This is a genomic window from Streptomyces sp. NPDC101393, from assembly GCF_044767385.1.
In the GTDB taxonomy this organism is placed as follows: Bacteria; Actinomycetota; Actinomycetes; order Streptomycetales; family Streptomycetaceae; genus Streptomyces.
In genome coordinates this window covers 459426-574768 of sequence record NZ_JBIWNU010000006.1, presented here as the reverse complement: position 1 = coordinate 574768, position 115343 = coordinate 459426, and the positions used below count along the sequence as shown (strand labels likewise).

Below are 115343 nucleotides of genomic sequence, written 5' to 3'. Positions count from 1 at the left end.
GGATGACGACGGCGCGCAGCTTCATGGCGGCCAGCGCGGTCTCCCACAGTTCGGCCTGGTTCCCGAGCATCACGACGATCCGGTCGCCCGCCCGTACCCCTTTGGCGGACAGCCAGTTGGCCGCGTTGTCGGAGCGGCGCCGCATCTCGTCGAAGGTCAGCCGGGTCTCGCCGCCGTCCTCCTCGACGATGTGCAGCGCCGTGCGGTCGTTGCCGTCGGCGATGACGTCGAACCAGTCCAGCGCCCAGTTGAAGTACTCGGGCCGGGGCCAGTGGAAGGCCGCACGGGCCGCTTCGTAGTCCTCCCGGTGGCGCAGCAGCAGGTCCCGCGCCGCCCGGAATTCCTCGGTCGCGGCCGGTGAGCGGCCCGCCGCACCGGTTTCCGTGTCCCTCATATGTCCTCCTCATTGCCGCACCGCTACCCGCCATCGTGTAATCAGTGGCGCAGGTCTCACCACCCCCGAACGGGGGGAACCGGAGGTTTCGGCGTGCAGGGCGAGTCGGGGGAGAACGATTCCGTGGACGTACGGGCGGCACTGTCGCGGCTGCGGCGGGCCAGCGGCCTGCCGGTGGCGTTCGGCGGCCTGCTGGCCGGTACGGGCCGCTTCCGCATCAACGAACTGTCCGGGACGGCGACGGCGGCACTGCGCGGGCTGGACATCCTCCAGGGCAACGGCCTGGGCGGGAAGTCCGTCGCACTCGCCCGCCCGTTCGCGGTGACCGACTACAGCGTCTCGTCGGTGATCAGCCATGAATACGACGCGTCGGTGGCCGCGGAGGGGCTGCGGTCGGTGCTCGCGGTGCCGGTGGTCGTCCGGCGCCGGGTGCGCGGGGTGCTGTACGGGGCGCTGCGCCGCCCGGTACGGCTCGGTGACCGGCCGCTGTCGGCGGCCATGGAGGCGGCACGGGAGCTGGAGCAGGCACTGCTGCTGCAGGACGAGGCGGCGCGGCTGCTGTCGGTGGCGCGGCAGCCGACCGCCGCCGACCCGGCGATGTGGGAAGAGGTCCGCGAGGCGCACGGTGAGCTGCGGACGCTGGCACAGCGGGTCGCCGATCCGCTGCTGCGGCAGGAGATGCTCGCGGCATGCGGCCGGCTCGCCGCCGTCTCCTCGGGCCGCCCGGCCGCGGCGGGCGGGGCGGCCCGGCCGGCGCTGTCCCCGCGGGAGGTGGACGTGCTGGCCTGTGTGGCACTGGGGGCGACCAACGCCACGGTGGCCGACCGGCTGGGACTGCGCCCCGAAACGGTGAAGGGCTACCTGCGCTCGTCCATGCGGAAACTGGGGGCACACACCCGCCTGCAGGCGGTGGTCGCGGCACGGCGGTGGGGGGTGCTGCCCTAGCCCTGGATGCGCTGTCCCGTCACCGACGTGCCGGGACAGCGGACCCGGGGCTACGGCGTCAGTGTGATCACCGTGCTCGCGCCGAGTGGGCCGTCGCCCCGGAGGGTGCGACGGGTATGGGGATGCGAGCCGATGAGGCTCCGCAGGCCCGCGGCGTCCGGCTGATAGCGACCGCGCTCGAAAAGGATGAAGCTGACCTTTGTGTGGCGGGGCGGGACCGTCTGGCGGTACTGGTCGAAGGTGACGGCGTCGCAGCCCGAGTACCAGCCGGCCTCGGGCTCGTAGCCGGTGACCAGAAGGCATGGGCCTGAGGAGGAGAGCTGCCGGGCGACGGGGACGGTGGAGTGGCTCAGGCTTGTGGGGCCGGGCATCGCTCCGTGAGCGACCACCTGGACCGTCCCGAAGATCGTGATACCGGCGAGTGCGGCGATCGCCAGGAGCACCTGCGGAGCCCAGCGGGTGGTCAATTCGGCGATGTACTGCACTCCCAGGGTGGTGAGCAGGATGACCGGCAGATAGACGAAGCGCGGCTCCCCGTCGGTCACGACGCCCAGGACGACGAAGACGAGCAGGGAAGCCGTTCCGAGGAACACCCGCCGACGGTCGTACGGCAGAGAGGCGTCGCGGCCTTCGCGACGCGCACGCCGGATCCGGCGGATCGCGAACCAGGTGCCGACGAGACCGGCTGCCATGACCACGGCGCCGAGGTCGCCGGCCAAGCGGTAGGGAAAGATCGCCAGGTAGTAGACGAGCCCGTCGCCGATGTAGGCACGTTCGGCCTGCTCGGTGGCATAGAAAATGATGCCGAGAGGGGAACCGGTTACCTGGGTGGCGTAGAGGAAGTGGGGAACGAGGCCCGCGAGGAGGACGGCCGCGGCGGCGGCCAGCCGCCGCCATTGAGCGAGCCAAACGCGCGGGCCGTAGGCGAGGACCGCTGCGACGGCTACCGCCAGGAGGTTTCCCACCACGCCGTAGCGAAGGTAGAAGGCCGCGAGAATCACGAACGGAACGCCCAACAGGGCTCGTGACCGTGGATTCTCCTGAGCGCGTACGAGCAGGAGAACGACGATCAGCAGCAGCCCCGTGCTGCCGATGTCGTTGAGGAACTCGGGCACACGTCGCAGGAATCCGAGCCCGCTGAGGAGCAGCAGCAACGTCACGACAGCCTGGCGTCGGGTCGTCCAGCGGCTGGCTGCGACATACGTCGCGCCAAGCGTGAACAGCGCCAGGACGAGTGCGGCGGCCCGCAGCGCGCCGACATCGTCGTGCACGGCAAGGGCGATGCGCCCGAGGGCCGGGAGCCCGATCGGCCGGTAGACCCCCCACCCGGCATCAGGCGCGCCGTCCTGCCAAGAGCGTGCCTTGTTGGCGTAGACCGCTTCCTCGTGTCCGATATAGGGCTCGTCGTCCTGCAGCGCCGCCCACACGCAGGCGGTCACGACCAGCACACCTACGACGTAGACCCACACGGGAACCCGCCGCAGCAGGTCCAGGGACTTCGACCGGACGGGCCGTGAGCCGAGGACGCGCGGCCAGTACGGCCGGGCGATCAGCCATGCCGGCGCGGCGCCCAAAAGGTAGGGCCACGGCTGCCAGCCTGGAAGCAGGCTTCCGAACCCCACGCAGAGAAGGACCTGTTGCAGGGCCGCAGCGGCGGTCAGAACCACCGCGGCGACGAAGGCGCAGCGCTGCAAGGCCGTCGGCACCACCGCGTTCGGTGGGTCCACCGGGGTTCGCTGCGCCGGGATCGTGACGTGGACGCGCTGCCGAGGAACCGAGGCCCGTGCGGTCTCTGCTGGGTGCTGCTGTGACCGGCACGGCGGTGGTATGTCACTCGCCATGGGGACGCCACCGATTCGACTGGCGTACCGCCGCATGCGCACCGCACCACCAGGTGAGGACGGCCAGGACCGCGAGCGATCCCGCGGTCGTGGCAAGGACGTCGCCTGACCACTCGGCACCGTTGGCACGGGAGATCGCCCACGCGACGGTCAGCACGCCCGGCACGCCGAAGAAGAAAGGGCCGCTGCCGCCCGGACCCACCACCGCAGTGGAGTTGCCCGCGCCGGCCCGAAGGTCCACGTCCATCAGCGGAAGACCGTCAGCGATCTGACAGCCCCCTCCGCTGACTTTCAACACGGGCCCTCTCAGGCCCGTTTCTTGCTCACCCTGACCCACTGGTCCTTCTCTCGCCTGGCGCTCATGCCGCAACGCGGGGCCGGAAGCACGGCAATGCGGCCGCCCGCCCTGCCCCGCCCTGTCATTCGGTTCCTAGACCGGAGCGGCGCGATCTCACGACGCCCGGGCAGTCATCAGCCGCGGTTTTCCCCGCCCGCCCCCGCCTGTCGCTGCTCCGGGTCGAGGGACCGCCCCAGAAGACCGGCGGGTGGCTCTCACAGGCAGCGGAAGCAGGCGTCTTGATCGCGCCACAAGGTATGAACTCTGCGGATGTGCACACAAGTGCGATTTGGCGCGAGAGTCCGAAATCAGCTCATCCCAGGGGGCGCCACGTCTCGCCGCATCGTCATACGTCCATAGATACCGGGCACTTACCCCGGCACGGGACACAAGCGGAGTGTCACATTGTTGGCTGTTTTCCAGCCCCTGAGGCGGTGCTGAGTCGAGCCGCCCTGCGGCCATGGGTACTCCGGTGGGCTGCTCGGGTTCGCCTGCGGCTCCTGCTGAAGGGGGCCTGGCGACGGCGCGCATCCCGGCGTACAGGGCGCGCCGCGGTCCGGACCTCGCACGCACCGTGGGCGGCGCGGCGCGCGGCCGGTGGGTGGTCGTACCGCTCCCTCCGGTGGAGTCGTGTCCACCCCGGGCTCCACCGAAGGGTGCAGCGTGGATTCGGCCCGGCGCAGGAGGCGAGGGGGGTGGGCGGGCGGAAGGGTGGTGAGCGTACGTCGGACTCCGGAGAAAGGCCGCCCCATGACCGCTTCACCCCCACTCCCGCACCACCCGCCTCCCCCCGCGCGGCGGCGGTTCGCCCTCGCGGCGGCCGCGGGCTGCGTGGCCGTCACCGTCGGCGCGTTGGTGGCCGGTGGGCTGCCGGCCGCCGGCGCGGCCGCCGCGCCCCGCCCCCGGCTGGAGGCTCCGCAAGGCACGGTCGTCCTGCCGAATCTGGACGACGACAGCCGGCGCTGCCACCTGCGCGCCGGGGACCTGGACCGGCTGGACGTGGCCGTCGACAAGCGGCTGGCCGGCTGTCACGACGCGGCGGACGAGGTCGTCAACGGCGCGCGCGACGTGGCGGATCTGACCCCGCTGCGGGTGCCGCCGATGCGGGTCGGCAAGCGGGCCACCGGCCGGGTCTTCGTGGCGGGGGCGCAGGCGCCGTACGCGCGGCTGTTCGTGCGGCGCGGCGGGCGCCTGGTCCCGCTGGGCGGATCCGGGCGGCTGACCTCGGCGGAGCTGCGGCACGGGGTGCGGCTGGCCGTGGAGGGGCGTGACATCGTGCGCGACCCGAAGCGGTGGGACGGGCGGATTCCGACGGCGCTCGCGGTGACCGACGGCGGCTCGACCCGCACCGTCCACCGCATGCTGCGGATCGCCCCGGTGCTGCTCCAGAACGATCTGCAGCGCGCCCAGCAGGTGTTCGCGGCCGCGCCGGGCCCCGGAAAGGGGCAGCCGGTCGAGGTGCCGGCGGCGCAGCGGCCGCCCGGCCAGTGGCGGCAGTTCGCCCACTCGCTGCGTGCCGCGACCCGCGCCGCGGGCCTCAAGGACCGTCAGCTCACGTTCCGGAGCGGCACCTCGCAGTGGTGGAAGGACATCTGGCGGCAGGACGTCGCCGAGCCCGGCTACGTCACCCGCAGCACACCCGGCGGCCCGCACACCCTTCGTATCCTGCTGCGCTCCCCCAACTACTGGGCCTCGAAGGACGGGCGCACCGCCAGCCTGCGACGGGCCGGGCGGCTGCTGTTCCGGGACCTGCGCGGGCCGGACGTGGGCATCGTGCAGCAGTACACGACCCGGCGCGATCCGGGCGTCGACGAACTGCTGAACTTCACCGGCAACATCGAGTCACTGCCGCCCTACCAGGGCTTCCCGCGGGGCAGGGTCGTCTACGGCAGTACCGCGCAACGGCATCCCGACCCGTCGTACGTGCGGATGCTGCGGGCCCAGCGACAGCAGCCCCCGGTGGTGCTGGACACGTCCTGGCTGGTGGTGGGGCACGCCGATGAGACCGTGCATGTCGTGCGGGCCGACAACGCCCGGGGGTGGACGCTGGCGGTCTCCGACCCGCGGCTCGCGATCGGCCTGCTGCAGAAGGCACGGCAGGCGGGCGAGGGCGGTCAGCGGCTGTTCGCGGGCACCGAGGCCCCGGAGAAGCCCACCGTCGATCAGTTCCTGCGGCTGGAGGCGGCCCGCGGCGACAACGCGGACGCCGCCCGGCACATCGACGGCCAGCTGCGGACGCTGCTGCGGGCGACGGGGCTGCGGCCGCGGGAGATCGTCCGGCTGCCGGTGCTCTACTTCCGGGCCGATCCGGGTGGCGGGCTGCCGCCCCGGCACATCGCCTTCTCCCCGGCGCTGGCCAACGGACTGTCGCTGACCGCCCGGGACTTCGCCGCGCCCGCGCCGCACGGTCCGCGGGTCGCCGGGCGCGACCTCTTCCGCGAGGAGGCGGGCCGCCGACTGTCCGCTCAGGGCGTGCGGGTGCAGTGGGTGGAGGACTTCTCCTGGGCCCACCTCAGCGGTGGGGAGGTGCACTGCGCCACGAACGCGCTGCGCGCGGTGAGTTGAGGGGTTGAGGGTGCCGCGGGCCTGGCTATGCGGCGGACGGGGCGCCGCTGCCGCCCGTCGGCGCGCAGGCCCGTAGCAGCAGGTCAAGACCGGCGGGCGGCTGGGTGCGGTGCACGGCCAGATAGGTGGTCAGCTCCATGCCCGGGTTGCGGAACGGCAGGTAGGCCACCCTGGGGGTGCTCAGCCGCCGGGCGTGCGCGTCGTAGACGACGGTCCACAGCGCGTCGGCCGGGCCGCCGGCACCGATCGCCGTCAGCGTGTTCTCCAGCGAGCCGGAGCGGGGGCCGGGCAAGGGCTCGAAGCCGGCGTCCTGGCAGGCGGCCACGACCAGGTCGAACAGCGCCCGGTTGTGGCGGCGTTCGGTCAGCACCAGGGGCACCCCGGCGAGGTCGGCCAGCGCGAGGGTTCCGGGGGAGGCGGCCAGCGGGTGCCGGGCCGGGACGGCGGCGACCAGCGGGTCCTGCCACAGCGGGACGAAGCGCAGGCCGTCCCGGCCGGACCCGGCGGGGGCGCCGCGGACGAACGCCGCGTCGAGTGTTCCGGCCGCGACCTGGTCGAGACGTTCCCGGGCCGGGGCGGCGACCAGGTCCACGGTGGTCTCCGGCGCCAGCCCGGCGTACGCGTCCAGCACCCGGTCCAGGTGGGTGCCCAGGCCCGTGCTCGTCCCCAGCCGCAGAGTGCCGGCGCGGCTGTGGGCCATCTCGGCGACGACGCCGCGGGCGCGTTCCTCGGCGGCGAGCAGTGCCCGCGCCTCGGGCAGGAACCGCTCCCCCACCGCCGTGAGCCGCACCTGCCGCGACGAACGGTCGAACAGGTCGGCCGCCAACTCCCGCTCCAGCCGCCGGATCTGCTGGCTGACGGCCGACTGCACGATGTGCAGCCGCTCCGCGGCCTGCCCGAAGTGCAGTTCCTGCGCGACCATCACGAAGTACCGCACCTGCCGCAGCTCCACGCCCGCCCCCTTGTCCGGCCCCGTCGGGACCGCTCGCTCCGCTCCCTTGCCGCGGCTGCCGCGGCCCGGCCATCATCCCTCCATGATCGACGCCACCGCGCTCTCCGGGAAGCCGGTCCTGTCCGGCGTCCGGATCCGTCTCGTGCCGCTGTCCCCGCGCCATGCGGCAGCCTTCCACGCCTCGGCCGTGGACCCGGAGACGCGCCGGCTGACGGGCACCCACCGGGAGTTCACTCTGGAGGAGATCAGGGCCTGGTGCGCGGGCCGCGCCGAGGAGAAGGACCGGCTGGACCTGGCAATCGAGGACCGGTCCGGCGGCGGCTTTCTCGGTGAGCTCGCGTTGATGGACATCGACGCCGACAACGCGCAGGGCGCGCTGCGCATCGCGCTCGCGCCGGAGGCCACCGGCCGGGGTATCGGCAGCGAGGCGGTCCGGCTGCTGCTCGGCCATGCCTTCGACCGCGTGGGACTGCACCGGGTCCAGCTGGAGGTCTTCGCCTTCAACGTCCGGGCGCGGCGCGCCTATGAGCGGTGCGGCTTCGTGGTGGAGGGGCGGCTCCGGGAGGCTTTTGCCTGGGAGGGTGAGCGGTACGACGTGCTGGTGATGGGGGCGCTGCGACCGGGTTGAGGGGCCCTGGCGAGCAGGGCGGGGCGCTACGCCGTCGTCCCGGTCCGCTGGGCGACCTGGCCGTAGTGGAGGTCGTGCGCGGCGTCCGGGGCGGTCATCCGCAGGACGCCGGCGGCCTCGTCCTCCACGGCGGCGCGTTCCGCGGCGCTCAGCGGGGCGAACGGTTCGAGCGTCAACTGCGCGGTGTCACCGGTCGTTTCGATACGCCACAGGCCGCGGAGGGTGCCGTCGACGAGGAAGATGCGGTAGGCGACATTGCGGTCCCAGCTGCGCCCCTGAAACTCGGGCGGGATGATCCGGGAGCGGTCGGCGTGCGAGAGCACCACATTGTCGAACTCCGGCAGGAAGCGGACCGGCGCCTCGGTGTCCGGGCCGGGCAGCGGCGCGTCCGGCAGGTCGAAGAGTTCGGTGCCGTGCTCGTCGCGGAAGGTGCGCAGCCGGGGCCGCAGCGGGTCGGTCACCTCACGCAGCCGGGTCAGCCCGCACCAGGTCTGCATGTCCTTGACGGACGCGGGGCCGAAGGCCGCGAGGTAGCGCAGCAGGACGGCACCGAGCGCGTCCCGCGGCGACTGTTCGGGGGCGGCGCCGGATGCCGGGCCGAGCCAGGAGTCGAGGGTGGTGTGCGCGGCCCGGCCGCTGCGGCCCCAGAGGGCGCGCGGGGTGACCTGCACCAGCGGCAGGAGCTGGCGGGCGGCCATCGACAGCGGCCAGGGGTCGTGGTCGGGCCACTCCTCCTGGAGCCGTTCGCCCAGTTCCTTGAACGTCAGCGGCCGCTCCTCGACGAGCGCGCGGGCGGTCGCGGCGAGCCGGTCCAGGTCGACTCCGGCCAGCCGCCGGCCGAAGCTGCCGCGCAGGGTGCGCTCGTGCACCGGCCCGGTCAGCGGCCGCAGCAGCCGGGCGTCCGCGGCGCTGACCAGGTGGATGGTGGAGCGCATCACCGAGATGCGGACGGCCTGCCGGGACTCCAGCAGGCCGGACAGCTCCTCGGGACGGAACCCGGCCAGCCGGGCGGCCAGCGCATGGTACGGGGGCCGCGGCGCCTGCGCCTGGAGGCCGAGCAGCCGCTCCACCGCGTCGAGGGCGGTCATCTCCGCGCGGCGGAGCAGGAGTTGACGCTCCAGAGTGGCGCGTCCGAGGGCGCGGGCGGTCAGAACGGGAGCGGTGCGCTGCGTCATGCCGATGACATTACGGGCCGTTGCGGACAGGGTGGGTCCGCAACGGGCGGGCGCGGGAGTCGCGCCCGGGGCGGTGCGCCGCCGGCCGGGCGGATGCGGCGGTGACGCGATCCGTCATGGCAGGCGAGCCCCCGCGGAGCGCTCGGCGCGCCGCCGGTGGCCGCCGGGCCGCCCGGTGCCCCGCACCGCGCCTCAGGCCACCGAGCCGATGCGCCCCACCGGCCGGGACCGGTCGTGATGGATCGGGGTGTGCGCGCCGGTCAGCGGTACGCCGGTGCCACCGCGGCGGCCCGCGACGATCTCGGCGGCGATGGACAGCGCGGTCTCCTCCGGGGTGCGCGCGCCGAGGTCGAGGCCGATGGGTGAACGCAGCCGGTTCAGTTCGAGCTCGGTGAGGCCGACCTCCCGCAGCCGCTCGGCGCGGTCGAGGTGGGTGCGGCGGGAGCCCATCGCGCCGACGTAGGCGACGGGGAGCCGCAACGCCCGCTCCAGGAGGGGGACATCGAACTTGGCGTCGTGGGTGAGGACGCAGAGCACCGTACGCGAGTCCAGCTCCTGGGAGTCCAGGTAGCGGTGCGGCCAGTCGACGACGATCTCGTCGGCGTCCGGGAAGCGGCCGCGGGTCGCGAAGACGGGGCGGGCGTCGCAGACCGTGACGTGGTAGTTGAGGAATTTGCCGACCTTGACCAGGGCCGAGGCGAAGTCGATGGCCCCGAAGACGATCATGCGGGGGGCGGGGACGGAGGACTCGACGAGAAGGCCGACGGGCTGTCCGCACTGCGAGCCGTCGGCGCCTATCTCCACGGTCGCGGTGCGCCCGGCGTCCAGCAGGGCGCGGGCCTGTTCGACGGCGGTGCCATCGAGTGCGGGGTGGCCGCCGAGGGTGCCGGTGTGGCTGCCGTCGGGGCGGACGAGCAGGGCGCGGCCGAGGAGTTCGGGCGGTCCCTGGATGATGCGGGCGACCGCCGCCGCCTCCCCCGTGGCGGCGGCGGTCACCGCGGCGGCGAGCGTTGCGGCAGTGCTGTCCACCGGATCCCCCACGGAACCGGTGTCGCCGGAACCGCGGGCGCTCGCCCGTACCGGGGTGACGAGGATGTCGATGATGCCGCCGCAGGTCAGGCCCACGGCGAAGGCGTCCTCGTCGCTGTAGCCGAAGCGCTCCAGGACCGGTTGACCGGTCCGCAGCGCGTCCTGGCACAGTTCGTACACCGCCCCCTCCACACATCCGCCGGAGACCGACCCGACCGCGGTGCCGTCGGTGTCGACGGCGAGGGCGGCTCCGGGCTGGCGGGGCGCGCTGCCGTTGGTGGCCACCACGGTGGCCACCGCGAAGTCGCGTCCCTGCTCGACCCACCGGTGCAACTCTTCGGCGATGTCCAGCATGTCGGTCTCCTTTACGGATGGTGGAGCGGGCGGGCTGTTACTTGACGCCCAGCCACTGCTCGATCGGGTTGAGCGAGAAGTAGATGAGGAAGATGAAGCTCAGCACCCACATGAAGCCCCCGACGTCGCGCCACTTGCCCTGGGCCGCCTTGATGGCCGTGTAGGCGATGACGCCGGCGCCGACGCCCGCGGTGATGTTGTAGGTGAAGGGCATCAGGGCCACGGTCAGGAAGACCGGGATGGAGACCGAACGGTCGCTCCAGTCCACGTGCTTGGCGGCGCTCATCATCATCGAGCCGATGACGACGAGGGCGGCCGAGGCGACCTGGGCCGGTACGAGCTGGGTGAGCGGGGTGAAGAAGAGGCAGGCCGCGAAGAACAGGCCGGTGATGACGGCGGACAGGCCCGTACGGGCACCCTCACCGACACCGCTCGCCGACTCGATGAACACGGTCTGACCGGAGCCGCCGGTGACACCGCCGATCGCACCGCCCGCGCCGTCCACGAACAGCGCCTTGGACAGTCCGGGCATCCGGCCCTTGTCGTCGGCCAGCTTGGCCTCGGTGCCGACGCCGATGATGGTGGCCATCGCGTCGAAGAAGCCGGCCAGCACCAGGGTGAAGACGATCATTCCGACGCTGAGCGCGCCGATCGAGCCCCAGCCACCGAATTCGACATGGCCGAAGAGGCTGAAGTCGGGTGTCGACACGGCGCTGCCGTGCAGCTCGGGCGGGGCACCGCCCCAGTCCTTGTCGGTCAGTCCGCCGACCTTGGTGACGACGATGGACAGCACACTGCCGACGACGATGCCGATGAGGATGGCGCCGGGGACCTTGCGGGCCTGCAGCATGAAGATCAGCAGCAGGGTGACGGCGAAGAACAGGACGGGCCAGCCGGACAGCTGCCCGGTGAGGCCGAGCTGGACGGGTCCGCCCTCGCTCTTGCCCACGAAGCCGGCCTTCACCAAGCCGAGCAGGGCGACGAACATGCCGATGCCCATGGTGATCGCGTGCTTGAGCGCCAGCGGGATGGCGTTCATGATCATCTCGCGGAGGCCGGTGACCACCAGGAGCATGATGACGACGCCGTACATCACGCACATGCCCATGGCCTGCGGCCACGTCATGTTGGGGACGACCTGGGTCGTCAGGGCCGCCGAGACATTGAGCCCGGCCGCCAGGGCGAGCGGCACCTTGCCGATGAATCCCATCAGCAGCGTACAGACCGCCGCACCGAGCGCCGTCGCGGTGACCACACCGGCGTGCGCCAGGGTGTTCTTGTCGACGTCCGGTGTCGAGAGGATCAACGGGTTGAGCAGAAGGATGTAACACATCGCCATGAAGGTGGTGATGCCGCCGCGGACCTCTCGGGAGACCGTCGACCCCCGCTTGGATATGTGGAAGTAGCGGTCGAGCCACGATCTGCCGGCGGGCTGGCGGGTGCCCTCGCCGGCGTCGTCCGCCGTGGTCTCTTGCTGGATGGACTGCTGGGTCATGGTGCCTGACTCCCAAGGTTCACAGGGGCCCTCGCGACATGGCGAGATTTGGGACGAATCTTCGGCTGCACGACCCGGGGGACGGCCCGAGACGAACGGTGGGGTGCTGGCGGGGTGTGGGTCCCGCAGCGACTGCGGTGGTGCGTAACTACGGTGGTACGAGAGGGAGCTCCGGGCGGTGTGCGGAGGAGGACGGACAGGGACACCCCTGACACCCACCGCCCGGAGGCCGGTGGCCCGGGGGTCGCCCCCCGGGCGGATCAGGTGCCGGTGAGGTGCTCGGGGCGTACCGGCGTCTTGGTGAGTTCCAGTCCGGTCGCGTTCCGGATCGCCGCGAGGACGGCCGGAGTGGACGACAGGGTGGGGGCCTCGCCGATGCCGCGCAGCCCGTAGGGGGCGGCGTCGTCGGCGAGTTCGAGCACATCGACGGGGATCGTCGGGGTGTCGAGGATGGTGGGGATGAGGTAGTCCGTGAAGGACGGGTTGCGTACCTTCGCGGTCTTGGGGTCGACGATGATCTCCTCCATGACCGCCACGCCCAGGCCCTGGGTGGTACCACCCTGGATCTGACCGACGACGGACAGCGGGTTGAGCGCCTTGCCGACGTCCTGGGCGCAGGCCAGCTCGATGACCTTGACCAGACCGAGGCCGGTGTCCACCTCGACGACCGCGCGGTGCGCGGCGAACGAGTACTGGACGTGGCCGTGGCCCTGACCGGTCTCCAGGTCGAACGCCTCGGTGGGGCGGTGGCGGAACTCCAGCTCCAGGTCGACCGCCTCGCCTTCGAGGACGTCCACCAGATCGGCGAGCACCTCGCCGCCGTCGGTGACGACCTTGCCGCCCTCCAGCAGCAGTTCGGCGGTGGCCCACGCGGGGTGGTACGTGCCGAACTTGGCGCGGCCGATCTCCAGGACCTTCTCGCGCACGCTCTCGCAGGTGTTCTTCACCGCGCCGCCGGTCATGTACGTCTGCCGGGAGGCGGAGGTGGAGCCGGCGGAGCCGACCTGGGTGTCGGCGGGGTGGATGGTGACCTGCTCGACGCCCAGCTCCGTACGGGCGATCTGGGCGTGCACGGTGATACCGCCCTGGCCGACCTCCGCCATCGCGGTGTGCACGGTCGCGACCGGTACGCCGGCCACCACCTCCATCCGCACCCGGGCGGTGGAGTAGTCGTCGAAGCCCTCGGAGAAGCCGACGTTCTTGATGCCGACGGCGTAGCCGATGCCGCGGACGACGTCCTCGCCGTGCGTGGTGTTGGACAGTCCGCCGGGCAGCGCGCGGACGTCCGCGCTCTCACCGGCCGACAGCCACTGCTGCTCGGGCGGAAGCGGCATCGCCTTGACGCGGCGCAGGAGTTCGGCGACCGGGGCCGGCGACTCGACGGGCTGTCCGGTCGGCAGCAGGGTGCCCTGTTCCATGGCGTTGAGCTGCCGGAACGCGACCGGGTCCATCTCCAGCTTCGCGGCGAGCTTGTCCATCTGCGCCTCGTAGGCGAAGCACGCCTGGACGGCGCCGAAGCCGCGCATCGCACCGCAGGGCGGGTTGTTGGAATAGAGCGCGATGGCCTCGATGTCGACGTCCTCGACGATGTACGGGCCGACCGACAGGGACGAGGCGTTGCCGACGACGGCCGGGGAGGCGGACGCGTAGGCGCCGCCGTCCAGCACGATGCGGCACTTCATGTGCGTGAGCTTGCCGTCCTTGGTGGCGCCGTGCTCGTACCAGAGCTTCGCCGGGTGCCGGTGGACGTGCCCGAAGAAGGACTCGAACCGGTTGTAGACGATCTTGACGGGCTTGCCGGTGCGCAGCGCCAGGAGGCAGGAGTGGATCTGCATCGACAGGTCCTCGCGGCCGCCGAACGCGCCGCCGACGCCGGAGAGCGTCATCCGCACCTTGTCCTCGGGCAGTCCGAGGACGGGGGCGATCTGGCGCAGGTCGGAGTGCAGCCACTGGGTGGCGACGTACAGGTCGACGCCGCCGTCCTCGGAGGGCACCGCGAGGCCGGACTCCGGGCCGAGGAAGGCCTGGTCCTGCATGCCGAAGACGTACTCGCCGGAGACGATGACGTCGGCGCGCTCGGCGGCCTTGTCGGCGTCGCCGCGCACGATCGGCTGGCGGTGCACGATGTTGGGGTGCGGTACGTGACCGGAGTGGTGGTCGTCGCGGTTCTCGTGGATCAGCGGCGCGCCCTCGGCGGTCGCGGAGGCCTCGTCCGTGACGAGCGGCAGCTCGGCGTAGTCGATCTTGATCTTGGCGGCCGCGCGGCGGGCGGTCTCCGGGTGGTCGGCGGCGACGATCGCCACCGGCTCACCGTGATGACGGACCTTGCCGTGCGCGAGAACCGGCGTGTCCTGGATCTCCAGGCCGTAGTTCTTCACGTCGGTGGGCAGGTCGTCGTAGGTCAGGACGGCGTAGACGCCGGAGGTGGCGAGCGCCTCGGAGGTGTCGATCGACCTGATCTCGGCGTGCGCGACGGTGGAGCGCAGCGTGAAGCCCCACAGCATGTCCTCGTGCCACATGTCCGAGGAGTACGCGAACTCGCCGGTCACCTTGAGGGTGCCGTCGGGCCGCAGCGTCGACTCGCCGATCCCGGCCTTGGTCTTGCCGCCCTGCGTGAGGTCGGTGGGTGTACGGGTGACTCCCATGGCGGTCAGGCCCCCTGTCCGGCGGTCTGCGAATCGCCGCGGGCGGCCGCCAGCCGGACCGCGTCGAGGATCTTTTCGTAGCCCGTGCAGCGGCAGAGGTTGCCCGACAGCGCCTCACGGATGTCGGCGTCCGACGGGGAGTCGTTGCGCTCCAGCAGTTCGTCGGCTGCGACGAGCAGGCCCGGGGTGCAGAAACCGCACTGGACCGCCCCGGCGTCGATGAACGCCTGCTGGATCGGCGAGAGTTCGCCGGCCCCGGCGGGCTGCGCGTCGCCGGGCTTGGCCTGCCAGCGCTGGGCGGCGTCCACCGTCGTACCGGCGGAGCCGCAGGCCCCGGAGGCGCAGCCGCCGTGCTCGGCACGCTGCTTGGCGAAGTCCGCCAGGCCCTCGACCGTCACGACCTCGCGGCCCTCGACCTGGCCCGCGGCGACGAGACAGGAACAGACCGGCACACCGTCCAGACGGACCGTGCAGGATCCGCATTCGCCCTGCTCACAGGCGTTCTTGGAGCCCGGCAGGCCCATCCGCTCACGGAGGACGTACAGCAGGCTCTCGCCTTCCCAGACGTCGTCGGCCTCTTGCTGACGGCCGTTGACGGTGAAGTTCACGCGCACTGTGCGCCTCCCTTGGTGCCATGGGCATTACCGCGGTAGGACTCCCAGGTCCAGCCGAGGGTGCGGCGCGCCATGATGCCGACCGCGTGCCGGCGGTACTTGGCGCTGCCGCGCACGTCGTCGATCGGGTTGCAGGCCCCGGTGGCGAGCTGCGCGAACTGCTTCGCGACGGACGTCGGGATGGACGCGCCGGATTCCCAGAAGCCGCCCTCGTCCAGCGCGGCGGCGAGGAAGTCCTCGGCGGCGCGGGCCCGTACGGGGGTGGGAGCGGCGGAACCGATGCCGGTCCGTACGGTGCGGGTCTCGGGGTGCAGGGCCATGCCGAACGCGCAGACGGCGATGACCATGGCGTTACGCGTGCCGACCTTGGAGAACTGCTGCGGGCCGTCGGCCTTGGGCAGATGCACCGCGCGGATCAGCTCGTCGGCCTCCATCGCGTTGCGCTTGACGCCGAGGTAGAAGTCGTCGATCGGGATCATGCGGACGCCGCGTACCGACTCGACCTCCACCTCACCGCCGGAGGACAGCAGCGCGGGGTGCGCGTCACCGGCCGGGGAGGCGGTGCCGAGGTTGCCGCCGACGCCGCCGCGGTTGCGGATCTGCGGGGAGGCGACGGTGTGCGAGGCCAACGCCAGGCCCGGCAGCTCGGTCCGCAGGTGCTCCATGATCTGGCTGTACGGAACGGAGGCGCCCAGGCGCACGGTCTTCTCGCCGACCTCCCACTCGTTCAGGTCACCGATACGGTTCAGGTCGAGCAGGTACTCGGGGCGGCGGTGGTCGAAGTTGATCTCGACCATCACGTCCGTGCCGCCCGCGATGGGCACAGCGGTGGGGTGCTCGGCCTTAGCGGCGAGCGCCTCCTCCCAGCTGGCGGGGCGAAGGAAGTCCATGGGTGGCCTCTTCTGCTTTTACGAAATCGGGTCGTTCGCTGCTCATGGTGAGGACCTCGGGCCCTCGTCGCCATCGAGCCGTTCATGTCTTGTTCATGCGGATGGGGCAAGTGAACGCGCCCTGGGCCCACCCGGTGCAGTCACCGAAACCATGAAGCGGTTGGCTGGCCAAGGTGCCGGTCTTGTAGATTCGAACGAAAGACGGGGTGTGAAAACCTCGCGGCATTCCACCGGCAACACAAGACAGCAAAGAACGGCGGGCGAGGTCATGCGGCTCCGCGCACTCCTGGACACCGACTCCCTGGGCCTACATCTGCTCGGGGGCGAGGACGAGCTGGACCGCACCGTACGCGGCGTGATGACCACCGACCTGCGCGATCCGAGCCGCTATCTCTCCGGCGGTGAACTGGTCCTGACCGGCCTGGCCTGGCGGCGCGAGCCGGAGGACTCCGAACGCTTCATCCGCATCCTGGCGGGCGCCGGCGTCGCCGGGCTCGCCGCGGGCGAGGCCGAGCTCGGCTCGGTCCCCGAGGACCTGGTGGAGGCCTGCGTACGGCACCGGCTGCCGCTGTTCTCCGTCGTCGAGGACGTCTCGTTCGCCTCGATCACCGAATACGTCGTCCGCCAGGTCTCCAGCGAGCGGGCCGGCGATCTGGCCGCCGTGGTGGACCGCCACCGCCGCCTGATGACGTCCGGCCCCACCGGCGGCGGCCCCGAGGTGGTCCTGGACCTGCTCGGCTCCGACCTGGACCTGCGGGCCTGGGTGCTCTCCCCCACCGGCCGGCAGATCGCCGGCTCCAGCCTCGCGGGCTCCGGCCCCGAGCTGCCCGCCGAGCTCGCCGCCCGGCTCGCCGGCGAGCATCTGGCCGCCTCCCGCGCCGGCCGCCGCGGCCCGCACCGCGTCACCCTCGGCGGGGCCACCTACTCCCTGTTCCCGATCCGCCACGACCGCCGTGACCTGCGCGAGACGCTGCTCTCGGACTGGCTGCTGGCCGTCGAGGCGGACGCCGGCGACTGGCCCGAGGAGCGCCTCGACCTGCTGCACGGCGTCACCCAGCTGATCGCCGTCGAGCGCGACCGCCGCGACGCCGCCCGTACAGTGCGCAGGCGGCTCGCCCAGGAGGTGCTGGAGCTGGTGCAGACCGGGGCGCCGCCCGCCGAGATCGCGGCCCGGCTGCGGGTGGCGGCGCCGGTGCTGCTGCCCGGTCTGGGCGCCGCCCCGCACTGGCAGATCGTGGTCGCCAGGGTCGAGTGGGACGGCGGCGACGTACCGGGCGGCCCGGTGGCCCAGGCCCTGCTGGAGGAGGTGCTCGTCGACCCGGGCACGTTCGGCCCGGAGCCCTCCGACCGGATCGCCGTGGCACACACCGGCGACGAGGCGGTGGCGCTGGTGCCGCTGCCCGCCGTCCCGGACGACTCCGGGGACGCCTCGGCCACCGGTCTGCACGCCGACGAGATGCTCACCGTCTTCCAGGAGCCGCTCAGCCGCGGTCTCGCGGACGACGGCCGCCTCACGGTCGGTGTCAGCGCCGCCGTGCACTCCGCCGAGGGGCTGCGCGGCGCGCTGGAGGAGGCACGGCACGCCCGCCGGGTCGCCGCCGCGCGCCCCGGCCGGGTCTGCGCGGCCGGCCACGAGGAGCTGGCCTCGCACGTCCTGCTGCTGCCGTTCGTGCCGGACGACGTCCGCCGGGCCTTCACCGCCCGCCTCCTGGACCCGCTGCGGGACTACGACCGCCGGCACCGGGCCGAGCTGATCCCGACTCTGGAGGCGTTCCTGGACTGCGACGGCTCCTGGACGCGCTGTGCGGCCCGGCTGCATCTGCATGTGAACACCCTCCGCTATCGGGTGGGCCGGATCGAGCAGCTCACCGGCCGGGACCTGTCCCGTCTGGAGGACAAGCTCGACTTCTTCCTGGCGCTGCGGATCAGCTGACGGCGGCGGTGCGCCGGCCCGGTGGGCGGCGGCTGCGGATCCCGTCGCCGTCCGCCCCGCGCCGCCCGTGCGGACCCACCGCCCACTCTCGTCCCACGCGCCCGATCCGCCCCAGTGCACTCCCCCGTTCGGGGTAACCCGAATGGGCGTCATCCCGCCAATCTCCTGGGGCCGCCGGGCGGCCGGGAGGCGCTGCGGCACAGCCGATCGGCGCCGGTCAGCGCAACGGGACCGGCCCGCGGGTGATTGTGAAATCATTCACCTACCCCCTTGGTGCACGACGGAATTCGTGCTGAGATTCGCCCACTGCATCCAGTTCCAGCTCAATGGCGCGCTCGGGGAGGGCAATGTGGCGGATACCGCCATGTCAGGGTCCGCGGATTCCGCGGACTCCATCAGGTCCACGGAAGCGGTATCGGTGCCGGCGCAGGCACTCGCACCCGTGGTACCGGCGGCCGGAGGGGCCGTGGGGGACGATCCGCTCGACCGCGCCGTCTGGCGCCTTCGCTCCCGGGGCTGTTGGGACGACGCGGCCGCACTACTGGAACCGCACTCCGTCCATCACGCCCCCTCCGCCCTGCGCCGCGCGGCGCTCCTGGTGGAGCGCTGCATGTTCACGGCCACCGGCTGGGCGACGGCCGAGGACGCGCTGCGCACCGCCGAGGCGCTGGCGCACAGCGACGACGAACGGGGCGGCGCGGCCTGCGAACGCGGCCATCTCGCCTACGCCGCAACGGTCTTGGGCGTACGCGACCGGGCCGACGAGGCACGCTCGGCGCTCGGCCGGGCCGCCGCGCTGCTCGCTCCGGCGGCATCCGGCCGCCCCCTGCTGGACTTCCGCCGCGGCCTGATGGCCGAACACGTCGCCGACAGCCCGGACTCGGCGCGGGCCGCCTACCGCCGCGCGCACGCCGGCGCCACCGCCCAGGGCGACGTCCTGCTGCTGTCGTTCACCTGGCGGCATCTGGCCGGACTCGCGCTGCGGGACGGCGAGTTGACGGAGGCCCGGCACGGCTTCGCCGAATCGCTGCGGATCCGCGAGGAGTTGGGCTTCCTCGTCGGTACCGCACCGGCGCTCGCCGCGCTCGCCGACGCCGCCCCGGACACCGACGCACCCCGGCTGCGCGCCGAGGCCGCCCGGCTGTTCCGACTGATGGGCGGTGTCCCGACCTGGCTCGCCGACCACCTCTCGACGCCCCGGCCGGCCACCTGAGGCCCGCACACGGGACGGAGCGCCACGGAGCGCACGGACGAAGCGCACGCGCACGGCGGACGGCCGGCGGGAATCCCCGCCGGCCGTCCGCCGTGGGCGCCCGTCACCGCCCTCCGCACCCCGCCCCTGCGGCCGCCCCCGCCCGCCGGCGGGACACCCCCTCACCCCCGCCGTCCCGTCAACCCCTCACCGTCGGCCATGCGGGCCTCTGTGCTGGTTGGCCGAAAATCGCCGGCCACGGGGCCGGATCGGCCGGGCCGGGCGGGGCAGCCGCGGGGTCGGAGGGACAGGCCCGGCGCTCCGGCCGGGCCGGAGCGGGCAGCGATCCCATCAGCCGCTATCCGGTCACGGGGCGGGCCCGGGGAGCCGCCCGGCCGGGCCGTCCGATGGCCCCCGCACCGCCCCTCGGCAGGCGAACGGGGAGGTGGGACACCCGGCGAATGACGCGGGAGCACGGCGCGCGAGCATGTCCCACGCGCCCCGAGAATGGCCGCAAGTCGCACTGCCAGCCGGCCATCCGGCCTGGATCCTTGTCCGGGGCCGGCGGGCCCCACCCCTTGACAGCGCCTTCAGGAGGCCATCCGTGGCAACGGAAATCACCGACAGCACCGCCGCATCCGACTGGGGCAAGGCAGATTTCGAGGCGATCTACAACTGCCCTGATCCCCAGCGGTATTTCACCACCCTGCAACCCCTGGAGTACCAGATACCCCATCACGGCCAGGCGGTGTTCCGCGCCGTGACCGACGCGTTGCAGCGGCGCCGGGCCGACCGTCCGCCGCTCGGCGTCATCGACCTGTGCTGCTCATACGGGGTGAACGCCGCGCTGCTCAACCACCGGCTGGACCTCAGCGATCTCTACGACCGCTACACCGCGCACGGCCCAGGGGCGCCGCAGCCCCACCAACTCGCCGAGGAGGACCGTACGTTCTTCGCCACCCGGCGGCGCCCCGAAGCCTGCCGGGTGATCGGCCTCGACGCGGCGGAGCACGCGGTCGGCTACGGGGAGCGGGTCGGGCTGCTCGACCGCGGCTTCGCGGAGAACCTGGAGCACGACGAGCCGAGCGCGGACCTGCGGAAGGCGCTGGCCGACATCGACCTGATCACCGTGACCGGCGGCGTCGGCTACATCACCGCGCGCACCTTCGCGCACCTCTTCGACTGTGTGTCGTCGCCGCCGTGGGTCGCGGCGTTCGTGCTGCGGACGGTCTCCTACCGCCCGGTCTCCGCGCTGCTGGCCCGCGCGGGCCTGGTGACCGAGAAGCTGAGCACCCGTACGTTCCGGCAGCGGCGGTTCGCGGACGGCGAGGAGCGGCGGGCGGCGTTCACCGCGCTGGCCGGCCACGGCCTGTCCACCGCCGGCAAGGAAGCCGACGGTTTCTACCACGCCGACCTGTATCTCTCCCGGCCCGCCGCCGATGTCGCGGCGCTGCCGCTGTCGCAGCTGTTCCCCGGCTGATCCTGCCCGCCGGCCCCCGCACACCGCACTGTTGGTGACGGCCCGTCAGTGCGGGTGACGGGCGACCGACAGGTGTTCGCGCGCGATGCGCTCGGCGACGGCGTACTCCTGGGCGAGGAGGGCGTCCAGGAGCGCCGTGTGCTCCGAGGCGTCCGCCAGCAGATCGGCGGTGCGCAGCCGGGGACCGCCGGCCGACCACTGGGTGCGGCGCAGCAGGTCGTCGGCGACCTGGGTCAGCCGGCGGTTGCCGGTGAAGGACAGCAGCGCGTGGTGGAAGGCGTGGTCCGCCTCGGCGTAGCCGACCCGGTCGCCGTGCGCGGCGGCCGCGACGCCTGCCGCGGCGAGCGGGCGCAGCTCCTCCCAGCGCTCCGGCGGCAGCGCCCTGGCCAGCCGGATGACCGCGGGCACCTCCAACATGGTGCGGACTTCGGCGAGTTCGGCGAGGTCGCGGGCGCTGCGCTCGGCGACCCGGAAGCCGCGGTTGGGGGCGACCTCGACCGCGCCTTCGGCCGCCAGTTGCTGCATGGCCTCGCGTACGGGGGTCGCGGAGACGCCGTAGCACTCGGCGAGGGCGGGCGCGGAGTAGACCTCGCCGGGTGTCAGCTCACCGGCGATGAGGGCGTTGCGCAGCGCCGTCAGGATCTGGCCGCGTACGGAGTGGCGCTGCGGCTGCCGGGGCACGGACGGCATTCCGGCGGCCGTGAGGGTCTCGGCGGGCCGGTGCGCCGCTGCCGGCACGTCCGGGTCGGCCGTGGCACGCTCATGGTCTCCGCGGCCCGATCCGGCCTGCGGCACGGCGGAGCCGGCCGCGGAGCCGGCCGGTGCGGGCAGCCAGGCCCGGGGGTGCGGCTGCTGTTCCGCTCTGCCCTGCTCCATGGCGGTTCCTCCTGACGTCCCGAGCACCTTAGGCGGCGGCGGCGCCAGTTCAAACCCGGGTACCACTGGGTAACCCGTTCAGATAAGGTAAGCCTTACCTGCTAACGATCGCGATTCGGTGGTCTCCGCATGACTCCTGCCCTCGCCACCCCTCCGCTCCTCCAGCCCTTCGACGCCGCGTACGCCCGGCTTTCCGAGGTCTTTCCCGGCCTGCGGGTGACCCAGGGGGAGGCGCTGCCCAGCGGTGACGGCTGGGTGTCCGCGGCCGCCCTCGCCACCGGCGGCGAGATCCTCGACACCTTTCTCGCCTGGGACGACGCGCAGATCGTGCGGGACTACGGACAGCGCGCCCGGCCCGACGTCATCGCGAGCTTCGCGCTGCACCGCTACGCCTGGCCCGCCTGCCTGCTGATCACCATCCCCTGGTTCCTGCACCGCCGGGTGCCGCGGCTGCCCGTGCAGGACGTCTCCTTCCAGCGGGAGCTGGGCCGGATGGCCGTCCGGGTCCGCTCCTTCGCGTGTCTTCCCGGCGATCCGGCGGCGGCGCTGCCCGGCGCCCGGATCGTGCCCGACGAGGAGGCGCTGCGCGCCGAGGTGCGGGCGTCGGTGGCCGAGCACCTCGGGCCCGTACTGGAGGGCTTCCGCAGCCGGGTGCGGCGCGGGCCGCGGGCCCTGTGGGGCATGGCGTCGGACGAGATCACCGAGGGCCTGTGGTACCTCGGGCACCTGCTGGGCGAGGAGCCGCGCGCGGTGGCCGAGCTGGAGCGGCTGCTGCCGGGCGCCACCGCCCCCTATGTGGGCAGCGCGGCCTTCCGCGAACTGACCGGGCCCAACGGCGAGGCGCTGCCGACCCGGGACCGGGCGAGCTGCTGCATGTTCTACACGCTGCGCCCCGAGGACACCTGCGTCACCTGCCCGCGCACCTGCGACGCGGAGCGCGTCACCCGCCTCACCGCCACCGCCTGATCCGCGCGACCGCGCCGTGCCCGGACGCTCCTGGGCGCGCGCTTCCCCTCCCCGGCCCGTCAGCCAAGTCCCGCCGGAACACTCCTGCGGCCGCCCGCCTCGTGGTAGCTTCCGTATACAAGCTGTATACGAGGGGGGTAGTGGTGGCGTCCGGTCGGGAGAAGGCGTACGCGTACCTCAAGGAAACGGTACTGACGGACCCGGCGATGCAGGGGGAATTCCTCTCCGAACAGGACATCGCCGATCGGATCGGGGTCTCGCGCACACCGATCAGGGAGGCCCTGCTGCTGCTCGCCGCGGAGGACCTGGTGCAGCTGGTGCCCAAGCGCGGTGCGCGGGTGGCACCGCTGTCGGGCCGGGAGATCTCGGAGCTGATGGAGCTGCGCGGGATCGTCGAGCGGTACGCGGCGGAGCAGGTCCTGACCTCGGGACGCCCCCCGGTACGCGAGCTCACCGAGCTGCTGGACCGGCAGGCCGGACTGAGCGGCCCCGACCAGGCCAAAGAGTTCATCGCGGTGGACCACCTCTTCCACTCGACGCTGGTGTCGGCCGTCGGCAACGCACTGCTCGACCGGCACTACGACGGTCTGCGCAGCCGGCAGGTCCGCGCCGGCGTGGTCGCGCTGTACACCCAGCAGGGCCGCCAGGAAGCGGTGCTCCATGAGCACCAGGCGATTCTGGACGCCCTCGCGGCCGGTGACGCGGCCGCCGCGTGCCTGGCGATCGACAACCATCTGGGGTCCACGCTGAAGGTGCTGCTCACCGGTTAGCGGCGCACCGGGCGAGGTGAACGACGGTGGCGGAGGGGGCGGCTACGGCCCGCCCCCTCCCGGCTCATCCCGGTGCGCTCCCCGGATAGGTGATCACCAGCATGGTGACGCCCTCCGCCGCGGTCCACGGGCCGTGCGGCATCCCCGGCGGGCGGCAGGCATACGCGCCCCGGCCAAAGGTCTCGTCGAGGGTCAGGTCGTGCAGGGCGCCTTCGAGGATGTACACCTCTTCCCAGAACTCGTGCCGTGCGACGCCTCGGCCGGAGGTGTCGGTGCCCAAATCCCAGCGCTGCAGGACCGTGCGGCACCCTCCGCTCGCGTCCTCGGCCAGTACCCGCTCGGCCACCCCGGGCGCCGCGCCCTCCGGCGCCGCCCAGGGGCCGGTGTGGAGGTGGAATTCCAGCTCCGGTTTGCTCATCGTGGGGACTCCAGACGGCGGTTGGCGAGCACCGAGATCTTCTCCCGGACCGCCGGCACTTCGTCCACGTCCACATCGGCCACGAGAAGCCCCGGCTCCGCGTCCAGACGGTGCCGCACGGTCCCGTCCGGGCCCACCACCCTGCTGTGTCCGATGCCGGTCGGCGCGGTCCCCCGGACCTCGGCACCCGCGGCGGCGGGATCGGCCTGGCCGACGGCCGCGACCCACAGCGTCGCGTCCAGGGACCGGGCCCGCACCAGCAGCTCCCACTGGTCGAGCTTGCCCGGACCGGCGCCCCAGGAGGCCGCCAGCAGCGTCGCCACCGCCCCCGCGTCGGCATGGGCCCGGAACAGCTCAGGGAAGCGGACGTCGTAGCAGGTGGCCAGCCCCAGGCGTACGCCGTCCACGTCGATGGTGACGACCTCCGACCCCGCGGCGACCGTCTTCGACTCGGCGAAGCCGAAGGCGTCATAGAGGTGGATCTTGTCGTACGCGGCCTCCACGCCGGGCCCCGTCGCCAGCAGGGTGTTGGTGACCCGGCCACCGGGGGCGGGGGTGAACATGCCGGCCACCACGACGATGCCCGCCGCATCGGCGATGTCCCGCACCGCCTCGGCCCACGGGCCGTCCAGGGGTTCGGCGACATCGCCCAAGGGGGTCCCGAAGCAGGCCATGGACGCCTCGGGGAACACCACGACGCGGGCACCTGCCTCCGCCGCGCGCGACGTCCACTCCTCGACGAGACGGAGGTTCTTCTCGGGGTCGGGTCCGGTGGTCAGCTGACTCAGCGCGATACGCACGCGGTACGGCCTTTCTGTGACGGGATTCGGGTGCCGGGGATGGTGTGCGGGAGAGGGGGTGCCGGGGCCTTGGCGGCGGGCTGCGGGCGCCGAGGTCTCCCGGCCGGCGCGGGCCTACACGGCATGAGCGGCGGGCTCCTTCCGCTGAGCGGCGGCGAGCCGCGCGTCCTCCTCCTCGGCCGGGGCGGAGCCCCGCCCCAGGCAGAGACCGCCGATCGTGACCGCCGCCGTCACCGCGATGTAGAGCGCCAGGGGAACCCAGCTGTCGTAGGAGCTCAGGAGCGCGGTGAACAGGAGCGGAGCGATGGCGCCGCCGAGGAGGCCGGCCAGCGTGTAGGCGAGTGACGAGCCCGTGTAGCGCAGCCGGGGCGAGAACTGCTCGGCGACGAATGCCGCCTGCGGGCCGTACATGAAGGAGTGGATGGCCAGCCCCACGATCACACCCAACATCAGCAGCAGCCGGCTGCCGCCGTCGACCATCAGGAAGAACGCGAAGGGCCACACGCCCGCCGCGAGGGCCGAGCCGCCGTACAGCAGACGCCGGTTGACCCTGTCGGACACGGCACCGGCCAGGGGGATGAGGAAGATCTGCAGCGTGGAGCCGACGAGGACGGCCGTCAGCGCGGAGCCGCGTGACATGCCCAGCCGGTCGGTGGCGTAGGTGAGCACGAAGACGGTGAACATCGCGTACAGCACATCGGGGGCCACCCGGCACAGGATCGCGGCGAACAGGGCGCGCGGCTGGGTCGTGAACACCTCGCGGATCGGCGCCTCGGGCCGGGACTGCTCGGCCTCCATGGCCTTGAAGACCGGCGTCTCCTCCAGCTTCACCCGGATCCACAGGCCGAAGGCGACCAGCGCCCCGGACAGCAGGAACGCCACCCGCCAGCCCCAGGACAGGAATTGGTCCTCGCTCAGCAGTGCCCCGAGCGTGGCCAGCACGCCGTTCGCCAGGAGGTTTCCGGCAGGCGGTCCGACCTGGGCGGCGGAGGCGTAGAAGCCACGGCGGCGCGGGTCGCCGAACTCGCTCGACAGCAGGACGGCCCCGCCCCACTCGCCGCCGACCCCGACGCCCTGGGCGAAGCGCAGCACGACCAGGGCGATCGATGCGGCGATGCCGACGGTGCCGTACGAGGGCAGGAGCCCGATGAGGAAGGTGGCCGCGCCGATGAGGACCAGGGTGGCGATGAGGACCTTCTTGCGGCCGATCACATCACCGAGCCGGCCGAAGACGAAGCCGCCGAGCGGGCGGGACACGTAACCGACGGCGTAGGTGGAGAACGCCAGCAAGGTGCCGGTCAGGGGGTCCTGCGAGGGGAAGAAGAGATCGCCGAAGACCAGCGCCGCGCAGGCGGAGTAGACGGCGAAGTCGTACCACTCCAACGCGGTCCCGGTGAGGCCGGCGAGGAAGGCCCGGCGCATGCCGGAGCGGCCAGGGAGGGCCCCGTTGTCGTCCTGCTGGGTGTATCGCATACGTCCCAATCCTTGCATCGAGTGGACATCGACCTTTCGGCATACTTCTTGTATACAGGTCGTATGCGCAAGCCCTGCGCCGAAATTTCCTCGCGTCGAACCGCTCCCACCAGGAGGCCCCGTGGCCGTGCTGACCTTCGAACTGCCTGATGGCTCCACCCGCGATGTCGATGTCCGGCAGGTGCTCAACGCCGGCTACGCCGGGCGCAGCCAGGACGACGTCGCCGCCCATGTCGCCGAGCTCGCCGAGCTGGGCGTGCCCGCGCCGTCCGTGACCCCGGCCCTCTACCCCGTCTCGCCCTACCTGGCCCAGCAGACCGACCGCGTCGCCGCGCAGCACGCCCGCACCTCCGGCGAGGCCGAGTGGGCCCTGGTCGTGGCGGCGGAAGGGGAGCTGCTGCTGACCGCCGCCTGCGACCACACCGACCGCGACTTGGAGGTCCACGGCGTGGCCTGGAGCAAGAACGCCGGCCCGGATGTGCTGGCCCGGCGCGCATGGCGGCTTGCCGACGTCGAGCCGCGCCTGGACGCGCTCACCCTGCGGGCCTGGGTCAGCCACGACGGCAAGGAGAGTGAGATCCAGCACGGCACCCTCGCCGAGCTGCTCACTCCCGGTTACTGGGCGGAGGTGCTGCGGTCCCGGGGCGACCTGGTCCCCGGCACGGTCCTCATCTCCGGGACCATCCCCATGGCCGATCAGGTGGACCAGTTCGCCGACGGCTGGCGGGTGGAGCTGGGCGACCCGGCCACCGGGGATGTCATCCGGCTCGGCTACGAGGTGGTACCCATGCCCGAGCCGATCGGCTGACGCCTGCCCGGGTCACGTACTCCGCGCCGGGCGGGGCCGCTCCCACCGGGCGGGCGGCAGGCCAACGGCCTCCTGGGCGTCGGGCAGCCAGGAGGCCGTGGGCCGTGCTGAACGCATCGCGTCAGCCTGCGCTCACCCGCGAGCCGGCGCACCGCCCGCGCCGCCGAGCCACTTGAGGCCGTCGATCAGGAAGCGGTTCTGGGTGGGGCTCGCGAACGTCGACGAAAGCCTCGTGTGGGAGGCGTAGTCCATGGCGTTGTGTCCGAAGTTCGCGTACAGCATCTTGTACCGGGTGTTCGTCCACAGGATCGGGTAGTCGCCGCTGTACCAGGACTGATCGGGGTCCGTCCCGAGCGGGAAGCTCACCGGGTCGACGGATGCGAGGACCTTGATGTCGGCGTTGGCGCGCAGGTCGCCGGACCAGCTGTACCACTCGCTGACCGAAGACGTGAACGTCGCGGGCAGTCCGTGGGCCGAGGGGTGCGTCCGGTCCTCCGTGCGCAGCACCGCCTCCGTCGGCCCCCAGGTGTTGGTCCGGAAGTTCCCGCTGCCGAGGAAGGTGTGGTGGTACCAGGGCCAGGAGTCGGCATCGGTGGTGAACGCCGAGGCGTGGAAGCCCATCCAGCCGCCGCCGGCCCGCATGTACCGCTCGAAACCGGCCCGCTGGGCGGACGTCTTCGGCGCGTCGTCCAGGAAGAGCACGACCTGGTAGTCGTTCACCCCTCCGTTCGCGAGCAGATCCCAGTCCGTTGTCGCCTTGTACGTGAAATTGTTCTGCGCGGCGGAGCGCGGGAACCACTCGTTGGCTTCCGTGACGAAGTCGATGTGGGCGTCGTCCCACGTGCCGTTGGAGAACGCGAGCACCGCGAAGTCGGGTGCGGCGGGCGCCGCTTGGGCCGGTGCCGCCGTCAGCCCCATCACCATCGCCATCAGGAGCAGCAGCCGCGCGGCGAGTCGCCTCACGGGTGGCTCACCGGGTGGGCCGCATCGGGAGACGCATGGGTCTGCCTGCCGGCGGCGGACCGTGCGCCGTCGGTGCTGACCCTGACGTAGTCGACCAGGAGCTGCTGGGGCAGGACGGTGCTGCCGTCGGGGTCTCCCGGCCAGTAGCCGCCCACCGCGAGATTGAGGATCAGGAAGAAGGGCTTGTTGAAGACCCACTGCTTCCCGCCGAGGTCGGCCGGGGTGCGGCGCTGGTACACGGTGCCGTCGACGGACCAGGTGATCGCGTCCGGGCTCCAGTCCACGGCGAAGGTGTGGAAGGCGTCGGCGAACACCTGCCCGCCGGGCAGGGAGTACGCGGCGCCGATGCCGCCGGAGCCGGAGTAGCCGGGGCCGTGCAGCGTGCCGTGGACCGTCGAGGGCTCGAAGCCCACGTTCTCCATGATGTCGGTCTCGCCCGAGTTGGGCCAGCCGACCTGGCCGATGTCGTCGCCCAGCATCCAGAACGCCGGCCACATGCCCTGTCCGCGCGGGATCTTCATCCGGGCCTCGACGCGACCGTACGTGGTGGTGAACTTGCCGGACGTGTTCAGCCTGGCGGACGTGTACTCGCACCGTCCGTACCAGCACTGGTAGTTGTCCGGGTTCTCGCGGCGGGCCGTGATGACCAGATGGCCCTGGCCGTCGAGGGCGGCGTTGCGGTTGCCCGCCGTGTAGTACTGCCGCTCGTGGTTGTTGACGTTGTCGCCGGTCTCGATCTGCCACTTCGCACCGTCGACGGCGGAGCCTGCCGGCCCGTCGAACTCATCGGAGAACGTGACAGCGGCCGCGGCGGGGGCGGCGGCGGACGGCGTGGGGGGATCCGCTGCGGGAGCGGGTGATGCCTGCGCCGGTCCGCCGGTCAGCGACGCGAGGGCGAGGACCGAGGCGAAGGACAGCAGCAGACGTCGGGGGAAGCGCGGGGAGTCCATGACTCTCCCTTCCAGGATTGCCGGAGTGGCAGGAAGCGCATGCGAACCGAGTGACTGTGCGCCGACCGGCGCGGGTGGGGAACTCGGCCTGAGGGGCGCTTAGTTCACTGTGTGAGTTAAGAAGTGAAGGAAGACACTGTCAAGGTCTTGGTCCGGACCAAATTCTTGAACGCAGGCCACCGACATGGACGGTTACGCGGCAACCGGACCATCCCGCAACATTCGGGGCACATGCGGCGCGACGCCTGGTTCCGGTCGCAGGGCGGGAGGCGCATCGGCGCTCGGCGCGGCGCCCCGAGGCCCACGCCACCCGTCAGGGTGATCTCTCTCGAACTCAACCACCCGCGAAAGAACGGGAGTTCGACACCAGCACGCCTTCCCCGCACCCCTTGGCGTCCTCTTGTTCCGAATGCCTCGGTTACGGCAACGGCTTCGGTCAGGATGTCGCGCGAAACCGCGTACGCCGAGGCAAGGGATCCCAGAATGAGAATGACCGACATATCGCTGGATTGGCTGGTTCCGGCAGTTCTGCTGCTCGTCGGCGTCCTGGCGGCCGTGGCCTTGGTGCTGCGCGGAAAGCGCGCAGCGGCCCGGTCCACCGGCGATGACTCCTGGGAGCGCAGTGAGGAACGGCGCCGCCGCAAGGAGGCCCTCTTCGCCTCGGCCTCGTATCTGCTGCTGTTCTGCTGTGCGGCGGTCGCCGCCGCACTGTCCTTCCACGGCCTGGTCGGCTTCGGCGTGCAGAACCTCAACCTCTCCGGGGGCTGGGAGTATCTGGTGCCCTTCGGCCTCGACGGCGCGGCGATGTTCTGCTCCGTCCTCGCGGTGCGGGAGGCCAGTCACGGTGACGCGGCGCTCGGCTCGCGGATGCTGGTGTGGACGTTCGCGGGCGCAGCGGCGTGGTTCAACTGGGTGCATGCGCCCCGGGGCCTGGACCATGCGGGCGCGCCGCAGTTCTTCGCCGGGATGTCACTGTCGGCCGCGGTCCTCTTCGACCGTGCGCTGAAGCAGACCCGCCGGGCGGCGCTGCGCGAGCAGGGTCTGGTGCCCCGCCCGCTGCCGCAGATCCGGATCGTCCGCTGGCTGCGTGCGCCCCGCGAGACCTTCGCGGCGTGGTCGCTGATGCTCCTGGAGGGCGTACGGACGCTGGACGAGGCCGTCGAGGAGGTCCGGGAGGACCGCCGGGAGGCCGAGCAGAACCGTCACCGCAGGCGGGAGCAGGGCAAGCTCGACCGGGCGCGGATCAAGGCCATCAACAGGCAGCACCGCTCCTGGGGCATCGGCAGGGGCGGCGGCAGGCCGGCGCTGACGCCCGGCCCGGCAACCGCGGACGTGTCCGGCCCGGACTCGGTCATAGCCGGCATCCCGGAGCCACTGCCCGCGGGCGAGCGGCAGGTGCGCTCCCGCCCGGCCCTCAAGGCCGTGTCCGGCGCCGAGGACGGGGCGGCCACTGGGCAGCCCGAGCACCGGGAAGCCGTGGATCTCACCGCCGAGGACGACACCCAGACGGTGCCCCGGCTGGATTCCCTGGAGGAGAAACTCGCCCAGATCGAGAAGCAGTTCGGCTAGCCGGGTGAGTCCGGAGCCGCGCCGCCCGCCCATAGGGCAGCCGCGTCTTCGGACTCACTGGTGTGCGCGGGGCGGCGGGCGTACGGGCACCGGGGCCCCGCGGATCTCCGGCGCCGTCAGGCGGGCCCGGCGGCCAGCTCGAACCACACGCTCTTGCCGACGCCGTGGGAGCGGATGCCCCACGAGTCCGCTAAGGAGCGCACCAGCATCAGGCCCCTGCCGGACGTCCCGTCGACGGTCGGCGCGCGGGGCTCGGGGCGCCGGGAGACGAAGTCCCGCACCTCCACCCGCAGCCGGTCGGTGAAGGTGGCGGTGACGACGGCGCCGCCCTTCGCGTGCACCAGGGCGTTGGTGACCAGTTCGCTGGTGAGCAGCGTCGCGATCTCCGCGAGGTCACCGCTTCCCGCGCCTGGCCAGCGGCTCAGCAGCTGCCGCAGCTCCTGGCGCACCTCGCCGACGGCCCTGAGGTCCGTCGGCCGGACCTTCCGCTCCAGCATCCCCGGCGGCTTCGCAGCGATCGTCCCGCTCCGGCTCCCGTCCGTCGTTCCGTCGTGTCTGTTCCGTTCCTCGCGCCGCACAGGCTGACGCATTCTCTCCCCCGCCCCGGACGACCTATCGGCGCTCATCCTCGAACAGCCTCACGGTCAGCATGCCCATCGGATCAGGCGCCATGCTTCGACTTGTGACGGTTCGCCGCCCTGCGGCACCCGCGGGCGGTGTGCCGCCGCCCGCGCGGCAGGTGGGCCGGCCGGGCCGCGGCTGGGTATGCCTGGCGTGAGCGCGCGGGCCGGGATCGTGCCGGACATGCGCGTCCGTACGAGCGTGAGGAGCCGCTGTGCACGACGACCGACTGCTGGTGGAGGGGCGCCTGGAGCGGGCGCTGGGTCAGTTCATCCGGCCCGCGCAGTACGCGGCGCGGGTGCCGCTGCGGCTCACCGTCTGGCACACGCCCGGCGAACCGGTTCCGGTGGGCGAGGCGTTGCGGGCCGCGTACGAGCCGTTCTCGGCCGGTGACGCCTGGGGGCCGCCGTGGTCGACGAGCTGGTTCCGGCTGGCGGGTGCGGTGCCGCAGGAGTGGGCGGGCCGGCGGGTGGAGGCCGTCCTCGACCCCGGGTTCAGCGGCGACGGCCCCGGCTTCCAGGCGGAGGGGCTGGTGTACGACGCGGAGGGGGTGCCGCTCAAGGGCATCCATCCGCGCAACCGGCACGTCCCCGTCGCCGCGCCGGCGCAGGGCGGCGAGGAGGTGCGGCTGCTGCTGGAGGCGGCCGCGAACCCGGCGGTGCTGCGCGATTTCCGGCCCACCGACCTGGGGGACGTACGGACCGCGCCGGACCGGCCGCTGTACCGCTTCGCGGCCGCGGATCTGGCGGTCCTCGACGAGGACGTATGGCATCTGATCCTGGACATCGAGGTGCTGTCGGAGCTGATGCACGAGCTGCCCGCCGACCGTCCGCGGCGGCACGGCATCCTGCGGGCCCTGGAGAACATGCTGGACGCGCTGGACCTGCACGATGTCGCGGGCACGGCGGTGGCGGGGCGGGCCGAGCTGGCGGACGTGCTGAGCAGCCCGGCCGCGGCGAGCGCCCACCGGGTGTCGGCGGCCGGGCATGCGCATATCGACTCCGCGTGGCTGTGGCCGCTGCGCGAGACCGTGCGCAAGGCGTCCCGCACCTTCGCCAATGTCACTCAACTCGCCACGGAATACCCGGAGTTGGTGTTCGCCTGCTCGCAGGCGCAGCAGTACGCCTGGGTCAAGGAGCACCAGCCGCACATCTGGGCGCGGATCAAGGAAGCCGTACGGGCGGGGAACTGGGCGCCGGTCGGCTCGATGTGGGTGGAGTCGGACGCCAACATGCCGGGCGGGGAGGCGCTGGCGCGGCAGATCGTGCACGGCAAGCGGTTCTTCCTGGAGGAGCTGGGGGTGGAGACCGAGGAGATCTGGCTGCCGGACTCCTTCGGCTACACCGCGGCGTTCCCGCAGCTGGCGCGGCTGGCCGGGGCGAAGTGGTTCCTCACCCAGAAGCTGTCCTGGAACCAGACCGACAGGATGCCGCACCATACCTTCTGGTGGGAGGGCATCGACGGCACCCGCGTCTTCACCCACTTCCCGCCGGTCGACACCTACAACTCGCAGTTCCACGCCCGTGAACTCGCGCACGCCGAGCGGAACTTCGCGGAGAAGGGGCACGCCACCCGCTCCCTGGTGCCGTTCGGCTGGGGCGACGGCGGCGGCGGCCCGACCCGGGAGATGCTGGAGAGGGCGCGCAGGCTGCGCTCCCTGGAGGGCTCGCCACGCGTCGAGATCGAGCCGCCGGGCCGGTTCTTCGAGGCCGCGCACGAGGAGTACGGGGCGGCGGCGCCGGTGTGGTCGGGTGAGCTGTACCTCCAGTTCCACCGCGGGACGTACACCTCGCAGGCCCGGACCAAGCAGGGCAATCGCCGCTGTGAACACCTGCTGCGGGAGGCGGAGTTGTGGGCGGCCACCGCCGCCACCGCCGCCCTCGGGGCGCCGTACGACGCGCCCTACGCCTACCCGTACGACGCCCTGGACCGCCTGTGGAAGACCGTGCTGCTGCATCAGTTCCACGACATCCTGCCCGGCTCGTCCATCGCCTGGGTGCACCGGGAGGCCCGTGCGACCTACGCCGCGGTCGAGGCGGAGCTGACCGCGCTGACCGAGGAGGCGCTCGCGGCGCTCGCCGGCCCGGTCGCGGAGCCCGGCCCGGCCGTTCCTGCGGTCTTCAACGCCTCGCCCTACGACCGGGACGAGATCGTCGAGGTGCCGCCCCCGCCCGGCACGACGGGCGGGCCGGCCACCGTCGCCGTGCACGTCCCCGCCCTCGGCTCGGCGGCCGTCCAGGGCGGTGCGGGCTCCCCCGCGCCGCCGCCCGTGCGCCTGGTCACCGACGACGGTCCGCTCACCCTCGACAACGGCCTGCTGCGGGTGCGCGTCGACGCCGACGGGCTGCTGACGTCCGTACGCGACCTGTCCACCGGGCGTGAGGTGCTGGCCCCGGGCGCGCGCGGCAATCTGCTCCAGCTGCACCCGGACCACCCCAACCAGTACGACGCCTGGGACCTGGACCGGCACTACCGCAACCGGCACACGGATCTGACCGCGGCCGAATCCGTCGAAGCGGTCGCCTCCGGCCCGCTGTCCGCGACGGTCCGGGTGACCCGGGCGTTCGGCGCCTCGCGCCTCACCCAGGAGCTGACGCTGCGGGCGGGCTCGCGGCGGCTCGACATCACCACCGACATCGACTGGCGCGAGTCGGAGAAGGTCCTCAAGGCCGCCTTCCCGCTGGACGTGCACGCAGAACGGTCCACCGCAGAGGTGCAGTTCGGCCATGTGCACCGCCCCACCCACGCCAACACCAGCTGGGACGCGGCCCGCTTCGAGATCTGCGCGCACCGCTGGCTGCGGGTCGCCGAACCGGGCTACGGCGTCGCCCTGCTCAACGACTCGACCTACGGCCATGACGTCACCCGCACACCTCACGAGGAGGGGCTGGGCACGACCGTACGGCTGACGCTGCTACGGGCCCCGCACAGCCCCGACCCGGAGACCGACCAGGGCACGCACCGCTTCCGCTACGCGCTGCTGCCGGGCGCCGGGGTCGGTGACGCCGTCGCCGAGGGGCTGGCGCTCAACCTGCCGCTGCGGACCACCGCCGTACCGCCGTCCGGCCACGCCCCCGCAGGCCCGCTGGTCCGGGTCGACCACCCGGCGATCACCGTCGAATCGGTCAAGCTCGCCGAGGACCGCAGCGGCGATGTGGTGGTGCGGCTGTACGAGTCGCACGGCGGGCGCGCCACCGGCGTCCTGACCCCGGGCTTCGCGGTCGAACGCACCACCGTCACGGACCTGTTGGAGCGGCCGCTGCGGGAGGCGGAGAACGGCCCGACCTCGGAGGTGACGCTCTCGCTCCGTCCCTTCCAGATCCTCACCCTGCGGCTGCGGCCGCAGCGCCGGCAGGACCCGCAGGAGCGCTGACCGGACTCACGGACCTCGCTGACCTCGCGGACCTCACCGGCCCGGAATGTTCCGCAGGTTGGAGCGGGCCATCTGCAGCATCCGGCCGACCCCGCCGTCCAGCACCATCTTGCCCGCCGACAGCGCGAAGCCGGACACCATCTCCGCGCTGATCTTCGGCGGGATGGACAGGGCGTTGGGGTCGGTGACGATGTCGACCAGCGCCGGGCCCTTGTGCTTGAAGGCATCCCGCAGCGCGCTGCGCAGCTGCTTGGGCTTCTCCACCCGCACGCCGTGCGCACCGGCCGCGCGGGCGATGGCCGCGAAGTCCGGGTTGTGGTTGGTGGTGCCGTACGACGGCAGGCCGGAAACCAGCATCTCCAGCTCCACCATGCCGAGCGAGGAGTTGTTGAAGAGCACCACCTTCACCGGCAGGTCGTACTGGACGAGGGTGAGGAAGTCGCCCATCAGCATGGAGAATCCGCCGTCGCCGGACATCGAGACGACCTGCCGGCCACGGTCGAGGAACTGGGCGCCGATCGCCTGCGGCAGCGCGTTCGCCATCGAGCCGTGGCTGGACGAACCGATCACCCGGCGGCGGCCGTTGGGCGTGAGATAGCGGGCCGCCCAGACATTGCACATACCCGTGTCGACCGTGAAGACCGCGTCGTCGTCGGCCTCCTCGTCCAGGACGGAGGCGACGTACTCGGGGTGGATGGGGACGTGCTTCTCGACCTTGCGGGTGTAGGCGCTGACCACGCCCTCCAGCGCGTCGGCGTGCTTCTTCAGCATCCGGTCCAGGAACTTCCGGCTTGGCTTCGCCCGCACCTTGGGCGTCAGCGAGCGCAGCGTCTCACGCACATCACCCCAGACCGCGAGGTCCAGCTTGCAGCGGCGGCCGAGGTGTTCGGGGCGCACATCGACCTGGACGATCTTGACGTCGTCCGGCAGGAACGCGTTGTACGGGAAGTCCGTGCCGAGCAGCACCAGCAGATCGCACTCATGGGTCGCCTCGTACGCCGCGCCGTAGCCGAGCAGCCCGCTCATGCCGACGTCGTACGGGTTGTCGTACTGGATCCACTCCTTGCCGCGCAGCGCGTGCCCGACCGGGGCCTTCACCCGCTCCGCGAACTCCATCACCTCGGCGTGCGCCCCGGCGGTGCCGCTGCCGCAGAACAGCGTGACCCGCTCGGCCTCGTCGATCATCCGGGCCAGCTCGTCGATCTCCGCGTCCCCGGGGCGTGCCGAGGGCCGCGAGGTGACCAGGGCGTGTTCGATGGCGCGCTCGGGGGCCTGCTCCCCGGCGATATCACCGGGGAGGGACACCACCGAGACGCCGCTCTGCCCGATGGCGTGCTGGATCGCCGTCTGCAGCACCCGCGGCATCTGACGGGGGCTGGAGATCAGCTCGCTGTAGTGGCTGCACTCGGTGAACAGCCGGTCCGGGTGGGTCTCCTGGAAGAACGAGGTGCCGATCTCGCTGGAGGGGATGTGCGAGGCGAGAGCGAGCACCGGGGCCATCGAGCGGTGCGCGTCGAAGAGGCCGTTGATGAGGTGGAGGTTGCCGGGGCCGCAGGATCCGGCGCAGGCGGCGAGCTTCCCGGTGAGCTGCGCCTCCGCCCCGGCGGCGAAGGCCGCGACCTCCTCGTGCCGGACCTGGATCCAGTCGATGGCGGAGTTGCGGCGGATGGCGTCCACCACCGGGTTGAGGCTGTCGCCGACGACGCCGTAGAGGCGCTGCACCCCGGCACGCACCAGGATGTCCACGAATTGCTCGGCCACGGTCTGCTTCGCCATGTCGTGCTCGCTCCTTCGGCGCGGTCGGTGCGGGGCCCCTCCATGAACCCATGGAGGGCCTCGGCCCGCCTCCGCAGGCGCCACCGCGGTGCGGGCCCCTCGGGAGACACCGCCTGCCCGCTGCGGCAGGCTCTACGACTCCCACACCCCCACGGCCGTACGGTCCTTGGCGTGACCCTGGACGCGCAGCTGGGTGTCCGCGAGGAAGCCGAGCAGGCCCGGCGCCCCGGGGCCCGGCCACCGGTCGGCCAGCCGGGCCGCGAATGCGGGCTCCTCGTTCAGCGGCTCGGCGAAGCCGGCGCTGCACAGCAGCAGGGTGTCGCCGGGCCGGGCGGTGGCCGCGCCGAAGTGGAAGGAGTCCGGCCGCGCCCCGCCGTCCGCCGACGCCGTGTCCGGGAGCGGCTGCCGGGCGGGAAGCCCGAGGTCGAGGGTGCGGCGGTAGGCGTCGGCCGGGTCGTCGACGGCCTCCGGCCCCCGCACCGCGCCGGCCGTCACACACTCCCCTCCCGCGGGCTCCAGGTCCTGCCAGGCGCCGTCGCGCAGCCGGAAGATCCCGCCGTCGCCGGCGCCGAAGAAGACCCGGGTGCGGCATTCGGGGTCGGCCGGCAGCAGCAGACAGCGCAGTGCGGCGGTGTACTCCTCCGGCGCGGCGCCCCGTTCCGCCGCCCGGCCGCGCAGCTTGCCGTAACTGCGGTCGGTGAGCCGCTGGAGCCCGGACTTGAGCGCGCCGCGATGGTCCGTACGGATGTCCTCCGCCAGTCGGGTGGAGCTGCGCCCGACCGCGCCCCCGATCCAGGCGCAGGCGTCACGGGCGGCACAGTGGGCGCCTTCGGTGCCCGGTCCGCCGCTCGCCAGGGCGACCAGGATCAGGGTGTCCCGGCCGGTGCCGAACCGGGCGGTCAGCAGCGCGTCGCGGCGGGGTTCACCGCGGTAGCGGGCCGCGTCGCCGCGCACCGAGGCGGCGCGGAGCGTCAGCGAGCCGTACTCGGCGCCGTCCAGCACCGTGTCGGGCACCAGTTCGTCGAGCGCTGCGGGGTCGGCGGCGGGCAGCGCCACCGGTTCCGGTGCGTAGGCGGGCGGCCGGTCGCCGAGGAAGTCGGCGGCGCGGGGCGGCGGCTCGCGTGTCGCGTCGCGGGGAGTGGGCACCGCGGCGGCCCCTTCCGGCTCGGCCGGGTCCTGCGGCGGTTCCGGGGCGGGCGGCTCCGCTTCGGCCACCGCCCGGCGTTCCTCGGCCGCCGGCCCCACCGGACCCACCGCCCGCAGCGCCGAGTTCACCCGGTCGTCGAGACTGTCCGGCGCGGTTGACGGGCCGGTGTCGCGGGCCGGCCCGCGGGCGGCCCTGCCTCCCCCGGCCCTGCCTCCCCCGGCCCTGCCTCCTTCGGCGCCCTCGCCGTCAGCGTCGCCGTACAGCTGCCGCCACCAGTCGTCCTCCTGGCCGCGTCGTGCACCCTGCTGGTTCATGGACCGTATTGTCCATGGATGGGCGTCGGGGAGACAGGGCGCGCGAAGGGGGTTCCGCCGGGCGGCCCACCCCCCACAGGTGACCGCCCGGCGGAGCTCAGAGGTCAGCGCATGTCTGCGGCGGACCACACCATCAGATGGGTGTTCCGGCGTGGCGCGCGGGCCGCAGCGTTCACCGGGGTCCGAAGACTCCCCTCCGTGTCTTCGGCCCTCCGGTGAACCGCCGCCCGCGAACTGCCGCTCATGGGCTGCTCCCGTGAACCACTGTCCGAGTCAGGACGCCTCACCACACCGTCCCCACCTGGCGACAACGGGTGCTGCGGTGTCGACACCTTGGCAGAGCACCGGGTGGTGCGGGGATGATGTCCGCGGCGGATGTGCGCCGTGGCTCATTCCCGCCACCCAACGGCGGAGAGGATGCAGATGCTGAGTGCCATAGGACTGGACGAGGCCCAGGAAACGGCCTATCGGGCACTCGTCGGGCTGGGTGCCGCCGAAGTGCCTTATCTGGCCAACCGGTTGGCGCTGCCGGAGGACGACACCGTGCGCACCCTGCGTCACTTGGAGCGGCAGGGCCTGGTCGCCCAGTCCTCCACCTGCCCCGGGCGCTGGACCGCCGCACCGCCCGCCGTGGCGCTCGGCGCCCTGCTCACCCAGCAGCGGCACGACCTCGACCGGGCCGAGCTGGCGACCGCGCTGCTGGCCGAGGAGTTCCGCGGCCAGGCCGCAGAACCCGCCGTGCACGACCTGGTCGAGGTCGTCACCGGCACCAGCGCCGTCGCGCACCGCTTCCTGCAGCTCCAGCTCGGCGCCACGCACGAGGTGTGCGCGCTGGTGACGACCACACCGGCCGCGGTGACGGACGTGGAGAACGACGCCGAGGACCGGGCGGTGGAGCGCGGTGTCGTCTACCGCGTGGTCATCGAGCGCGGCGTCCTGGACGCCCCCGGCGGGCTGGGCCGGCTCGCTGAGGCCCTGAGCCGCGGCGAGCAGGTACGGGTGGTCGACGAGGTGCCGACGAAGCTGGTGGTCGCCGATCGTGCGCTGGCCATGGTGCCGCTGAGCGCACGCGGTGCGGCGCCCTCCGAACCGGCCGCGCTGGTGGTGCACGACAGCGGGCTGCTGGAATCCCTGCTGGGCCTGTTCGAGGCCGTCTGGCGGCAGGCCGTGCCCCTGAGGCTCGGCACCGACGGCACGTCCTACGAAGCGCCCATGGGCGAGCCGGAGACCTCCGACCTGGAGGTGCTCTCGCTGCTGCTGGCGGGGCTGACGGACGCCAGCGTCGCCAAGCAGCTCGATCTGGGGCTGCGCACCGTCCAGCGCCGGGTCCGGCACCTGATGGAGCTGGCCGGCGTGAGCACCCGGCTGCAGCTGGGCTGGTACGCCTACGAACGGGGATGGGTGGCACGCGAGGGGCAGGCAAGGGGCGTGGGGCGGTAGAGCCTGCCTCGCGGGGGCGCCCCAGGGGGCGCGTGCGCGTCGCGTCCGGCAGGCTGGGGCCATGAGAGACCGCAGCGTAGGAGCCGGCACCGGGCGCGCGCTGCACCGGGCGCGCCCGGCGGCCGACGGCTGCCCGCGGGGGCCCGCCGGACGGAGTGAGGCCGGCGCATGAGCGGATGGCAGTGGGTCGCGGTCGGCCTGGTCATGCTGCTCGGTCTGTTCGGCGTGCTGATTCCGGGCATCCCCGGGCCGCTGATCGTGTGGGCGGGCGTGCTGTGGTGGGCGATGACCGAGCAGACCGCCCTGGCCTGGGCGGTCCTCATCGGCGCCACCGTCGTCCTGCTGCTCAACCAGGCCGTCAAATGGCTGCTGCCGACCCGCGACCTCCGTGCCGCCGGCGCCCCGTACCGCACCTTGTTCCTGGCCGGGACGACCGGCATCGTGGGGTTCTTCGTCGTCCCCGTCATCGGTGGTCCGCTGGGCGCCGTCGGCGGTCTCTACGCCCTCGAACGCGCCCGGCTGGGCAGCCACGGCGACGCCTGGGCGTCCGTGCGGACGGTCATGCGCGCCATCGGCCTGAGCGTGCTGATCGAGCTGTTCGCCTGCCTGCTGGTGGTCGGCGCCTGGGCGGGCGCGGCGATCGCGGGCTGAGCGGGGCGTGCGCCCGGCGCGTCACCCCACCAGGGCGCGGGCGGGCACGGCGGCTTGCGGTGCCGCGTAAGGGCCGGGCAGTTCGCCCTCCGGGAGCAGCCCGGCACTCCACAGATGATGCAGGGCGTACGCCCCCCACGGCCGCCATGCGTCGCCCGCCCCGGACACCGCTCCCGGCCCGCGCGGCACCGGTACGTCCGGGTCGCCGAGCGCCCGCATCCGGAGGGTGGCCGCCGTTCGCGGCCCGACGCCGGGCAGAGCCGCCAGGGCCCGCTCGGTGGCCCGGCGGTCGGTGCCCGCGTCCAGCGACACGCTCCCGTCGCCGAGCGCCGCGCACAGCGCGCGCACCGGTCCGGGAAGGCCGCCGCCGGTCAGGTCACCGGGCTCCGGGAACAGGTGGGTGAGCCCGCCGTCCGGCGCGTCCAGCGGCTTCCCGTACGCCCGCACCAGCTCCGCGGCGCGCTCCGGCGGCCCGCCGAGCACGATGCGTACGGCCAGCTCCTCGGGGTCCGCAGCGCCGGGCGAGCGCAGTCCCGGGCGGGCCGTGACCAGCGGGCCGAGCAGCGGATCGGCGCCCAGCCGGTCGGCGACGGCGTACGGGTCGGCGTCCAGGTCGAACAGCCGGCGCATCCGCTGCACGGCCGTCGACAGGTCCCGCAGATCGGTCAGCCGCAGTCGGCACTCCAGCCAGCCGCCGGCCGAGCCGCGCGCCGCCGGGCACACCAGGCCGGCCGGCGGGCGGCGGCGCTGTGGTGTCCCGCGCGGCTCGTCGATCTCGGCGATCGCGGTGCCGTGCGCCAGGCGCAGGGTGCGGCGGTAGGTGCGGCCGCCGCGCGCCCCGCGCACCTCCTCCACACCGGGCACCGCCCGCCGCTGCAGGAAGTCGAAGATCTCGGTCGCGGCGTACGGGCCCCGGTGGGCGAGCCGCAAGGGGATACCCGCGGCCGGGGAGCGCTCGGCCCGGCCCGCGCCGCGCTGCCGACGCCCGGCGGCCGCCGCCCGCAGCTCGCTCGGCGTACCGGCGTAGATCTCCCGCATCGTGTCGTTGAACTGCCGGATGCTGGCGAAACCGGCCGCGAACGCCACCTCGGTGACCGGCAGGTCCGTGGTCTGCACCAGCGTCCGCGCGATGTGCGCCCTCCGGGCGCGGGCCAGTGCCACCGGTCCGGCGCCCAGTTCCGCGGTGAGCTGCCGCTGCACCTGCCGGGCGCTGTAGCCGAGCCGCTGGGCGAGGCCGCCGACGCCTTCCCTGTCGACCACGCCGTCCCCGATGAACCGCATGGCCCGGCCGACGAGATCGGCGCGTACGTTCCACTCGGCGGAGCCGGGCGCGGCGTCCGGCCGGCACCGCCGGCAGGCCCGGAACCCGGCGGACTGCGCGGCGGCGGCCGACGGGAAGAAGCGCACATGCGGCCGCTTCGGGGTGACCGCCGGGCAGCTCGGCCGGCAGTAGATCCCGGTCGTCGTCACCGCGAAGAAGAACTCCCCGTCGAACCGGGCGTCCCGGCTGGACACCGCTTCGTACCTGGTCTCGTCATCCATCACCCGCTCAGTGTGCGCCGCTCACCGCTCGGCGACCGGCGGAAATCGGACGCGGCGATCGGGGGTCCGCCGCCCCCGGCCGCCGCCGCCCGTCATCCCATCCGCGCGGTCTCAACCGTCACCCCCGCGGCCCCCTTTTCCGCTCCATCATGTGACGGCCCAGTGCCTGCTTCTGCTTCCAGTCCCGCCGGATCTCGGCCCGCAGCCGGGCGTCCGTCTTCGCGACGATGCGCTGGTTCTCCCGTTGCAGCTTGCGGTAGCTGTCGAGCCGTCGCTGCGGCAACTCGCCCTCCTGGACGGCCTCTTGGACCGCGCAGCCGGGCTCCGCGTCATGCGCGCAGTCCTGGAAGCGGCACTCCTCGGCCAGCCCTTCGACGTCCGAGAACGTCCGGGACAGCCCGGCCTGGGCGTCCCACATCCCGACGCCGCGCAGCCCGGGGGTGTCGATCAGCACCCCGCCCGACGGCAGCACCAACAGGTCCCGGGTGGTCGTGGTGTGCCGCCCCTTGCCGTCCTGGTCGCGGATGGCCTGCACGTCCTGGACGCGGGCGCCGACCAGGGCGTTGGCGAGCGTCGACTTCCCGGCTCCGGAGCGCCCCAGCAGGACGGACGTCGCGCCCGCGAGCGCCGCGGACAGCGCCTCCACCCCCTCCCTGGTCGTCGCGCTGACGGCCAGCACCCGTACACCGGGAGCCGCGGACCGGGCGTCCGCGACGAGATGCGCCAGCCCCGCCGGGTCCCCCGCCAGGTCCGCCTTGGTCAGCACCACCAGGGGCTGGGCCCCGCTCTCCCAGGCGAGCGAGACGAACCGTTCGATGCGTCCCAGATCGAGCGCCTCGGCCAGCGAGACCGCGATCACCGCGTGGTCGACGTTGGCCGCGAGGATCTGCCCGTCGGACCGTTTCGACGACGTCGACCGTACGAACGCGGTGCGCCGGGGCAGCAACGCCCGCACCACACCGTCGAGATGGTCGCCCGCCCGGCCGTTCGCACAGTCGATCACGGCCCAGTCGCCCGTGCACGGAACCCGCATCGGATCGCTGGTCGCGACCAGCGCGGTGTCCGCGAGCACCGTCCGTACACCGCCGCCCGCGAGGACCGCGTCCCCGCCATCGGCGGCGTCGGGCACCACGGCGTCCACCCGTCCGCGGTCCACCCGGACGATTCGGCCGGGCACGAACCCCTGCCCGGCAAAGGGGGTGAAGCTCTCCGCGAACCCCTCGTCCCACCCGTAGGCCGAGAGCGAGGACGGGTCCGAGGACGAAGAAGGAGAAGCAAGAGGGAAATTCAAGGGAAACCCTTCACAAGGCGGCCCCGGCAGCGCGCGCTTCAGCGCACACGAGAGATGTCCCGGAGATCCGAAGTCCTCAGGGACCGGATTCTCGACGATTCAGCCGGAGACCGCAGAGGCGAAACTGACGATCTTCTGGATGCGGGCAGCGCCCACCGCAATGACAGTCATCAGTACTCACCTCCGGTTTTCTCCACGGCCACCCTCACGACAGCCACAGGCCGTCGTCCGGAACGCACTCAACCTAGACCGACCCGTACGGCCGCGCCACTCCTTTTTCCGGCGGGCCCCGGCGGGGGTCCCGGCTCCCGCTGTGCTGTGGCGTGGCAGCTCGGTGGGGCCCTGGCTAAGCTCGTCGAGGGGGCCGATGCCTGATGTGTACGGCTGGCTATGGAGGCTCGATCATGCAGCTGCCCGAACCACGCGATGTGGCCCCGCGCCTCGCCACCGGCGCGTTCATCCTCAACTCCGGCCTGGGGAAGTGGAAGGCGGACGAGGCGACGGCCGAGATGCTGCACGGCATGGCCTGTACGGCGTACCCGTTTCTGCGGCACATCGAGGCGGAGCGGTTCACCCGGTTGCTGGCCTTGACGGAGATCACCGTCGGCGCTTCGCTGCTGTCGCCCTTCGTGCCGACCCGGCTGGCCGGACTCGCGCTGACCGGGTTCTCCGGCGGACTGGTCGGCCTCTATCTGCGGGTTCCCGGGATGCGGGAATCCGGGAGTCTGCGGCCGACGCAGGACGGCGTCCCGTTGGCCAAGGACACCTGGATGCTCGGCATCGGGCTGGGTTTTCTGGCGTCGAAGGCGCGCTGGCGGCAGGCGGCCCCGCACCGGCACCGCCGGTGCCGGTGCTGCCGCTGACGGCACGTCGGCGTGGCCGCAGCCGGTCGGAGGCCGCCCTCCTCGGCGGGCGGTCGCTGAACGCCGGGCGCGGTTCCTGTCCGGTCGGTGGCGCGGTTCCTGTCCGGTCGGTTCAGTCGTCAGCACCGTGGACGGCTGACCGGCGGTATGTGACGGCGCGGACCACCGCCGCACAGCCGGCGCCCGCGGCGCCCGCGAGGGCCAGAACGAACAGGGCCCTCAGGTCGTCCTGCCGCAGGCCCAGGTCCGACATCCGGTGCACCACGAAACCGTCGAGGAACAGCCAGCCGACGAGGATGACACCGGGCACCTGCACGGGGCGGGCGAGCGCGGACACCCATGCGGTGAGCAGCGTGAAGGCGGCCAGCGCGAACAGCGGATGCGCCCGTCCGCCCGTCACCACCAACGCGGTCACCAGCAGCGCCGCCCCGGCAGCCGCGATCGGCAGCGCCAGGTCCTGGGTGAGGGATCTCGCGGGTGGTGCCCGGTGCCAGGCGTGTGCGGCGGGCGCCGCCACGCCGCGCAGGGCCGGGGGGCGGGACACCTGTGCCGGGCGGGGAAGAGTGGTGGCCATGGCGGACGCCTCCTTTGCGGACCCTTGCTTCCAGACTGCCGCCGAGGACGGGCCGCGGACCCTGCCCGGCGGCAGCCTTGATGCTTCACATATGGCCCGTGGAGGCTTTCTGACGACTCCCTGACACCCGGGCTCTTGCGACGGAGTCCGACCGGGATCCGGCCGGGAATCGGCCGGGAATCGGCCGGGTGAGGTCCGCTTCCGGCGCTCCCGCTCAGGCCTCCTGGACCAGGCCGATCACATTGCCGTCGGCGTCCCGCACGCTGGCGATCAGCTTGCCGCCACCGACGTCCTCGACATCCTGCAGGGACTGTGCGCCCGCGACGAGCAGGGTCTGCACGCTGTCCCTGATGTCGTCGACGTGCCAGTAGGCGACCGGGCCCGTCATCCCCTTGCTGTGTCCGTTCGGGTCGAGACCGACCTCCTGGCCGCCCGCCCGGAAGCCGACGTAGTACGGCTCGTCGGTCGCCGGCTGCACCCCCAGCAGCACGCTGAACAGGGCTCTGGCCTGGTCGAGGTCCGTGACGGGATAGATGATCGTCTTCATGCCTTCGGTCATGACGTACTCCTCGTGGGTGCTCGTGCGGCACGTGTCGGCGCACGCCCACCAGTAGCCGTCGGGCGGGTCCGGCACCGCCATGACACGCCGCAGCAGGTGAATGTGGACCGAACGCGAGGGGCGCCGGGGGCCGCGGGCCGCGCGGTCCGGGCCCGGGACGGCCGCAGCTGCGGGGACGTCGGCCGGCGCAGTGGCACGCCCGGCGGGTGCGTGGCGTCAGCGGCGGATCGCGGCGCCGGACGCGGTCCGCAGGGCCAGCTCCGCCAGCGCCTCGGGTGCGCCGGCCTGTCCGCGGATGCCGGGGAAGGCGTTGATGTCGACGATGAGCGGGGCACCGTCACCGGCGTCGAGCACGTCCACGCCGTAGACACTGAGGCAGAAGGCCTCGCCGGCCCCCAGCACCAGGTCGGCCCACCCCGTCGGCAGGTCACGGAGGTCGAGGGGGCGGGTCGGGCCGCGTCCTTCGGGAGCCAGTTCGGAGCGGCGCAGTGCCGCGAAGATCCTGCCCTCGATGACCCACAGCTTGTGGTCCCAGCCGCTGTTCTCGGTGAACTCCTGTACCACCACCGGCTCTTGGGGCCACTCTGCGGCCAGTTTCCGCAGCCGGCCGGCGCTGTCGACGCGGGCGACGAGGTCGTGGCGCCGGCTGTACCGGCTCTTGACGACCAGAGGGAAAGCGGGCTCCCCCTCTCCTGCGCGTTCGGCGAGTTCGGTGAGGGTCGCCATGGTCCTGGTCGCGGCGAACGGAAGCCCCGCACGGGACGCCAGCGCGGCCATGGCGGTCCGGTCCTGGCACAGCGTCGTCGCCGCCGCGGAGTTGAGCACCGGGGCGCCGCGCTCTTCGAGCCGGGCGGCGAGCGCCAGGCCCCGGGGGGTGTGCGACTTGAGGAGATAGACGTCGGCGAGCGGACCGGAACCGTCGTGCCCGGCGGGCGGCACACCACTGCCGGGAACGGCACCGGGGGCCCGGTCGGGGTCGATGAACTCGACGTGGTGACGGGGGGCCAGCAGCCCGGCGGCCGCGGCCAGCAGGGGGTGATCGGGGGCCGCGGTGATCAGGCAGATCCTCACCCGGCGCCGCCGACGGTGACGGCGGGGCGGCCGGGGGCGAAGGCGGGCCCGAGCGCGGCGGTGGCGGGGTCCGGCAGCGCTCCGGACCCGTGGCGCGCCAGTTGCAGCACGGCGTCCGCCACCCGCGCCACCGCGTCCGGGACCTGACGGAAGCTCGGGAAGTCGTTGATGTCGACGACCACCGGGCCGTCCGGGCCGAGCACGATGTCGGCGCCGTAGAGGTCGAGGCCGAAGACCGTGCCGATCTCGGCGGTGATCCGGGCGATGTCGGCGGACAGCGGGACCCGGCGTTCGATGACGTCCCGGCCGGGGTGCAGCAGCGAGCGGCGCTCCGTTGCGTACAGCTCGCCGCGGACGCTGTACACCTTGAGGTCCGTACCGGAGTTGGGGATGTACGGCTGGGCGATGAGCATGCCCTCGCCGGCCGGTTCCGTGCCCGCGACGAGCAGTTCCTGCGGGTGGGCGACCAGCCGGACGGCGCGGCCCGAACTGCCGTCGGCGGGCTTGACCACGAGGGGGAAGTCCGACTCGGGTATCGCGGCGAACTCCTCGCACCGGGCCGCCGCGTAGGTGACCGGCACCGGCAGCCCGTGGCTGCGGGCGATGACCGCCGCGAGCGCCTTGTCCCGTACGCCCCGGATGGCACGGGCGTCGTTCACCGTGGTCAGCCCGACCGACGCGGCGGCTTCCAGCAGGGTCAGCCCCGGTCCGCCGGAAACGGTCTTGAGGACCCAGGCGTCATGGCTGCCGGCCTGTATCGCCTCGGATATCCGGATCAGTGACCGTCCGGGCCGGACCACGTCCACCTGGTGCCCCCAGGAGGTGAGTTGGCGGATCACCTCCAGCGGCATGCCGTCGTGCCGGTACTGCTCCTCCACCAGGAAGCAGAGTTTCATCGGTGCACCCTCGTATCGCCGGACGTCCGCCGTCCCGTCCGGCAGATCCATTTCGCCCCAAGGATCCCATGCCCGCCGCGGCGGCCCGGGGCGGCCCCGGGGACCGGACCGGCGTGTGTACCACGCGAGTAGACACTGTCTACTCACCTTTGGTAGACAGTGACCATGAGCGAACAGGACAGCGGACTGCGGTCCCGGTTGGTCGAGGTCGGCGTCGAGATGGTGGCCCGCGAGGGAGCGCAGTCCCTCTCGTTGCGGGAGATCGCCCGCCGGGCCGGGGTCTCGCACGGCGCTCCGCGCCGTCACTTCCCCACCCACGTGGAGCTGTTGTCCGCCATCGCGCGGCAGGGATTCGCCGACCTGACCGCCGAGGTCACCGAAACCCTCACGAGAGGCCCGGCTGATCCCCGTGCGCAGATCCGGGCGCTGGGCCGCGCCTATCTCGATTTCGCGCTGACCCGCCGCGGCATGTTCGAGCTGATGTTCCGCCACGACCTGCTCAGGAGCGACCGTCTCGGGCTGCGCGCGACGAGCCTGCCGCTCTTCGGCACGCTCGTCGACCTGGTCACCCGGGCCCGGCCGCACTCCGAAGCGGCGCCCGCCGCCGTCGCCGGCGCGCTGTGGGCCAATCTGCACGGCATCGCCCAGCTGTGGGAGTGGGGCAGCCTGCAACTGGCGGCCGGGACCGACGACGTCGAGCCGCTGCTGGCCGCCGCGCTCGATGCGCACCTCGGGCCCGAGACCCGGTGAACGCCCACCACCACCGGCGGTGCACACTCGCCGGCAGCGTCATCGGCGCCGTGATCGTCGCCCTGGACGGCACGGTGCTGACCGTCGCGCAGCCCAGCATCCAACGCGACCTGCACGCCTCGTTCGCACAGGTCCAGTGGGCCGGCACCGGATACCTCATCGCGGTGGCGTCGCTCCTCGTCCTCGCCGGCCGCCTCGGTGACCGGTACGGGCATCAACGGCTCTTCGCCCTCGGGATGCTGGGCTTCGGCGCCACCTCGGCAGGTATCGGCCTGGCGCCCGGCATCGGCTGGGTGATCGGACTGCGCGTCGCCCAGGGCGTCTTCGGCGCCCTGCTGCAGCCGGCGACCCTCGGGATGCTGCGCGCCGCGTACCCGCCCGACCGGCTCCCGATGCCCCTCGCGCTGCGTACCAGTGCCATCGGTATGGCGGCCGCGGCCGGCCCGGTCGTCGGCGGGGCGCTCACCACCCACCTGGGGTGGCGGTCCGTCTTCTTCCTCAACGTCGTCCCCGCGCTGCTGACCGGCGTGGCGGCCCTCCTCCTGCGGGCACCCGCGGTGGCCGCCGCGGGAAAGGCCTCCGGGACACGGCTGGACCTGCCCGGCGCCTGCCTGTTCGCGGTGGCATCGGCGGCCCTCGTGCACACCCTCGTCGGGATACCGGAGGCCGGCTGGACGACCGCGACCGCACTGGGACTTGCCACCGCGGCGGCCGCGGGCGGCTGGTTCGTCCGGCACATGCGGCGCTCCGCGAGCCCCTTGGTGCCGCCGAGCGTGCTGCGCTCGGCGCCCGTGGCGTCGGCTCTCGGCGTCCTGCTGTCGGCCTCGGCGTCGCTGTTCGGAACGCTCTTCATCGGCACCTACTTCCTGCAGGACGTCCTCGCGCTGGACGCCTTGCAAAGCGGTCTGCGGGTACTGCCGTTGGCCGTGATGATGGTCCTGTCCGCGCCGGCCGGCGCGATTCTGCAGCGCCGGTACGGAACCCGTCGTACCGCCCTGGCCGGGATGTCCCTCCTGGCCCTCGGCATCCTGCTGTTCTCCCGGCTCGGCCCGGAGTCCACCGCCGCGGCGGTCGGCGGCTGCTTTCTCGCGATGGGCGCCGGTTTCGGCACGGTGATGGTCACCGCGACGGCCGTCATCGTCCAGGGCGTTCCGGCGGAGCATTCAGGGGTGGCCGGCGGACTCCAGCAGACCGCGATGAACATCGGTCCGGCTGTCGGCGTCGCCGTGGCGACGATGCTGATGACCGCCGCCACCGGCCCCGCCGGCGCCTCCCGCTCGGCGATGCACGCCACCCTCCTGCCCCTCACGGCGGTGGCTCTCGTCGGGGCGTTGCTGTCGCTCCCCCTGCCGGGGCGCGCCCACGACCGCCGCCCCCGCGTGCGCCGCCGGATTTCCGGAGTACGCCGGCTGCGGCCCACTCCCGACGGGCGGACCGAAGAGCCGTGATCGGGGCTGCGGACCGGCTTCGGATTCCGGCCGGGCACCGCGCGGGACCGGGGAGAGGCCGTCCGGGCGCGCTCGCCTAGAGGATCTCGTGCGCCGTACGCCGGTGGGTGGAGCGCCGGTCGTCGATGGCGGGCCAGAGGTCGCCGTAGATGTTCCGGGTGATGGCGGGCTCCCGTACGAAGTCGTGCGGGAAACCCAGCGGTACGGCGCTGACGTCGTTGAGGCGTGCGACGGCGTCCGCGTCGAGGATGACGTCGACGCTCGCGAGATTGTCGGCGAGCTGGCTCTCCTTGGTGGCCCCGATGATCGGGATGACGGTACCGGGCCGGGTCCGCAGCCAGGCCAGGGCGACCTGCGCCGGCGTCCAGCCGCCCTGGTCGGCGATGTCCAGCACGGCGGTGATGATCGGGTCCTCATGGCGGCCGGAGGTGGTGTCGGCGCCCAAGGCGTGCAGCCGGCCCGTTTCGCCGCGGCGGTATTTCCCGGTGAGTTTTCCGGCCGCGAGCGGGGCCCAGGCCAGCACCGCGAGGTCGAAGGCGCGTGCCTGCGGCAGCAGTTCGCGCTCCGGTGTCCGCTCCAGCAGGTTGTAGCGCAGCTGCGAGCCGGCGAAGGGGGTGTGGCCGCGGAGTTCGGCGAGGGTGTTCGCCTGGGCGATCTCCCAGGCGGGCCAGTCGGACACCCCGACGTAGAGCACCTTTCCGGCGCGCACGAGGTCGTCGAGGGCCCGCATGACCTCGTCGACGGGCGTGAAGTTGTCCCGGGCGTGCACCCACAGGATGTCGAGGTGGCCGGTGCGCAGGCGGCTCAGGCTCTCCTCGACCGAACGGACCATGTTCTTGCGGTGGTTGCCTGCCGCGTTCACCTCGCCGTCGCGGGTGGCGCAGGTGTATTTGCTCGCGAGGACGAAGGTGTCCCGGCGGCCTTCGAGGAGTTCGCCGAGGATGGTTTCCGCGCTGCCGCCGGTGTAGTTGTTCGCCGTGTCGATGAAGTTGCCGCCGGCGTCCGCGTAGGCGTCCAGGATCCGTCGGCTGGTCTCCTTGGCCACGCCCCAGCCCCAGTCCTCGCCGAACGTCATGGTGCCGAGGCTCAGCTCGCTCACCCGCAGTCCGGTCCTGCCGAAGAGTGTGTATCGCACGGAGTTCCCCTGGTTGACGGTGGGATGAGTGGCCGGTGGTCGCTGGTTCGGTGGGTCCGCGTGCGCGGTGCGCGAGCGGACGTCTCGGACGGTAGGTGCTGGAGTGCGCTCGAAGGCAAGCCGGGAGGGGCAGGGGGCCTCCTGCACGGCACCTTCGCGGCGCACTCGCGGGATCCCCCTTCCAACACCGCGCCCTCCAGGTCCCGTTGAGGCCAGGACCAGGAGGGCGGAGGGAGACGTATCAGCTCAGCACACGACCTGACGGGCAATCAATTACCCATCCTGACGGCTCATCGAAGTGCGAGCCACACTGCCGTGTCCGTCGGCAGCCGGCCGTCCGTGAGTGGCCCGCTCGCCAGCAGCACCGCGTCATGCGGCGGCAGCGGGTACGGCTCGTCCGACAGGTTCACGGCGCAGAGGAAGCCGGGCTCCCGGGTGAAGGCGAGGACTCCGGCGGGGGCATCGACCCAGCTCAGAGTGGCGTCACCCGAGGCGCCTCCCCCGAGCGCCGGATGGTGCCTGCGCAGGCGCAGCGCACTCCGGTAGAGCTCCAGCACGGACGCGTCGTCACCGGTCTGGGCTGCGACGCTGTGCTCCTTCCAGGACGCCGGCTGCGGCAGCCACGGTGCGGCCGTGGCGTCCTGCGGGCTGAATCCGAACGGAGCGGCGCCACCCGCCCACGGAATCGGCACCCGGCAGCCGTCCCGCCCGCGCTCGGTGTGCCCGGACCGCTCCCAGGTGGGGTCCTGGAGCACGTCCTCGGGCAGGTCCTCCACCTCCGGCAGGCCGAGTTCCTCCCCCTGGTAGATGTACGCACCGCCGGGGAGGGCGAGCGTGAGCAGGGCGGCCGCGCGAGCCCGCCGCAGGCCGAGTGCGAGGTCCACCGGGCCCTCGGGGTGCCACGTCTCGTTGTGCCGCCACTCCTTCTGCACGGCGCGGCCGAAGCGGCTGGCGTGCCGGACGACGTCGTGGTTGGAGAGCACCCAGGTCGCCGGGGCGTCCACGGCTCCCAGGGTGGCCCGGGTGTGGTCGATGACGTGCCGCAACCGCCCGGCGTCCCAGGCCGACATCAGATAGTCGAAGTTGAAGGCGGTGTGCAGGCCGTCCCGCCGTACGTACGCCGCCAGCCGTTCCGGGGTCTCCGCCCAGGCCTCGGCCACGAACATCCGGTCCCCGGGGAACTCGTCGGCGACCCGCCGCCACGCGCGGTAGATGTCGTGCACTTCGTCCCGGTCCCAGTGCGGGTGCCCCGCTCCGCGCTCCGGTGCCGGCGCCGACGGGGCGGGCCCGAGATCCGGCAGGTCGGGGTGCTTGATCAGCCCGTGCGCCACATCGATCCGGAACCCGTCCACGCCACGGCTGAACCAGAACCGCAGCACCGACTCGAACTCCGCCCGCACTTCGGGGTGTTCCCAGTTGAGGTCGGGCTGCTGGGGCGCGAACAGATGCAGGTACCACTGCCCGTCGGCCACCCGGGTCCAGGCCGGGCCGCCGAAGCAGGACGTCCAGTCGTTGGGCGGTTCGTCGCCCCGCGGGCCGCGCCCGGCGCGGAAGACGTAGCGTGCCCGCTCGGGGCTGTCCGGTTCCGCGGCGAGGGCGGCCCGGAACCACGCGTGCCGGTCCGAGGTGTGGTTGGGCACGATGTCCGGGATGACGCGGATCCCGTGCCGGTGGGCCTCGTCGATGAGTTCCTCGGCCTCGGCCAGGGTGCCGAACACCGGCTCGATCCCACGATAGTCCGCCACGTCGTAGCCGTGGTCGGCCATCGGCGACGGATACCAGGGGTTGATCCAGATCGCGTCGATGCCGAGCTCCGCGAGATAGGGGAGCCGGGAGCGGATACCGGCGATGTCGCCGACTCCGTCGCCGTTGGCGTCGGCGAAGCTGCGGATGTAGACCTGGTAGATGACGGCGCTGCGCCACCACGGTGCTGCGGTGCGGGTCATGGCGTTCCGTACTCCTCGGGTAGGTCGGGCGGGCCCGGTTCACCGGGCGGACCGTTCAGGTCGGGGCAGGTCAGGTCCGGGCAGGTCAGGTCGGCTTCCGCGGCCGGTCACTTCGCGGCGTCTGCCGGGAGCCCGGCGACGATGCGCCGCTGGAAGATCGGCACCACGATCACCAGCGGGAGGGTGACCAGGACCCCGCGGCCATCTGGCTGCCGAAGGGGGTTACGGAACGCCGCACCGCGCGTGCAGCCGTCCGCCATCGCCGTCTGTTCGAGCTCCCTCGGCAGCTGCCGGAAGAAGGTGATGGGGTTCCAGCGCGCGAGCGGGAGCGCGAAGGACAGGCTGGGCACGATCATGGCCTGGTAGGTGTGGAGCCAGCCGATGTCGGTGAACACCTTCAGCAGGGGCACCACGATCGACACCACCGGGAACATCGACGTGGTGATGATCAGCGTCAGCACCACCCGCTCGAAGCGGAAGTGCAGCCGCGCCATCGCGCAGGCGGTGAAGGTCGCCAGGACGAGCGCGAGCACGGTGGTGACCCCGGCGACGATCAGGCGGTTCAGCAGCGCGCGGCCGACACCCGGCGACGGGTCGAAGACCGCGGGGTAGTTCTCGAAGGACAGCGGGGACGGCAGCGGCGAGACATCGAAGATGCCGGAGGTGCGCCGGAGGCTGGAGACCAGCATCCAGCAGAACGGCGCGAGACAGTGGACGACGACTGCGGCAACTCCCGCGCACAGCAGTCCTTTTCGCCAGTTCGGCGCGCTCATGCCGGCACCTCCGTACGGCGCCGCGGCAGCCAGGTCCGGCGCCGGGGCCTTCCTCCGGTGCCGCCGTCACCGACGATGTCGGCGCCCAGCAGCCGGACGAAGGCCGGCGCGATGAGGAGCGCGCCATCTTAGCGGAACGCCGATGCGCTGCTGGTGATCTCCTTCGACCTGACCGCGCAGGAGAGCGCCCGCCTCGACGACCTCCAGGTGCCGGTGTGTACGTCAGCCGGCGCGCCCCGGACCGGCCCAGCGTCCACGTCGATGACGCGGAGGCGGTGGGCCGGCTGCCCGGCCTGCGGCAGTGCCCCACGGCGGTGTTCGCCGAGATCGACCAGATCGCGAGGGAGGCGATCCGGACGCTGCGCCGGGGCGGTATCGAGGTGCCCGAGCGGATGTCCGTGCTCGGCTTCGATGACCACGAGATGGCCGAGGGGATGGATCTGTCGACCGTCGCCCAGTCCCCCGCGGACTTCGGCCGGACCGCGGGCGAGCTGACCCGTTCGCTCATCGACGACCCGGACGCGGAGCGGGCACCGCGCATCGAGATGCCCACCCACCTCATCCGCGCGGCAGCACCGCACCATTGCGCGCGCAGGAGGACGACGCCGAGGACGAGCGGCCGGCCGCCCCGTGGGCCGGGCCGGCCGCGCTCCCTCGGCGCGGTCCCCGCTGCCGACGACGCGGCTTCACCGGCACACCCTGCCGCGCCGCACCCCGGACACCCCTCCTTACCGACGGGTACGCACGGGCGCATCCGCTATGGCCGGTAAGCCCGTTGACGCCTCAACAATGTGGTTTGGGCGCGACTCGCCCTCGCGCTACCCGCGTCCACCTCGGACCTTCGACTCGAAGGGCAACTGGCGATTCGTACCTCTGGACCATCTGTTAATCTGCCCGCTCCTGGATGTTCCTCCATCTCCCCTCTCCCCCCAAGCGCCCCCTGCTCGTCGGGTGCAGCGAGGTGTCCCGCACGTGTACAGCACTCCGTTTTCCCCGGCCGAGGCCCGATCCGCGCGGGCCCGGGTCGGCCTGACCACGGCTCAGGTCGCCCAGTCCATGACGGCGTGCGGGGCCCCGGCTCAGCCGGGTCTGGTCGAGGCGTGGGAGTACGGCTCCCACGTCCCGTCCGAGCAGCAGCTCTTCGTGCTGGCCGACGTCCTGTGGTGCTCGCCGACCGTGCTGATGGGCGTCGAGCCGCGGACGCTGGCGGAGCACCGGGTGGCCCGGCAGATGAGCACGGACCGGCTGGCGCAGCTGATCGGCATGGACCCGGACCTGTACCGGGCGGCGGAGGCGGCACAGCAGTGGAGCGGCGACTACCGGCAGACCAAGATGCTGGTGGAGGCGCTGGGGCTGTCGCTGCGGAAGCTGATCGGCGTGATGGGGCAGGTCGACGAGCTGGACGGCCTGCTGCGGTCGGCCATCGAGGGGCGCTGGAAGGCGCACGTCAAGCCGGTCACGGAGATCACCACGCTCAACAAGACCCGGGTGGGCGACGCGCTGCGCACCATGCACGCCGAATTCGCGGAGTTCTCCGAGCGGTACATGGGGCACCTGGTGGCGCGGAACAACGACAACCGGCTCAAGGAGGTCGCGGCCGAGCGCTCCGCGTATCTGCGCCGGCTGGTCGACCACTTCTGGGACCTGATCGGTGAGGCGGGCGAGGTCCCGCCGTTCAACACCGTGGGCCGCTGAGAGCGTTCCGGGAACGGCGACGGGCGGGGAGCGCCCGGCACGCGGACCCTCCCCGCCCGTGACCGGCGGTGTGCGGCTGCTCAGTGGTTGGCGGCGCCCATGTGCGGATCGTGCGGGCCCTGCGCGTCGGACCCGTCGCCGTGCTCGACCTCGTCCCAGTCGATCTCCATCGCCTTGCGGCGGGTGAAGACGTTGAAGAAGAGGTTCAGCAGGATCGCGGTCAGACCGCCCAGGGTGATCCCGCTGTTGAGGACCGCGCGGACGTCCTCCGGCATCCGGTCGAAGAACGGCGCGACGGCGGTGGGCAGCAGCGCGGCGCCGAGGCTGACCGCGAGGATCAGCGCATTGCGCTCCTCGCGCAGATCGGCCTTGCCGAGGATCTGGATGCCGACGGCGGCGACCATGCCGAACATCGAGATCGCCGCACCGCCGAGCACCGGGTGCGGGATCGCGGCGACCAGGCTGCCCGCCTTCGGCAGCAGCCCCAGAATGATCATGAAGCCACCGGCCGCGACCACCACGAAGCGGCTCATGACCTTGGACATCCGCACCAGGCCGATGTTCTCCGCGAAGGCCACGTACGGGAAGGAGTTCAGCACTCCGCCGAGAACGGTGGCCACACCGTCCGCGCGCAGCGCCCGTGCGACGGTGTCGTTGTCGACCTTCTTCCGGGTCACCTCACCGATGGCATAGACGTCACCGGTGGTCTCCACCATGGTGATCAACATGACCACGACCATGGCGATGATCGGGAACAGCTCGAACTTCGGCAGGCCGTAGTGGAAGGGCGAGCTGACGCCGAACCAGTCGGCCTCGCCGACCGCGCCGAGATGCACATCGCCGAGCAGCCAGGCGACACCGGTGCCGGCGACCAGCCCGAGGAGCACGGCCAGACTGCTCAGATACGGCTTTCCCAGACGGACCACGAGCAGGATGAACAGCAGAGTGCCGAGCGCGTACGCGAGGTTCTTGGGGTCGCCGTATTCGGGCTTCCCGATCAACTGCGCACCGCCGGCCGCGTCCTGCAATGCCTGCGGTATCAGCGTGAGGCCGATGATGGTGAGGATCGTGCCGATGACGACCGGCGGGAAGTACTTCACCAGCTTGCTGAAGAAAGGCGCGAACAGGAAGGTCGCGATACCCGCGGTGATCACCGCGCCGTAGACGACCAGCAGGCCCGCCGTGCCGCCGCCCGCGCCCAGGCCGATGGCGATCATCGGCGAGACGGCGGTGAAGGTGACGCCCTGGACCAGCGGCAGCCGGGCACCGATCTTCCAGACGCCGAGGGCCTGGATGATCGAGGCGACACCGCAGGTCAGCAGGTCCGCGTTGATGAGGTAGACGAGCTCCTCGTGGGAGAGACCCAGGGCATTTCCGAGGAGGATCGGGACGATGACCGCTGCCGCGTAGAAGGCAAGGACATGCTGGAAGCCGTAGAGCGCGAGCTTGCCGACGGGAAGTACCTCGTCGACAGGGTGCGCCCGCTGGCCGGGGAACTGCTGGGGGGATTGTCGGACGACTCGTGCCATCTCTGCCTTGCCTTCACGAGGTAGGTGAATAAGAGGGAATCCGGCACTGCCATACCCCCGAAGGGCAGGGCGGGGCCGGCTGGGTCATACAAAGCCGACGGTGAGCGGTGTTGCCGACACCACGTAGCCCTGCACTGCATATTCGCCCTGGATCGGCAGGACATCCTTCAATCAGCGAAGCAAAGTCCGGCATTTCCAGGGAATTTGCAGGTGTGGGGGCCGATCGGAGCGCTCACCTTAGTTGACAGCCCTCGTTCCTCGCGAGTAGCCCGCGGTCACAGTCTGCCCTCGGGAGGACAAAGCGGGAGATCAGGACGGAGAACAGATGGGAGCGCATCCGGCAGTCCCAGCGATTCATCGGAATTCCTGCGGATTAGGGTGGATCATGCCCTGAATTACCGTTTTCTGGGTATGCGCGAGAGGAACTCGGCGGGCCGAACCCGGCGGGCGGCGGGCTTATTGCCGGCGCCTTTTCGCGGGCCTTCCGGGCCGCATGCGAACAGGCGCGGCCCGGACCGCCGCCGTAAAATCCAGGTATGGCTCAGCGGCCGGACTCTCCCACCGCGCCTGAACTCGTCGTCGAGGCGGACGGCGGCACCCAGGTGATGAGTCCGCACCGGACGTACCACGTGGGGCGCGACCCGACGAGCGAGGTGGTCCTCAGTGACGCCCGGGTCTCCTGGCATCACGCGGTGCTGCGGACGACCGGCGGGCACTGGATGGTGGAGGACGAGGACAGCACCAACGGCACCTACGCCGAAGGCCGCCGGGTACGGCGCTCCGGGGTGGGGCCGGGCAGCGTGATCCGGTTCGGCAGTCCGGCCGACGGGCCCTGTGCGGTGCTCACCGGCGTGCCCCGGCCGAAGCTGCCGGCCGCCGGACGGCCGTCCGCCGTCTCCTTTCCGGGCGCCACCCACACCTTCCGCAGCCCGAGTTCGGTGCGCCCGCTGCCCGCCGCCCGGACCACCCGGATCGGGCGCGCGCCCGACAACGACCTGGTGATCGACGACCTGGCGGTCTCGCGCCGGCACGCGGAGCTGCGGGCCGGCCCGGACGGCTATGCGATCGTCGACCTCGGCAGTCACAACGGCACCTATCTCAACGGCCAGCCGGTGGCCGGCGCACCGGTCATGCCCGGCGACATCATCGGCATCGGCCACTCCGCCTTCGCGCTCGTCGGCGAGGAGCTCCAGGAGTTCGTCGACACCGGCGAGGTGTCACTCGACGTCCAGGATCTGACCGTACGCGTCGACAGGGGCCGCAGGACGCTGCTCGCCGGGGTGTCCTTCCCCGTCGGCGAGAAGTCGCTGCTGGCGGTGGTCGGACCGTCCGGCGCCGGAAAGTCGACGCTGCTCAACGCGCTGACGGGGCTGCGCCCGGCCGACCAGGGCTCGGTGCTCTACGACGGCCGTGACCTCTACCGCGACTACGCCGAGCTGCGCCAGCGCATCGGACTCGTACCGCAGGACGACATCCTGCACTCCCAGCTGACCGTACGCCGGGCCCTCGGCTACGCCGCGCAGCTGCGCTTCCCCGAGGACACCGCGAAGGCCGAGCGGCAGGCACGGGTCGACGAGGTCACCCACGAACTCGGCCTGGACCAGCGGGTGAACCAGCCGATCCACTCGCTCTCCGGCGGCCAGCGCAAGCGCGTGAGCGTCGCTCTCGAACTGCTCACCAAGCCGTCGCTGCTCTTCCTCGACGAGCCGACCTCCGGGCTCGACCCGGGCATGGACCGCTCGGTGATGCACATGCTGCGCGGGCTGGCCGACGACGGCCGCACGGTCATCGTCGTCACCCACAGCGTGCTGAGCCTGGACGTCTGCGACCGGCTGCTGGTCCTCGCGCCCGGCGGCCGCATCGCGTACTACGGCCCGCCCGAGGAGGCGCTGCCCTACTTCGGGTTCGCTCAGTGGCCGGAGGCGTTCGAGGCCTTCGAGAACGACAAGGAACGGAACTGGGCGGAGCAGTTCCTCGGCTCACCGCAGCACCGGCGCTACATCGCCGCGGACTCCCGGCAGCCGCGGCACGCCCCGCAGTCCCCGCGGGGTTCGGTGGCCCCGCCCGCGGCACAGAGCTGGGGCGGGCAGCTGAGCACGCTGGTGCGGCGCTACGCGGCGGCGCTGACCGCCGACCGGACGTTCCTGATCATCATGGTCGCGCTGCCCTTCGTGATGGGCGCGATGGCCCACGCCCTGGCGGGCAGCGCACTCACCCGGGACTCGGCGCTCAACGCGCTGCTGATCCTGTGCGTCGGCGCGGTGCTGACGGGCGCGGCGAACGCGGTGCGCGAACTGGTCAAGGAACGGACGATCTACCAGCGGGAGAGAGCCGTCGGCCTGTCCCGCTCGGCGTATCTGATGTCCAAGGTGCTGGTGCTGGGCGTGATCACCGTCGTCCAGGCCGTCGTGCTGACCATGGTGGCGCTGTTCGGCGTGCATCTGAACGCACCGGGCGGCAAAGGGGTGTTGCTGCCACCGCTGATCGAAATCACCCTTGCCGTGGCGCTGTTGGCCTTCACCGCCATGATGCTCGGCCTCTTCGTGTCCGCCGTGGTGCGGAAGGAGGAGGTCACCATGCCGCTGCTGGTCCTCCTCGCGATCGTCCAGGTCGTGTTCTGCGGGGCGCTGCTCGCGCTGCGAGGGGTGCCCGGTCTGGAGCAGTTGGCGTGGCTGGTGCCCTCCCGGTGGGCGCTGGGTGCCATGGCGGGCACCATCGACCTGCACCGGATCGTGCCGCAGGGGCTGACCTCCGACCCGCTGTTCCAGCACACACCGGGGATCTGGCTGCTCAACACGGTCATGCTGCTCGTGCTCTCGGCGGCGCTCGGCTTCCTGGTCACCAAGCTGCTGAGGCGGCGCGAACCCGAGATCATGCGCAAGTAGCGCCGAGGAGCCGCCTGTGACCTCGCCCGACTTCCGCCCCAGTCATGTCGTCCCGTCGGGCGGCATGGCGACCTGGTCCGCCCCGGACGCCGCGGTGCCGTTGGCGCCGCTCGACCCGCTGCTGCCCGTCCGGGTCGTCGACCGGCGGGGCGACTGGGCGCTGGCGCTGTGCTCCAACGGCTGGTCGGCGTGGGTGGACGGGCGGCTGCTGCTGTCCGTCCCGCACGGCCCGCCTGCCGCCGGTCGCCCCGCCGCCGGGACAGCGGACCCGCGGCCGCTGCTGGGCGCGGTCGAGGGCGAACTCGGCCGCTACCGCCGGATGATCGAGGAGCTGGCCGCCGGACGGCTGGACGGCGAGTCGTTCGGGCAGCGGACCCGGGGCATGCGGGTGGGGGTGGTCGTGGACGGCGAGGCGGTCTGGCTGTACGACGCGCGGCACGAGCGGTGGTGCTACTGCGACGGGTTCACCCTGGAGACGTACGCGGTGGCGAGCGGCCCGTCGGCGGCACCGGAACCGTCCGCCTCTCCGGAGCCCTCCGCCACCCCGGAGTCCTCCGCTCCTCCCGGCGGCCCGGACCCCGCCGGGACCCGGGCCATCCGGCCGGACGACCCTCCCCCGGGCCGGCCGACCCGCACGGGTGACGTCCGGTGAACGAACGGCCCGCGCTCGGCCGCCCGAGGGAGCTCTCGACCGCCTCCGACGCCTCGGGGCTGCGCGGGCGGCGGATCGCCGGCTACCTGCTGGAGGACGAGATCGGCCGGGGCGGGATGGCGGTCGTCTACCGGGCGCAGGACCTGCGGCTCGGCCGTACCGTCGCGGTGAAGCTGCTGGCGCCCGAGCTGGCCCGCAACGACACCTTCCGTCGGCGCTTCGCGCACGAGTCGCGGGTGGCGGCCTCGATCGACCATCCGCACATCGTGCCGGTCTTCGAGGCCGGTGAGACCGACGGGGTGCTCTACCTCGCCATGCGCTACGTCGAGGGGCGCGACCTGCGGGCGCTGCTGGACCGCGAGGGCCGGCTGCCGCTGGAGACCGCCTGCCGGATCGCCCTCCAGGTCGCCTCCGCCCTGGACGCCGCCCATGCGCACGACCTCGTGCACCGCGACGTCAAACCGGGCAACGTGCTGGTGGCCGAGGGCACCGACAGCGACCGGCCCGAGCATGTCTATCTGACGGACTTCGGCCTGACGAAGAAGTCGCTGTCGCTGAGCGGGTTCACCAGCGCCGGGCAGTTCGTCGGCACCCTGGACTACGTCGCACCCGAGCAGATCTCCGGCCGCCCGGTGGACGGCCGGTGCGATGTCTACAGCCTGGGCTGCGTCGCCTTCGAGATGCTGACGGGGGCGCCGCCGTTCCGCCGCGACGACGACATGGCGCTGCTCCGGGCCCATCAGTACGATCCCGCGCCGCCCCTGACCGGCCTGCGGCCCGACCTCCCACCGGCCGTCGACACCGTGCTGGCCGCGTCCCTGGCGAAGGCGCCCGGCGACCGTTACGACACCTGCCGCGGGTTCATCGCGGCCCTGCGTACGGCCGGCCGGACCGCTCCTCCCGCGGTGTCCGCCGGCCCCGAGGACCACGCCCCGACCCGGGTGGACGCACGCGCCGAGCCGGACGGGCCGCGCGGCGCGGCTCCCCCGCCGCCACCGCGCTGGGCGGCGCCGGTGTTCCCCGGCCGGGCGGGCCGGGCCGGCGGGTCGGGCTGAACTCCGTTCAGCGGGGCGGGACTTCGCCCGAGTCCCGCACCTCGCCCGGGTGGCGTACCCGGCGCGCCGCCAGGCTGCCGAGGAAGCCGGTGACCAGGCCCCAGGCGGCGCCCGCGCCCACCAGGCGCGGGAGTTCGGGCCGCAGGAAGACCTCGCCGCCCGGTCCGCCGAGATCCCCCACACCGATCAGGGAGAGCCCGTAGTGGGCGGAGATCCGGGTGAGCAGTCCGACGACGAGCAGGGTGAGCGCCAGTGCCGCGGCCATCTCCAGCGCGTGCCGCCAGGCCGGCAGCCGGGCCGGTGAGCGCACCGCGGCGGTGAACGCCGCGGTCCACAGCACCACGGCCGCCACCGCCACCAGCAGCCAGGCGCGGCCGTCGTACTGGGCGACCGAGCCGAGGTCCAGGGTCCGTTCGCCGCCACGGGTGCGCAGCACCTGGTCCAGGACGTGCGGCATGGGCAGCCCGATCGTCTTGTCGACGTGCCCGGTCCAGGCGCCGCCGGTGCCGATGCCCAGCGCCATCCAGGCCAGGTTCGGCAGCCCCAGGAAGATCACCGCGAGGGTCTCGGCGCGGTGCCCTTTGGTGAGGAGCACGACGATCGCGGCGATCAGCCCGATCACCGCGTAGGCGAGCAGGGTCGCGAGCATCGCGAAGGCGGGCGGGCGCACGGCGTGCTGGAAGCGCAGCAGCCGGGAGGACAGCGGGGCCCGGCGCGACACCAGGAAGGTCAGGGCGAGGACGGCGAGCACCCAGAGCAGACCGAGGCCGAGCGTCGCCGGGACATCGGCGCGGAAGCCGACGGTGGGCGTCGCGCCGAGCTCCCGTCCGAGCCCGTCGGCGATGCCGTTGCCCACCGAGATCGGGAAGCTGTGCCGGGCGGCGAACGCCGGCAGCAGCAGAAGCACCAGCCAGCACACGGCCGTTCGGGCGACGCGGCCGAGCAGCTCGCGGGTGGTGGCCACCGCACGGTGGCGCAGCGGGAGCAGGAAGACGGCGGCGGTGACGAGGGCGCCCGCCAGGGTCACGGACAACGGGACGGCGTCCGCGGCGGCGTCGGCCTCGACGAGGGCCCCGGCGCCGCCGGACAGCTCGACGGACCCGCCGGCCGCGATGACGACGACAGCGGCGACGACCGGGGGGAACGCCCCGCCGGGGAGGTCCGCGGCGCCGGCCGCCCAGAGCCCGAGCAGCGCGACGACGAGCATGGTGACGAGCCCCGCGGCGGCCGCGGCGAGGGCTTCGGCCCAGGCGCGGAGGGGCTGCGGGGAGCCGCCGGCGGGTGGCGCTGCACGGGGGCCGGCTGACGCGGGGCCTCGCCTTTGGCGCACGCTGTCTCCTGCCGGGCGCGGGACCACACGGTCGCGGTCCACCTGGATGCGGCCGGGCGCCCCTCACCTGCGGGGCTCCCTCCGCTGACCACCGTAAGCACGGGCGCGCGGCCCCGCTTGCGGGCCGTACCGGCCCCGGGCACACAATGACGTCGGCAGGGTCGAACCAGGGCGAAACGCGCAGTGCCGGAGGGCCCATGTGCGCCGGAAGAGGAACCCGTGACATCTCAGCCGCCGCCTGACGGCCAACCGACGGGACCGCCGGCGGGACCGCTCTCCGGCCCGCCCTCGGGGCGCCCGTCCGACACCTCCCCCGAACCGACGCAGGGGAGCTCCGGTCCGCGGCCGGCCTCACCCGATCAGCCCGCTCCGGCCGGCCCTCCTGACACGCCGGAAGGACCCGGCGGCTCCGGCGGCTCCGGCGGCTCCGGCGGAGGGGGTTTTGGAGCGGGTGGTTCCGGAAGAGGGGGCGGCGGGTCCGGCAACGGCTCCGGCGGCGGCAGGCCCTGGTGGCGGTCCGCTCCCCGGGTCGCGCTCGTCTCCGCCGTCGTCGTCGCGGCGGTGCTCGTCACCGTCTTCCTCACCCGGCCCGACGGGACGTCCGGCGCGGGCGAGGTGTTCCTCCAGCGGGCCGCCTCGAAGGGCAAGGCCCCCTTCACCCGGTCGACGGCCGAGGACTCCTCGGCGCCCGCCTCGCCGAGCGCGGCCCCCGTGACACCCTCCGGCGATTCCGGCGATTCCGACGGCACGACGAGCGTGCGGGGATCGGCGCCCGGCCTGTACGGCGGCAGCCGCTCGGTCCCCAGCTGCGATGTCGACAAGCAGATCGGCTTCCTGCGCGGCGCACCCGCGAAGGCCACGGCATTCGCCGGTGTCGAGGGCATCGAACCGGGCGCGGTGCCCTCCTATCTGCGGTCGCTGACGGCCGTGCAGCTGCGCTGGGACACCCGGGTCACCAACCACGGCTTCGCGCACGGCAGGGCCACCGGCTACCAGGCGGTGCTGCAGGCCGGCACCGCGGTACTCGTGGACTCGCGCGGCGTGCCGCGGGTGCGCTGCGCCTGCGGGAACCCGCTGCTGCCGCCGGTGGCCGTCAAGGGAACGCCGAAGACGGTCGGCGAGCCCTGGCCCGGATACCGCTCGTCGCACGTGGTGGTGGTGCGGGAGTCGGCCACCGTGGTCCCTGTCTTCGTCCTCGTCGACCCGGACTCGGGGCAGTGGTTCACGCGCCCCCGGGGGGACAACGGCAGCACCGACGCCCCGACGACGACGCCAACGGGCAACCCCTCCGGGGCTCCGACGGGCCCGCCCGCGCCGTCGGCCGAAGGCCCCGCCGCCCCGCCGACCTCGGCGCCCACCGGCCCGTCCGCCCCGCCCGACGGACCGACGCCCGGCGGCCCCGGCACCCCGGACACCCCGGCCCCCGGCCCGACGACCGAGGCCCCGGCGCCCGATACCCCCGAGCAGCCCCCGGCGACCTGACGGGCCACCGCGTGCGGAGCGCCCGGTTCCGGCAACTGCCGGTACCGGGCGCCCCGCCGTGCCCGGCCCCCTCCCCGCCGTGCCGATATCGAATCGTGTCCTGATTCACCGGCGTTCCGGACAACCGATCGAGCGGCCACACCCTCTGCATGGGCGGCGGGTACCTCTGCGTACCGCGACGGTCGGCTCACGCCACGGATCCCGCCACTACCAGATGCTCTGCTTTGGAGGGACCCTCGTGCACGCCGGACCACGCCGCCACCACGCCCGGTTGATACCCGCCCTGATCGCGGGCGCCACGCTGCTGACGGCGTGCGGCACGGGTGCCGGCACCTCGACGGCGGAGCAGCCGGCGGCCAAGGTCACCGTCACCCCGGCCGCGGGGAGCAAGGCCGCCGAGCTCGGCTCGCGGATATCCGTGAAAGCCGACGGCGGAAAGCTCACCTCGGTCGTCGTCAAGGACGGCGACGGGGGCGATGTCACCGGGAAGCTCGCCGGTGACGGGGCCTCATGGACGTCGGACGGCAAGATCAGGCCGAAGACCACCTACACCGTCCGGACGAAGGCGACGTCGGACGGGGGCAGGGAATCCGCCAAGAAGTCCGTCTTCACCACGGAAGCGGCCGACAAGGTCAACAAGCTCACCAACACCCCCTCCAACGGCCAGAGTGTGGGCACCGGGATGCCGGTCTCGATCCTCTTCGACCATCACATAGCCACCGACCGGCGTGCCGAGATCGAGAAGGCCCTGAAGGTCACCACCCAGCCGCATGTGCAGGGCTCCTGGGGCTGGGTCAAGGATTACGGCGGCCAGGACCGGATCGACTGGCGTCCCAAGGACTCCTGGCCGGCCGGCACCAAGGTCTCCGTCAAGGGCGCGCTGTCCGGGATCAACTCCGGTGACGACAGCGGCTGGTTCGCCCGGGACTACAACTTCGGGTTCACGATCGGCAAGGACCACAAGGCCGTCATCGACGTGCCCTCGCACACCCTGACCATGTACGAGAACGGCAAGAGCGTCGGCAGCATCACCGGCTCGGCGGGCTCCCCGCAGGACCCGACGCGCGGCGGGGTGCACACCGTACGCAGCAAGAACGCGGCGGAGACGATGGATTCCGCCACCATCGGCCACGGCGACGAGTGGATGCTCGACTCGAAGTGGGTCACGCATCTGACCGCCTCGGGGACGTTCCTGCACTCCGCCCCCTGGAACAAGTCGCTGGGTGTCGTCAACAACAGCCACGGCTGTTTCGGCATGTCCACCGCTGACGCCAAGCGGGTCTACGACTTCCTGCCGATCGGTTCCACGGTCGAGGTGAAGGGCACCAGCAACACGGAACACACCGACGTGGGCAACGGCCTGGAGGTCTGGCAGGAGACCTGGCCGCAGTGGCAGCAGCGCAGCGCACTGAAGTAGCCCCCGGCGACGCCGGTCCCGGCCCACGTACTGCGCCCCGCCCCTGACTCCTTCCGAGTCCCGGGGGCGGGGCGCAGTACGTCGCGGATCAGTGCCCGGAGGGGCGGTCAGCGGTGGCGGCGGCCCCAGCTCACGGTGTCGACGGTGCGGTGGTGGTCGTTGCGCAGGATCGCGGTGTCGGAGTGGTTGTCCCAGACGTAGTGGCGGCGGTCCTGGTAGACGTCGCGGCGGTCGTCGCGGCCGATCCCGGTGTGCACCCGCACCGAACGGTGCCCGTCGAGCACCAGGTGGTGGAAGCGGTGGACGAGGTGGTGCCGGCCCTCGACGAGGGTCCAGCCGCTGAGGTTCACCGCGTGCCGGCCGGTGTTCCGGACCGTGACCCACTCCGCGTTGAGGCTGCGGCGGGAGCCGTCGTCACGCCCGGGGCTGTCGTACTGGATGGGGCCCAGCTCGACGGCGGAACGCTGCGGACGCGGGTCCTGGCGGTGGCCGTCGGCCGCGGCGGGGAGCACGGCGGTGGCCGCCAGCGCCACCGAACCGAGAACGGACGCGGCGATGCGGGATGCGGAGCGGAACATGAGACCTCCTGCATACGGCACCCTCGCAGGGGTGCCGGTCGTGCCCAGTGCCCGGACCGTCGCCGGGCATCCACACTGTGCCGCGCCGCCACCCGCCGTCGTGATGAATCCGCTTGTGTGTTACGAAACATGGACATTTACGCATCCTCTTCGCACCCGGCGCGTGCTCCCCCGCGCCCCGGGCACCCCGTACCGGCGCCGGCGCGCGTCACCTGCGCCGTCTGTCCGATCGCCGCGCCGGGGCCAGCAGCAGGAAGACGGTGGCGAGGACGGTGACGGCCTGGGAGACGACGGTCAGCCGCTTGTCCGTGGTCCACACGGGCTCGTACATGTTCGGCACCGGGCCCAGCGTCCCGACGTCGACGTAGCGGTAGATGAGCAGGAGCGCCAGCCCGCCCGCGGCCACCAGCCAGGCGAAGAGGTCGGCCATAGGGCGCCGCCAGATCAGGACGAGCAGCGCCGCCAGCGAGGCCAGTCCGGCTTCGACCCGGAACAGCGTGCCCTGGCTGATGTCCGCGGCGACGGCGTCGTAGGAGTCGGCGAGACGGGCGTGGATGTAGGCGTTCACCGCCAGGCCGGCGGCGGCCAGCACCCGCGCGACACCCCGGGCGACCCGCCCGGCCCGCCCGGTGGACGGCTCCGGTACACCGCGGTCTGCTGCCATGTGGCTCCCCACCTCCTGGGCAAGGGTCGTGTGCGAAGGCTCAGTGGACGGTGAGCGAGCCCTTCATCGACGGATGGATGCTGCAGACGTACGGGTAGTCGCCGGCCTTGTCCGGGGCGGTGAAGGTGGCGGTCTTCCCGGGGCCGATGGGGCCGGTGTCGAAGGGTTTGCTGCCATTGGCCGTCACGGTGTGGGCGGTGTCGTCCTCGTTGACCACGGTGACCTTCGCGCCGGGGCGCACGGTCAGTTCGGCGGGGACGAAGGTGAAGTCCTTGACGGTGATCCGCGACTGCCCCGCCTTGGTGGGCGAGGGCGCGGACGACGGGGTGGACGAGGGGGCGGCCGATGACGGCGCGGGGGAGGATTCCGAGCCGCCGCCACCGTCACCGCACCCGCCGAGCGCCGTGGCGCACAGCACGGCCGCGGCCGTCGCGGCGGCTGCCCTTACGCGGTGGGTCATGGGTGGCTCGCCTCCGGTCCTGCCGCCTGCGCGGGCGGCGCGCGGCCGTCGCTCGGACCGCCCGTCCCACTAGAGCGCAGCTCCCGGCTCCCGGCCATCGGGCGGCGGCGTTCGGCGTACGCGGGCGGACGGGCAGCCGGACACCGTGCCCGCGAGCCACCCCCGGGGCGCGTGTCTCATCTCACCATCCGGCATGTGAGCGGCGCTGTCCGGCTCGTGCCGCAACGCCTAGGCTGGCCGGTGCAACTGGTTCGCCCTGCCCGCCAGGCAGGCGCGTCGCAAGAGGGAACCCGGTGGGAATCCGGGACTGCCCCGCAGCGGTGAGTGGGAACGACCGCCGTCATACGCACTGGACCCCCGGGGGTCTGGGAAGCGACGGCCAGTAGATGTCCGCCTTTCGGCGGACGTGCCCGCGAGTCCGAAGACCTGCCAGTGTCCGTGCGCGAACCTCGCGCACGGTGATCCGGTGACCTCGCGGGTGGGTCGGCGTACACAGCAGGCGGGCACGTGCGGCGAGATCGCGCCGTGGTCCGCCGCTTCGCCGTACTCCGCCTCGTGAGCCGTCCCCGGATCGTAGGGAGACACTCGCGAAGGAGAGTTCCGTGACCAGCAAGTCCGCAGCCGCGGCAGCACGGTCGACCGTGCACGGCTACCCGCGTCAGGGTCAGCACCGTGAACTGAAGAAGGCCATCGAGGGCTACTGGAAGGGCCGGGTCGGCGCCGACGCCCTCCGGGCCACCGCGGCCGAACTGCGCCGCGGCAATTGGCAGCAGCTCGCCGGGGCCGGTATCGACGAGGTGCCGACCGGTGACTTCTCGTACTACGACCACGTCCTGGACACCAGCGTCATGGTCGGTGCGATCCCCGACCGGCACCGCGCCGCGGTGGCCGCCGATGCCCTGGACGGCTACTTCGCGATGGCGCGCGGCACCCAGGACGTGGCGCCGCTGGAGATGACCAAGTGGTTCGACACCAACTACCACTATCTGGTCCCGGAGTTGGGGCCGGACACGGTCTTCGCCGCGGACTCCGGCAAGCAGGTCGCCGAACTGACCGAAGCCCTCACGCTCGGACTCACCGCCCGCCCGGTCCTCGTCGGCCCGGTCACCTACCTCCTGCTGTCCAAGCCCGCTCCCGGTGTCGCCGCCGACTTCGACCCGCTGACGCTGCTGGACCGGCTGCTGCCCGTCTACGCCGAGGTGCTCGCGGATCTGCGGGCGGCCGGCGCCGTCTGGACACAGCTCGACGAGCCGGCACTCGTACAGGACCGCTCGCCCGCCGTCCTGAACTCCGCCGCCCGCGCCTACCGCGATCTGGGCGCACTCACCGACCGCCCGAAGCTGCTGGTCGCCTCCTACTTCGACCGGCTGGGCGACGCGCTGCCGGTGCTGGCCAAGGCGCCCGTCGACGGCCTCGCGCTGGACTTCACCGGCGCCGCCGCCGCCAACCTCGGGGACCTCGCGGCCGTCGGCGGGCTGCCCGGCAAGCGGCTGGTGGCCGGCGTCGTCAACGGACGCAACGTCTGGATCAACGACTTCGAGAAGTCGCTGTCCACGCTGGGCACCCTGCTCGGCCTCGCCGACCGCGTCGATGTCGCCTCCTCCTGCTCCCTGCTGCACGTCCCGCTGGACGCGTCCGCCGAGCGTGACATCGACCCGCAGATCGCCCGCTGGCTCGCCTTCGCCCGCCAGAAGACGTCCGAGATCGCCACTCTGGCGCGCGGCCTGGCACAGGGCACCGACGCCATCGCCGCCGAACTCGCCGCCAACCGGGCCGACCTGGCCTCCCGCGCCGGCTCCGCCCTCACCCGCGACCCGGCCGTACGCGCCCGCGCCGCCGCCGTCACCGACGCGGACGGCCGCCGCTCCCAGCCGTACACCGAGCGGGCCGCGGCGCAGCGCGCCCATCTGCGGCTGCCGCTGCTGCCGACCACCACGATCGGGTCGTTCCCGCAGACCGCCGAACTGCGCACCGCACGCGCCGACCTGCGCGCCGGGCGGATCGACGGCGCCGCCTACGAGGAGCGCATCGCGACCGAGATCCGCGATGTGCTGGCCTTCCAGGAGAAGGCCGGGATCGACGTCCTGGTGCACGGCGAGCCCGAACGCAACGACATGGTGCAGTACTTCGCCGAGCAGCTGACCGGCTACCTCGCCACCCAGCACGGCTGGGTGCAGTCGTACGGCACCCGCTACGTCCGGCCGCCGATCCTGGCCGGCGACATCTCCCGCCCCGAGCCGATGACGGTGCGCTGGACGCGCTACGCCCAGTCGCTCACCGACCGCCCCGTCAAGGGCATGCTCACCGGCCCGGTCACCATGCTCGCCTGGTCCTTCGTCCGCGACGACCAGCCGCTCGGTGACACCGCCCGCCAGGTGGCCCTCGCCCTGCGGGACGAGGTGGGCGACCTCGAAGCCGCCGGGACATCGGTCATCCAGGTCGACGAGCCCGCGCTGCGCGAGACCCTTCCGCTGCGCGCCGCCGACCACGCCGGCTACCTCGCCTGGGCCACCGAGGCATTCCGCCTCACCACCAGCGGCATCCGCCCGGACACCCAGATCCACACCCATATGTGCTACGCGGAGTTCGGTGACATCGTCCAGGCCATCGACGACCTCGACGCGGACGTCATCAGCCTGGAGGCCGCCCGCTCCCACATGCAGGTCGCCCGGGAACTCGCCGCGCACGGCTACCCGCGCGAGGCCGGCCCCGGCGTCTACGACATCCACTCCCCCCGCATCCCCAGCACCGAGGAGGCAACCGCCCTGCTGCTCAAGGGACTTGAGGCCATCCCGGCCGAGCGGCTGTGGGTCAACCCCGACTGCGGCCTGAAGACCCGCGGCTGGCCCGAGGTCCGCGCCTCACTGGAGAACCTGGTGGCCGCGGCCCGCGAGGTGCGCGCCACCCTGCCGGGCTCCGTTTCCTGATCCGCTCCGGGCGGGGCCGGCACCTCACTCAGGTGCCGGCCCCGTCCGGCAGGCACGGTGCGTCCCTCATGCCGCGGGCCCTTGCTTCCGGCCGGCCGCCAGGCAGTCCTCCAGGAAGGCCAGGGCCCGCAGGTGGTAGGAGCGGGCCGCCCAGCCGAGGCTGATGTTGTGGCCCGCCAGTGGCTGACGGTCGATCACCACGCGTGAGGTCCCGGAGAGTTGGGTGGCAAGGTCGGCGAGGCTGGCGTCGTCGTGGCGCCACCAGGCCTCGTGCTCGGCGAACGTCAGCCGCACGGGGACCTGGATACGCGGCAGCAGCGCGCCGACCAGCTGCGGCCAGCGCGCCGCCTCGGCCGGTTCGCGTACCGGGACCGCGGAGACCATGGGGCCCACCGAGCGGAAGGTGCCCGGCGGGTAGAGGTGCAACGGGCCCCAGTAGCGCATCCGTTCGGAGCTCTGGGAGAGCGGGGAGGCGGCGGCCGCACCGCCGTCCGTGTCCGACGGGCGCAGGTGTGCGGCGACGTCGGACGGCTCGACGGCGTAGCGGTGGCCGCAGCCGGAGACGTCCAGGCCCAGCAGGGAGGGCGGCGGCGCGTCCGCGGCGGCGACCATCACCAGCTTGCCGCCGTAGGAGTGGGCCAGCAGGAACAGTCCGGCGCCGGTGCGGTACGAGGCCGCGAAGTCGGTGAGCGCCGCCCGCAGGGTCGCCGACTGCTCGGCCAGGGTCTGGCCCTCGGGCAGCTGCGCGGCGGACCGGCCGTATCCGGGGCGGTCCACGGCGAGGACGGTGTAGCCCAGGCGGGCGCCGAGGACCAGCAGCGAGAGGTCCGGATGTGCCTGCCCGTCGAAGTAGCCGGCACTCATCCCGCCCCCGTGCACGGCGACCACGACGGCCCGTGGCGGGCCCTCCTCGGGTTCGCTGAGCAGGGCGGACAGGGTGATGCCCGCACCGTCCAGGGTGATGTGGCGTACGCCCGCGGAGAGCGCCTGCGGCGGCGGCTGCGGGTCGGCGTTGGTGAGAGTCACGACGCAATCTTTACGCCTCGCCCGCCCCCACACGCCGAGGCGCCGCCCGACCGGGGGCGCGCGCCGTCGGCCCGCGGCGGCCGCGGCGTGCCGTCGGCGTGCCGGCTCGTCGGCCGACCGCGCCGGCGCACTCCCGGGCGCCGCACCGAAGCAGTTTCCGGAACGGGGCCGCCCGCGCGTGTGTCGCGGACGGCCCCGTCGCGGGTTCCCGTTGCCGGGCCCCGTCGCCGTTCTCCGTTGCCGGAGCGGCGTCAGCCCGTGATGATCGCCGGGTCGCTCACACCCGGCTCACCGTTCTCCACATGCCCGGCGAACCGGCGCAGGAAGGTGTCGTCGGTGTCGGAGACGACGGACAGGTCGTACCACCGCTTGCCGGCCCGCAGATCCACCGTGTGGCGGACACTGGCGCCCGCGCGCACCGTGAACGTCTCGCTCTTGCCGTCGTAGGCGTTGGTCACGGTGAGGTGGCAGTCGCCGGCGCCCGGATTCGTCAGGGTGAGGTCGATGCTCCCGGCGGACGCGTCGTGCCGGGCGGTGACTTCGGGGCCGGCGGTGGTTCCGGCGCCCTTGAAGGTGCGCAGGAAGCCGTTCGGACCGAAGACCGACAGGTCGTAGACGTCCTTCGAATAGGACGTGTTCCAGGTGTCGGAGATCTGCTTGCCGGACTCCGTGGTGTACGTCCACGGGCCGTCGGTACGGTTCCCCGCCGTGACCGTGAAACACGCACCGGCCTTGTCCCCGGCGCTGAAGGTGAGGGTGTACTTCCCGGTGGAGGGGGCGGCGGCGCCGTCCACCAGCGGCGCGTACGGCAGCGGGCGGGACGGCCGGGAGCCCGCCTCCTGCTTGGGCAGTACGGGGTTGGCGGGCGGCTGCGGCACATAGCTGTCGTGCCGGTCCTTGTCCGGTGGCTCGTACGCGTCGGTGTCCGGCAGCGCGGCGGGCTTGACGTCCTCCAGACCGAAGTCGAAGGCGGAGGTGAGGTCACCGCAGATGGCCCGCCGCCAGGGCGAGATGTTCGGCTCCTCGACGCCGAAGCGGCGCTCCATGAAGCGGATGATCGAGGTGTGGTCGAAGACCTCGGAGCAGACATAGCCGCCGGTGCTCCAGGGGGAGACGACGAGCATGGGGACGCGCTGGCCGAGGCCGTACGGGCCGGCGGCGTAGCCGGCGTTGCCGGGGAAGTGGTCGAGGGTGGTGTCGACGGTCGAGGCTCCCTGGTCGGCGGAGGCCGGCGGGAAGGGCGGGGGCACGTGGTCGAAGTAGCCGTCGTTCTCGTCGTAGGTGATGAACAGCGCGGTCTTGCTCCACACCTCGGGGTTGGAGGTGAGCGCGTCCAGCACCTGCGAGACGTACCAAGCGCCGTAGTTGGCAGGCCAGTTGGGGTGTTCGGAGAAGGCCTCGGGGGCGGCGATCCAGGAGATCTGCGGGAGCTTGCCGGCCTTGACGTCGGCCTTGAGGAGGTCGAAGTAGCCGTCGCCCTGCTTGGCGTTGGTGCCGGTACGGGCCTTGTCGAACAGCGGGTCGCCGGGCTTGGCGTTGCGGTACTTGTTGAACCAGAGCAGCGAGTTGTCGCCGTAGTTGCCGCGGTAGGCGTCGTCGATCCAGCCCCACTTGCCGGCCTCGTCCAGGCCGTCACCGATGTCCTGGTAGAGCTTCCAGGAGATCCCGGCCTGCTCCAGCCGCTCCGGGTAGGTCGTCCAGTCGTATCCGGCCTCCTCGTTGCCGAGGACCGGGCCGCCGCCCTTGCCGTCGTTCCCGGCGTGGCCGGAGAACATGTAGTAGCGGTTGGGGTCGGTGGCCCCGATCAGCGAGCAGTGGTAGGAGTCGCAGACGGTGAACGCGTCGGCGAGCGCGTAGTGGAAGGGGATGTCCTGCCGCGTGAGGTGGGCCATCGTCCCGGTGCCCTTGGCGGCGATCCACTGGTCGTACTTGCCGTCGTTCCAGGCCTTGTGGCCGCCCGCCCAGTCGTGGTTGAGGCCCTCGATGAACTGCATGCCGAGGTTCTCGGCATCGGGGTGGTAGGGCAGCACGTCCTTGCCGCCGTCCGGCTGGTGCCAGACGGACTTCCCGCTGTTCAGCGTCACCGGGCGCGGGTCACCGAAGCCGCGTACGCCCTTCATCGCGCCGAAGTAGTGGTCGAAGGAACGGTTCTCCTGCATCAGCACGACGACATGCTCGACGTCCTGGATGGAACCAGAGCTGCGCTGCGCGGGTATGGAGGCGGCGCGGGCGATGCTGCCCGACAGGGCGGAAATGCCCGCGGTCGCGCCGGCGATCTGGAGGAAACGCCGCCGATTGAGTTCTGGCATGAGTCTGGGGACCTCTTGGTGTGTGGGGGGCGGAGGGACGTTGCGGATGTGTGGTGCTCGTGGTGTGGCCGGAGTGAGTCAGCAGAGTGTTCCAAGAGGAACGAGTGTCAGGGAAGGGGGCGTGTCGTTCGCATGACGCATCACCGTACTTGCGGCGAACAGCCTGGCCAGGAAGGGGTGCGTGGCCATGAACGGCGGACCGGCCCGCCCGGCCCGCGGTCACCGGGGCCCGTGGGCGGGGCGGGCCCACGCACGTGACGTGCACACAGGCGGGCGCGCGGGTCCGTCCGTTCGCGGCGGGCGGCTTCGAGGGGGCGCCGGGTCGCGTCCGGGGAGGGGCGGGGTGCGGTGGGGCCGGTGCGGGTTCGCCGCCGAGCCACCGGACGGGCGGGTGTCGGCCCTGCGGCGCACGGCCTGCTCTCGGGCGGGCGGGCGGCCGGGCGGCCGACCGGGCGTTCCTGCGGCGGGGGCCTACGAGACCTGCACACCTGCGGGACCTGCGTCAGGGACGTGGAGGCGGGCGCCCTGCGCGACGGGCCGGGGTGAGCAGGGTGAGCACGGCCAATGGGCCGGTGCGGGCGGGGCCGACCGGGACGCGGTCGGCCATCAGCGCGGTACGCCGTGGGCGCGGTACGCCGCGGCGCGGTCGGGGCTCGCCGGGGGCTGTCAGGAGGCAGCGCGCCCCGCACCCGCCCCGCCGCGGGACACCTTGGCGGGGCGTCAGACCGCCGGGCGGTGGGGCGGTCGGCTGCGCGCCACCCTCGGAGCCCTCGCCCGCGCCTCCCGGCGGTCCGGCGGTCCGGCGAAACGGCGAAACGGTCGCGACCGGCACGTTCCGACGGATCGGGACGTGCCGGTCGCGGGGCGGTCGCGTACCGGTCGCGGGGCGGTCAGACCAGGGACGGTGCGGCGGCCGGTCCGCCCGGCGCCGTGACGGGTGCGGTCTCCGGCTCGGGCTCGGGCTCGGGCTGCCTCGCGGGACGGCCCTTGGCGTCGGGCACGCTGCGCAGCGGGGTCCGCGTCGGCAGCGGGGTCCGGCCGGCGGCCGACACCCGCCGGGTGAACCAGACGACTTTGCCGTCGGCGGTGGGGCAGGTGCCCCAGCTGTCGCTCAGGGCCGCGACCGCCGCGAGGCCGGTGCCGGCCGCGCTCACCAGGCGTGGCAGCCGTGGACCGTCGTCGGTCACGGAGGCCGTGAGGTGGCGGCCGGTCCAGCGGAGTTCGACGACGCACCGGGCGTCCGGGCCGATATGGCGATGGACGTTGGTCAGGAGCTCCGCCACTCCACGGCACACGGACGGGATGTGCAGTTCGAGATTCCAGTGCCGCAGATGGGCGGCGACGATACGCCGCATCTGCGGGACGCGCTCCGCCGAAGCGTGCAGTTCGACCGTGTAGTGCCGGTCTGTGGGACGTGTCATGGTCGTGCGCTCCTCACCGCGAGGCTCACATGCTTCACCTCGTTCAACCAACGAACCCCGAACACGAAGAGTGAGCTTTCCGTCACGTATGGGTCATTTCACATGGTCGCCCGAGGGGGCCGAATGCGCAAAAGATCTTGCGGCGCCGCAGCGGGGACCGTCCGGCCGGGCGCCGGATCAGGGCGCCAGCGGGGGCAGATGGGACAGCGCGGGGAGCTGCGGCAGCACCTTGTCCGGGGTGAGGGGCAGATCGCGGAGGCGGACTCCGGTGGCGTGCCGTACGGCGTTGGCGACGGCCGCCGCGGTGCCGACGATGCCGATCTCGCCGATGCCCTTGCTGCCCATGGGGTTGAGGTGCGGATCCTCCTCGTCGAGCCAGTGCGCCTCGATGGCGGGGACGTCGGCGCAGGCCGGCACGTGGTAGGCGGCCAGATCACGCTCGGTGAAGTCCCCGAAGACGGGGTCCAGGCTGCTGGCCTCCATCAGGGCCATGCCCAGGCCCATGGTCATCCCGCCGATGAACTGGGAGCGTGCCGTACGGGAGTTGAGGATCCGGCCGGCGGCGTACATCCCCAGCAGGCGGCGCAGCCGGACCTCCCCCGTGACGGTGTCCACCTGGACCTCGGCGAAGGTGGCGCCGAAAGAGTGCCGGGCGTACGGCGATTCCTCGGCCGTCTCCTCGCGGGTGTCGGCAGCGACCGTCACCCCGCCGGCCGGCAGCGGGCCCTGGTGGTCGGCCAGCCGCTTCACCAGGGCCGTGCAGGCCTTGTGGACGGCCCAGCCCCAGGACCCGGTGCCCGCCGAACCGCCGGCCAGCGTCGCGGGCGGCAGATCGCTGCAGCCGATATCGATCCGGACCCGGCGCTCGGGCACGCCGAGCGCGGCGGCGGCGACCTGGGCGAGGACGGTGCGGGCGCCGGTCCCGATGTCGGTGGCGTTCACGCGGACGCGGTAGGTGCCGTCGGCGTCGGCGTGCGCCTCGGCGTCGGAACCGCCGATGAGGACGGGGTAGGTGGCGGCGGCGACGCCCGTGCCGAGCAGCAGGTCGCCCTCGCGGCGGACGGCGGGGCGCGGGTCCCGGGGCAGCCAGCCGAACCGGTCGGCGCCCTGCCGCAGGCACTCGACGAGGTGGCGGCTGCTGAAGGGGCGGTCGCTGTCCGGTTCGGTGTCCGGTTCGTTGCGTACCCGGAGGTCGACGGGGTCGATGTCCAGGAGGACGGCGAGTTCGTCGACGGCCGACTCCAGGGCGTACATGCCGGGGGCCTCGCCCGGTGCGCGCATCCACGACGGGCTCGGTACGTCCAGTGCGGCGACCCGGTGCACGGTGCGGCTGTGGGGCGAGGTGTACATGATGCGGGCGGGGACCGCGGCCTGCTCCACGAACTCCTTGACGGTGGAGGTGTGGGTGGCGATCTCGTGCGCGAGCGCGGTGATGACGCCGTCGTGGGACGCGCCGATCCGCACCCGGTGGACGGTGGGGGCCCGATGGCCGACGACGGCCGGCATCTGGCTGCGCGGCAGGGACAGTTTGACCGGTCGCCCGACGTGCCGCGCGGCCATCGCGGCCAGCACGACCTGGGGGCGCGGCGTCCCCTTGGAGCCGAAGCCGCCACCGACGTGTTCGGAGATGACGGTGACCTCGCCCTTGCCGAGGGAGAACAGGGCGGCGAGGTCGTCGCGCACCTTGGTGGAGCCCTGGCTGGAGTCGTGCACGGTCAGATGGCCGTCCGCCCACCGTGCGGTGGAGGCGTGCGGCTCCATGGGGTGGTTGTGCAGCGGGGGCAGGGTGTACGTCACGTCGACGGCGACGGGCGCGGCGGCGAATTCGCCCTCGAAGTCGCCGCGCTCACGGACCCCGGGGTGGCCGCCGTTGGCCGTCTCCGCCGTGTACAGGCGTGCGTGGTCGGCGGTGAGGACCACGTCGTGGCCGTCGGAGGCGTAGCTGACGCGGACCGCTTCGGCCGCGGCGCGGGCGGCCTCCAGGCTGTCGGCGACGGCGAGCGCGACGTACCACCCGTGGTGCGGGACCCGGTCGTCCTGGAGGAGTGCCAGCGTCGGGTCCTCCGGCGGCGCCAGGCGCGGCGCGTTCTCGTGCGTCAGGACCGCGTGCACGCCGGGCAGGGCGAGGGCGGCGGCGGTGTCGACGGCGGTGATGCGGCCCTTGGCGACGGTCGCGGGCACCGGCCAGGCGTAGGCGCAGCCCGGCGGGGTGTGTTCGGCGGCGTAGCGGGCGCTGCCGGTGGCCTTCTCCCGGCCTTCGCGGCGGGCGAGCGGGTCGCCCAGCGGGCGCGGGGGCGGACCGAGCGGGAACGGGTCAGGGCTCATGGCGCGCGTCCTTGTGGTCGGTGGCGTCCTCTGCCGGGGCCGGCTCGGTTGCGGGTGGGGCTGCTGTGGCGGGCTGCCGGCGGCCAGCCACAGCAGCGGCGTCAGTTCCTGGCCGCGAGGTCGGTGAGCACGTCGACGGCCAGGTTGCGGGCCAGGGTGACCTTGAAGCCGTTCTCGCGCAGCGGCCGGGCGGCGGCGAGTTCGGCGGCGGCGGCGCGGCCGAAGGTCTCCTCGGTGGCGGGCGCGCCGTTCAGCACCTCCTCGGCGGCACGGGCGCGCCAGGGCCGGTGCGCGAGCCCGCCGAACGCCAGCGCCGCGTACCGCACGACGCCGTCCCGTACCTCCAGCAGCGCGCCCACGGAGACCAGCGCGAAGGCGAACGAGGCGCGGTCGCGGGCCTTCCGGTAACGCGAGTGCGCGCCGGGGCGGGCCGGCGGCAGCGAGACGGCGGTGATCAGTTCGCCCGGCATGATCACCGTGTCCCGTTCGGGGTGCTCACCCGGCAGCCGGTGGAACGCGCACACCGGCACCTCGCGCTCCCCGTCGGGGCCGTGCAGGTGAACGGTGGCGTCGAGGACGGCCAGGGCGACCGCCATGTCCGAGGGCTGGGTCGCGACGCAGTGCGCGGAGTGGCCCAGTACGGCGAGGTCGCGGTGGGCCCCCTCGCGGGCCGGGCAGCCGGTACCCGGCTCGCGCTTGTTGCAGGGCTTGGAGGTGTCCTGGAAGTAGGTGCAGCGGGTGCGCTGGAGCAGGTTTCCGCCGGTGGTCGCGGTGTTCCGCAGCTGTCCCGAGGCGCCGGCCAGCAGCGCCTGGGACAGGACCGGGTAGCGGTCGCGTACCAGCGGGGCCGCCGCGAGGTCGCTGTTGCGGACCGTCGCGCCGATCCGCACGCCCCCGCCGGGCAGCTCCTCGATGCCGTCCAGCGGCAGTCGGCTCACATCGATCAGCAGACCGGGCGTCTCCACGCCGAGCTTCATCAGGTCGACGAGGTTGGTGCCGCCGCCGAGATAGCGGGCGCGGGGCGCCTCGGCCCCGGCGCGTACGGCCTCTTCGACGCTGGCTGCCCGCAGATAGCCGAACGGTTTCATGAGGCCGCCTTCGCACCGGCGGTGGCAGCCGCCCGGTCGATGTCACCGACCGCTTCGACGATGCGGGGATAGGCGCCGCACCGGCACAGATTCCCGCTCATCCGTTCGCGGATCTCGTCGTCGGTCAGCTCCACCGGACCGCCGGAGGGGGCGGTGTACGGGGTGACGTGCGAGGGGAAGCCGTCCGCCGCCTCGGTCAGCACGCCGACGGCCGAGCAGATCTGGCCGGGGGTGCAGTAGCCGCACTGGAGGGCGTCGCGCGCGACGAAGGCTTCCTGCAACGGGTGCAGCCCTTCTCCGTCGGCGAGGCCCTCGACGGTGGTGAGCCGCCGGCCGTCCTGCGCCACGGCCAGCAGCAGGCAGCTGTTGGCGCGCCGGCCGTCGACGAGCACCGTGCACGCGCCGCACTGTCCGTGGTCGCAGCCCTTCTTGGCGCCGGTGAGACCGAGATGCTCGCGCAGGGCGTCCAGGACCGTGGTGCGGTGGTCCAGGGTCAGGGTGTGCGGCGTTCCGTTGACGTGCAGGACCACTTCGGAGCGTGCGGGCGCGGAGTGGCCGGCGGCGTCCGCCTGCTCCGGTCCACCGACGCCCGCCGGGTCGTTGTCACTCTCCACTTACTCGCGCCTTCCGCTCGCAGCCGGATGCTCGTCGTGTCTGTCGGGTCCGGTGAGCGGCCCGCCCTCCTGAGGGCGGTCGCTCCCTCGGGTGGCCGCGCCTCGGGGCCGCCCGTCCCCCGCCCCGTCTACCGGGTCTCCAGCCGCAGCTGGACCTCCTGCTCCTGGTCGCCGGCGGCGGTCCCGACCACCTGCACCGCGAACGCAGTTGCCAGGCCTTCCCGGAGCCGGGCGACCGCCCAGTAGCCGCCCTGGAGGTTGACCGTTACGGGTGCGGTCAGGGTCCGGGGCTCGGCGGGTGCCCGTACGTCGGTCACATCGACGGTGGAGGTCCAGATGGTGGCCCCGGTGCCGGCCATTTCCTCCGGGACGTCGTCCGCGGCCCGGTCGGAGACGAAGGTGGTGCGCAGTGCGCTGAACACGGCATGCGCGTCCTCCGTCGCACAGCTGTCGACCTCGACCGTGACCTGGGCCGAGGGATGTTCCGCGGGCGGCGTCTGGTGCGCGCTGTTCACAGTGGGGGCCTTCCTCTGGGAGCCGAACGCTTCCAGGCTCACCCCGCGGCCCGGTGTGTGCGACCCGAGGCCCGCCCGAGGGGGCGTACGGGCGCGCCACGAGGTGTGACGGCGGGACCCCGGAGCGCAGCCGGCGCAGGCGTCCGCTTTGTCAAAAATCACACCGTGAAGCCCCTCCGCCACGCGATCCCAAAGCGTCGCGAAAGCGGACAAACGCACCTCCCTCGCAGGCGGTGCCCGCCTCCGGGACACGTAGGGTCGCCCTGGCCCATGAACGGGAGATGCGCCGGAGTGCGCACGCACCGGACCGGCCGCCGTTCAGCTCGGCAGCCCTTCGCGGCGCGGACGAGTGCCCTGGGCGGACGGCCGTACGAGGCCCACAGGAAGGCCTCGGGGCACCAGGCACCCGGAGCCGGGACGGCCTTCACCTGACACAGCGGGACGGACAGCACCTTCATGCAGCGAACACGGATATCGCGACGCGCCCGCCGCGGGCTCGCGGCGCTCGCGGCCGCGGGCGTGGCCGCCGGTGTGGCGCTCACCACCCTCGGCTCGGCGGAACCTGCCGCGGCGAGCACCGCGAGCGCCCCGGTGGGCGGCTCGAAGGTGGTGTGCACCTCGAAGAAGCCGGGCCTGGCGCCCCACCTCTCCCGCGACCTGGCGTCCGCCCTCGACGGGCGCGAGGGCAGCTCCGCGCTCGCGGTGTACGACCGGCGCACCCATACGCACTGCACGTTCCGGGCCGACGCCCGCTTCGACTCGGCGAGCGTCGTGAAGGTCACGGTGCTCGGCGCGCTGCTGCGGCAGGCCGAGGAGGCGCACCGGAAGCTGACGCCGAAGGAGGTGCGGCTGACCACCGACATGATCACCAAGTCGGACAACGACGCGACGTCCGCCCTGTGGAAGCAGATCGGTCCGGCTGGCATCAAGCACTTCCTGGCGCTGGCGAAGATGACCGACACCACTCCGGGCGCGGCCGGGGCCTGGGGGCTGACGCAGGTCACCGCCGGGGACCAGCTGACGCTGATGCAGCTCCTGACCACCAAGAACGCGGTGCTGACGAAGGCCGACCGCGGCTACGCCCTCGGCCTGATGCGGCACGTCGAACCCGACCAGCGGTGGGGCGCCCCGGCCGGCGCGCCCGCCACAGCGGTCACCCACGTCAAGGACGGCTGGCTGCCGCGCGCGAGCGACGGCTGGCGGGTGCACAGCGTCGGCTCGTTCACCGGCCACGGCAACGACTACGGCATGGCCGTGCTCTCCCGCGGCAACGACACCATGGACTACGGCGTCGACACCGTGGAGAACGCCGCCCGTGTCATCCACCACGACCTGGCGGGCACCGGCTCCACGGGCCGCTGACGCGGCCCCTCGCACCGGGAGTCCGGCGGCGGGGAAGCCGCCGCTCAGACCGGCTGCGTCAGATGGACCGCGAGACCGGCTGCGTCAGATTGACCGCATTGCCGTCCGGGTCCTTGATGTGGGCCACCCGCTGGCCCCACGGCATGTCGTTCGCCGGGCCCTGGACCGTCCCGCCGAGCGGTTCGACCCGCTCCAGCAGGTGGTCCACGTCCGTGACGGAGAAGCTGATCAGGACCCGTGTCGGGGCACCGGTGTCGACGCCGCTGTCGGCGACGATGCCGAGTTCGCCGTTGCCGATCCGCAGCCCCACGAAGAAGACCGGCCCCTCCTCGGGGACCCTGAGGGCCTGCTCGGCCCCGAGCAGACCGGCGTAGAACCCCTGCAGTCGAGCGAGGTCAGGGGTGATGATCACCGGCTGGACGGCGGCAGGGCGGGCCGGGTTCGGGGTGGTGTTCATGGCGTGCCTCCTGTGGCGGCCGGGGCGGAGGGGACCGCCGTGCGTTCCGGTCCCCTTCTTTGAGACGCCGCCGGTGCCGTCAACTCATCGTCCCGGTGCCCGGCTCCTCGCGCGCGGCCGCCAGGCGTGCGCAGGCGGTGCGTGTGCGGCGCGTCCACGCTTCAGGACGGGCCGTCGTTCTGCAGAGGGACGACGAGGGCGCCGGCCGAGCGCGCCCGCGCGAGCAGGTCGCGGGCGCGGTCGAGCACCCGGGCGGCGTCCGGGACCGCGTCGTCGCCGGACACGAAGGCCCTCTGGAGGTCGATGGCCAGGAGTGCCTCGACGGGGCGGCGGGAGGGTGGTCCGTTCAAGGTCACCATCCTGCGGGCCGCCCGCGCCGGTGCGTGCCGCCCCGGTGGGATCCGGTCACCCGGGGCGGCGCCGGTGTCACCAGTCGTGCACCGACCCGTCCCGCAGGCGGTTCACCGGGAGGTACTTGGGCGTGTACGGGAAGCGTGCGGCGGCCTGTTCGTCGAAGTCGACGCCGATGCCGGGGGTGTTGCCGGGGTGCATCAGGCCGTCCTCGAAGGTCCAGGACGTGTGGAAGACGTCCTCGTAGGGGCTCAGGTGGCCCATGTACTCCTGCATGCCGAAGTTCTGGACGGACAGGTCGACGTGCAGGGCGGCGGCGAAGGAGACCGGGGAGAGGTCGCCGGCGCCGTGCGAGCCCGAGCGGACGCCGTACAGCTCGGCGAGCGCGAAGATCTTCCGCAGGTGACTGATGCCGCCCGCGTGCGAGACGGAGGTGCGGACGTAGTCGATCAGCCGGTTGGTGATCAGGTGCTGGCAGTCCCAGATGCTGTTGAAGATCTCGCCGACCGCCAGCGGGGTGGTGGTGTGCTGCCGGATGAGGCGGAACGCCTCCTGGTCCTCGGCGGGTGTCGGGTCCTCGATCCAGAACATCCGGTAAGGCTCCAGAGACTTGCCCAGCCGGGCCGCCTCGATGGGGCTGAGGCGGTGGTGCACATCGTGCAGCAGCTGGAAGCCGTAGCCGAACTTGTCGCGGACCGCGGCCATGTAGGTGGGGACGAAGTCCAGGTAGGCGCCGGTGTCCCAGTTCTCCTCGGTGGGCAGGCCGCCGTCTGCCGGTTCGTAGGTGACACCGTCGCCCTTGCGCATGCCGTAGACGCGTTCCAGGCCGGGGATGGCGGCCTGGGCGCGGACGGCGCGGAAGCCCTGGCCGAGGAAACGCTCGACGTCGTCGAGGAGTTCGGGGATGTCGTTGCCGCTGGCGTGGCCGTAGACGGTGACGCCGTCGCGTGCCGCGCCGCCGAGCAGCTGGTAGACGGGGAGACCCGCGACCTTGCCCTTGATGTCCCAGAGGGCGACGTCGACGGCGGCGATGGAGGTCATGGTGACCGGACCGCGGCGCCAGTAACCGCCCTTGTAGAGGTACTGCCAGAGGTGTTCGATGCGGTCCGCGTCCTGGCCGATGAGGGTGGGGCAGACGTGGTCGCGGAGGTAGGAGGCGACGGCCAGTTCGCGGCCGTTGAGGGTGGCGTCGCCGATGCCGGTGACGCCGTCGGACGTGGTGAGCTTGAGGGTGACGTAGTTGCGTCCGGGGCTGGTGACGAACACCGTGGCGTCGACGATGGTGGCCATTGTGCGGCGGCCCGCCTTTCTTGCGTCTGGGGAGGGGTGCGGATGTGCGGACGGGGAGACGTAGGCAGGTCAGAGGGGTGTGGTGGTGAGGGCGGTGCGCAGGGTGGTGTGCGGGCCGTGGGTGGCGAGGTCGTCGGCGAAGGCGGCCACCCGTGATGCGAACTCCCGGTGCCCGGCGGCCTCTTCGGGGAGAAAGCCACCGGCCTCCACGAGGAGCCGGGCCGCCGCGCCGGGGCCGCCGGCGCGTGCGGCGAGGGCGCGCAGCCGGTCGGTGGCGCCGTCCTGTCCGGCGACGGGCGGTTGCCCGTGACCGGCGTCCGGCCCCCGGGTGATGACGCGGATATAGGCGGCGACGCCGAGGGCGAGCAGATCGGGGACGGCGCCGGAGCGCAGGTGGTGGGCGAGCGCTCCGGCCCAGCGGACCGGGATCTTGAGGGAACCGTCGGCGGCGACCTGGGCGGTGCGGTGGCCGAGTGCGGGATTGCCGAACCGTTCGAGGAGTTCGTCGATGTAGGCGGGGCCGTCGACGCCGTCCGGGAGGGTGAGGGCCGGCAGGATCTCGTGGGTCATGAGGTGCCGGGCGGCCGCGCCGAGCCGCTCGTCGGCGACGGTCCGGTCGATGGAGCCGTATCCGTGCAGCAGGCCGAGGTAGGCGAGGAAGGAGTGCGCGCCGTTGAGGAGGCACAGCTTCATCGTCTCGTAGCCGGCCACGTCGGCGGTGAAGACGGCGCCGGCCCGCTCCCAGGCGGGGCGGCCGGCCCGGAAGTCGTCCTGGAGCACCCACAGGCGGTAGGGCTCGGCCGGCACGGGAACCGCGTCGCGCAGTCCGAAGCAGCGGGTGACCTGGGCGCGGTGGGCGTCAGTGGTGGCGGGGGCGATGCGGTCGACCATGCTGCTGGGCGTGGACACCGCGGTGGTGAGGTACGGCGCCAGCTCCTCGCGTTCACCGGACGGCAGCGCGTCGGTGAACTCCCCCAGCAGACGGCGTAGTTGGCCGCCGTTGTCCAAGAGGTTGTCGCAGGACAGCACGGTCAGCGGGGCGGCGTGGCCGCGGACCCGGCGTTGCAGGCCGCGCATCAGCAGGCCGAGGGAGGTCTGCGGGGCGGCGGGGGTGGTGAGGTCGCACCGGAGCCGGGGATCGTCGAGGTCGAGGCCGCCGGACGGGGTGCGGGTGTAGCCCTTCTCCGTGATGGTCAGCGTGACGATGCGGGTGGCGGGGTCGCCGATGGCGGCGACGACGTCCTCCGGCCGGTCCCCCGCGAGCAGACCGCGGTGGTGCACGCCGGGCACCTCGGCGCGGACGGCGCCGTCGCCGCTGAGGGTGAGCACGGTGTAGAGCTCGTCCTGTGCGGTCATGCCGGTCACGACGGGGCGTGAGCGCTGCCGGGGGCCGGTGACGACGCCGGTGATGCCCCAGGGTCCGTCGGCGTGCCGGAGCGCCTCGGCGGTGTAGACGGCCTGGTGGGCGCGGTGGAAGTTGCCGAGCCCGAGGTGGACGATGCCCGCTTCGGGTGCGCCGCGGGGCCGCCCGAGGCCGGGGACGGGGAGCTGGGCGCGGGACAGGCGGGGCGCGCCGGGAGCATCAACCATGGTGTGCCCCCTGGGAGTTGCCCCCGGCGGGGCCGGTTTCCGGGGTGACGAGGACCTTGAGCTGGGCGGGGTCGGTCAGAGCGGCCCGCAGTGCCGCGTCCGAGGCGTCCAGCGGGTGGCAGGAGGTGACGAGTTCGGCGAGCCGGACGCGGCCGGTGGCGGCGAGGGCGATGGCCGCGGGGAAGTCGTTGGCGTAGCGGAAGGCGGTGACCAGGGTGATTTCCTGCCGCTGCATCCAGGCGAGCGGCAGTTCGGTGGCCACGGTGGCGGGGTTGCCGACGACCGCGACGGTGCCGCCGGGGCGCAGGGCGCGAAGTGCTCCGACGAGGGCGCCGGCGTTGCCGGAGCAGTCCAGGGCGACATCGAAGCCGTCCGGGTCGGCGAGCATGCCGGGTGCCGCGTCGACGACCTGTGCCGTGGCCGGGTCGACCGTGCGGGTGGCACCCCACTTCTCCGCGTACCGCAGCCGTTGGGGGCTCACATCGCTCACCTCGATGCGGTCGGCGCCGGCCGCGCGCGCGACCTGGAGGACCAGCAGACCGATCGGCCCCGCGCCGGTGACCAGCACCCGGTCGCCGGGCCGGACCCCTGCCCGGCGTACGGCGTGCACGGCGACGGCAAGCGGTTCGATGAGCGCGCCGTGCCGGAGGTCGAGACCGTCGGGCAGCGGGTGAACGAAGTCCTCGGGCGCCAGGACGTAGGCGGCCAGCGCCCCGTCGGTGGGCGGCGAGCCGTAGCAGGTGCCGTGCGGGCACTGGTTGTACGCGCCGCGCCGGCAGCGGGCGCACCGGCCGCAGGGGTGCGCGGGCTCGATGGCGACGGGGGTGCCCACCGCGTGCCGGTCGGCGCCCGGCCCGGTGGCGGCGATGACGCCGGCGGCCTCGTGCCCGAGGACGGTGGGGGTGCGCAGCACGTTCGGGCCGTTCTCGCCGTGCGCGTAGTAGTGCAGGTCGGAGCCGCAGAGGCCGACGGCGGCGATCCGCACCAGCACCTGGCCGGGGCCCGGTTCGGGGGTGCGGCGTTCCTCGACGCGCAGATCCTGGGGCGCGTACAGGACGGCGGCGCGGTGGGTGGGCGGGAGCACGGGGAGTTCCTTCTCTCTGGCCGGGGGGCGGGGGCGGGCGAGCGGGCGCTTCACCGTGCGGGCAGCGGTTCGACGCGGCGGATGACGAAGGCGTACGCGAGGGCGCCGACGAGGGAAAGCGCTCCGGAGATCACCAGCGGCAGGAGGTAGGAGCCGCCGGAGATGCCGAGGAGGACGCCGGTGACGATCGGCCCGAGGGCGCCGGCGACGTTGGAGGCGCAGTTCTGGATGCCGCTGAGCGAGGCGACATGGCCGGGGGTGGGGGCGATGTCGGCGGGCAGCGAGGCGACGTTGGCGGTGGCGAAGCAGAGCGAGGCGTAGCTGACGGACAGCAGGGCGAGCGCGGCGGCGGCGCTGGGCACGACGACGGTGAAGGCGATCACCGAGGAACACAGGGTGCCCGCGACGGTGCAGGTCTTGCGGACCTTGGTGGTGCTCCAGCCGCGCTGGAGGAGCCGGTCGGCGGTCCAGCCGCCGGCCAGGCTTCCGACGATCGCGACCAGGCCGGGGAGGGTGCCGAAGAAGCCGAGGCCCAGGAGGTCGAAGCCGCGAGCGTCGACGAGGTAGCTGGGGAACCAGGTGATGAAGAAGTAGATGACGTAGTTGATGCAGAAGAAGCCGAGCATCATGCCCCACACCGTGCGGTAGCGGAACAGGTCGCGCCAGCGGATGGAGGCGGGGCCCGGTGCACCGTCGCCGGCGTCGGCCCGCTGCTCGGTGGACTCCAGCCGGGCGCCGCCCTGCTCGATGTAGGTGCGTTCGGCCGCGGTGAGCTCGGGGTGGTCCTCGGGCTCGTGGTACCAGCGCATCCAGGCGGCGATCCAGATCAGCGCGATGACGCCGGCGATGACGAAGGCGGCCCGCCAGTGCAGCCAGGCGACGATGCCGGTGACCAGCGGCAGGGCGACGGCGGTGCCGACGCGGGAGCCGTTGTCCCAGACGCTGTTGGCGCGGGTGCGCTCGCGGACCGGGAACCAGCGGGAGACGGCCTTGGCGGGCGCGGGATAGCCGACGGCCTCGCCGGTGCCCAGCAGCAGCCGTGCGCCGATGAGCGTGCCGACGCCGCGTACCGCGCCGGTCACCATGGTCGACAGCGACCACCACAGGGCGCCGAGGGCGAAGACACGCTTGACGCCGAAGCGGTCGAGGAGCAGGCCTGAGGGCAGCTGGCAGATCGCGTAGGTGATGAAGAAGACGCTCAGCACCACCCCTTGGGTCTCCGGGCCGAAGTGCAGGTCCTTGGACATGGTGGGCAGCGCGACGCTGAGGGTGGCCCGGTCGAGGTAGTTGACGGCCATCCCGCAGAAGCAGAGAAGGACGATCGTCCAGCGGACGTTGTGGCCGCGGCCGCGCGGGCGGCGCGGTGCGGCGGGCCGGTCCGCCTCCGGGCCGGCGCGTACGGCGCCCGGTGGGGTGGGTGCGGTCGTCATCGTTGACCTCGCATTCCTGACGTCTGTCCTGACGGGGCCGCGGCCCAGGTGCCCCGCTCCCCGTGTGCGGCGCGCCGGCCGGCCCGGAACGAGCGGCTCGTCCAGGCCTCGGACCAGCGGGTTCCCCCTCTTCGGGCGCCCGCTGCGAGCTGCGGCGGCGCTACCATACAAGCCTTGTATGGTAGTCAGCAATGGTGGTGGATGAGAGAGTGTGGACATGGATGATCAGCGTCGCGAGCAGCGGCCCGGGGCCGGGGCGGCACCCAAGGAATCGGTGCGTTCCCGGGTCCACACGGTGCTGCGCGAGCGGATCACCTCGCTCGAACTGCCCCCCGGCAGCCCGCTGTCGGAGAACGAACTCGCCGCGGAACTCACGGTCAGCCGTACGCCGGTGCGCGAGGCGCTGATCCTGCTCGGGGAGGAGGCGCTGGTCGAGGTCTTCCCGAAGCTGGGGACGTTCGTCACCCGGATCAGCGTGCCCGCCGTACTGGAGGCGCAGTTCGTCCGTGAGGCCATCGAACTCGCCGCGCTGCGCCAGTCCGTGGAGCGGGCCGAGGCCTCCGACATCGCCGCGCTGCGCGACATCCTCGTGCGCCAGCGGGAGGTCTGCGAGAGCGGCGAGCCGGCGGCGTTCTTCGCGCTGGACGAGGCGTTCCACCGCCGCCTGATGGAGGCCAGCGGCCACCGCACGCTGTGGCGGACGGTGACCACGGCCAAGGCCCACCTCGACCGCGCCCGACGCCTCAGCCTCCCGCTGCCGCACCGCGTCGAGCTGCTCGTCGCCGAACACACCGCGGTGGTCGATGCCCTGGAGGAGCGCGACACGGCGGCCGCCGAGCATGCCCTGAGCGGCCATCTGCGCGGCGTCCACAGCGATATCGAGACAATCCGCGCCCGGCATCCGGCGCTCTTCGAGGACCCCGCGGGCGGCGCCACCCCGCTGCGCAGGCGGCTCCACCCGGACACGCGCCGCTGAGCCGTACGGGTCCCATGGTTGCCACAGGCATCGACCCGGCCGGATGATCCGGTACAGGACACCCCAGGACCGCCCGGAAGGGCAGCCCGCACAGGGGTGACGGTACGAGGACCACGGACGACGACGCGAGGGAGAGCACCGTGGAGAATGCCCCTGCCAACGGCCACTGCGCACCCGGCTTCGAGGGCGTACGCGACGCCTTCGCGCGGAACTTCGCGGAACACGGCGATGTCGGTGCGGCGGTGTCCGTGACCGTCGACGGCGAGCCGGTCGTCGACCTGTGGGGCGGCCACACGGACCGGAAGCGCACCCGCCCATGGCAGCGCGACACGCTCGTGAACGTCTACTCCACGTCCAAGGGCATGACCGCGCTCTGCGCGCATCTCCTGGCGGACCGGGGAGAGCTGGACATGGACGCGCCGGTCGCCCGCTACTGGCCCCAGTTCGCGCAGGCCGGCAAGCAGGACATACCCGTGCGCTGGTTGCTCAGCCACCGCGCCGGGCTGCTCGCACCCCGCGAGCGGCTGCCCGTGGAGCATGTCCAGGACTGGGACCGGGTGTGCGCGACCCTCGCGGCGAGCCCGCCGTGGTGGGAGCCGGGCACCGCACAGGGCTATCACGCGGTGAGCTTCGGGTTCCTGGTGGGCGAGGTGGTGCGCCGGATCACCGGACTCTCCCTCGGCACCTTCCTGCGCCGCGAGATCACCGGGCCGCTCGACGCCCGGGTGTTCATCGGCACCCCGGCCGAGGAGCAGGACCAATGCGCCGACATGGTCGGGCAGTTGAACGAGGCGCGGCTCGCCGAGCGGTTCCCCGGCGCCCCGAAGCCGCCGTACCAGGCGCTCTCCGACCACCCGCTGGTGGCCGTGATGCTCGCGCTGACCTACCTCCCCACCGGGGACGTCAACAGCGCCGCCTACCGTTCGGCCGAGATCCCGGCGGGCAACGCGCACGCCTCCGCCCACGGACTGGCCGCGGTCTACGGCGCGCTGGCCTGCGGGAAGCTTGTGCGGCCCGGCACCCTGGAGGCGATGCGCCGCTCACAGAGCCTGCCCGACGAGAACGATCTGGTCATCGGCGCCCTCGCCCCGGCAGGCGCCCAACTCCGGTGGGGGCTGGGCTACATGCTCAACCACTATGGCCACGCGGGCCCCAATCCCGGGGCGTTCGGTCATGGCGGCGCGGGCGGTTCGTACGCCTTCGCCGACCCGGAGAACCGGCTCTCGTACGCGTACACGATGAACAAGTTCGGCGCCGGCACCTCGGGCGAGGACCCGCGCAGCAAGCATCTGGTCGCGGCGGTGTACGCGGGCCTGGAGCGGGCGCGGGGGTGACTCGGGCGCGGCCCTGACGCAGGAGGTCCTGGCTGTCGGCCCGTCAGCCCTCAGTCCCGGCTGGGCGACAACGAGCCCGGAGGGAGGGCGGGTTCGCCCGCCGCGTCGGTCAGGGCGCGCAGCGATCCGACGAGCCCGGCGCGCTTCTCGGCCGGCATCCGGGCCACGATCGCGGCGATCTCCGTATGGCGGTGGGCCAGCACCTGGTCGACGAGCCGGCGGCCCTTCTCCGTCAGACTGAGCACGACCTCGCGGCGGTTGCCCGGATTGGCCTGCCGGTCGACGCTGCCGCCCGCTTCCAGCCGGTCGATCATCCGCATCGCGGTGGACGGGTTGACGCCCAGCGCAGCGGCCAGCGAGGCCAGCTTCACCGGCCCCTGACCGCGCAGCACCACAAGGGCGCGCAGCTGCGGAAGCGTGAGAGTGGGCTCGCTCTCGGCGAGCGCGCGGGCGGAGATGGCGACCAGCAGCCTGGAGGTGGTCAGCACGGCGTCGATGACCTCCTCGACATCCTTGTCGAGATCCTCGCCGGGCGCGGCGGCCCCGGTCGGCCGCGGCGGGCGGTTCACGTCGTACCCCATGGCGCCTTTATACCCGGTGACCGCGTCACTCCTGGTGGCGGGACCGAAAGGCGGCAAGGGCTCCTTGCCCCCCCGCGTCCCGCCCTCCCCTCGCGCCCGCCACACCTTTCGCGCACCATTGCAGAGTGCAATAATGGAGGGTGCGGCACGGATCCGGTCCCGGCGCGAGCGCCTCGGACCGAGAGAGGGCGTGGTGAGCATGGCCGACCCCGAGACGGTGCACGAGGCGTATGCGTTCGTCTGCCTGCACTGCGGACACGGATGGGAAGAGGACTACGAGATCCGGCACTCCACCGATCTCTCCGGCCAACGGCGGGCCGACTATTTCGCCCACGGCACCCGGGTCGCCTCCCCGCTCACCCGCGCCGAGTGCCCGTCCTGCGGCGGCGGACCACTGCGCATCCTGCGCCCCGGCCGGGTGGACTCGACCCGGCCGTATCTGGCGTAGCCGGCCGCCGTCGCCCTTCCGGACACGGCCGCCCTGCCCGAGCCCGGCACTCGGGATCGCCGTGCCTGACGCTTCCTCACCACCCCGTATACAGAAGGTGGTTGAGCAGCAGCGCGAGCGCTGTCTGGGCTGCGAGCCAGTGGCGGTGGCGGGCCGTCGGCAGCAGCGCGGTGGCGGGCAGCAGCCAGAACGCGAAGGGCAGCCATATGCGTTCGGTCTCCGCCTTGCTCATACCGGAGAGGTCGGCCACGAGCAGCGCGGCGAGGGCCGCGAGGACGAGGACCACCAGGCGGCCGGCCGCGGTGGCGCGCGACGCACCGGCCGGGCGCAGCTGCCGCAGCGCGCCGGGGGCCGCCGCGAGGACGCGGCGCAGGCCGGCGGCCGGGGCGAGGCCGGTGATGAGGACGGCGCAGGCGAGATTGCCCCATATCCAGTAGGCGTACGGGCGGACCGCGGCGGCGCCTTGGTAGTAGCGCTCCACCAGCAGCTGATAGCCCTCCCACCAGTTGAATCCGGCGAGGGAGAAGGCCGCGGCGACGGCGATCATCCCGGCCGCCACCAGGGGCAGCAGGCGCACCCCACGGGTGAGCAGCAGCATCGCTGCGGCGGGCAGCGCGATCAGCGTCAGCCCGTACGAGAGGTAGCAGGTGAGCCCGAACAGCAGCCCCGCGGCCAGGGCGGCGGCCGCCGGGGCCCGGGTGGTGCCCGTCACGGCGAGCGCGAGCAGGGCCAGGGCCCAGGCGGCGACGGCGGCGAAATAGCCGTCCGCGGAGGTACCGACCCACACGGCCGCCGGGGCCGCCACCAGGAACGGCGCCGCCCGGCGCGCCGTCGTCTCGTCGGTGAGGACGCGCAACGCGACCAGGACCGCGGCCACCGCGGAGGTGCCGAGGGTGATGCACCAGACGCCCGCCCAGGCGCCGCCGCCCAGGCCGAGGTGGTCCAGTCCGGCGAAGGTGAGGACGGCGGCCGGCGGGTGCCCCGCGACATGGGCGGGCCAGTGGTCCGGGGCGGTGTCGAGTATGTGGTGGGTGAAGTCGCGCAGCGCCCGGCCCGGATCGTCGAAACGGTGGATGACGGTCAGGTACTCGTACGCGGTGGTGAGCCGTCCTGCGATGCCGGTGTGCCAGCCGTCGACGAGGGCCAGCGACCAGGTCCAGGCCATCGACGCGGCCCAGCCGGCCGGGACGAGCACGCGCCAGGGCAACCGCGCGGCCAGCGGCGGCCCGTAGGCGATCACGGCGACGGCGACCGCGACGGCCGCCGGGGTGCCGGGGCCGAGGTGCGGGTCCCACGAGGCGTACAGCGGCGGCCAGTTGACGTGCAGACTGCCGCTTGTGCGCTCAATGACGGTGCCCACAGCGGCGGCCAGTACGACGAGCAGGGCGGCGCCGGTGGCGGCGCGCAGATCGGCGCGGTGAGCCGAGCGGCTCCCGGGGGACACCCCGGCACGCGAAGGCGCCGTCCGCGGAGGCCGGGCGGTCCGGCGGGGCACCGTCACCGTGCCGTCGGATCGGGTATGGCCGCGCCGCGGCGGTCCGTCGGCGCGGCGCGGCGCAGTGCGACGAAGCGGCGTTCCGGGGCGGCGCGGCGTTCCGGTTCCGCCCGCCCCTCCCCCGGGGCGGGCCGCTGCTCGGGAACGGCGCCGGTTCCGGGACCGCAGCGTACTTCGCCGGACTCGAACTCCCCCTCCACCACGGCGTGTTCGGCGATCGTCCAGCGGTCGACCGGCAGCCATCCGGCCGGCGCCGCGTAGCGCAGCAGCGCCGGGGTGCCCACCCGCGCCCAGGGGAAGAGGTCGCCCTGGGCGCGGTGTCCGCCGTATCCGTTGTCGACGCGGACCCGGACCCGCTCGTCCACGTCGGCTGCTGTCGTCTCGACGATGAGCAGCCCGCCGTGGACGACCAGTTCCGCGCTCCGGGCGAGCAGGGCGTGCGGGTCGCCCCCGATACCGATGTTGCCGTCGAGCAGCAGGGCGGTTCCCCAGCTCCCCTCGTCCGGAAGGGATTCGAAGACCGAGCGGCGCAGCGCGGCGCCGCCCGTCTGGGCCGTACGGGAGACCGCGGCCTCGCTGACGTCGATGCCCAGCGCCCGCCGGCCCCGCGCGGCGAGCGCCGCGACCAGCCGGCCGGGGCCGCAGCCGATGTCGAGGACCGTTCCCTCGCAGCGGCGGAGCGCCGAGAGGTCGGCGGTGTCCGCGCCCGCGCACCAGCGTTCGACCTCCAGCGGCAGCAGCCAGCCGTCGGTCCGGCGCAGGAACAGCGGGCCCCGGCCGCTGCGCAGCGCGTCGGCGTACGGGTCCGCGCCCCAGGAGACGGTTTCGGGGCGGGTGGCGGGCACGGCGGGCGGCATGGTGGTGCTCATCGGTCGGCTGCCTCCGTCAGGCGGGCGAGGGTGGCGGCGAACCGGCCATCGGGGGCGGCGGCCGCGACCCGCCGCACGTCGTCCGCCGTGTCGGCATCGCGCAGCGGCGGGAGGTCGCGCACCCGCAGCCCCGCGCCGGTGAGGCGGGCGCGCTGGACGGCGCCGGTGCGGTCGGTGGACATCGGGACGCCGCGCAGCAGCGCGGGGTCGGGCGAGGCCAGGCCGAGCGCCCAGAATCCGCCGTCCTCGGCCGGCCCGAACCAGGCGTCGCAATCCCGCCATCCGTCCATGTCCAGTGCGGGTGCGAGGAGTTGGGGTGTGACCTGGGGGGTGTCCATGCCGATGAGCAGGGTCGGCCCGGTACAGCCGCCGAACGCCGCCGCCAGCCGCTCGTCCAGGCCGCCCGCGCACTGCGGCCGGACCTCGAATCCGTCCGGCAGCCAGCGCCCCGGTGTGCCGTCGAGGACCACGATCCGCTGCCGGGCGGGCATCGCGCGCACCGCCCGGAGGGTGTCGTGCAGGGCGGCCTCGGCCAGTTCGGCGGCCTGCTCGGCCGTGTACGGAGGGGTGAGGCGGGTCTTGACCCGGCCCGGCACCGGCTCCTTGGCGATGACCAGGACCGTCGTCGGTCCCGGACGGACGGCGGGCTCGGTCATCGGGTGGCTCCCTTCGGGGACGCGGCCGGCGGTTGGCGGAGGACGGCACGCATATCGGTCACCGCGTGCCAGGTGCCGCGCCAGGTGCCGGTGACCTTGGACCGGCCGGTGCGCGGGCGGTAGGGCACGTCCCGCTCCTCGACGCGCCAGCCGGCGTCGGCGGCCCGGACCACCATCTGCAGCGGGTAGCCACTGCGGCGGTCGGTGAGGTGCAGGCCGAGCAACCCGCTGCGCCGGGCGGCCCGCAGCGGGCCGAGGTCGTGCAGTCGCAGTCCGGTGCGCCGGCGCAGCATCCCGGCGAGGGCGACGTTGCCCAGCCGGGCGTGCAGCGGCCAGGCGCCGCGGCCCTGCGGACGCCGGCGGCCCAGTACCAGATCGCTCTCACCGTCGCGTACGGCGCGCACGAACGGGGCCAGCTCGGCGGGGTCGAGGGAGGCGTCGCAGTCGCAGAAGCAGACGATGTCCGCCTCGGCCGCCAGCAGTCCGGCGTGGCAGGCGGCGCCGAAGCCGCGCAGCGGTTCGTGCACGACGGTGGCGCCCAGGCGGCGGGCGACGTCGGCCGAGCCGTCGGTGGAGCCGTTGTCCACCACGACGGCACGCCAGCCCGGCGGGATGCGCTCCAGCACCCAGGGCAGCGCGGCGGCCTCGTCGAGGCAGGGCAGCACGACATCCACCGGGGCCGGGCGGGGGGCGGTCGGAAGGGAGTGGGTCACTCGGTCACCTACGGGTCGAAGCGGACGGTGGGGCGACGCGGCGGTGCGGCACCGGGCCGCGGCCGCGGGGCGCTGCGGCCTCGGACCTCACGGGCTCAAGGGCTCACGGGCTCACGGGGCGCATGCCGTCGCGGGCGAACTCCCGCATGCCCGCGTCGAATCCGACCTCGGCGCGCCAGCCCAGGTCGGCCGCGATCCGGTGCGACGACGCCGTGATGTGCCGGACGTCCCCGAGCCGGTACTCGCCCGTCACCACCGGCTCCGGTCCGCCGCAGGCGCCGGCCAGCGCGCGTGCCATCTCCCCCACCGTGTGCGGCACCCCGCTGCCCGTGTTGTACGCGGTCAGGGTTCCCGCCTCCCGGTCCGGGAGTGCCTCCAGGGCGGCCACGTTGGCGGCGGCGACATCCCGTACGTGGACGAAGTCCCGGCGCTGGCCGCCGTCCTCGTAGACGGCCGGCGCCTCGCCACGGGCCAGCGCGGAGCGGAAGAACGACGCCACCCCGGCATAGGGGGTGTCGCGCGGCATCCCGGGCCCGTAGACGTTGTGGTAGCGGAGCGAGAGGGCCCGGCCGCCGCTCGCCCGGGCCCAGGCGGCGGCCAGGTGTTCCTGGGTGAGCTTGGTCGCCGCGTACACATTGCGCGGATCGGCCGGCGCGTCCTCGTCGACGAGGCCGGGCCGCAGTTCGGCGCCGCATTCGGGGCAGCGCGGCTCGAAGCGTCCGGCATCGAGGTCGGCGGCGGTCCGCGGGCCGGGCCGCACCACACCGTGGACCGGGCACGCGTAGCGGCCCTCCCCGTAGACCACCATCGACCCGGCGAGCGCCAGCCGGCCGACACCGGCCGCGGCCATCGCGGCCAGGAGTACGGCGGTGCCCAGGTCGTTGCAGCCGACGTAGTCGGGGGCGTCCGCGAAGTCCTTGCCGAGGCCGACCATCGCGGCCTGATGGCAGACCGCGTCCACGCCCCGCAGTGCCGCGTCGACGGCCGCCCGGTCGCGGACGTCGGCGACGATGCGGTCCACCCCCGGCCGCTCCGGCGGGAGGCCGGGGTGGGCCGTGGGCAGCAGGGCATCGAGGACGACGGGCTCGTGCCCGCGCGCCGTGAGCGCCTCGACGACCTGCGATCCGATGAATCCGGCGCCGCCGGTGACCAGTACACGCATGCAGGTCACGCTAGGCGCGGCAGCGCGATCAGCGGCGCGGCACGGCCGCCGCGTCATGGGTCCGTAAGATCCCTCGCCCCTCCCGGGCCGGGTCCGCCGCGCGGGTTCGGGCCGGCCTCCCCACTGCGATTAGGTAACAGCGACGCATTCGAGGTAATTCGGTCCGGCATATGGCGCATATGCTCGGGTCGGGGGCCGAATTCGGACAGCGCCCAAGGCCGGCGGCCTCCGAACACCTGTCAGCTCCCCCTGTCCGCACCACCTCTCGCCACACCGTCGGAGTACACCTTGGCCGTGGAGAACGGGGAGCCGCGCGCCGGCTCCCGTGTGCTGTCCGCGTTCCCTTACGCGGTGATGGCCGTCGTCTGCGCGGTCGACCTCATCGCGGGCCCCGGCGTGGGCTTCCTGCCCCTGGTCTCGTTGGGGCCCGCGTTCGCCGGGCTGGTCGGCGGCTGGCGCCGTACGGCGCTCGTCGGACTGATCGCCTTCATGCTCTGCCTCGGCCTGGGCATGTACAACGGCCTGTTCGAGGGACGGCGCGGACTGACCGCGCTGCTGACGGTCGCGGGCGTCACCGCGGCCGGTCTGGTCGCCGCCGTCATGCGCCGGCGCCGCGAGGAGGAGCTGGCCGGCGTCCGGTCGATCGCCGAGGTCGCGCAGCGCGTGCTGCTGCGCCCGGTGCCGCGCGGCGCGGGACCGCTGCGGATCGCCGTCTCGTACACCTCCGCGGTGGCCGCGGCCCGGATCGGCGGGGATCTGTACGAGGTGGTGACCTCACCCGCCGGGGTGCGGATCATCGTCGGGGACGTCCAGGGCAAGGGCCTGGAGGCGGTGGAGAGCGCGGCGGTGGTGCTGGGCGCCTTCCGGGAGGCCGCGCACGACGAGGTGGATCTGCCGGCGGTCGGCGAGCGGGTGGAGCGGGCACTGAACCGTCATCTGTCCGGCGAGCGCTTTGTGACGGCGATGCTCGCCGAGGTCGGGGACGGCCCGAACGCGACACTGCTGAACTTCGGCCATCCGGCGCCCCTGGTCGTCCGCCCCAACGGCTCGGTCGCCTTCGCGGCACCGCCCGAGCGGGCGGTGCCGCTCGGCCTGAGCCTGAAGGACACCGAGCCCCCGCGCCCTTACGAGGTGCCCTTCGCGCCCGGCGACCAGATGCTCTTCTACACCGACGGCGTCACCGAGGCCCGTGACGCGGCGGGCCGCTTCTACCCGCTCGACGAACGCGCCGCGCTGCTCAAGGACCCCGACCCGGAGGCCGCGCTGCGGGCGGTGCGCGAGGACCTGGTCGAGCATGTCGAGGGCCCGCTGCACGACGACGCGGCCATGCTGCTGGTCCGCTACCGTGCCGCGCACGGCGACGACAGCCCCCGGGTCAGCGGCATCCCCGTGTAGTTCTCGGCGAGTTCGGTGGCGGCGTGCCGGGAGTCGGCGATGCGGTCGAGCTGGGAGAGCTGCAGCCGGGTCTCGAACGGTGACTGGTCCGGGGCGGTGTGCAGCGTCGTCGTCATGAAGGACGAGAAGTGCTCGGCGCGCCAGACCCGGCGCAGGCAGGTGTCGGAGTAGGCGTCGAGGAGCTCGGTCGAACCGGTCCGGTGCTGCTGGATGAGGGCGCGGGCCAGCACCGTGACATCGGCGACGGCGAGGTTGAGGCCCTTGGCGCCGGTCGGCGGCACGATGTGCGCCGCGTCGCCCGCGAGCAGCACCCGCCCGTAGCGCATCGGCTCGGTGACCGAACTGCGCATCGGCAGCACCGACTTGGCGGTCAGCGGACCACGCCGCAGCGTCCAGGGGGTGTCGGTGGCCGCGCGGGCCTCCAGTTCGTCCCAGATGCGGTCGTCGGGCCAGCTCGCCGGGTCGGTGCCGTTGGGGACCTGGAGGTAGAGCCGGCTGACGGTGGGTGTGCGCATGCTCAGCAGCGCGAACCCGCGCTCGGAGTGGGCGTAGACCAACTCGTCGCAGGACGGCGGGACATCGGCGAGCACGCCGAGCCACGAGTAGGGGTAACTGCGCTCGTACGTACGCCGCGCGTGTTCCGGGACGGCGTGGCGGGTGACGCCGTGGAAGCCGTCGCAGCCGACGACGTAGTCGCACCCGAGGGTCTGCTCGCGGCCCTGGTGGGTGTAGCGGATGACCGGCCGGTCGGTGTCCGCGCCTTCCACGGCGTGCACCCGCGCGCCGAAGCGCAGCGGCGCCCCGGCGTCGAGCTGCAGGGCGATCAGGTCCTTCACGACCTCCGTCTGGGCGTAGACCGTCACCCTGCGGCCTCCGGTCAGCTCCGGGAAGTCGAGGCGGTGGGAGCGGCGGTCGAAGCGCAGCTCGATGCCGTCGTGGACCAGGCCCTCGCGGTCCATCCGCGCGCCCGCCCCGCAGTCGCGGAGCACATCGACGGTGCCCTGTTCGAGGATGCCGGCGCGCTGGCGGCGCTCGACGTACTCGCGGTCGCGGTGCTCCAGGACGACGCAGTCGACACCCGACAGGTGCAGCAGCCGCGCGAGCAGCAGTCCCGCCGGGCCGCCGCCGATGATCCCGACCGTGGTGCGCTGTGCGGACATCAGCGGTCCGTCCCTTCCGTGGTGATGTCGTCCGTGGTGCGGTCGTCCGTGGTGCCGGCTGCCGCCCCGCCCGTCTCGTCGAGCCAGGCGGCGACGGTGCGGTCGGCGAGGGCGAAGGCCGTGTTGGCGGCCGGTACGCCGCAGTAGACGGCCGACTGGAGGAGGACCTCCTGGATCTCCTGCGGGGTGAGGCCGCCGCGCAGTGCGGCCCGCAGGTGCATGGCGAGTTCGTCGTGATGGCCGCGGGCGATGAGCGCGGTCAGCGTGATGCAGCTGCGGGTCTGCCGGGAGAGCCCCGGCCGGGTCCAGATCTCGCCCCAGGCGTAGCGGGTGATGAAGTCCTGGAAGACCTCGGTGAGCGCGCTGGTCCGCGCGATCGACCGGTCCACGTGGGCGTCGCCGAGTACGGCTCGGCGCATGGACATGCCGGCGTCGTACCGGGCGCGGTCGTCGCCGCCGGCGGCCGGGGCGCCTTCGGCGGGCCCGGGGCCGCCGGCCCGGTCGGGGTGGGCGGCGAGATGGCCCAGGAGGGCGGCGAGTACCGGGGCGGGGCGCTCGGCGCTCGCGAGGTGCGAGGCGCCCGGCAGCTCGACCAGGCCCGCGTCCGGGATGCCGTCGGTGAGTTCGCGGGCGTGGGCGGGCGGCGTGGCCGGGTCGGCGCGGCCCGCGACGACGAGCGTGGGGGCGGCGATCCGGCCCAGGTCGGCGCGCAGGTCGTAGGCGGCGAGGGCGTCGCAGCAGGCCGCGTAGCCCGCCGGGTCCACGCTGTTTCGCAGTCCTTCCACCAGGGCCACGGCTTCCGGGGAGCCGGCGAAGGCCGGGGTGAACCAGCGGTCCGCCGACGCCTGCGCGATGGGGCCGGTGCCCTGCTGCCGTACGAGGGCGGCTCGTTCGCGCCAGGCCTGTGGTGCGCCGAAGCGGGCGGAGGAGCAGATCAGGGCGAGGGAGCTGACCCGTTCGGGGTGGTGCACGGCGAGCCAGGCGCCGACGGCCCCGCCGAGCGAGACCCCGGCGTAGGCGAAACGCGCGATGCCGAGGGCGTCCGCGAGGTCCAGGACGAGGCGGGCGAGCCGCGGGACCGTGGTGGTGACGGCGGGGGCGGGGGTGACGGGAGTGGTGGTGGCCGTGGTGCCGGCCGGGGCGTCGAGCAGGTCGGCCGGCGTGCCGCCGTGGCCCGGGAGGTCCCAGCGCACCACCCTGTACTGCCGTTGCAGCGCGGGGAGTTGAGGGTCCCAGAGGGTGAGGTCGGTGCCCAGCGACGGGCCCAGGACGAGCGGCGGGTCCCCCTCGCGGCCGTCCACCCGGTGATGGACGACCCGGCGGCCGGGGACAGCGCCCGGTCGGCCCCCGGGCGGGATTCCCGGTCGCTGCTCTGCTTGCCTGGCTGCGGCGGGCCGGTGTGTCATGCGGGCTCCCGCGGGTCGCTCTCGTGGCTGCGGCGGTCCAGTGCGCGGTCGACGAGTGCGGTCGCCGACCCCAAGTAGTCGGTGGGGTCGAGGAGTTGGCGCAGGGCCTCCTCGGGGAGGGCCGCCGCGACGGCCGGGTCCCGGTCCAGGTCCTCGCGCAGGGCCTCGTACAGTCCGAGGCCCTCCTCTGCGGTGCGCCGGGACGCCGCGTCCAGGATGCGGCGGGCCTCGCCGCGGCCGGTCAGGGCGGTGAGGGCCGCGACGAGGCGTTCGGTGGTGACCAGTCCCCCGGTCAGGGCGAGGTTGTGGCGCATCCGGTCCGGGAACACCCGTAGCCCCGCGGTGAGTTCGGCAGCGTCCCGGGCCGCGCCGCCCACCAGCCGCAAGGCATCCCGCAGCGGCTGCCATTCGGCGTGCCAGGCACCGGCCGGGCGCTCGTCCTCCGCCGCCAGGGATCCGTACAGGACCGCGGCGAGCGCCGGGACCTGCCGGGCCGCGGCGGCGATGAGCGTGGCCCGCACCGGGTTGGCCTTGTGCGGCATGGCGGACGAGCCGCCCGCGGGCGGCGTTGTGGCAGCTCCGCGGCCGCCGCCCTCGGCGACCTCGCCGGTCTCGGTCCGGGTCAGGGTCAGGACATCGGCCGCCACCTTGCCCAGGGCGCCGGCGGCGAAGGCGAGCGCTCCGGCGAGGTCGGCAACCGGGGTGCGCAAGGTGTGCCAGGGCAGGGCCGGTTCGGCGAGCCCGGTCTCGGCGGCGTACGCGGCGAGCAGCCGGATGCCGACGTCCTGCGCCACCTCCGCCCCGGCCGCGCCCCCGCCGTCCCGTTCCGCGTCCGTGGCCCGCGCGTACGCGGGGAACGCCGCGAGTGTGCCGGCCGCGCCGCCCAGTTGGGCGGGCAGCGCGGCGCGTACGGCGGCGAGCCGGTCCCGGGCGTCGAGGACGAGGGCGCGCCAGCCGGCGGCCTTGAGGCCGAAGGTGGTCGGCACGGCGTGCTGGGTGAGGGTGCGGCCGGCCATCGGGGTGGCGCGGTGGGCGCCGGCCGTACGGCGCAGCGCCCCGGCCGTCCGGTCCAGGTCCGCCAGGACGCTCTCCAGGGCGCGGACGGCGACCAGCATCGTGGCCGTGTCCAGGATGTCCTGGCTGGTGGCGCCGCGGTGGACGTACTCGGCGGCCTGCGGGTCGCGGGCGCCGACGGCGGCGGTCAGGTCGGCGACGAGCGGAACCACCGGGTTCCCCGCGGCGCGGGCCCGCAGGGCGAGTGCGCCGGGGTCGTGGCTGCCGGGGTCCGCGGCGGCGGTGACGGCTGCCGCGGCGGACGCCGGGGCGAGCCCGAGGGTGGCCTGGGCGCGGGTCAGCGCGGCCTCCGCGTCGAGCAGGGCACGCAGGTACGCGGTGTCACCGGTGGCGTCGGCGACGGCGGAGCCGGCCCAGGACGGGGTCAGCAGCCCCACGTCGGCGGACGGGGACGGCGTGCAGCGTGTGAGGTCTGCGGTCCCGGGGCCCCTCGTCGGGTCTTCAGGAGCCGTCGGGTCAGCGGAAGTCAAGGAAGACCGTCTCCTCGTGGGTGCCGTCGGCGGCGCCCTGCAGATGGATGTCGAAGCGGTGCCGGCCGGGGCCGTCGGTGCGGGCCAGCAGGGTGGCCGCCCGGTCGGCGGGCAGCCGCGCCAGCAGCGGATCGGCGGCGTTGGCCGACGCGTTGGCGGGGAAGTAGACGCGGGTGAAGAGGTGGTGCAGCAGGCCCCGGGCGAAGACGCAGACGGCGAGGTAGGGCGCGGCGTGCGGGTTCCCTGCGGGGGCGGTGGCGGGCAGGGTCCGCAGGGCGTAGTGCCCGTCGGCGTCCGTCGGGACCCGGCCGAAGCCGGTGAAGGCCACGCCGTCACGGCCGATGACGGCTCCTGTGACGGGGTCCCTGCGCAGCGATCCGGGGGCGCCGTCCAGGCTGCCGTCGGGTGCCGCCTGCCAGAACTCCAGCAGCGCGTCCGGCACCGGGGCGCCTGCCCCGTCGCGGACGTATCCGTGCACGGTGACGGTGTCGGGGTGGCCGTGCGGTGCGACGCGTTCGCCGCCGGGGAAGGGCAGCGCGTAGCCGTAGAAGGGTCCGACGGTCTGCGAGGGGGTGGGGGCGAGGGGTGCGGGGAGGGTGTCCGGGGTGCGGGGGGCGGGCGACGGGGCCTGCCGGTCGGTGCGGGTCATCAGCGGCCTTCCTCCATCCAGGTGGCGGACGGGCCGTCCAGGACCACGTCCCAGTGGTAGCCCAGGGACCATTCGGGGCGGGAGCGCGCGTGGTCGTAGGCGGCGACCAGCCGCGCCCGCGCCGCGGGGTCGGTGACCGAGGCGAGGATCGGGTCGTACGCGAAGAGCGGGTCGCCGGGGAAGTACATCTGGGTGACCAGCCGCTGGGTGAAGGCGGAGCCGAAGAGCGAGAAGTGGAGGTGCGCCGGGCGCCAGGCGTTGTCGTGGTTGCGCCACGGGTAGGCGCCGGGCTTGACGGTGGTGAACGCGTACCCGCCGTCGTCGTCGGTCAGGCAGCGGCCGACGCCGGTGAAGTTCGGGTCGAGCGGGGCGGGGTGCTGATCGCGCTGGTGGGCGTACCTGCCGGACGCGTTGGCCTGCCAGATCTCGACGAGCTGACCGCGTACGGGGCGGCCGGTGCGGTCCAGGACGCGGCCGGAGACGGTGATGCGTTCACCGAGCGGCTCTCCGGGGTGCCGGCGGGTCAGATCGGCGTCCAGGTCGGTGATGTCGGTGACGCCGAAGGCGGGGCCGCTCAGCTCGACGGCCTCCGGGTCGGCCGCGGGGTCGATGCCGACCAGCGGCTGCCGGGGGTGGCGCAGGCCGCTGCTGCGGTACGGGGCGTAGCCGCGCGCGGGGTGGTGCGGCGCGGGGCGGCCGGCCGCGCGGTCGGTGGCCGCGGCGTCGTGCAGTGCGGCGATCTCGCGGCTGACGTCGGCCTGGGTGAGCGGTGCGGCGCCGGCGCCGCCGACGGGGGCGGTGCCGCCGAGAGGTACGGGTGGGGTCATGGGTGCCATCTCCCTGCGGTGGTGGTCACGGGGGCGGGGTGACCGGGGCGTACGGGCGCTCCCGGCCGGTGGATTCGGTTGCGGGCCACGGCACTTGGGGCCTGGGGCGTGTACGCGAAGTCCCGTCGTCCGCCCGGAGGGCGGGCCCCGTCGCGGGGCAGACGGGATCTGCGGACACGGCCTACCGCTCCAGCACCAGCGCGAGCCCCTGCCCGACGCCGATGCACAGGGCGGCCAGGCCCGTACCGGAGCCCGCGTCTGCCAGTTGGTGGGCGAGTGCGCCGGCGATCCGGGCTCCGGAGGCGCCGAGCGGGTGGCCGAGGGCTAGGGCGCCGCCGTGCGGGTTGACGATGCCGGGGTCGAGGCCGGGCCAGCCGGCGAGGCAGCCGAGCGCCTGGGCGGCGAACGCCTCGTTCAGTTCCACGGTGTGCAGGTCGCCGAAGCCGCGGCCCGCCCGCTCCAGGGCGCGTTCGGCGGCGGCGACCGGGCCGAGTCCGAAGTGCTGTGGCGCGATGCCGGTGACGGCGCTGCTGCGGATCCGGGCGAGCGGTTCGCAGCCGGAGGCGCGCAGGCCCGCCTCGTCCATCAGCAGCAGCGCGGCCGCACCGTCGTTGAGCGGTGAGGAGTTGCCCGCGGTGACGGTGCCCCCCTCCGTCCGGAAGACGGGGCGCAGTCCCGCGAGGGCGTCGAGCGAGGCGTCCTCGCGCAGGCACTCGTCCCGCAGCAGGGCCGCCTCGCCGCCCGTGCCCGCGGGGGCCGCGCCCCGCGCATACGGCACGACCTCGGCGTCGAAGGCGCCGTCCTTCCACGCCCGCGCCGCCTTTTCGTGGCTGGCCAGCGCGTAGGCGTCCTGCTGTTCGCGGGTGATACCGCAGCGGTCGGCGACCAGTTCCGCGCCCTCGCCGAGGGTGACCGTCCACGCGTCGGGCATCCGGGGGTTGGTCAGCCGCCAGCCGAGGGTGGTGGAGTGCAGGGTCTGCGGCGCGGCGGGGAAGACGCGTTCGGGCTTGGGCAGCACCCACGGCGCGCGGCTCATCGACTCCACGCCGCCGGCGACGGCCACCGAAGCGTCGCCGAGGGCCACGGCCCTCGCGGCCTGGATGACGGCTTCCATGCCGGAGCCGCAGAGGCGGTTGACGGTGACGCCGGGCACCGTCACCGGGAGCCCGGCGAGCAGCACCGCCATCCGGGCCACGTCGCGGTTCTCCTCGCCGGCGCCGTTGGCGTTGCCGAGAAAGACGTCGTCGATCGTGGCCGGGTCCAGCCCGGGTGACCGGTCCACCAGGGCCTTGACGACATGGGCCGCGAGGTCGTCGGGGCGGACGCCGGCCAGCGCGCCGCCGTATTTGCCGATCGGGGTGCGGACGGCGTCGACGACATAGACGTCCCGCGGGCGGTCGGTGATCATGAAGCGTCCTTCCGGGTGCCGGCGGCGGGGGTGTTCCGCGCGGGCGCCTGGGCGGCGGGGCCGTCCTGGGCGGCGGCCTTCAGGGCGCGCAGCGCGGCGAGTTCGGCGGCGGTGGGCGGGTCCGTGACGCCGAGGTGAGCGGCCTCCTTGAGGTCCCAGCCGGTGGCGTCGCGTACCTGATCGGCCGTCACGCCCGGGTGGAGTGCGGTGAGTACGAGCTCCGCGGTGACCGGGTCGGGGCGCAGCACCCCGAGGTCGGTGATGACCGCGGCCGGCCCCGCGCCGGGCATGCCGAGGGCCGCGCGGTCCTTCGGGCCGCCGCCGTGGCCGAGCGTGGTGACGAAGTCGAGCGCGCCGACGAAGTTGCGCCGGCTGTGCCGGAGGACCATCAGCACCTGGCCGCAGTTGGCGGCGATCTCGGGGGCGCCGCCCGCGCCGGGCAGCCGGCCCTCGGGCCTGCCGGGGCCCCGGTGGACGACGGTGGTGTTGATGTTGGCGAACCGGTCGACCTGGGCGGCGCCGAGGAAGCCGACGTCGATCCGGCCGCCCTGGAGCCAGTAGTTGAACATCTCCGGCACGGACACCACCGCGTCGGCGGTGTCGGCGAGTTCGCCGTCGCCGATGGACAGCGGCAGCCGGGTCGGCTTGGAGCCGATGGTGCCGGACTCGTAGACGAGCACCAGATCCGGATTGACGGTACGGCGGGCGAGGTTGGCGGCGGTGCTCGGCAGCCCGATCCCGACGAAGCAGGTACGTGCTCCGGCCAGGGCGCGGGCGGCGTTGACCTCCATCAGCTCGTCGCGGGTGCATTCGGGGGCGGCGGGCGCGGCGGAGGGGCCGGTCGCGCCTGCGGCCGGGGTGTCCGTGTCCGCCGCCGTGTCCGTCAGTGTGTCCCTCACTGTGTCCGGCGCCGCCTCCGTCACCGTTTCCGCCGACGGAGCGGTCGCCGCGGCCGCCGCGGGGGCCGCCGCGCACCGCTCCCCGTGCACGCTGGTCGCCAGCCACCGCGCGAAGGCCTCGCGATCGCGCGAAATACCGTCCCAGGCCTGGTAGAAGGCGTTGTCACGGACCGAATAGCCGGCCGCGTACGACGGGTGGGCGCCGCCGGGGACGACCGCCACCGCGTCGACGACCCAGCTCGGCAGGACGACGGCGCCGGGGCGCGGCTCCAGCGTCGGGACGATCTCCTCGACGGTGACCAGGACGCGCCGTGCGGCGAGCGCCGCCTCCTTCTGCACACCGGCCAGGCCCCACAGCTGGACGTTGCCGGCCCGGTCCGCCTGCTGGGCGTGGATGACGGTGACGTCCGGGTTGAGGGCGGCGACGGCTGCCAGTTCCTCACCGGTGAAGGGGCAGGTGACGGTGGAGACCGTGGACGTGCGGTCCGGGATGTCGCTGCCGCGGTAGCCGCGCAGCACCGCGAACGGCAGCTTCGACGCGCCCGCCGCGTAGCGGTTCGCCATCCCGGCGTGACTGTGTTCGTCGATCTCCAGCGGGGCGGGCCAGCCGTTCTCGACGGCGTCACGGAAGCGGTGCAGGGATCCGACACCGGGGTTGCCGCCCCAGGAGAAGACCAGTTTGCGGGCCGCGCCGGCGCCGATCAGCTGGTCGTAGACCACGTCGGGGGTCATCCGGGCGAGCGTGAGGCCCGTGATGCCCTGCCGGATGATCTCGTGCCCTGCGGCGAACGGGATCAGGTGGGTGAACCCCTCCAGCGCCACGGTGTCTCCGTCATGGATCAGTTCCGCGACGGCATCGTGCAGCGAACGGATTTCGGCCATGTCCTCGCCCTCGGGTCGTACCGGGGTGCGGCCCTCGCGGACCGCCCCACACCAACGTGTTCGCACAGTGAACTTAAGTTCATAATTAGACTGCCCTGAGTTTGGCCCCCGTCCCCGGCCCTGTCAACGGTCCGCCGGGTACGGTTCCGACGAGATCGCCGCACCGTGGAGAGTCCATGCCGCACCCCGAAACCGCCGCCCCGCCCACCCCGGAGCCGCCGCCCGAAGCGGTGGCGCCGCTGATGCGCAGCCTCGCCGTGCTGCGTGAACTGGCGGCCGGCGGCGGGCGGCAGGCCGTGGGTGACCTGGTGCGCGGCACCGGCCTCGCGCGCTCCACGGTCGACCGCGTGCTGAGCACCCTGACCCGGCTCGGCCACGTACGCATCGAGGGCCGCGACGCCGTACTGGCACCCCGGCTCCTGGAACTCGGCAACGCCTACCTCGCCGCCTGCGAACTCCCCGACCGGCTCGGCCCGCTCGCCGACCGGCTCGCCGACGAGCTCGACGAATCGGTCTCGCTGGCCGTCCCCGACGGCGACGGGGTGCGCTTCGTCCACCAGGCGACCCGCCGCCGCGCCATGTCGCTCGCCTTCCGCATCGGCGATCTGCTGCCCGCCGAGCGGGGCGCGCCCGGCGCGCTGTTCGCCGGCGACTGGGACCCGGCCGACTGGGAGCGCTGGCGGCTGCGCCGTGCCGCCGACCCCGCGGACGCCGGCTTCCCCGCCGTACCACCGCGGCCGCCCGGCGCCGCCGACGACCGGAGCGGCGATTTCGCGGCGCGGGTGACCGCCGCCCGCGCCGACGGCTGGTCACTGGACGACCAGCTGATCGAGCCCGGCCTGGTCGCCGTCGCCGTACCGGTCCGGGACGCGTCGGGGCGTACGGTCTGCGCGCTGAGCGTCGTCAGCCACACCAGCCGGCTGAGCGCCGACGCGCTGCGCGAGGCCGTGCTCCCCCGGCTGCGCGAGACGGTCGGCGCGATGGAGCACGCGCTGCGCGCCCCGGCGCCCGCCGCCGAGGACGCCCACGGCCCGGTCCAGGCGTCCTGGATGCGCGCCTCGAAGCAGGAACTCGGCCCCGAATTCGTCGAGTCGATGGCCCGCGGCCTGATCACCCTCACCGCGTTCGGCGCCGGCCGCGCCGCGCTCGGACTGAGCGCCGTGGCGGCGGCCACCGGCCTGGCACGGGCCACCGCCCGCCGCGCCCTGATCACCCTGGAACACCTCGGCTACGTCGCCACCGACGGCAAGCTCTTCCGGCTGACGCCGAAGGTGCTGGAACTGGGCTTCGCGCCTCTCTCCGGCCTGACGCTGCCGGCGATCGCGCAGCCCCATCTGGCCGCGCTGGTGGAGCGGGTGCACGACTCCGCGTCGATGGCGGTGCTGTCCGGCGACGACATCCAGTACGTGGCGCGGGTCCCCACCGTCCGCATCATGAGCGTCAACATCACCCTGGGCACCCGGTTCCCGGCGTACCCGACGTCGATGGGGCGGGTGCTGCTCGCCGGTCTGCCCGAGGCGGAACGGTCCGCCCGCCTCGCCCTGGCCGACCTCGCGCCGCTCACCCGGCACACCGTCACGGATCCGGAACGGCTCGCCGGTCTCCTGGCGCGGGTCCGCGCCGAGGGGTACGCGCTCGTCGACGAGGAGCTGGAGGAGGGGCTGCGGTCCCTCGCCGTCCCGGTACACGACCGCGACGGGCATGTCGTCGCCGCCGTCAACGTCTCGACGCACGCCGGACGTTGCCCGGCCGGTGAGGCGCGCGCGGCGATCCTGCCGGCGTTGCGCGAGACCGCCGAAGCCATCGAGGCCGATCTGCGCGTGGCGGGCAGGTACGCGCGCATCCCCGCGCTCTGAGCCACGCACCGCCCCCGTAACTCCGGTGTGCGGCAATTGACTTGCCCCGCTTCGCCCCACGAGAGGACCCTCGACCCCATGCCCGGCACCGCCCCCGCCCCGGGGTTTCCCGAGGATCCGCCCCGGACCGCTCCTGCCACACCTCGCACCCGCGCCGTGGCCCGCACGGTCACGGACATCCTCCAGCCCCGCAACGTCCTGCTCGCCGGGATGACCGGTATCGGCCTGGCCGCGGCCGGCGACTGGACCGGCCTGCCCTGGGGCCTGCTCGGTGCGCTGTGTGCGGGGATCGTCCCCGCCGGCTACATCGAATGGCAGCGCAGACGCGGCACATGGGGCGACCGGCATGTCGTCGACCGGACGAAGCGCGCGCCGATCTTCCTCGTCATCCTGGGCTCCATAGGCGCCGGGGCCGCCCTGATGGTCCTGGGGCACGCCCCCCACGGCATCCTGGTGGCGATGTCGGCCCTGTGGGCGATGACCGTCGTCCTGCTGGCCGTCAACACCGTCTGGAAGATCTCCGTGGACGCGGCGGTCGCCTCCTCGGTCGCTTCACTGCTCTCGGTCGTCCACTCACCCTGGTGGCTGCTCGCGTACGCGGTGGTGGCGGCGGTCTGCTGGACGCGGGTGGCGCTGGCCTTCCACTCCGTCGCGCAGACCCTGGCGGGGGCGGCACTGGGCGCGGCAACGGCGGCGGCGTTCGCGATCGGGTAGCGCCGCCTCCGGGCAACCGCCCGCGAGCAGGGCCGTCGCCGGGGCCTCAGGCCCCGGCCTTCACCTCTCCCGCCTCCGCCGCCCGGCCCGCCTCCGACACCGCGCGCCGGGCCAGTGGCACCAGACCGATGGCCACCGCGCCCAGCAGCCCCGCCAACGCGAAGGCGGTGAAGCCGAGTTGGTCGTTGCCGGCGGCGGCGAGGGTGCCGCCGAGCCAGGGGCCCGCCACGGCGCCGGTGCGGCCGATACCGGTCACCCAGCCGATACCGGTGGCGCGTTCGGCGGCCGGATAGACGCGGTCGGCCGCCGCGTACACCATCACCTGCGCGCTGAACAGCCAGACACCGGTGACCGCGACGACGGCATACGTCAGGCCGAGGGGCAGGTGGGCGCCGAGCAGCAACGCGCCGGCTGCGGTGAGCAGGAACCAGAGGGCGGAAACCCGCACCGGGCCGTAGCGGTCGGCGATACGGCCGGCGACGAGCATGCCGGCGATGCCGCCCGCGTTGATGATGAGCAGGAAGCTGACCGAGGACGTCAGGCCGTATCCGGAGGCGCGCATCATCTGCGGCAGCCAGGTGCTGACGCCGTAGACGAGCAGCAGCCCGCAGAACGAGGCGAGCCACAGGAGCGGCGTCGCCCGGCGGGCGCCGGGGGCGAAGAGGGTGCGGACCGCGTCGAGCCGGCCCCTGGCGCCCTGGGCCGGCGCGTCGGCGGGGGCCGGGCGGGCCATGCCGTAGCGGTCGGCGACGGCGTCGGCCTCCGCGGTGCGCCCCTTCGCGAGCAGCACACCCGGCGATTCCGGGAGCAGCCGCAGGAGCAGCGGAGCGGCGATGACCGCGGGCAGCACTCCGGCCCAGAACACCCAGCGCCAGCCCAGCGCGGGCGCGAGGCCGAGGCCCAGCCCCGTGGCGAACATGCCGCCCGCGTGGTACGAGGTCATCAGCAGGCCGGTGGCCAGTGCGGCCCGGCGCGGCGGGGCGAACTCCATCACCATCGACAGGCAGATGGGCATCAGGCCGCCGAGACCGAGGCCGGCGAGGAAGCGGCCGCCGCCGAACAGGGCGGGTGAGCCGGCCAGGGCGCAGACGGCGGACCCGGCGGAGAACAGCAGGACGCTGGTGACCAGGACCGGGCGGCGGCCCAGCCAGTCGGTGAGGGTTCCGGTGCCGAGGGCGCCGATGAGCATGCCGAAGGTGGTCCAGCTGCCGATGCTGCCGGCGGCGCCCGGGGTGAGGCCGAGGCCGGGGTCGTCGAGCATGTGCGGCATGACGGCGCCGTAGACGTTGACGTCCATCCCGTCGAAGAAGACGGCGAGCCAGCACAGTGCGAGGACCGGCGCGACGGAGCGGAAGGTGTGGCGGCGGCCGGGGGCCGTGGGGGTGCCGGCGGGCGGCGGGTGACCGGTGCGGGACATGGAGACCTCGGATTCACACGGGCTGGAGGCGCGGCGGGCGGTGGCGCGGCGGGGGCGACGTGCACCTGGTTCACCGGGCGCCTTCCGCGCCGGGCCACCCTCACCACTGGTTCGCCTGGTGAACTTTCGTTCGCCCAGTGCCGCCATGGATCATCTGCCCGAGGCTCATGGCTGTCAATGGCTCGCGCACACCTTCGGCGCGCACACCGCACGCGGCCCTCCGCGCACCGCCCGCCGGGTCAGTCGCCGCGCCGGGGGTGGCGGCGCAGCCGGCCCTTGACGTCGTCGTGCGGCAGGAACCGGGCCCAGCGCTCGGGGAATTCGGACGGCGGCCCGCCACCGGAGCCATCACCTCCGCCGTCCCCGTCCCCGTCGTCATCGTCGTCGTCATCGTCGTCATCCGGGTCGTCGTCCCCCGGCTCCCACGACTCCGCCGCCGCCTTCCGGCGCGCCTCTTCCGCCGCACGCGCCCGGCGCAGCTTGTCCTCGCGGGCCGCGGCCGTGGCGACCGACGGCCACACCCGGTCCAGCGCGGCGTTCATCGCGGCCCCGACCAGCACCGCGAAGGCCGACACCCCGATCCACAGCAGAACGGCGACCGGCGCGGCCAACGACCCGTAGATGGTGGGCCCCTCGACGGTCTCGGTCAGATAGACGCGCAGCAGCACGCTGCCGAGCACCCACATCGCCAGGGCGACCACCGCGCCGGGAATGTCCTCCCACCAGGCCGAACGGACCGGCACGGACACGTGGTAGAGCGTGGTCAGGAACGCGACCGACAGGATCAGGACGACCGGCCAGTACAGCGCCCGGATGGGCCCCTCGCTCGCCGGCAGCCAGCTGACGACGGCGTCCGGCCCGGCGACCATCAGGGGCAGTGCGACGGCGCCGACGACGAGCGCCGCGAGGTAGAGCACGAACGCCAGCAGGCGGGTGCGGACGATGCCGCGCCGGCCGTCGAGCCCGTACATGATGGTGATGGTGTCGACGAAGACGTTCAGTGCCCGCGAGCCGGACCAGAGGGCGATGGCGAAGCCGAGCGAGATGACGTCGGGCCGGCGGCCGGTGAACACATCGTCCAGCAGCGGCCTGGCTATCTCGTCCACGCCCTTGTCGGACAGCACGGTGTCCGAGGCGCTGAGGATGTTCTGCCGGATGCTGTCGATCGTGTCCTGGCCGATCCACGGCTCCATGTAGCCGAGCAGTCCGATGAGTCCGAGCAGCAGCGGCGGCAGCGACAGAAGGCAGAAGAACGCGGCCTCGGCCGCCAGTCCGGTGACGCGGTACTCCATGCAGGAGCTGACGGTGTCCTTGAGCAGCAGCCACGCCAGCCGGCGTTTGGAGACATTGCGGTAGAGGGCCCTGGCCCTGGTCAAACGGCCCGTGGGCCGCTCGGCTGGTTCGTGTCCTGGCTGCACTTCCCTACCGTATCCGGCATGGCAGCAACCACTCACACGGTCACGAACCAGCCCCCGCCGCTGGCCGGCTACGACGTCTTCGCGTCCGACCCGGCCCTCACCGAAGGCATCACCCGGCACGTCGACGGCACCCGGATCGACGACGTACGGGCAGAACTGGGCGCCCTGGGTCAGGCGGCCGGCTCCGTGCACGCCCAGCGGTGGGGCGAGGAGGCCAACGCCCATCCACCGGTCCTGCGCACCCACGACCGCTACGGCCACCGCCTCGACGAGGTGGACTTCCACCCGTCCTGGCACCGGCTGCTCGGCCACGCCGTCGGCGCCGGCCTCACCGACGCCTGGTCCCGCCCGGACGGCCATGTCCGGCGCACCGCCGGGTTCATCGTCTGGACGCAGGCCGAGGCGGGACACGGCTGCCCGCTGTCGATGACCCACGCGGCGGTGCCGGCGCTGCGGGCCGACCCCGCGCTCGCCGCCGAGTGGGAGCCGCTGCTGACCTCCCACGTGTACGAGCGGGAGCTGCGCCCGGCCGCCGGGAAGTCCGGGGCGCTGGCCGGTATGGCCATGACGGAGAAGCAGGGCGGCAGTGATGTGCGCGCCAACACCACCCGCGCCGAACCGCTGGCCGCGCCCGGCGAGTACGTGCTGACCGGGCACAAGTGGTTCTGCAGCGCGCCGATGTCGGACGCGTTCCTGGTGCTGGCGCAGGCGCCGGGCGGGCTCACCTGTTTCCTGCTGCCCCGGGTACTGCCGGACGGCAGCCGCAACTCCTTCCGCATCCAGCGGCTCAAGGACAAGCTCGGCAACCGGTCGAACGCCTCGGCGGAGGTCGAGTTCGACGGGCGGAGCTGGGCCCGGCGGGTGGGCGAGGAGGGGCGCGGGGTGGCCACCATCATCGAGATGGTCGCGGCGACCCGGCTGGACTGCGTCAGCGGGTCCGCCGCGGTGATGCGGCAGGCGGTGGCGCAGGCGCTGCACCACACCACGCACCGCGAGGCGTTCGGCGGCCCGCTGATCGACAAGCCGCTGATGCGCAACGTGCTGGCCGACCTGGCGCTGGAGTCGGAGGCGGCGACGACGCTCGCGCTGCGGCTGGCGGCGGCGTACGACGGCGGCACCGAGCAGGACCGGAGCTTTCTGCGGCTGGCGGTGCCGGCCGCGAAGTACTGGGTGACCAAGCGCTGCGCCCCGGTGGCGGCCGAGGCGCTGGAGTGCCTGGGCGGCAACGGCTACGTCGAGGAGTCCGGGATGCCGAGGCTGCTGCGTGAGGCCCCGCTGAACTCCATCTGGGAAGGGTCCGGGAACGTCCAGGCGCTGGACGTCCTGCGGGCCCTGCAGCGCGAACCGGCCGCGCTGAACGCCTATCTGACGGAGATCGGCGCGGCGCGCGGCGCCGACCACCGCCTGGACCGGGCGATCCGCGGCCTGCTGACCGAACTCGCCGACCTGGACGGGATCGAGGCGCGGGCCCGGCGGCTGGCGGAGCGCATCGCGCTGGTGCTGCAGGGCTCGCTGCTGGTGCGGTACGCGCCGTCCGAGGTCGCGGACGCCTTCTGCGCGTCCCGGCTGGGGGCCGACGGGGGCGCGGCATTCGGCACGCTGGCCCACACCCTTCCGCTCGCGGCGATCGTGGAGCGGGCCCGCCCGGTCACCGACGGCTGAGCGGGAGGGCGGCCGGGCACGGTCCGGCCGGACGGGAAGAGCAGCGGCGCGGCGGCGGTACCTGTCCCCTCGCGAGGAGACAGGCACGGAGGTTACCGCCGCCGCGCCGGCCGGGGAGCCGCGCCGCGCCGACTCGGCACCGCTCCCGGTCTCAGGGCCATCGCGGCGGATCCGCCGCGGTGCGTCCGCGCAGTGCCGCATCGATGGCCACGATGATGTCGCCGTCAGGTGTCTGCGGCCGGAAGCCGACCAGGACACCGCGGGCCTCGTAGAAGCGGATCACCCGCCACGCTCCGTCCGAGTCGGCCGGGTCGGCGTCGCGCAGATGCACGACCAGATCGAGGGCCGACGCCGGCAGCGGTCCGCCGATCCCCGCCACCCGGTCGAGCAGCCGGGCCGCGCCGTCGATGACGAAACCGCCGGCGGGCAGCGGCTGACGCTTGACCAGGACGTCGAGGGCGGGCAGCCGGGGTATCCCGTAGTGGTCGGCCAGGCGGGCGGCACGGGCCGTGCGCATCCCCTCGGGGGCGCCGATCACCACGAGGCGCGGAGCGGTGGCCACCATGGCGTGCTCCCTCCCCCACCGTCCCTACTGGGCACGCGGCCGACGGAGTCCCCGGCGGATTACCGTGGGCCTCCGACGGGTGTCCGGGGACCTCCGGTGTCGGGACGCCATCGGCCGCAGCACCAGATTCCCCGTGCGCGTCATAGGCCACAACGGTTGCAGTTCGTTGCAGTGGAAATGGTCAATGGCGCCTCCCCGGCCGCCAGGTGACGGCACCATGGGCACCGTCCAGGGAAGTGCCCAACGGAGAGCATCGTGAGCGAGACACCGATCAACAACGCCGTCTGGTCGGCCCAGGACGTCCGCGAGACCGCGCGCCGCCTCGCCTCGGTCCGCGAGGCGGCGCTCTCGGGCGACACCCCGCCCGACGCCCCGCGGGGCGCGCCCCGCCCGGTCATCGGCGAATCCTGGCGGCGGGTGCTGGGGTCGGGCGTCGACCCGGACCGTGACCGTCGTGAACGCCCGCTGTCCATGGCGGAGTTGGAGCACCGCCGGCAGCAGTCCCAGTTGATGACGCTGCTGCCGATGCTCCACGAGGGCCTGTTACCCGCCGCCGACGCCGCACAGCAGATCATGGTGATCACCGACGCCGAGGGACGGGTGCTGTGGCGGGAGGGCTGTGCGCCCGTCCGGCGGATGGCCGACCGCCACGGCTTCGACAAGGGCGCCGACTGGACGGAGGAGGTCGTCGGCACCAACGCCATCGGCACCGCGCTGGTGGCCCGGCGCCCGGTGCTCGTGCACTCCGCCGAGCACTTCGTCCGCACCCACCACCGGTGGACCTGCGCCGCCGCCCCGCTCCACGACCCGCGCGACGGGCGCCTGTTGGGCACCGTCGACGTCAGCGGACCGGCACACTCCTTCCACCCCACCACGCTCTCGCTGGTCTCCGTCGTCGCCCGGCTCGCGGAGGGCGAGCTGCGCAACCGGCACCACACCTCGCTGGAGCGGCTGCGGTCGAGCGCGGCGCCGATCCTGGCGCGGATCGGCGGGCGGTCGCTGGCCGTCGACCCGAACGGCTGGGTCGCAGGGGTCACCGGCATGTCCCCGCCGGACCGGGTGGCGCTGCCCAAGGCGCCCGAGGCCGGTCCGCTGTGGCTGCCGCGCTACGGCATGTGCACCCTGGAGCCGCTGCCCGGCGGCTGGCTGATCCGCATCGCCCCCCGGGAACCGGTTCCGGGACCGAGCCGGGTGCTGCTGGACGTGAGCGGCCGGGACGGCACGACGGTGACCGTGACCGGCCCGGCCGGCGACTGGTCCCACGAACTGTCCCCGCGCCACGCCGAGCTGCTGTTCATCCTCGCCGCGCATCCGGAGGGGCGCAGCGCCGCCGAGCTCGCCCAGGACCTCTTCGGCGACGGCGGGCGGGCGGTGACGGTCCGCGCCGAACTGTCGCGGCTGCGGCGCCATCTCGCCGGGGTGCTGGCCCACCGCCCGTACCGCTTCGCTGACGGTGTGGACGTCGAGCTGCGGCTGCCGACCCGGCCGGTACTGCTGCTGCCGCAGTCATCGGCCCCGGCGGTGGAGGCTGCCCGGCGGGGGTGAGGGCCGGGGTGAAGGCCCGGGGTTGCGGGTGGTGCCGACAACCCGGAGGTGAGATCCGGGCACGGCCGCGTTCGCGGAAAAACCTGATGCGTACGCGCGCTCCCCTCTCATACGATGAGGACGCTCTGACAGGACCCGCCTCGGCGGGCCCGAGCAGCTCTCCAGAAGGCCGTCGCAGAACGGGAGCAGCCCGCACGGATCGATCGCGTCTTGCGCATCGGTCCGCTCGCGCGGGCCGAACGAGCGGGCGACACGACACTCCGTGCTCACCCATGCCCTTTTGGAGAACGCTCCATGTCCGTAGGCCTTGGCCTCCCCTTTTGTGACCCCGCGCAGCTGCTCACCTGGGCCCGCCGCGCCGACGCCGCCCCGTTCAGCACCGTGGCTCTGCCCCACCGCTCGGCCCCCGGCGCCCCCGAGCCGCTGCTCGCTCTGGCGGCTCTGGCAAGCGCCACCTCCCGCATCCGGCTGCAGACCGAGCTGCCGCTCGCCCCGCCCCACCGGGCCCCGCTGCTCGCCCGGCAGGCCGCCACCCTCGACGCGCTCGCCGGCACGCGGCTCACGCTCGGCATCGGGATCGGCGACGCGGGGCCCGGCACCGGGTCCGGCGGGCACGCCGCCGAGGAGCTGGCGGCGCTGCGCGGCATCCGGTCCGGTGGGGCCACGGTGCTGTTCGGCGGCGGCGGCCCCGCCGTCGGGGAGCGCGTCGCCCGTTACGGCGACGGTTTCCTCAGCAGCACGCTCCCGTCCCCTCACCTGGACCGGCTGTTCCGGGACGTGGAGGCGGCCTGGTCACACGCCGGGCGTACGGGGCAGCCTCGGCTGTCGGCCCGGGTCAATGTGGCCCTCGGCCCGCCCCCGACCCTCGACCGGGCCCGCCGGGAGCTCCGCGCGCACGCCGCCCCGGCGGCCGGTCCCGCCCACCCGACCGATGGAGCCGAGGCCACGGACGGCGCCATCGGCTCCAGCGGCTCCATGGGCTCCGCGGACCACATCGTGAACGGTCTGCTCACCAGCCGGGATCAGATCCGTGACGCGGTAGCCGGCTGCATGGCCCTGGGCGCGGACGAGGTGCTGCTCCGCTGCTGGTCACCGGACCCGGACCAGGTCGGCCGGATCGCCGACGCGGTGTTCCCGCCGGACGGCGACTGGCCCGGCCTGACCGACGACTGACCGGCGGACCTCAAAGGGCCCGCACCGGGCGGCCCACCGGCCCCGGGTGCGGGTTCGGGGGCGGGCAGCCACGCCACCTGCCGCCCGCCCCCTCCACCACCCTCCGCCCGGAACGGCATCCCCCCAGGTCAGCGGCTGTTCCCCAGCGCCGCCGCGACGCTCACCCGTACGGCCGGAGCCGTGCTCCACCCGTTCGGCCTTCCGGTGTCGCACCGGCTCCGGTGCGCACCTAGCGTGCCGACTGCGGCCGTGCGTGCCGGTGCCCGCGGCACCGGCACCCGGGGCCGGGACGGGAGGTGAGCGATGAGCTACACGGGCCTGCCGGAGGCCCGGAGTCCGCAGCCGGCTCCGGGCCGTCCCCCGTGGGGCGCGATCGCCCTGATCGGTCTCACCGGCTTCGGCCTGGTGCGCAGTGGACTCTCCGACGAGGCCGACGGGCCTCCGCAGCCGCACACCGCCGCCACCTCGGTCTCCCCCTCCGACAGCCGCCCCGACGGCGCGGCCCCTGCGCCGCTGCCGCGCTCGGCCGCCTCCCGGGTGGCCATTCCGGCGCTGAGGGTGTCGGCCCCGGCGATCCCTCTGGGCCTCGGCAAGGACGGCTGGATCGAGGCGCCGCCTCCCGCGGACCCCAATCTCACGGGCTGGTACGCGGGCGCGCCCGCCCCCGGCGAGAGGGGCACCGCCGTCGTCGTCGGCCATGTCGACAACTTCAGCGGTCCGGCGGTCTTCTACGGTCTGGGCGCCCTGAAGAAGGGCGACACGGTCCGGGTCACCCGCACGGACGGCCGGACCGCGGTCTTCACCGTCTACGGCATCCAGGT

Annotated in this window: 94 protein-coding genes, 4 pseudogenes and 1 riboswitch (2 of these 99 cut by a window edge); of the genes and pseudogenes, 35 read left to right on the top strand and 63 right to left on the bottom strand. The window is 73.4% G+C overall.

Annotated elements, in window-relative coordinates:
* Positions 1–394: the start of an AMP-binding protein gene (locus ACIRQ7_RS22210; protein WP_404264562.1), read on the bottom strand. The gene continues 1310 nt to the left of window position 1, outside the view; only the first 394 of its 1704 coding nucleotides appear in the window; its start codon is at positions 392–394; the stop codon falls past the left edge of the window.
* A gap of 93 nt (positions 395–487) precedes the next feature.
* Between ACIRQ7_RS22210 and ACIRQ7_RS22205 the strand changes: the two genes are divergently transcribed.
* Entirely contained in the window at positions 488–1339 is an 852-nt protein-coding gene (locus tag ACIRQ7_RS22205) for a response regulator transcription factor (protein ID WP_401470420.1), read from the top strand.
* 50 nt (positions 1340–1389) lie between these two features.
* Here the strand turns inward: ACIRQ7_RS22205 and ACIRQ7_RS22200 are convergent, their stop codons facing one another.
* The gene (locus ACIRQ7_RS22200) at positions 1390–3066 is read right to left on the bottom strand and encodes a glycosyltransferase (RefSeq protein WP_404264561.1); all 1677 of its coding nucleotides are present in this window, start codon (positions 3064–3066) and stop codon (positions 1390–1392) included.
* A 103-nt stretch (positions 3067–3169) separates the two neighbouring features.
* Entirely contained in the window at positions 3170–3427 is a 258-nt protein-coding gene (locus tag ACIRQ7_RS22195) for a hypothetical protein (RefSeq protein ID WP_404264560.1), read from the bottom strand.
* 840 nt (positions 3428–4267) lie between these two features.
* On the opposite strand from ACIRQ7_RS22195, the gene ACIRQ7_RS22190 reads away from it, so the two are divergent.
* Entirely contained in the window at positions 4268–6082 is a 1815-nt protein-coding gene (locus ACIRQ7_RS22190; RefSeq protein WP_404264559.1) for a protein-arginine deiminase family protein, read from the top strand.
* A gap of 25 nt (positions 6083–6107) precedes the next feature.
* On the opposite strand, the gene ACIRQ7_RS22185 is transcribed toward ACIRQ7_RS22190, so the two are convergent.
* Complete coding sequence (locus ACIRQ7_RS22185; RefSeq protein ID WP_404264558.1) at positions 6108–7034, bottom strand: LysR substrate-binding domain-containing protein; 927 nt, start codon at positions 7032–7034, stop codon at positions 6108–6110.
* 82 nt (positions 7035–7116) lie between these two features.
* Here ACIRQ7_RS22185 and ACIRQ7_RS22180 point away from each other — a divergent pair, with 82 nt between their 5' ends.
* Positions 7117–7662, top strand: a complete 546-nt coding sequence (locus tag ACIRQ7_RS22180) for a GNAT family N-acetyltransferase (protein WP_404264557.1) — start codon at positions 7117–7119, stop codon at positions 7660–7662.
* Positions 7663–7688: 26 nt separating this feature from the next.
* Here ACIRQ7_RS22180 and ACIRQ7_RS22175 read toward each other — a convergent pair whose 3' ends face one another.
* From ACIRQ7_RS22175 to ACIRQ7_RS22150, 6 genes are all read right to left on the bottom strand, one after another.
* Positions 7689–8837: a winged helix DNA-binding domain-containing protein gene (locus ACIRQ7_RS22175; RefSeq protein ID WP_404264556.1), complete on the bottom strand. Its 1149-nt coding sequence runs from the start codon at positions 8835–8837 to the stop codon at positions 7689–7691.
* Between the two features lie 192 nt (positions 8838–9029).
* Positions 9030–10220, bottom strand: coding sequence for an XdhC family protein (locus tag ACIRQ7_RS22170; RefSeq protein WP_404264555.1), 1191 nt, complete (start codon positions 10218–10220; stop codon positions 9030–9032).
* Between the two features lie 37 nt (positions 10221–10257).
* On the bottom strand, positions 10258–11715 hold the full coding sequence (locus ACIRQ7_RS22165; protein ID WP_404264554.1) for an NCS2 family permease: 1458 nt from the start codon (positions 11713–11715) through the stop codon (positions 10258–10260).
* 260 nt (positions 11716–11975) lie between these two features.
* The gene (locus ACIRQ7_RS22160) at positions 11976–14360 is read right to left on the bottom strand and encodes a xanthine dehydrogenase family protein molybdopterin-binding subunit (RefSeq protein ID WP_404264553.1); all 2385 of its coding nucleotides are present in this window, start codon (positions 14358–14360) and stop codon (positions 11976–11978) included.
* Between the two features lie 5 nt (positions 14361–14365).
* Positions 14366–14974: a (2Fe-2S)-binding protein gene (locus ACIRQ7_RS22155; protein ID WP_401470459.1), complete on the bottom strand. Its 609-nt coding sequence runs from the start codon at positions 14972–14974 to the stop codon at positions 14366–14368.
* Positions 14965–15864: an FAD binding domain-containing protein gene (locus ACIRQ7_RS22150; protein WP_401470462.1), complete on the bottom strand. Its 900-nt coding sequence runs from the start codon at positions 15862–15864 to the stop codon at positions 14965–14967. The genes ACIRQ7_RS22155 and ACIRQ7_RS22150 overlap by 10 nt, the downstream gene beginning before the upstream one ends.
* Positions 15865–16132: 268 nt before the next feature.
* Between ACIRQ7_RS22150 and ACIRQ7_RS22145 the strand changes: the two genes are divergently transcribed.
* The 3 genes from ACIRQ7_RS22145 to ACIRQ7_RS22135 all read left to right on the top strand — a co-directional run bounded on the left by ACIRQ7_RS22145 (position 16133) and on the right by ACIRQ7_RS22135 (position 20469).
* Positions 16133–17797 carry a PucR family transcriptional regulator gene (locus ACIRQ7_RS22145; protein ID WP_403672345.1) on the top strand — a complete coding sequence of 555 codons (1665 nt, stop codon included), beginning with the start codon at positions 16133–16135 and terminating at the stop codon, positions 17795–17797.
* 364 nt (positions 17798–18161) lie between these two features.
* Positions 18162–19010 carry a hypothetical protein gene (locus ACIRQ7_RS22140; RefSeq protein WP_404264589.1) on the top strand — a complete coding sequence of 283 codons (849 nt, stop codon included), beginning with the start codon at positions 18162–18164 and terminating at the stop codon, positions 19008–19010.
* Positions 19011–19593: 583 nt separating this feature from the next.
* A complete protein-coding gene (locus tag ACIRQ7_RS22135; protein ID WP_404264552.1) occupies positions 19594–20469 on the top strand; it encodes a hypothetical protein in 876 nt (291 codons plus the stop codon).
* A gap of 45 nt (positions 20470–20514) precedes the next feature.
* On the opposite strand, the gene ACIRQ7_RS22130 is transcribed toward ACIRQ7_RS22135, so the two are convergent.
* A complete protein-coding gene (locus tag ACIRQ7_RS22130; protein ID WP_404264551.1) occupies positions 20515–21345 on the bottom strand; it encodes a GntR family transcriptional regulator in 831 nt (276 codons plus the stop codon).
* Between the two features lie 129 nt (positions 21346–21474).
* Here ACIRQ7_RS22130 and ACIRQ7_RS22125 point away from each other — a divergent pair, with 129 nt between their 5' ends.
* A complete protein-coding gene (locus ACIRQ7_RS22125) occupies positions 21475–22311 on the top strand; it encodes a (2Fe-2S)-binding protein (protein ID WP_404264550.1) in 837 nt (278 codons plus the stop codon).
* Between the two features lie 143 nt (positions 22312–22454).
* Positions 22455–23081, top strand: coding sequence for a GntR family transcriptional regulator (locus tag ACIRQ7_RS22120; RefSeq protein WP_404264549.1), 627 nt, complete (start codon positions 22455–22457; stop codon positions 23079–23081).
* Positions 23082–23145: 64 nt separating this feature from the next.
* On the opposite strand, the gene ACIRQ7_RS22115 is transcribed toward ACIRQ7_RS22120, so the two are convergent.
* The 3 genes from ACIRQ7_RS22115 to ACIRQ7_RS22105 all read right to left on the bottom strand — a co-directional run bounded on the left by ACIRQ7_RS22115 (position 23146) and on the right by ACIRQ7_RS22105 (position 25772).
* Positions 23146–23499, bottom strand: a complete 354-nt coding sequence (locus ACIRQ7_RS22115) for a cupin domain-containing protein (protein ID WP_404264548.1) — start codon at positions 23497–23499, stop codon at positions 23146–23148.
* On the bottom strand, positions 23496–24299 hold the full coding sequence (locus tag ACIRQ7_RS22110) for a carbon-nitrogen hydrolase family protein (RefSeq protein WP_404264547.1): 804 nt from the start codon (positions 24297–24299) through the stop codon (positions 23496–23498). The genes ACIRQ7_RS22115 and ACIRQ7_RS22110 overlap by 4 nt, the downstream gene beginning before the upstream one ends.
* 114 nt (positions 24300–24413) lie before the next feature.
* Positions 24414–25772, bottom strand: coding sequence for an MFS transporter (locus ACIRQ7_RS22105; RefSeq protein ID WP_404264546.1), 1359 nt, complete (start codon positions 25770–25772; stop codon positions 24414–24416).
* Between the two features lie 121 nt (positions 25773–25893).
* Here ACIRQ7_RS22105 and ACIRQ7_RS22100 point away from each other — a divergent pair, with 121 nt between their 5' ends.
* Positions 25894–26580, top strand: a complete 687-nt coding sequence (locus ACIRQ7_RS22100) for a DUF2848 domain-containing protein (RefSeq protein ID WP_401470486.1) — start codon at positions 25894–25896, stop codon at positions 26578–26580.
* A gap of 144 nt (positions 26581–26724) precedes the next feature.
* Here ACIRQ7_RS22100 and ACIRQ7_RS22095 read toward each other — a convergent pair.
* Positions 26725–27504: pseudogene (locus ACIRQ7_RS22095) on the bottom strand (ThuA domain-containing protein); the annotation flags it as partial.
* A gap of 77 nt (positions 27505–27581) precedes the next feature.
* Positions 27582–28493, bottom strand: a pseudogene (locus tag ACIRQ7_RS22090) (family 16 glycosylhydrolase); the annotation flags it as partial.
* A 483-nt stretch (positions 28494–28976) separates the two neighbouring features.
* On the opposite strand from ACIRQ7_RS22090, the gene ACIRQ7_RS22085 reads away from it, so the two are divergent.
* Positions 28977–30062, top strand: coding sequence for a DUF2637 domain-containing protein (locus ACIRQ7_RS22085; RefSeq protein ID WP_404264545.1), 1086 nt, complete (start codon positions 28977–28979; stop codon positions 30060–30062).
* A gap of 116 nt (positions 30063–30178) precedes the next feature.
* Here the strand turns inward: ACIRQ7_RS22085 and ACIRQ7_RS22080 are convergent, their stop codons facing one another.
* Positions 30179–30559 (bottom strand): ATP-binding protein, encoded by a 381-nt coding sequence (locus tag ACIRQ7_RS22080; RefSeq protein WP_401470491.1) that lies wholly within the window; start codon positions 30557–30559, stop codon positions 30179–30181.
* Between the two features lie 338 nt (positions 30560–30897).
* Here ACIRQ7_RS22080 and ACIRQ7_RS22075 point away from each other — a divergent pair, with 338 nt between their 5' ends.
* Positions 30898–34056: an alpha-mannosidase gene (locus ACIRQ7_RS22075; RefSeq protein ID WP_404264544.1), complete on the top strand. Its 3159-nt coding sequence runs from the start codon at positions 30898–30900 to the stop codon at positions 34054–34056.
* A gap of 33 nt (positions 34057–34089) precedes the next feature.
* Here the strand turns inward: ACIRQ7_RS22075 and ACIRQ7_RS22070 are convergent, their stop codons facing one another.
* Together ACIRQ7_RS22070 and ACIRQ7_RS22065 are read right to left on the bottom strand one after the other, a co-directional pair.
* Positions 34090–35832: a pyruvate dehydrogenase gene (locus ACIRQ7_RS22070; protein WP_404264543.1), complete on the bottom strand. Its 1743-nt coding sequence runs from the start codon at positions 35830–35832 to the stop codon at positions 34090–34092.
* A 132-nt stretch (positions 35833–35964) separates the two neighbouring features.
* Positions 35965–37293 carry a protein phosphatase 2C domain-containing protein gene (locus tag ACIRQ7_RS22065; protein ID WP_404264542.1) on the bottom strand — a complete coding sequence of 443 codons (1329 nt, stop codon included), beginning with the start codon at positions 37291–37293 and terminating at the stop codon, positions 35965–35967.
* 423 nt (positions 37294–37716) lie between these two features.
* Between ACIRQ7_RS22065 and ACIRQ7_RS22060 the strand changes: the two genes are divergently transcribed.
* Positions 37717–38733 (top strand): helix-turn-helix domain-containing protein, encoded by a 1017-nt coding sequence (locus ACIRQ7_RS22060; RefSeq protein WP_404264541.1) that lies wholly within the window; start codon positions 37717–37719, stop codon positions 38731–38733.
* A gap of 168 nt (positions 38734–38901) precedes the next feature.
* A complete protein-coding gene (locus ACIRQ7_RS22055; RefSeq protein WP_404264540.1) occupies positions 38902–39384 on the top strand; it encodes a DUF456 domain-containing protein in 483 nt (160 codons plus the stop codon).
* Between the two features lie 21 nt (positions 39385–39405).
* On the opposite strand, the gene ACIRQ7_RS22050 is transcribed toward ACIRQ7_RS22055, so the two are convergent.
* Together ACIRQ7_RS22050 and rsgA are read right to left on the bottom strand one after the other, a co-directional pair.
* Positions 39406–40926, bottom strand: coding sequence for a DNA-3-methyladenine glycosylase 2 family protein (locus ACIRQ7_RS22050; protein WP_404264539.1), 1521 nt, complete (start codon positions 40924–40926; stop codon positions 39406–39408).
* 118 nt (positions 40927–41044) lie between these two features.
* Complete coding sequence (gene rsgA, locus ACIRQ7_RS22045) at positions 41045–42217, bottom strand: ribosome small subunit-dependent GTPase A (protein WP_404264538.1); 1173 nt, start codon at positions 42215–42217, stop codon at positions 41045–41047.
* Positions 42218–42618: 401 nt separating this feature from the next.
* Here rsgA and ACIRQ7_RS22040 point away from each other — a divergent pair, with 401 nt between their 5' ends.
* Entirely contained in the window at positions 42619–43080 is a 462-nt protein-coding gene (locus ACIRQ7_RS22040; protein WP_404264588.1) for a hypothetical protein, read from the top strand.
* Positions 43081–43192: 112 nt separating this feature from the next.
* Here the strand turns inward: ACIRQ7_RS22040 and ACIRQ7_RS22035 are convergent, their stop codons facing one another.
* The 4 genes from ACIRQ7_RS22035 to ACIRQ7_RS22020 form a co-directional block, all read right to left on the bottom strand.
* Positions 43193–43654, bottom strand: coding sequence for a DUF4118 domain-containing protein (locus tag ACIRQ7_RS22035; protein WP_404264537.1), 462 nt, complete (start codon positions 43652–43654; stop codon positions 43193–43195).
* 214 nt (positions 43655–43868) lie between these two features.
* On the bottom strand, positions 43869–44213 hold the full coding sequence (locus tag ACIRQ7_RS22030) for a VOC family protein (protein WP_404264536.1): 345 nt from the start codon (positions 44211–44213) through the stop codon (positions 43869–43871).
* Positions 44214–44429: 216 nt separating this feature from the next.
* The gene (locus ACIRQ7_RS22025; RefSeq protein WP_404264535.1) at positions 44430–45284 is read right to left on the bottom strand and encodes a RimK family alpha-L-glutamate ligase; all 855 of its coding nucleotides are present in this window, start codon (positions 45282–45284) and stop codon (positions 44430–44432) included.
* Positions 45281–46180, bottom strand: a complete 900-nt coding sequence (locus ACIRQ7_RS22020; RefSeq protein WP_404264534.1) for a RimK family alpha-L-glutamate ligase — start codon at positions 46178–46180, stop codon at positions 45281–45283. The genes ACIRQ7_RS22025 and ACIRQ7_RS22020 overlap by 4 nt, the downstream gene beginning before the upstream one ends.
* 165 nt (positions 46181–46345) lie before the next feature.
* Here ACIRQ7_RS22020 and ACIRQ7_RS22015 point away from each other — a divergent pair, with 165 nt between their 5' ends.
* Together ACIRQ7_RS22015 and ACIRQ7_RS22010 are read left to right on the top strand one after the other, a co-directional pair.
* Positions 46346–46930, top strand: a complete 585-nt coding sequence (locus tag ACIRQ7_RS22015; RefSeq protein ID WP_404264533.1) for a TetR/AcrR family transcriptional regulator — start codon at positions 46346–46348, stop codon at positions 46928–46930.
* On the top strand, positions 46927–48378 hold the full coding sequence (locus ACIRQ7_RS22010) for an MFS transporter (RefSeq protein ID WP_404264532.1): 1452 nt from the start codon (positions 46927–46929) through the stop codon (positions 48376–48378). Before ACIRQ7_RS22015 ends, ACIRQ7_RS22010 begins: the two co-directional genes overlap by 4 nt.
* Positions 48379–48454: 76 nt before the next feature.
* Here ACIRQ7_RS22010 and ACIRQ7_RS22005 read toward each other — a convergent pair whose 3' ends face one another.
* The 3 genes from ACIRQ7_RS22005 to ACIRQ7_RS21995 all read right to left on the bottom strand — a co-directional run bounded on the left by ACIRQ7_RS22005 (position 48455) and on the right by ACIRQ7_RS21995 (position 52232).
* A complete protein-coding gene (locus ACIRQ7_RS22005; RefSeq protein WP_404264531.1) occupies positions 48455–49513 on the bottom strand; it encodes an aldo/keto reductase in 1059 nt (352 codons plus the stop codon).
* Between the two features lie 290 nt (positions 49514–49803).
* Entirely contained in the window at positions 49804–51459 is a 1656-nt protein-coding gene (locus tag ACIRQ7_RS22000; RefSeq protein ID WP_404264530.1) for a glycoside hydrolase family 13 protein, read from the bottom strand.
* A gap of 107 nt (positions 51460–51566) precedes the next feature.
* Positions 51567–52232 (bottom strand): carbohydrate ABC transporter permease, encoded by a 666-nt coding sequence (locus ACIRQ7_RS21995; protein ID WP_404264529.1) that lies wholly within the window; start codon positions 52230–52232, stop codon positions 51567–51569.
* A 215-nt stretch (positions 52233–52447) separates the two neighbouring features.
* On the opposite strand from ACIRQ7_RS21995, the gene ACIRQ7_RS21990 reads away from it, so the two are divergent.
* Positions 52448–53002: a substrate-binding domain-containing protein gene (locus ACIRQ7_RS21990; RefSeq protein WP_404264528.1), complete on the top strand. Its 555-nt coding sequence runs from the start codon at positions 52448–52450 to the stop codon at positions 53000–53002.
* A 202-nt stretch (positions 53003–53204) separates the two neighbouring features.
* A complete protein-coding gene (locus ACIRQ7_RS21985) occupies positions 53205–53927 on the top strand; it encodes a transcriptional regulator (RefSeq protein WP_404264527.1) in 723 nt (240 codons plus the stop codon).
* Positions 53928–54007: 80 nt separating this feature from the next.
* Here the strand turns inward: ACIRQ7_RS21985 and ACIRQ7_RS21980 are convergent, their stop codons facing one another.
* On the bottom strand, positions 54008–55456 hold the full coding sequence (locus ACIRQ7_RS21980) for a nucleobase:cation symporter-2 family protein (protein WP_404264526.1): 1449 nt from the start codon (positions 55454–55456) through the stop codon (positions 54008–54010).
* Positions 55457–55992: 536 nt separating this feature from the next.
* Between ACIRQ7_RS21980 and ACIRQ7_RS21975 the strand changes: the two genes are divergently transcribed.
* Genes ACIRQ7_RS21975 through ACIRQ7_RS21965 form a run of 3 tightly spaced genes read left to right on the top strand, consistent with a single transcriptional unit; the run spans position 55993 to position 60048 of the window.
* Positions 55993–58341: an FHA domain-containing protein gene (locus ACIRQ7_RS21975; protein WP_404264525.1), complete on the top strand. Its 2349-nt coding sequence runs from the start codon at positions 55993–55995 to the stop codon at positions 58339–58341.
* Positions 58342–58357: 16 nt separating this feature from the next.
* Positions 58358–58993 carry a hypothetical protein gene (locus ACIRQ7_RS21970; RefSeq protein ID WP_404264524.1) on the top strand — a complete coding sequence of 212 codons (636 nt, stop codon included), beginning with the start codon at positions 58358–58360 and terminating at the stop codon, positions 58991–58993.
* The gene (locus tag ACIRQ7_RS21965) at positions 58990–60048 is read left to right on the top strand and encodes a serine/threonine-protein kinase (protein ID WP_404264523.1); all 1059 of its coding nucleotides are present in this window, start codon (positions 58990–58992) and stop codon (positions 60046–60048) included. The genes ACIRQ7_RS21970 and ACIRQ7_RS21965 overlap by 4 nt, the downstream gene beginning before the upstream one ends.
* A gap of 7 nt (positions 60049–60055) precedes the next feature.
* Here ACIRQ7_RS21965 and ACIRQ7_RS21960 read toward each other — a convergent pair whose 3' ends face one another.
* Complete coding sequence (locus ACIRQ7_RS21960) at positions 60056–61378, bottom strand: streptophobe family protein (RefSeq protein ID WP_404264522.1); 1323 nt, start codon at positions 61376–61378, stop codon at positions 60056–60058.
* Between the two features lie 561 nt (positions 61379–61939).
* Between ACIRQ7_RS21960 and ACIRQ7_RS21955 the strand changes: the two genes are divergently transcribed.
* The gene (locus ACIRQ7_RS21955; protein ID WP_404264521.1) at positions 61940–62860 is read left to right on the top strand and encodes a DUF6777 domain-containing protein; all 921 of its coding nucleotides are present in this window, start codon (positions 61940–61942) and stop codon (positions 62858–62860) included.
* Between the two features lie 238 nt (positions 62861–63098).
* The gene (locus ACIRQ7_RS21950) at positions 63099–64277 is read left to right on the top strand and encodes an Ig-like domain-containing protein (RefSeq protein ID WP_404264520.1); all 1179 of its coding nucleotides are present in this window, start codon (positions 63099–63101) and stop codon (positions 64275–64277) included.
* 107 nt (positions 64278–64384) lie between these two features.
* On the opposite strand, the gene ACIRQ7_RS21945 is transcribed toward ACIRQ7_RS21950, so the two are convergent.
* The 3 genes from ACIRQ7_RS21945 to ACIRQ7_RS21935 form a co-directional block, all read right to left on the bottom strand.
* The gene (locus tag ACIRQ7_RS21945) at positions 64385–64855 is read right to left on the bottom strand and encodes a lamin tail domain-containing protein (RefSeq protein ID WP_401470566.1); all 471 of its coding nucleotides are present in this window, start codon (positions 64853–64855) and stop codon (positions 64385–64387) included.
* A gap of 208 nt (positions 64856–65063) precedes the next feature.
* Positions 65064–65519 carry a hypothetical protein gene (locus ACIRQ7_RS21940; protein ID WP_401470569.1) on the bottom strand — a complete coding sequence of 152 codons (456 nt, stop codon included), beginning with the start codon at positions 65517–65519 and terminating at the stop codon, positions 65064–65066.
* A 40-nt stretch (positions 65520–65559) separates the two neighbouring features.
* A complete protein-coding gene (locus ACIRQ7_RS21935) occupies positions 65560–65979 on the bottom strand; it encodes a cupredoxin domain-containing protein (protein WP_404264519.1) in 420 nt (139 codons plus the stop codon).
* 230 nt (positions 65980–66209) lie between these two features.
* A riboswitch (cobalamin riboswitch) is annotated at positions 66210–66428 on the top strand.
* A 153-nt stretch (positions 66429–66581) separates the two neighbouring features.
* Between ACIRQ7_RS21935 and metE the strand changes: the two genes are divergently transcribed.
* Positions 66582–68906, top strand: a complete 2325-nt coding sequence (gene metE, locus ACIRQ7_RS21930) for a 5-methyltetrahydropteroyltriglutamate--homocysteine S-methyltransferase (protein WP_404264518.1) — start codon at positions 66582–66584, stop codon at positions 68904–68906.
* A gap of 66 nt (positions 68907–68972) precedes the next feature.
* Here the strand turns inward: metE and ACIRQ7_RS21925 are convergent, their stop codons facing one another.
* From ACIRQ7_RS21925 to ACIRQ7_RS21895, 7 genes are all read right to left on the bottom strand, one after another.
* Positions 68973–69932, bottom strand: a complete 960-nt coding sequence (locus ACIRQ7_RS21925; RefSeq protein WP_404264516.1) for an alpha/beta hydrolase — start codon at positions 69930–69932, stop codon at positions 68973–68975.
* A 251-nt stretch (positions 69933–70183) separates the two neighbouring features.
* The gene (locus tag ACIRQ7_RS21920) at positions 70184–72241 is read right to left on the bottom strand and encodes a phosphocholine-specific phospholipase C (RefSeq protein WP_404264514.1); all 2058 of its coding nucleotides are present in this window, start codon (positions 72239–72241) and stop codon (positions 70184–70186) included.
* Positions 72242–73131: 890 nt separating this feature from the next.
* On the bottom strand, positions 73132–73662 hold the full coding sequence (locus tag ACIRQ7_RS21915; protein ID WP_404264512.1) for an ATP-binding protein: 531 nt from the start codon (positions 73660–73662) through the stop codon (positions 73132–73134).
* 177 nt (positions 73663–73839) lie between these two features.
* Complete coding sequence (locus tag ACIRQ7_RS21910) at positions 73840–75987, bottom strand: xanthine dehydrogenase family protein molybdopterin-binding subunit (protein WP_404264510.1); 2148 nt, start codon at positions 75985–75987, stop codon at positions 73840–73842.
* A 101-nt stretch (positions 75988–76088) separates the two neighbouring features.
* Entirely contained in the window at positions 76089–77075 is a 987-nt protein-coding gene (locus tag ACIRQ7_RS21905) for an FAD binding domain-containing protein (RefSeq protein ID WP_404264508.1), read from the bottom strand.
* Positions 77072–77605 carry a 2Fe-2S iron-sulfur cluster-binding protein gene (locus tag ACIRQ7_RS21900; protein WP_404264587.1) on the bottom strand — a complete coding sequence of 178 codons (534 nt, stop codon included), beginning with the start codon at positions 77603–77605 and terminating at the stop codon, positions 77072–77074. The genes ACIRQ7_RS21905 and ACIRQ7_RS21900 overlap by 4 nt, the downstream gene beginning before the upstream one ends.
* Before the next feature lie 212 nt (positions 77606–77817).
* Positions 77818–78204: a hypothetical protein gene (locus ACIRQ7_RS21895; RefSeq protein WP_401470593.1), complete on the bottom strand. Its 387-nt coding sequence runs from the start codon at positions 78202–78204 to the stop codon at positions 77818–77820.
* A gap of 456 nt (positions 78205–78660) precedes the next feature.
* Here ACIRQ7_RS21895 and ACIRQ7_RS21890 point away from each other — a divergent pair, with 456 nt between their 5' ends.
* Complete coding sequence (locus tag ACIRQ7_RS21890) at positions 78661–79566, top strand: serine hydrolase (protein WP_404264506.1); 906 nt, start codon at positions 78661–78663, stop codon at positions 79564–79566.
* A gap of 58 nt (positions 79567–79624) precedes the next feature.
* On the opposite strand, the gene ACIRQ7_RS21885 is transcribed toward ACIRQ7_RS21890, so the two are convergent.
* The 6 genes and pseudogenes from ACIRQ7_RS21885 to ACIRQ7_RS21860 all read right to left on the bottom strand — a co-directional run bounded on the left by ACIRQ7_RS21885 (position 79625) and on the right by ACIRQ7_RS21860 (position 85768).
* On the bottom strand, positions 79625–80023 hold the full coding sequence (locus tag ACIRQ7_RS21885) for a VOC family protein (RefSeq protein ID WP_404264504.1): 399 nt from the start codon (positions 80021–80023) through the stop codon (positions 79625–79627).
* Positions 80024–80187: 164 nt separating this feature from the next.
* Positions 80188–80382, bottom strand: a pseudogene (locus ACIRQ7_RS21880) (isochorismatase family protein); the annotation flags it as partial.
* 67 nt (positions 80383–80449) lie between these two features.
* The gene (gene manD, locus ACIRQ7_RS21875) at positions 80450–81664 is read right to left on the bottom strand and encodes a D-mannonate dehydratase ManD (RefSeq protein WP_404264502.1); all 1215 of its coding nucleotides are present in this window, start codon (positions 81662–81664) and stop codon (positions 80450–80452) included.
* Positions 81665–81733: 69 nt separating this feature from the next.
* Positions 81734–83254, bottom strand: coding sequence for a mannitol dehydrogenase family protein (locus tag ACIRQ7_RS21870; protein ID WP_404264500.1), 1521 nt, complete (start codon positions 83252–83254; stop codon positions 81734–81736).
* Complete coding sequence (locus ACIRQ7_RS21865) at positions 83247–84338, bottom strand: NAD(P)-dependent alcohol dehydrogenase (protein WP_404264498.1); 1092 nt, start codon at positions 84336–84338, stop codon at positions 83247–83249. Before ACIRQ7_RS21865 ends, ACIRQ7_RS21870 begins: the two co-directional genes overlap by 8 nt.
* 50 nt (positions 84339–84388) lie before the next feature.
* Entirely contained in the window at positions 84389–85768 is a 1380-nt protein-coding gene (locus ACIRQ7_RS21860) for an MFS transporter (RefSeq protein WP_404264496.1), read from the bottom strand.
* 217 nt (positions 85769–85985) lie between these two features.
* Here ACIRQ7_RS21860 and ACIRQ7_RS21855 point away from each other — a divergent pair, with 217 nt between their 5' ends.
* Complete coding sequence (locus ACIRQ7_RS21855; protein ID WP_404264494.1) at positions 85986–86744, top strand: GntR family transcriptional regulator; 759 nt, start codon at positions 85986–85988, stop codon at positions 86742–86744.
* A gap of 140 nt (positions 86745–86884) precedes the next feature.
* Entirely contained in the window at positions 86885–88078 is a 1194-nt protein-coding gene (locus tag ACIRQ7_RS21850; RefSeq protein WP_404264492.1) for a serine hydrolase domain-containing protein, read from the top strand.
* A gap of 50 nt (positions 88079–88128) precedes the next feature.
* Here ACIRQ7_RS21850 and ACIRQ7_RS21845 read toward each other — a convergent pair whose 3' ends face one another.
* Positions 88129–88659, bottom strand: a complete 531-nt coding sequence (locus ACIRQ7_RS21845) for a MarR family winged helix-turn-helix transcriptional regulator (protein WP_401470618.1) — start codon at positions 88657–88659, stop codon at positions 88129–88131.
* Positions 88660–88858: 199 nt separating this feature from the next.
* Between ACIRQ7_RS21845 and ACIRQ7_RS21840 the strand changes: the two genes are divergently transcribed.
* Positions 88859–89107, top strand: coding sequence for a hypothetical protein (locus ACIRQ7_RS21840; RefSeq protein WP_404264490.1), 249 nt, complete (start codon positions 88859–88861; stop codon positions 89105–89107).
* A gap of 76 nt (positions 89108–89183) precedes the next feature.
* Here ACIRQ7_RS21840 and ACIRQ7_RS21835 read toward each other — a convergent pair whose 3' ends face one another.
* The 5 genes from ACIRQ7_RS21835 to ACIRQ7_RS21815 form a co-directional block, all read right to left on the bottom strand.
* Positions 89184–90551, bottom strand: a complete 1368-nt coding sequence (locus ACIRQ7_RS21835) for a hypothetical protein (protein WP_404264488.1) — start codon at positions 90549–90551, stop codon at positions 89184–89186.
* 53 nt (positions 90552–90604) lie between these two features.
* Positions 90605–91471 carry a methyltransferase domain-containing protein gene (locus ACIRQ7_RS21830; protein WP_404264486.1) on the bottom strand — a complete coding sequence of 289 codons (867 nt, stop codon included), beginning with the start codon at positions 91469–91471 and terminating at the stop codon, positions 90605–90607.
* Positions 91468–92127, bottom strand: coding sequence for a DUF2064 domain-containing protein (locus ACIRQ7_RS21825; RefSeq protein WP_404264485.1), 660 nt, complete (start codon positions 92125–92127; stop codon positions 91468–91470). Before ACIRQ7_RS21825 ends, ACIRQ7_RS21830 begins: the two co-directional genes overlap by 4 nt.
* Complete coding sequence (locus ACIRQ7_RS21820) at positions 92124–92840, bottom strand: glycosyltransferase family 2 protein (protein ID WP_404264483.1); 717 nt, start codon at positions 92838–92840, stop codon at positions 92124–92126. The genes ACIRQ7_RS21825 and ACIRQ7_RS21820 overlap by 4 nt, the downstream gene beginning before the upstream one ends.
* Positions 92841–92943: 103 nt before the next feature.
* Positions 92944–94002 carry an NAD-dependent epimerase/dehydratase family protein gene (locus ACIRQ7_RS21815; protein ID WP_404264481.1) on the bottom strand — a complete coding sequence of 353 codons (1059 nt, stop codon included), beginning with the start codon at positions 94000–94002 and terminating at the stop codon, positions 92944–92946.
* Positions 94003–94296: 294 nt separating this feature from the next.
* Here ACIRQ7_RS21815 and ACIRQ7_RS21810 point away from each other — a divergent pair, with 294 nt between their 5' ends.
* Positions 94297–95397: a PP2C family protein-serine/threonine phosphatase gene (locus tag ACIRQ7_RS21810; protein WP_404264479.1), complete on the top strand. Its 1101-nt coding sequence runs from the start codon at positions 94297–94299 to the stop codon at positions 95395–95397.
* Here the strand turns inward: ACIRQ7_RS21810 and ACIRQ7_RS21805 are convergent.
* The 8 genes and pseudogenes from ACIRQ7_RS21805 to ACIRQ7_RS21770 all read right to left on the bottom strand — a co-directional run.
* Entirely contained in the window at positions 95343–96557 is a 1215-nt protein-coding gene (locus tag ACIRQ7_RS21805; RefSeq protein WP_404264477.1) for a 4-hydroxybenzoate 3-monooxygenase, read from the bottom strand. The two genes, ACIRQ7_RS21810 and ACIRQ7_RS21805, sit on opposite strands and share 55 nt — an antisense overlap.
* Entirely contained in the window at positions 96557–97858 is a 1302-nt protein-coding gene (gene pcaC / locus ACIRQ7_RS21800; protein WP_404264475.1) for a 4-carboxymuconolactone decarboxylase, read from the bottom strand. The genes ACIRQ7_RS21805 and pcaC overlap by 1 nt, the downstream gene beginning before the upstream one ends.
* A gap of 101 nt (positions 97859–97959) precedes the next feature.
* Positions 97960–99414 carry a 3-carboxy-cis,cis-muconate cycloisomerase gene (gene pcaB, locus ACIRQ7_RS21795; protein ID WP_404264473.1) on the bottom strand — a complete coding sequence of 485 codons (1455 nt, stop codon included), beginning with the start codon at positions 99412–99414 and terminating at the stop codon, positions 97960–97962.
* Positions 99415–99493: 79 nt separating this feature from the next.
* Positions 99494–100156 (bottom strand): protocatechuate 3,4-dioxygenase subunit alpha, encoded by a 663-nt coding sequence (gene pcaG, locus ACIRQ7_RS21790; RefSeq protein WP_401470645.1) that lies wholly within the window; start codon positions 100154–100156, stop codon positions 99494–99496.
* The gene (pcaH, locus tag ACIRQ7_RS21785) at positions 100156–100983 is read right to left on the bottom strand and encodes a protocatechuate 3,4-dioxygenase subunit beta (RefSeq protein ID WP_404264471.1); all 828 of its coding nucleotides are present in this window, start codon (positions 100981–100983) and stop codon (positions 100156–100158) included. The genes pcaG and pcaH overlap by 1 nt, the downstream gene beginning before the upstream one ends.
* A 181-nt stretch (positions 100984–101164) precedes the next feature.
* On the bottom strand, positions 101165–102391 hold the full coding sequence (locus tag ACIRQ7_RS21780) for a thiolase family protein (protein WP_404264470.1): 1227 nt from the start codon (positions 102389–102391) through the stop codon (positions 101165–101167).
* Positions 102388–103182, bottom strand: a complete 795-nt coding sequence (locus tag ACIRQ7_RS21775) for a CoA-transferase subunit beta (RefSeq protein ID WP_404264586.1) — start codon at positions 103180–103182, stop codon at positions 102388–102390. Before ACIRQ7_RS21775 ends, ACIRQ7_RS21780 begins: the two co-directional genes overlap by 4 nt.
* Before the next feature lie 195 nt (positions 103183–103377).
* A pseudogene (locus ACIRQ7_RS21770) lies at positions 103378–104172 on the bottom strand (CoA transferase subunit A); the annotation flags it as partial.
* Positions 104173–104348: 176 nt separating this feature from the next.
* Between ACIRQ7_RS21770 and ACIRQ7_RS21765 the strand changes: the two are divergent.
* Positions 104349–106028: an IclR family transcriptional regulator C-terminal domain-containing protein gene (locus tag ACIRQ7_RS21765; protein ID WP_404264469.1), complete on the top strand. Its 1680-nt coding sequence runs from the start codon at positions 104349–104351 to the stop codon at positions 106026–106028.
* Positions 106029–106106: 78 nt separating this feature from the next.
* On the top strand, positions 106107–106742 hold the full coding sequence (locus ACIRQ7_RS21760; RefSeq protein WP_404264467.1) for a hypothetical protein: 636 nt from the start codon (positions 106107–106109) through the stop codon (positions 106740–106742).
* A 46-nt stretch (positions 106743–106788) separates the two neighbouring features.
* On the opposite strand, the gene ACIRQ7_RS21755 is transcribed toward ACIRQ7_RS21760, so the two are convergent.
* Positions 106789–108159: an MFS transporter gene (locus tag ACIRQ7_RS21755; RefSeq protein ID WP_404264465.1), complete on the bottom strand. Its 1371-nt coding sequence runs from the start codon at positions 108157–108159 to the stop codon at positions 106789–106791.
* 239 nt (positions 108160–108398) lie between these two features.
* Positions 108399–109577 (bottom strand): YihY/virulence factor BrkB family protein, encoded by a 1179-nt coding sequence (locus tag ACIRQ7_RS21750; RefSeq protein ID WP_404264463.1) that lies wholly within the window; start codon positions 109575–109577, stop codon positions 108399–108401.
* A gap of 18 nt (positions 109578–109595) precedes the next feature.
* On the opposite strand from ACIRQ7_RS21750, the gene ACIRQ7_RS21745 reads away from it, so the two are divergent.
* Positions 109596–111239, top strand: a complete 1644-nt coding sequence (locus ACIRQ7_RS21745) for an acyl-CoA dehydrogenase family protein (RefSeq protein WP_404264461.1) — start codon at positions 109596–109598, stop codon at positions 111237–111239.
* A 151-nt stretch (positions 111240–111390) separates the two neighbouring features.
* Here ACIRQ7_RS21745 and ACIRQ7_RS21740 read toward each other — a convergent pair whose 3' ends face one another.
* Positions 111391–111804, bottom strand: coding sequence for a hypothetical protein (locus ACIRQ7_RS21740; RefSeq protein WP_404264459.1), 414 nt, complete (start codon positions 111802–111804; stop codon positions 111391–111393).
* Positions 111805–112059: 255 nt separating this feature from the next.
* Here ACIRQ7_RS21740 and ACIRQ7_RS21735 point away from each other — a divergent pair, with 255 nt between their 5' ends.
* The 3 genes from ACIRQ7_RS21735 to ACIRQ7_RS21725 all read left to right on the top strand — a co-directional run.
* Positions 112060–113349 carry a GAF domain-containing protein gene (locus ACIRQ7_RS21735; RefSeq protein WP_401470672.1) on the top strand — a complete coding sequence of 430 codons (1290 nt, stop codon included), beginning with the start codon at positions 112060–112062 and terminating at the stop codon, positions 113347–113349.
* Positions 113350–113643: 294 nt separating this feature from the next.
* On the top strand, positions 113644–114522 hold the full coding sequence (locus ACIRQ7_RS21730; protein WP_404264457.1) for an LLM class flavin-dependent oxidoreductase: 879 nt from the start codon (positions 113644–113646) through the stop codon (positions 114520–114522).
* A 303-nt stretch (positions 114523–114825) separates the two neighbouring features.
* Positions 114826–115343: the 5' portion of a class F sortase gene (locus ACIRQ7_RS21725; RefSeq protein ID WP_404264456.1), read on the top strand. Its footprint extends 151 nt past the window's final position; only the first 518 of its 669 coding nucleotides appear in the window; its start codon is at positions 114826–114828; its stop codon lies beyond the right edge, outside the window.

Bases quoted from the DNA above. Each gene is read 5' to 3' on its own strand.
- ACIRQ7_RS22195 (WP_404264560.1), bottom strand. From the start codon at position 3,427: ATGGACGTGGACCTTCGGGCCGGCGCGGGCAACTCCACTGCGGTGGTG.
- ACIRQ7_RS22190 (WP_404264559.1), top strand. From the start codon at position 4,268: ATGACCGCTTCACCCCCACTCCCGCACCACCCGCCTCCCCCCGCGCGG.
- ACIRQ7_RS22180 (WP_404264557.1), top strand. From the start codon at position 7,117: ATGATCGACGCCACCGCGCTCTCCGGGAAGCCGGTCCTGTCCGGCGTC.
- ACIRQ7_RS22175 (WP_404264556.1), bottom strand. From the start codon at position 8,837: ATGACGCAGCGCACCGCTCCCGTTCTGACCGCCCGCGCCCTCGGACGC.
- ACIRQ7_RS22170 (WP_404264555.1), bottom strand. From the start codon at position 10,220: ATGCTGGACATCGCCGAAGAGTTGCACCGGTGGGTCGAGCAGGGACGC.
- ACIRQ7_RS22165 (WP_404264554.1), bottom strand. From the start codon at position 11,715: ATGACCCAGCAGTCCATCCAGCAAGAGACCACGGCGGACGACGCCGGC.
- ACIRQ7_RS22160 (WP_404264553.1), bottom strand. From the start codon at position 14,360: ATGGGAGTCACCCGTACACCCACCGACCTCACGCAGGGCGGCAAGACC.
- ACIRQ7_RS22150 (WP_401470462.1), bottom strand. From the start codon at position 15,864: ATGGACTTCCTTCGCCCCGCCAGCTGGGAGGAGGCGCTCGCCGCTAAG.
- ACIRQ7_RS22145 (WP_403672345.1), top strand. From the start codon at position 16,133: ATGCGGCTCCGCGCACTCCTGGACACCGACTCCCTGGGCCTACATCTG.
- ACIRQ7_RS22140 (WP_404264589.1), top strand. From the start codon at position 18,162: ATGTCAGGGTCCGCGGATTCCGCGGACTCCATCAGGTCCACGGAAGCG.
- ACIRQ7_RS22130 (WP_404264551.1), bottom strand. From the start codon at position 21,345: ATGGAGCAGGGCAGAGCGGAACAGCAGCCGCACCCCCGGGCCTGGCTG.
- ACIRQ7_RS22125 (WP_404264550.1), top strand. From the start codon at position 21,475: ATGACTCCTGCCCTCGCCACCCCTCCGCTCCTCCAGCCCTTCGACGCC.
- ACIRQ7_RS22115 (WP_404264548.1), bottom strand. From the start codon at position 23,499: ATGAGCAAACCGGAGCTGGAATTCCACCTCCACACCGGCCCCTGGGCG.
- ACIRQ7_RS22105 (WP_404264546.1), bottom strand. From the start codon at position 25,772: ATGCGATACACCCAGCAGGACGACAACGGGGCCCTCCCTGGCCGCTCC.
- ACIRQ7_RS22085 (WP_404264545.1), top strand. From the start codon at position 28,977: ATGAGAATGACCGACATATCGCTGGATTGGCTGGTTCCGGCAGTTCTG.
- ACIRQ7_RS22080 (WP_401470491.1), bottom strand. From the start codon at position 30,559: ATGCTGGAGCGGAAGGTCCGGCCGACGGACCTCAGGGCCGTCGGCGAG.
- ACIRQ7_RS22070 (WP_404264543.1), bottom strand. From the start codon at position 35,832: ATGGCGAAGCAGACCGTGGCCGAGCAATTCGTGGACATCCTGGTGCGT.
- ACIRQ7_RS22065 (WP_404264542.1), bottom strand. From the start codon at position 37,293: ATGAACCAGCAGGGTGCACGACGCGGCCAGGAGGACGACTGGTGGCGG.
- ACIRQ7_RS22060 (WP_404264541.1), top strand. From the start codon at position 37,717: ATGCTGAGTGCCATAGGACTGGACGAGGCCCAGGAAACGGCCTATCGG.
- ACIRQ7_RS22055 (WP_404264540.1), top strand. From the start codon at position 38,902: ATGAGCGGATGGCAGTGGGTCGCGGTCGGCCTGGTCATGCTGCTCGGT.
- ACIRQ7_RS22050 (WP_404264539.1), bottom strand. From the start codon at position 40,926: ATGGATGACGAGACCAGGTACGAAGCGGTGTCCAGCCGGGACGCCCGG.
- ACIRQ7_RS22035 (WP_404264537.1), bottom strand. From the start codon at position 43,654: ATGGCCACCACTCTTCCCCGCCCGGCACAGGTGTCCCGCCCCCCGGCC.
- ACIRQ7_RS22030 (WP_404264536.1), bottom strand. From the start codon at position 44,213: ATGACCGAAGGCATGAAGACGATCATCTATCCCGTCACGGACCTCGAC.
- ACIRQ7_RS22020 (WP_404264534.1), bottom strand. From the start codon at position 46,180: ATGAAACTCTGCTTCCTGGTGGAGGAGCAGTACCGGCACGACGGCATG.
- ACIRQ7_RS22015 (WP_404264533.1), top strand. From the start codon at position 46,346: ATGAGCGAACAGGACAGCGGACTGCGGTCCCGGTTGGTCGAGGTCGGC.
- ACIRQ7_RS22000 (WP_404264530.1), bottom strand. From the start codon at position 51,459: ATGACCCGCACCGCAGCACCGTGGTGGCGCAGCGCCGTCATCTACCAG.
- ACIRQ7_RS21995 (WP_404264529.1), bottom strand. From the start codon at position 52,232: ATGAGCGCGCCGAACTGGCGAAAAGGACTGCTGTGCGCGGGAGTTGCC.
- ACIRQ7_RS21980 (WP_404264526.1), bottom strand. From the start codon at position 55,456: ATGGCACGAGTCGTCCGACAATCCCCCCAGCAGTTCCCCGGCCAGCGG.
- ACIRQ7_RS21975 (WP_404264525.1), top strand. From the start codon at position 55,993: ATGGCTCAGCGGCCGGACTCTCCCACCGCGCCTGAACTCGTCGTCGAG.
- ACIRQ7_RS21945 (WP_401470566.1), bottom strand. From the start codon at position 64,855: ATGTTCCGCTCCGCATCCCGCATCGCCGCGTCCGTTCTCGGTTCGGTG.
- ACIRQ7_RS21940 (WP_401470569.1), bottom strand. From the start codon at position 65,519: ATGGCAGCAGACCGCGGTGTACCGGAGCCGTCCACCGGGCGGGCCGGG.
- ACIRQ7_RS21935 (WP_404264519.1), bottom strand. From the start codon at position 65,979: ATGACCCACCGCGTAAGGGCAGCCGCCGCGACGGCCGCGGCCGTGCTG.
- ACIRQ7_RS21920 (WP_404264514.1), bottom strand. From the start codon at position 72,241: ATGCCAGAACTCAATCGGCGGCGTTTCCTCCAGATCGCCGGCGCGACC.
- ACIRQ7_RS21915 (WP_404264512.1), bottom strand. From the start codon at position 73,662: ATGACACGTCCCACAGACCGGCACTACACGGTCGAACTGCACGCTTCG.
- ACIRQ7_RS21910 (WP_404264510.1), bottom strand. From the start codon at position 75,987: ATGAGCCCTGACCCGTTCCCGCTCGGTCCGCCCCCGCGCCCGCTGGGC.
- ACIRQ7_RS21905 (WP_404264508.1), bottom strand. From the start codon at position 77,075: ATGAAACCGTTCGGCTATCTGCGGGCAGCCAGCGTCGAAGAGGCCGTA.
- ACIRQ7_RS21890 (WP_404264506.1), top strand. From the start codon at position 78,661: ATGCAGCGAACACGGATATCGCGACGCGCCCGCCGCGGGCTCGCGGCG.
- ACIRQ7_RS21885 (WP_404264504.1), bottom strand. From the start codon at position 80,023: ATGAACACCACCCCGAACCCGGCCCGCCCTGCCGCCGTCCAGCCGGTG.
- manD (WP_404264502.1), bottom strand. From the start codon at position 81,664: ATGGCCACCATCGTCGACGCCACGGTGTTCGTCACCAGCCCCGGACGC.
- ACIRQ7_RS21870 (WP_404264500.1), bottom strand. From the start codon at position 83,254: ATGGTTGATGCTCCCGGCGCGCCCCGCCTGTCCCGCGCCCAGCTCCCC.
- ACIRQ7_RS21860 (WP_404264496.1), bottom strand. From the start codon at position 85,768: ATGACGACCGCACCCACCCCACCGGGCGCCGTACGCGCCGGCCCGGAG.
- ACIRQ7_RS21855 (WP_404264494.1), top strand. From the start codon at position 85,986: ATGGATGATCAGCGTCGCGAGCAGCGGCCCGGGGCCGGGGCGGCACCC.
- ACIRQ7_RS21845 (WP_401470618.1), bottom strand. From the start codon at position 88,659: ATGGGGTACGACGTGAACCGCCCGCCGCGGCCGACCGGGGCCGCCGCG.
- ACIRQ7_RS21840 (WP_404264490.1), top strand. From the start codon at position 88,859: ATGGCCGACCCCGAGACGGTGCACGAGGCGTATGCGTTCGTCTGCCTG.
- ACIRQ7_RS21830 (WP_404264486.1), bottom strand. From the start codon at position 91,471: ATGAGCACCACCATGCCGCCCGCCGTGCCCGCCACCCGCCCCGAAACC.
- ACIRQ7_RS21825 (WP_404264485.1), bottom strand. From the start codon at position 92,127: ATGACCGAGCCCGCCGTCCGTCCGGGACCGACGACGGTCCTGGTCATC.
- ACIRQ7_RS21815 (WP_404264481.1), bottom strand. From the start codon at position 94,002: ATGCGTGTACTGGTCACCGGCGGCGCCGGATTCATCGGATCGCAGGTC.
- ACIRQ7_RS21805 (WP_404264477.1), bottom strand. From the start codon at position 96,557: ATGTCCGCACAGCGCACCACGGTCGGGATCATCGGCGGCGGCCCGGCG.
- pcaG (WP_401470645.1), bottom strand. From the start codon at position 100,156: ATGACCCGCACCGACCGGCAGGCCCCGTCGCCCGCCCCCCGCACCCCG.
- pcaH (WP_404264471.1), bottom strand. From the start codon at position 100,983: ATGACCCCACCCGTACCTCTCGGCGGCACCGCCCCCGTCGGCGGCGCC.
- ACIRQ7_RS21780 (WP_404264470.1), bottom strand. From the start codon at position 102,391: ATGATCACCGACCGCCCGCGGGACGTCTATGTCGTCGACGCCGTCCGC.
- ACIRQ7_RS21775 (WP_404264586.1), bottom strand. From the start codon at position 103,182: ATGGAGGTCAACGCCGCCCGCGCCCTGGCCGGAGCACGTACCTGCTTC.
- ACIRQ7_RS21765 (WP_404264469.1), top strand. From the start codon at position 104,349: ATGCCGCACCCCGAAACCGCCGCCCCGCCCACCCCGGAGCCGCCGCCC.
- ACIRQ7_RS21760 (WP_404264467.1), top strand. From the start codon at position 106,107: ATGCCCGGCACCGCCCCCGCCCCGGGGTTTCCCGAGGATCCGCCCCGG.
- ACIRQ7_RS21755 (WP_404264465.1), bottom strand. From the start codon at position 108,159: ATGTCCCGCACCGGTCACCCGCCGCCCGCCGGCACCCCCACGGCCCCC.
- ACIRQ7_RS21745 (WP_404264461.1), top strand. From the start codon at position 109,596: ATGGCAGCAACCACTCACACGGTCACGAACCAGCCCCCGCCGCTGGCC.
- ACIRQ7_RS21740 (WP_404264459.1), bottom strand. From the start codon at position 111,804: ATGGTGGCCACCGCTCCGCGCCTCGTGGTGATCGGCGCCCCCGAGGGG.
- ACIRQ7_RS21730 (WP_404264457.1), top strand. From the start codon at position 113,644: ATGTCCGTAGGCCTTGGCCTCCCCTTTTGTGACCCCGCGCAGCTGCTC.